Below are 115,343 nucleotides of genomic sequence, written 5' to 3'. Positions count from 1 at the left end.
CGCGCAGGCGATCTCGTGCTCCGTCAGCGTGCCTGCGACGAACGGCTGCCAGGCGTCGGTGAGGTCGTCCGCACGGGTGAGCGTTGCGCGGAACAGCACCGCGTCGCCCTGGTAGACCGCCGGCCGGTGCCTGCGGGCCAGATCGCGGTGGCCGACGAACGCCTGGCCGAGTGCCGAGATCGTCTGCCGGTCGAGGCCGGCCAACGGGCCGTCGCCGGTGCTCGCCAGGCGGACGAAGTCCTGGAGGTCCAGTGACGTTCCGTCGGGCACAACCTCCGGGTGGCCGAGGGAGGCCAGGAGTTCGTTGAGAACAGCAGCCTCACTGAGCTCCTGTTCGGCGTCCACCTCGGTGGGGTCGTTGTCCAGCAGCGCCAGCAGTGCCACCTGCTCGCCCTCGTTCTGCAAGTGGACCGCCATGGCATGGGCGATGACCGCACCGAAGGACCAGCCGAGCAGCTGATAGGGACCCGTGGGCTGGACCGAGCGGATCTGCTCGACGTAGTCCGCAGCCATCTCCTCGACGCTCTGCGGCAGTTCGCCAGGGTTGCGGACGGCATGCGCCTGCAAGGCATACACCGGTTGGTCCTGGTCGAGCCGGCTCAACAGGGCCGAGTACGTCCAGCCGATGCCGGCACCCGGGTGGACGCAGAACAGAGGCGTCCGACTGGAGCCGGCCCGCAGTGGAAGCAGCACAGCGAGCGAGTCGTGGTCGTTGTCCGACCCGAGGCGCCGTGCGAGGCCGGCCACCGTCGGTGCGTTGAAGAGATCCTGGATACCGAGCCGTAGCCCCTTCGACCTGGCTTTTGCGATGAGACGGGCTGCCAGTAGTGAGTGGCCGCCGAGGTCGAAGAAGTTGTCGTCGGTGTTGATGTGGGTGAGGTTGAGGGTTTGGGTGAAGAGGTGGCTGAGGGTCTGTTCGGTGGGGGTGCGGGGGGCGTGGTGGGGCGTGCCGGTGGTGGTGGGTGCGGGGTGGGGGAGTGCTCGGCGGTCGAGTTTCCCGTTCTTCGTCAGGGGGAGCCGGTCGAGGGTGACGAAGGTGGTGGGGAGCATGTACTCGGGCAGTGTGCGGGCGAGTTGGGTGCGTAGGGCGTGGGTGTCGAGGGGTTGGCCGGTGGCGGGGACGGCGTAGCCGACGAGGGTGTTGTCGATGACGGTGGCGGCGGCTGCGGTGATGCCGGGTTGTGCGGCGATGACGGCTTCGACCTCGCCGAGTTCGATGCGGAAGCCGCGGACCTTGACCTGGTCGTCGGCTCGTCCGATGAAGTCGACCTGGCCGTCCGGGCGCCAGCTGACCAGGTCTCCGGTGCGGTACATGCGTGCGCCGGGCTCGTCGGTGAAGGGGTCGGGGAGGAACCGTTCCGCGGTGAGGTCGGGTTGGTTGAGGTAGCCGCGGGCGAGGAGGCCGCCGCTGATGAAGAGTTCGCCGGTGACGCCTGGTGGTACGGGGTTGAGGCTGGTGTCGAGGATGTACCAGCGGGTGTTCCAGATCGGCCGGCCGATGGTGATGGCGCCGGTGGGGACGGGGTCGCCGGGCGCGATGCGGAACTCGGCGCAGCCGACGGTCGTCTCGGTGGGGCCGTACTCGTTTATCACGGTGACGTGGGGGTGGCGGGTGCGCCATTCGTCGAGTGCGGCACCGAGCAGGGGCTCACCGCCGAGGACGAGTTGCTGGGTGGGGGCGTACTCGTCGGGGAGGAGGTCGAAGAGTGCGAGGTGTGAGGGGGTGGCTTTGACGAAGGTGGGCTGGTGGGGGGTGGGTCCTTGGTCGTCGAGGGTGACGAGGTGGACCTGGCCGCCGCTGGTGAGGGGGCCCCAGATGCCGGTGACGGTGAGGTCGAAGGCGATGGGGGAGTGGACGAGTGCCTGTCCGTGCATGGCGGGGTAGGCGTGGCGGGCCCAGGCGAGGTAGAGGCTGAGGGAGCGGTGTTCGATCACCACGCCCTTGGGTTCGCCGGTGGAGCCGGAGGTGTAGATGACGTAGGCGGGGTTGGCGGGTGCGGGCCGGTGTCGGAGGTTGGTGTCGGGTTGGTTCTCGATGGTGGCGGTGTGGTGGGGGTCGTCGAGGAGGAGGGTGTTGGGTCCGGGGACTTGGTGGGCGAGGTTGGTGCTGGTGAGGGTGAGTGTGGGGGTGGCGGCGCGGAGTACTGCGGCGAGGCGGTCGGCGGGTTGGGTGGGGTTGAGGGGGAGGTAGCCGGCGCCGGTTTTGAGGATGGCGAGGAGTGCGATGAGGAGGTCGGTGGTCTGGGGGAGGGCGACGGCGATGAGGTGTTCGGGTGCGGCGCCGAGTTCGGTGAGTCGGTGGGCGAGTTGGTTGGCGCGGGAGTTGAGTTCGCGGTAGGTGAGGGTGTCGTGGGCGGTGACGACGGCGGGGTTGTCGGGTGTGTGGGCGGCGTGGGTTTCGAAGAGTTGGGGGACGGTCTGTTCGGTGAGTTGGGGGACGGTGTGTTCGGTTGTCGGGGTGTCGGTGTTGTTCCAGTCGACGAGGATCTGGTGGCGTTCCTGGGGTGAGAGGAGGTCTGGTTCGCTGATGCGTCGCTGGGGGTGGGTGGCGAGTTGGGGGAGGAGGAGGTGGAGGCGGGTGGCGAGTGTTTCGACGGTGGTGTGGTCGAAGAGGTCGGTGGCGTATTCGAGGGTGCCGGTGATGCCGGTGGGGGTGCCGGTGGTGTCGCGTTGGTCCACCAGGTCCAGGCGCAGGTCGAATTTGGACACCGCGAAACGGACCGGTTCCTGGGTGGTGCACAGACCGGGAAGCTCCAGACCACTGGTCCCGACTTCATCGAGTTGCAGCATGACTTGGAAGAGCGGGTGGCGGGCGAGGGAGCGGTCGGGGTTGAGTGCTTCGACGACGCGCTCGAAGGGGGTGTCCTGGTGCTCGTAGGCGGCGAGGTCCGAGTCCTTGACCCGGTCGAGGAGTTCGGTGAAGGTCGGGTCGTCGGAGAGGTCGGTGCGCAGTACCAGTGTGTTGATGAAGAACCCGATCAGGTCGTCGAGTGCTTCGTCGCTGCGGCCGGCGACGGGTGCGCCGATCGGGATGTCCTGCCCGGCGCCCAGGCGTGAGAGGAGCACGGCGAGTGCGGCGTGCAGCACCATGAACAGGGTGCAGTCGTGTTCCCTGGCGAGTTCGACGAGTCGGGTGTGGAGTTTCTCGTCGATGGTGACGGGGACGAAGCCGCCTTCGTTGCTGGCGACCGGGGGCCGGGGCCGGTCGTAGGGGAGTTCCAGTTCCGGGGGCAGGTCGGCGAGTTGCTCGTGCCAGAAGGCGAGCTGGCGTGAGATGAGGCTGTCGGGGTCCTGGTCGTCGCCGAGCAGGTGGTGCTGCCAGAGGGTGAAGTCGGCGTACTGCACGGCGGGCGGGGCGAGTTGGGGGTCCTGGCCGTTGCTCCGGGCGGTGTAGGCGGTGGCGAGGTCGGACCGGAGTACGTCGGTGGACCAGCCGTCGGTGGCGATGTGGTGGACCACCACGGCCAGGACCTGTTCGTTCTCGGCCAGTTGGTAGAGGGCGGCGCGGAGAGGGAGTTCGGTGGCGAGGTCGAACTCGCGGACGGCGAGTTCGGCCAGGTTGTCGGCCAGGTCCTCGGGGTTGCAGGGGAGGACGTCGAGGGTGACGGTGGCGGACTCGGGGGGCAGGACGTGCTGGCAGGGCTCGCCGTCGGTCTCGGGGAAGACGGTCCGCAGGGCTTCGTGCCGGGTGACCACGTCGGTGAGCGCGGCGCGCAGCGCGTCCAGGTCCAGTGCTCCGCGCAGGCGGACGGCCAGCGGCACGTTGTAGTCGGCTCCCTGTCCGATCCGGTTGAGGAACCAGACGCGGCGTTGCGCTGCCGACAGGGGGAGTACCGCGGGGCGTTCGGTGGTGCGGACGAGTGCGGGGCGGGACTCGCCGGCGAGGTTCACCCGGGTGGCCAGGCCGGCCACCGTGGGGTGCTCGAACAGATCGCGGATCCCCAGCTCGACACCGAGAGCCGACCTGACCCGCGAGATCAGCTTGGCTGCCAGTAGTGAGTGGCCGCCGAGGTCGAAGAAGTTGTCGTCGGTGTTGATGTGGGTGAGGTTGAGGGTTTGGGTGAAGAGGTGGCTGAGGGTCTGTTCGGTGGGGGTGCGGGGGGCGTGGTGGGGCGTGCCGGTGGTGGTGGGTGCGGGGTGGGGGAGTGCTCGGCGGTCGAGTTTCCCGTTCTTCGTCAGGGGGAGCCGGTCGAGGGTGACGAAGGTGGTGGGGAGCATGTACTCGGGCAGTGTGCGGGCGAGTTGGGTGCGCAGGGCGTGGGTGTCGAGGGGCTGGCCGGTGGCGGGGACGGCGTAGCCGACGAGGGTGTTGTCGATGACGGTGGCGGCGGCTGCGGTGATGCCGGGTTGTGCGGCGATGACGGCTTCGACCTCGCCGAGTTCGATGCGGAAGCCGCGGACCTTGACCTGGTCGTCGGCTCGTCCGATGAAGTCGACCTGGCCGTCCGGGCGCCAGCTGACCAGGTCTCCGGTGCGGTACATGCGTGCGCCGGGCTCGTCGGTGAAGGGGTCGGGGAGGAACCGTTCCGCGGTGAGGTCGGGTTGGTTGAGGTAGCCGCGGGCGAGGAGGCCGCCGCTGATGAAGAGTTCGCCGGTGACGCCTGGTGGTACGGGGTTGAGGCTGGTGTCGAGGATGTACCAGCGGGTGTTCCAGATCGGCCGGCCGATGGTGATGGCGCCGGTGGGGACGGGGTCGCCGGGCGCGATGCGGAACTCGGCGCAGCCGACGGTCGTCTCGGTGGGGCCGTACTCGTTCATCACGGTGACGTGGGGGTGGCGGGTGCGCCATTCGTCGAGTGCGGCACCGAGCAGGAGCTCACCGCCGAGGACGAGTTGCTGGGTGGGGGCGTACTCGTCGGGGAGGAGGTCGAAGAGTGCGAGGTGTGAGGGGGTGGCTTTGACGAAGGTGGGCTGGTGGGGGGTGGGTCCTTGGTCGTCGAGGGTGACGAGGTGGACCTGGCCGCCGCTGGTGAGGGGGCCCCAGATGCCGGTGACGGTGAGGTCGAAGGCGATGGGGGAGTGGACGAGTGCCTGTCCGTGCATGGCGGGGTAGGCGTGGCGGGCCCAGGCGAGGTAGAGGCTGAGGGAGCGGTGTTCGATCACCACGCCCTTGGGTTCGCCGGTGGAGCCGGAGGTGTAGATGACGTAGGCGGGGTTGGCGGGTGCGGGCCGGTGTCGGAGGTTGGTGTCGGGTTGGTTCTCGATGGTGGCGGTGTGGTGGGGGTCGTCGAGGAGGAGGGTGTTGGGTCCGGGGACTTGGTGGGCGAGGTTGGTGCTGGTGAGGGTGAGTGTGGGGGTGGCGGCGCGGAGTACTGCGGCGAGGCGGTCGGCGGGTTGGGTGGGGTTGAGGGGGAGGTAGCCGGCGCCGGTTTTGAGGATGGCGAGGAGTGCGATGAGGAGGTCGGTGGTCTGGGGGAGGGCGACGGCGATGAGGTGTTCGGGTGCGGCGCCGAGTTCGGTGAGTCGGTGGGCGAGTTGGTTGGCGCGGGAGTTGAGTTCGCGGTAGGTGAGGGTGTCGTGGGCGGTGACGACGGCGGGGTTGTCGGGTGTGTGGGCGGCGTGGGTTTCGAAGAGTTGGGGGACGGTCTGTTCGCTTGTCGGGGTGTCGGTGTTGTTCCAGTCGACGAGGATCTGGTGGCGTTCCTGGGGTGAGAGGAGGTCTGGTTCGCTGATGCGTCGGTGGGGGTGGGTGGCGAGTTGGGGGAGGAGGAGGTGGAGGCGGGTGGCGAGCGTTTCGACGGTGGTGTGGTCGAAGAGGTCGGTGGCGTATTCGAGGGTGCCGGTGATGCCGGTGGGGGTGCCGGTGGTGTCGCGTTGGTCCACCAGGCCCAGGCGCAGGTCGAATTTGGACACCGCGAAACGGACCGGCTCGTCATCGTCGGTCAGGTTCGCCAACGTCGGGCGGCTCGGCGGAGTCTCGTCGAGTTGCAGCAGTACTTGGAAGAGCGGGTGGCGGGCGAGGGAGCGGTCGGGGTTGAGTGCTTCGACGACGCGCTCGAAGGGGGTGTCCTGGTGCTCGTAGGCGGCGAGGTCCGAGTTCTTGACCCGGTCGAGGAGTTCGGTGAAGGTCGGGTCGCCGGAGAGGTCGGTGCGCAGTACCACTGCGTTGATGAAGAACCCGATCAGGTCGTCGAGTGCTTCGTCGCTGCGGCCGGCGACGGGTGCGCCGATCGGGATGTCCTGGCCGGCGCCCAGGCGTGAGAGGAGCACGGCGAGTGCGGCGTGCAGCACCATGAACAGGGTGCAGTCGTGTTCCCTGGCGAGTTCGACGAGTCGGGTGTGGAGTTTCTCGTCGATGGTGACGGGGACGAAGCCGCCTTCGTTGCTGGCGACCGGGGGCCGGGGCCGGTCGTAGGGGAGTTCCAGTTCCGCGGGCAGGTCGGCGAGTTGCTCGTGCCAGAAGGCGAGCTGGCGTGAGATGAGGCTGTCGGGGTCCTGGTCGTCGCCGAGCAGGTGGTGCTGCCAGAGGGTGAAGTCGGCGTACTGCACGGCGGGCGGGGCGAGTTGGGGGTCCTGGCCGTTGCTCCGGGCGGTGTAGGCGGTGGCGAGGTCGGACCGGAGTACGTCGGTGGACCAGCCGTCGGTGGCGATGTGGTGGACCACCACGGCCAGGACCTGTTCGTTCTCGGCCAGTTGGTAGAGGGCGGCGCGGAGAGGGAGTTCGGTGGCGAGGTCGAACTCGCGGACGGCGAGTTCGGCCAGGTTGTCGGCCAGGTCCTCGGGGTTGCAGGGGAGGACGTCGAGGGTGACGGTGGCGGACTCGGGGGGCAGGACGTGCTGGCAGGGCTCGCCGTCGGTCTCGGGGAAGACGGTCCGCAGGGCTTCGTGCCGGGTGACCACGTCGGTGAGCGCGGCGCGCAGCGCGTCCAGGTCCAGTGCTCCGCGCAGGCGGACGGCCAGCGGCACGTTGTAGTCGGCCTGCTGACTGATCCGGTTGAGGAACCAGACGCGGCGTTGCGCTGCCGACAGGGGGAGTACCGCGGGGCGTTCGGTGGTGCGGACGAGTGCGGGGCGGGACTCGCCGGCGAGGTTCACCCGGGTGGCCAGGCCGGCCACCGTGGGGTGCTCGAACAGATCGCGGATCCCCAGCTCGACACCGAGAGCCGACCTGACCCGCGAGATCAGCTTGGCTGCCAGTAGTGAGTGGCCGCCGAGGTCGAAGAAGCCGGTGTCGACACCGACGTGCTGCAGGCCGAGGAGGTCTGCGAACAGCCCGGCGAGGAGCTCCTCCTGCGGGTTGCGCGGGGCCCGGGAGTCAGGCTCCAGCTTGTGCTCGGGGAGCGCCGTGCGCTGCAGGGCGGACCGGTCGAGTTTGCCGGTGGTGGTGAGCGGGAGCTTCGCCAACTGGACGTAGTGGGCCGGCACCATGTAGTCCGGCAGCGACTCGGTCAGCAGCGCGCGCAGCTCGGCCGCCGCTCGGGGAGTCCCGTCGGTCGTGGTGAAGTAGGCGACGAGCCGCCGGTCGCCGGGAACCACCTCGACCGGCAGGACGGCCGCCTCCGAGATCCTGGGCAGTTCCCTGAGACGGGCCTCCGTCTCGGCCGGCTCCACACGGTAGCCGCGGATCTTCACCTGGTCGTCCGTCCGACCGAGGAACTCCAGTGTCCCGTCCGTCCGCCAACGTGCCAGATCGCCGGTGCGGTACATGCGCCCGCCGGGCTCGTCGGTGAACGGATCGGGGAGGAACCGCTCCGCGGTGAGGTCGGGACGGCCCACGTAGCCCCAGGCCAGCCGCCCGCTCGCGTACAGCTCGCCGGGCACCCCGACCGGGACGAGCCCCAGCTGCTCGTCGAGCAGATGGACACGGGCGGGGAGGATCGGCCTGCCGATCGGCGGCCGGGTGGGCCACTGCGTCGGTGCTCCGGCCATCAGATGGGCCGTCAACGCGTGCGTCTCCGTCGGTCCGCACTGGTTCTCCAGCACGACGCCCGGCAGTTGGGAGAGAAACGCCCGGACCTCCGTGCTCAGGGAGAGCCGCTCGCCTGCGGTGATGATCTCTCGGAGGGACGGCGGCACCGCCCCCTCGGCGGCCGCCTGGGTGGCGAGTTGTTCCAGGACCATGGGAGGACAGAACAGCCGCTCGACGCCGTTCTCGCGAATGACCGCCAGGACCCGGGCGGGATCGCGCCGGTCCTGCTCGCTGATCAGGACCAGGGAGCCGCCGCTCAACAGGGTGGTGAACAGCTCCTGGAAGGCCGCGTCGAAGTTGAGGCTGGCGAACTGGAGGGTGGGCCCGGTGACGGTGGTGCGGTCGATCTGCCACTCGATCAGCTGGGCCAGCGGGAGGTGGGCCATGGCGACGCCCTTGGGGCGCCCGGTCGAGCCGGAGGTGTAGATGACGTAGCAGAGGTGTTCGGGCCCGACCGCCGTGACGGGATCGGCCGAGGTGACCGGATCGGCCGGCTCGGGGTCGGCCTGGTCCGGTACCACCGTGCGCAGCCCCGCCGGCACGAGGTGGTCGCGCAGGCCGTCGGTGACCAGGAAGCGGGCACGCGCGTCCCCGAGCATGTAGGCGATGCGGTCCGCAGGGTGTTCGGGGTCGAGCGGAAGGTAGCCGGCGCCGGCCTTGAGGACTGCGATGAGCGCGATGACGAAGTCGGCGCCGCGCGGAAGGAGGAGGCCGACGGCCTGGTCGGGGCGGACTCCTCGAGTCAGGAGCCGGCGGGCGAGCCGGTTGGCGTGGGAGTTGAGCTCGGCGTAACTGACCGACCGGTGACCATCGATCAGGGCCGTGGCGTCGGGGGTCCGTTGCACCTGCTCCTCGAACCCGGCCACCACGGTGGTGTGGCGGGGTGGCTGTCCGTTGCCGGTGTCCACCTGGAGGAGCCGGCGGGTCTCCACCGGGTCGGTGATGTCGAGCGCCGCGACCGGTTGGTCGGGGTCGTCGGCGACGGCGGCGAGCAGGCGAGTGTAGTGCTCGGCGAAACGGGTCACCGTGGGTTCGTCGAAAAGATCGGTGGCGTACAGGAGTTCACCGGTCAGACCCGCGTCACCACGGTCCATCAGGTGCAGTACCAGGTCGAAGTTGGTCGGCAGCTCTCGGAGGCGGATCCGTTCGGCCGTGGCCACGCCGAGGGTGAAGCGGTCGGTCGGCACCGAGAGATCGAACCACGCCTGTACCAGCGGGTTGTGGCTGAGGTCGCGGGTGGGTGCGAGCTCCTCCACGAGGTGCTGGAACGGGAGGTCCTGGTTGGCGAAGGCGTCCAGGGTGGCCGTGCGGGTACGCCGGAGCAGTGTGCTGAAGCCGGGGTTGTCACCGAGGTCGGCCCGGACGGGGAGGGTGTTGACGAAGAAGCCCACGAGGTCTTCGACCTCGGTCCGGCCGCGGCCCGCCGACGGGCAGCCGGTGATCACATCGGTGGTGTGGGCGTAGCGCGAGAGCAGGACCTGGTAGGCGGCCAGGGTGGTCGTGAACAGGGTGGTGCGGTGCGCGCGGGAGAGAGCGCGCAGACGGGTGGCCGTGGCCTCGGGGACGGTGAACCGGACCACGGCACCGCGGTGGCTGGGCCTCGCGGGGCGGGGCTTGTCGGTCGGCAGCTGCAGCAGGGCCGGTGCGTCACCGAGCGCGGCTCGCCAGTGGTCGAGCTGCTTGGCGAGGCGCTCGGGGGTGAGGTGTTGCCGCTGCCACCTGGCGAAGTCGGTGTAGTCGACAGGGAGCGCTCGCCAGCTGGCGGGCTGCCCCGTGGTCGCGGCGTGGTAGGCGGCGGAGAGGTCCCGTTCGAGGATGCCGGTCGACCAGCCGTCAAAGACGATGTGATGGATCGTCATGACGAGGATGTGGTCGTCGGCCGCCAGACGCAGCAGGGTGGCGCGCATCAGCGGGCCGGTGGCGAGGTCGAAGGGCGTCTGCGTCTGCGCGGTGACGTGCTCCCGTGCTGCGGCGAGCGGGTCGTCGTGCCCGCTGACGTCGACGGTGTGCAGCGCGATGGCGTCCGGTTCGTCGACGACGACATAGGGCTGGCCGTCAAGGGCGGCGAAGCGGGAGCGCAGTGGAGGATGACGCTCGACGACGGCACGGATCGCCTCGCGGAGAGCGGGGACGTCCAACGCGCCACGCACCCGGTACACGGTCTCCGCGGTCGTGTAGGCCACGGAGTCGTGGTGCAGCTGTCCGAGGAACCAGAGCCGCTGCTGTGCGAACGACAGCGGAGGGAACGTGCCTCGGGGCTCCCTGACCAGGGCAGCCTCCACGCTGCGGCGTGCGGACGGTTCGCCGCGCAGCCTGCGTGCGAGCAACTCCGCCTGGGCGGCGGCGAGCTGGGACGAATTGTCGAGCGACATGGACCCCTCCGATGGTGTGACCGGTGCCCGCTTCCTCAGAGCGGGTCCTGCTGGCCGGAGCTGGTGCGGCTACGCCTCGGCGCGTTCGAGCGAGGCCTGGCGCACACTGAGCGGCGTGATGTCGGGCCAGACCTCGCGGATGTGGCTGAGGCAGACCTCCCGGCTGCCGGTGACGCCGACCTCCGACCACCCCACCGGGGTCTGCCGGTCCGCCGGCCAGATGGAGTGCTGCTCCTCGTGGTTGACGACCACCTTGTACAAGAGGTCACTCTCGGACATGACGCATCCTCATCTCGTGCGGGATTCCTGCGGGTGGCGGACGGCTGCCGTCGATGCGAGGAGCGACTTGTCGGCCGGGACCGCATCGGTACCCGGCCGGTCGCTCTGCCGGAGGCCGCGAGCACGGACCGGTTTCGGTGCCGTCGCAGCTCAGAGGCCTCAGTAGATTTCGCGGTCCCGCTGCCAGGCAAGGGAAGTCGGGCAAATCTCGATGGACTTCGTGCAGTGGGGGGGACGGACAGCCGTCGTACGGACTCGTGCAGGCAGAGGTGACGAGTTGTCGGCCTTACTTCGTTCAGTTGGTGTTGTTGTTGCTGACGGCGATCACTGATGCTCAGGGCGACTGATCGAGCGCTGATCGTTCGTGGCTCGAGCGCAACACCCAGAAGGAGCCGTAGTGGACATCATCGAGCGTTTCGAGGATTGCGCCTCGGCCAACTCCGAGAGCACCGCACTCGTCAGCGGATCGGAGCGCGTGACGTACGGTGACCTCGATACGCGGTCGAACCGGCTCGCGCACCTCTTACAGGACCGCGGAGTCGGCCCCGAGAGCGTCGTCGGGATCTGTCTGGACCGTCGGCCGGACGCGTTCGTGAGCATGCTGGGAGTCCTGAAGGCCGGCGGTGCCTTCCTGCCGATGGATCCCGCTCACCCGGCCGCCCGACGCGCCGCCATGCTGGAACAGGCAGGGGCGCAGCTCCTGTTGAGCGAGAGCGCGCTGGAAGGAGCACTCCCGGACTGCGACGTCCCGGTGCTGCTGATGGAGGACCTGGCGGACGAGTTGGGCTCTTTCCCCACCTCCCGTCCGCAGCGCCACCTCCCCCCGGGCGGACTGCGGTGCGTGATCTTCACCTCGGGTTCCACCGGGCGGCCCAAAGGTATCGGGATGCACTCGGCCAGCATCGCCAACGTCGCCGACTGGGCGGTGAACCGCCTCCCGGGGCCCCAGGTCTTCCTGCAGTTCACCTCGCTCGGCTTCGACGTCTCCCTCCAGGAGATCTTCGGTGCCCTGCTCAGCGGTGGCTCCCTGGTACTGGTGGAGGAGGAGCACCGGCAGGACCCGACGGCTCTGCTCGACCTGGTGGCCGAGGAGGGGGTGGAGAGGATGTACCTCTCTCCTTCCTTCCTGCGCCAGTTCGCCCGGGCGGCGATACGGGATCCTCGGTCCGTCGCGTCACTTCGGCTGCGGGAGATCGTGGCCGCGGGAGAACCGCTGCGACTGACCCCGGAGATCAGGAAGTTCTTCGCCCTGCTCGACGGTACGGTGCTGGAGAACCAGTACGGGCCGTCCGAGACGCACCAGGCCACCGCCTGTACCTTGACCGGAGAGCTCGGGGCCTGGCCGGACAGCCCGCCGCTCGGCAGGCCCATCCCGGGGGTGCGCGGGCACGTGCTGGACGGGCATCTCGATCCGGTGCCGGACGGTGAGCCTGGCGAGTTCTACATCGCGGGCCTCGGGGTCAACCGGGGATACCTCGGGCGCGCCGACCTGACGGCCGAGCGGTTCCTGCCGGATCCGTACGGTCCGCCGGGCAGCCGGATGTACCGCACCGGTGACCTGGTCCGGCGCGCCGTCACCGGTGAGCTGGAGTTCGTCGGGCGGGTCGACGGACAGGTGAAGATCCGTGGTCACCGTGTCGAGCCGGCCGAGGTGGACAACGCTCTCCTCGGCCACCCCGATGTGCAGGAGGCCGTAACGGTCGCCCGGGAGTCCGGGGAGGGCACCTGGCAGCTGACGTCGTACCTGGTCCCGGTACCCGGCAGCACCCCGCCCGACCGGGCGGCGCTGCGTGAGTTCATCGGGCAACGGCTCCCCGCGTACATGGTGCCCGGTGCGATCGTCCCTATTCCCGCTCTCCCGCTCAACCGGAACGGCAAGGTGGACCGCGCCGCTCTGCCGCAGCCGGGCGATCTGCTCGATCTGGACGCCGACCGGGTGCCTCCGCAGAACCCCCAGCAGCAGATCATCCACGACATCTGGGCGGAGGCCCTGGAGCGGGACCGGATCGGGATCGACGACTTGTTCTTCGATCTCGGCGGCGACTCCCTGCGGGCCATGCAGATCGTCTCCCGCCTCCGGCAGGTGTTCGACCTGGACCTGGAGTTCCGCACGCTGTTCGACGAGCCCACCGTCCGGGGGCTCGCGCAGGCGGTGGAGCGGGCCATCATCGCCGAGATCGCCGCGACACCGGCCGCCGATCTCTGATTCCGGGCCGCGACCCGGCCCGTCAAGCAACACCGGTACCCAACATCATCCCCAGAAGGAGTGATTCGTCATGTCCGAAACAGGCCAGCCGGCCGTCAACGGCCAGGTCGTGCACAACGCGCTCGACAGGTACTTCGAGGAGATCCGGACCGCGGCTCGGAAGGTCGGCGCCGAGCGGGCCGCCGCTCCGGAGATCCCGCTGGAACTCACCGAGCGGCCGGCCTCCTTCGCGGCGTTCACCAGTGTCACCGACATCGGGCTGACCCAGGTGGACCCGCGGACCCACATCCTCGACCTGATGCGCAACCCGGGTGCCAGGACGACCAAGACGATGGCCTCCCTGCTCATGATCGCGCGCGCGGCGGCGCACATCCGCCGCACCGGCGAGCGAGTGCTGCTCTTCACCCCGACGTCCGGCAACAAGGGGACGGCCCTGCGCGATGCGGTGGCCCGGGCCTACGCGACCGGGCTGGCCACCCCCGATGAGCTGCGCATCGTCATGCTCGCTCCCGATGCCTCGCGCAGCAAGCTGCGTGACTGCGCGCTCACCGGAGACCAGGTCCTCCGCACGGCCAACCCCGTGGTGCTGGCCCGGGTCGGCCGACCAGCCGACGTCAAGCTGCTCAGCAGCGAGGTCGTGGAGCGCCACGCCGCCGAGATCCTGGACACCACCGGCTTCCGCATCTGGTACACGCTCGACCTCGACAACTACCGGATCGCCGACGCGGCGCGCGCCTTCGCCGAGGCGGAGCTGATGCCCATCACCGCCGACTCCGCGCCGCGCCTGCACGTGCACTCCGTCTCCAGCGCCTTCGGGCTCCTCGGCTACCACCTCGGACACCAACTGCTCACCGAGGGCCTGCCCGGTCGTGCCGCGCCGGCCCGGCACCCCGGGTTCTATCTGGTCCAGCAGCTCGCCACGGCCGACATGGTCACCAGCCTGCTCGGCACGAAGGTCCCGGACTACACGTACGACGAGGCGGCCGGTGTGTGGCGGCAGGACGCGGCCCTGGAGTTCCCGGCCGTCACCGACGATCCCGAGGAGGTGATCGACTCGACCTTCTACACCAAGGAGCCGCCCACCCGCGCACAGATCAACGGGATCGTCGCCCACCACGGGGGCGGCGGGATCGTGGTCTCGCGGCGGGAGTGCCTGGAGCGGTTCGAGCAGGTGCGGGCCCTGGCCGCGAACGCCGGTATCGCGATCGCCGCGGACCCGGCCCTGATCCGCGAGTGGTCGCTGGTCAAGGCGCTCACCGGGGTGCTCGTGTCCCGGGAACGCGGCCTGATCGGTTCGGACACCGATGTCGTGGTGCACGGCTCGGGCTACTACAGCGATGAGCTCCTCCCGGCGCTGCGCGAGGAGCACATCACCCGGGCCGACACCGTCGACGACCTGGCGCGGGCCGTGCTCGCGGCCGCGCATGCGTAGCGGCGGGGTGAGCCACAGGTGATCCCCCCGAACTGGCGGTACGCCTGGAACAACAGCGCCGACCCGCTCGTCGTGCGCGCACACGGCCTGGCCGACGCGGTGACCCGTCCCTCGGTCACCGTGTCCCGGCCGGCGGGCCGGGGCCCGGTGCTGGCCTACGGCGGCCTGCCCCACGGGCTGACGCACGTACTGCCCTTCCTCGAGCAGCGCCGCGGCGCCGGGGCGGACCGGAGCCGTCACCGCACCACCTGGGCGGAGCTGGCCGACGGCCGTGCGGCCCGGGACGCGGACCTGCTCGCCGTCGGCGTGCCGAGCCGGGCCAGGCCGCTCCGGCCGCCGCGTCACTGCCTGCTGCTGCCCTTCCGGATCAACCTCTCGGTACCGGTGGGCGGCGATCCGGCTGCGGTGCTCCAACGGCTCTCACGCAAGGCCCGGCAGCAGCACGTGCGGGAGCTCCGCTCCCGCTCCCGCACCCTGCAAGTGGCCACTAGTGAGGCGGACTTCGACTCCTTCTACGACGGCATGCACCTACCGACCATGCAGAACCGGCACCGCGACGATGCCCGTTCGGAGGAGCGGGAGAGCGCCCGTATCTGCCTGTTCCGGCGCGGCGTGCTCTTCTACCTCTGCGAGTCGGACCGGCGTGTGGCGGGGATGCTGTGCCGGCTGGAAGGACGCACCCTGGTCGTCCGGTTGGCCGGCGTCGAGGCCGGCGGCGAGGAGCCCTACCGCTCGGGCACCTACATGGCGATGTACGTGCTGATCCTCCAGTGGGCCGCCGAACGCGGCCTGACCCGGGTCGACCTCTCCGGCTGCGAGCCGTTCCTGAGCAAGGGCATCTTCCAGTTCAAGCGCAAGATGCACCCGGTGGTCGCCCTGCCGGACAACCACTTCCGGGAGAAGAACCTGGTGTTGAGAGTCCTGCGCGACACCGAGGAGGTCCGGGACCTCCTCACGGCCAACCCCGTGCTGACGACGGGGACCGGCCAGGGACTCGAAGCCGTCTACTTCCACGACCAGGACCGGCCGGCCCGGCTGGACCTGCGCTGGGAGTGCCCCGGCGTCAGCAGCCACCGGACTGTCGACCTCGACGAGTTCCTCGTCGGCCTGCCCCGCTCCCCCCACGGGAACCTCACCGGACACCCCGTCCTCCCCTGACCCGCCAACAAGGAGACCACGATGTGCGGCATCGCCGGCTGGATCGACTTCACCCGGGACCTCACCACCGAACTCCCGACCGTGGAGGCCATGACCGGAACCCTGTACCGGCGCGGACCTGACGCCGACGGGCTGTGGCTCGCCACGCACGCGGCACTCGGCCACCGCCGTCTTGCCATTGTCGATCTCGACGGCGGCAAGCAGCCCATGACAGCGCACCGGCGCGGCAGCGAGGCCCCGGTGGTGATGACGTACAGCGGCGAGCTGTACAACTACCGCGAGCTGCGGGACCAACTCCTCGCCCGGGGCCACCGCTTCGCCACGGCCTCCGACACGGAGGTCGTCCTCAACGCCTACCTGGAGTGGGGGACAGGCTTCGTCGACCACCTCACGGGCATGTTCGCCTTCGCGATCTGGGACGCCGCGCGGGAGGAACTGCTCCTGGTCCGTGACCGGTTGGGCGTCAAGCCGCTCTACTACCACGCCTACCGCGGGGGAGTGCTGTTCGCCTCCGAGCCGAAGGCGATCCTCGCGAACCCGCTCTTCGTCGCACGTACGAGCGAGGACAAACTCCCGATCCTGTTCAACCCCAGGCTCGCCATGCCCTGGGAGACGCCCTACACCGACCTGCGCCAGGTGCAGCCAGGACACCTGGTCCGGGTGGACCGCTCCGGCGCGCACGAGGCGCCCTACTGGCGACTGGTCAGTCGGGAGCATCTCGACGACGAGGCCACCACGGTGCGCCGGGTGCGGGAGATCCTGGAGGACACCGTCGCCCACCAGCTGGTGGCGGACGTACCGTTGTGCACCCTGCTGTCCGGCGGCCTGGACTCCTCGGCCGTGACGGCCCTGGCGGCCAGGCACCACGCGCCGGGGCTGCGCTCCTTCTCGGTCGACTTCCAGGGCGCCGACGACGACTTCCGTGCCACGGCGCTGCGTCCGGAACGGGACACTCCCTTCGCCCTGGCCGCCGCCGCACACATCGGTGTCGATCACACGTCGATCACGCTGGACCCGGGGGCGCTGACGGGGGTGGTCCCCGCCGCGCTGGCTGCCCGCGATCTGCCCAGCCTCGGTCAGTTCGATGCCTCCATGTACCTGCTGTTCCAGGCGATCCGGGAGCAGTCGACGGTGGCGCTCTCCGGGGAGGCCGCCGACGAGGTCTTCGGCGGTTACCCATGGTTCTTCGACCAGGCCACGGTGTGGGGCGACACCTTCCCCTGGCTCGGCAACGCGCCCCGGCTGACCGACTGCCTCGCGCCCGACGTCCGGGCCCGGATCCGCCCCGAGGACGACGAGCGCGACCGCTACGCCACCCTACGGGCACGGGTGCCCCGGCTCACCGGTGAGTCCGGTCTGCAGGCCCGGATGCGCGAGGTCCTCTACCTGAGCCTGCAAGGCCCGCTGCTGTACCTGCTGGACCGCAAGGACCGCATGAGCATGGCGCTGGGCCTGGAGGTACGGGTGCCCTTCTGCGACCACACGCTGCTGGAGTACGTGTGGAACGTACCGTGGAAGATGAAGGTCGCCGACGGGCGGGAGAAGAGCCTGCTGCGAGCCGCCGTCGCTGACCTGCTTCCGCAGGAGGTGCTGCAGCGCCGCAAGAGCGCGTTCCCCGCCACCTTCTCGCCCGCTCACGCCAAGGAGGTGCGCGGCGCGCTCGACGGTGTCCTCGACAGCGGCGCCTCGCCGCTGGCTGACCTGCTCGACATCCCCAAGGTGCGTGAACTCGCCTCGTCCCGAACGCAGATGATGACGATGGCGGACAACCTGCACCTGCTGCTCCCGCTGGTCGAGGTGGACCGCTGGATGCGTACCTACAACGTCTCGCTGACGTCCTGAGCGGCAGCCGAGGAGAGCGACGATGAGCACAGCAGTAGCCGAACTCCGGAAACTGGCAGGGGAGTTCTGGACCTGGCGAGAGGTCACCCAGCCCGACTGCTACGACGATCTCAACCGGGTCGAGCGCCCGGACGACTGGCTGCCGGACTGGTCGCCGGAGGCGGTTGCCGGGCGGATCCGGGCGCTCGCCGGCTTCGCCCGTCGCCACCGTGCCCTCGACCTGTCGGCCGAGCCCGTGCCGGTGCGGGTGGACGCCGAGCTGGTGGGCTCGGCGATCGCCCGTGTGCATTGGGAGCTGCACCTCCTGCGGGACTGGCAGCGCAACCCCGGCTTCTACCTCGACCAGGCCCTGCTGCCGGTCTATCACCACCTGCTGCGCCCCAGCGCGACCGACGAGTCCCGGTCGCGGACTGTCGCGGCCCGGCTGGCCCGGGTGCCGGAGGTCCTGGCCCAGGGCAAGCACAACCTCGCCGGGCACGCTGCCGCGCCGCTCGCCGAGTATGCCCTCCGGCTGCTCGACACCGCCGAGGAGGCGTTGGGGACGGCGATGGCCGCGCTCGCCCGCCCACTGCCGCTGCGGCCGGCAGCGGAGCTGGACGCCGCCACGGCTGCCGCGCGGCAGGGCCTGGCCGACTACCGCCAGTGGCTGAGGGCGCGCCTGCCGACCTTCACCGAAGCGTTCGCTCCGGGCCGTGAGGCGTTCGGCTACTTCCTGCACCGGGTCGCCCTGCTGCCCTACTCGGTGGATCAGCTGCGCGACCTGGGCCGCCGGGAGTACGCCCGTGCGGCGGCGGCCGAACTCGTCCTGGGCAGGCACGGGGAAGCTCCTTCTCCGCCGCTGCTCGCCGGCACCGCGGCGCAGATCAGCCGACAGCGGGCGGACGAGCAGGACGTCCGGGCGTTCCTTCGGAAGGAGGGCGTCATCGGCTTGCCCGATGACCTCCGCCACTACCGCAACGCCCCGCTGCCGGACTACCTGGAACCGCTGACCTGGCTGGGCGTCCAGCACCACACCGCTTCTGCGGACGGGTGGCGCGAGGACGCGCTGCGTTACATCCCGGAACCGCGGCCGGACCTGCCGTACTTCCAGCTGGCCGAGGCCCGCGATCCGCGCGTGGGCATCGTCCACGAGGGGGTCCACGCCTGGCAGCTCGCCCTGTCCGGACGGCATGAGAACCAGCTCCGACGCCACTACTACGACTCGGCCGCGAACGAGGGCGTCGCCTTCCACATGGAGGAGCTCACGCTGACAGCCGGCCTGTTCGACGGTGCGCCTGCCAGTCAGCGGTTCATCGTCAACGCCATGAGGCTGCGCGCGCTGCGGGTGGAGATCGATCTGGGCCTCGCCCTGGGGGAGCTGACGCTGGACGAGGCGGCCGGCCGGTTGGCGGACTTGGTCCCGATGGACCACCGGACGGCGTGGGAGGAGACCGCCTTCTACGCCAGTCGGCCCGGCCTGGGCCTGGGCTACCTGGCGGGAAAGGCCCAGGTGCTCGACCTGCTGACGGCGAGTGCCCAGCGGGAGGGGGCCGCCTTCAGTCTTTCCGCCTTCCACGACCGGCTCTGGCGGGAGGGAAATGTGCCGCTGGCCCTCCAGCGCTGGGAGGTCCTCGGCACCCGCGACCACCTGGACGAGGCCCGAAGGCTCGGCGGGTGACCGACACGTGACTAGCTCCAAGGAGATGCACATGCCAAGCGAGAAACTCGGGGCAGAGCACCCGACCAGTTCAGAGTCAGCCGTGTTCGAGGCCCTCACCGCGAACGGCTTCGGTCCGTTCTTCGGGACTCCGTGCGGGGTCCTGGCGCCACTGCTTTCCCTGTTGGAGACAGGCGGCGACTACCACGTCGTGGCACGCGAGGACAATGCCGTCGGCGTCGCCGCCGGGGCGAGCCTGGCGGGGGCCGCTCCGGTGGTGCTGATGCAGAACTCCGGCTTCGGGCAGTCGGTCAACGCGCTCGCCTCGCTGGTCGTGCCGTACCGGATCCCCATGCTGCTGGTGGTCAGCATGCGCGGCACACCCCCGGATGCCACCACCGAGAACCTCGCGATGGGTCGGCTCACCGAGCCCGTCCTGGAGGGCCTCGGTATCGGCTACGAGTACCTGACCGGGGAGGGTGCGGCTCGGCAGGTGGAACTGGCCTGCACCGTGGTGAAGGAGAAGCGTCTGCCCTTCGCATTCCTCGTCCGGCCCGACGAGTTCGCCTGGAAGGTATAGCACCATGACCATGACCAAGACAGCGGCCGTGGCGGTCGCGCTCGCCGTGGCTCCGGACCTGCCGACGGTGTTCACCACCGGGTTCATCTCGCGTATCGGCGCTGCCACCGAGCGGCGGAACCACTTCTACATGACCGGATCGATGGGGCTGGCCCTGTCGCTCGGTACCGGCGTCGCCTTGTCGTCCGGTCGAACCACCCTGGTGGTGGACGGGGACGGCAGCCTGCTGATGAACCCGGTCGGGCTGATCATGGCCGGCGCGGCACCGGACCTGCCACTGATCCAGCTGGTCCTGGACGACGGGGTCTACGACTCGACCGGCGGCCAGTGCTCTCCCGGCCGGCAGGTGGACCTGCCCGGCTGGGCGCGCGCGTGCGGATTCTCCCACGTCCACACCGTGGATACCGAGACCGGACTCAAGCGAGCGCTCCGGCTCGAACTGGAGCAGCCGGGCGCCCCCGTGTTCGTCCACTGCCTGGTGACGCCGGACACCGCGCCGCCGCCCCCGCGGGTCACTGATCATCTTGAGGGGATCACCGCCCGGTTCTCGGAATTCCTCCAGCCACAGGTCTGACCAGCTCCACCACAGGGTGGGTCCACCTGGCCTGCGACGGGAAGGGCCGCCCGCTCGGTTTCGCCCTGAGCGGCGGCAACGTGAACGACTGCAGTCGCCTCGAAGCCGTCCTGGCCGCCATCCGTGTCCCGTGGGTCGGGTCGGGCCGTCCGTGGACCCAGCCCGACCACGTGATCGCTGACCAGGGGTACAACTCTTGCAAGATCCGCGCGTACCTGCGGGGCGCGGTATCGCGCACACGATTCCCGAGCGCGTCGACCAGGCTCTCGGCCGTCTCAACGGGGGCTCAACCGGCGGCTGGCCGCCCGGCTTCGACCGGCAGGTTCACCGGCTTCGCAACGTGGTCGAGCGATGCTTCAACCGGCTGAAACAGTGGCGGGGCCTGGTCACCCGATCCGACAAGACCGGGGAGTCCTACCAGGCTGCCGTCTTGGGGCGGCAGTCGCGCAGGATCTTCCAGGCCTTCATCCGGGCGAAGACGTGCTCGACGCGGGCGCGGACCTGTTTTCGAGCCGCCGCAGTGTCAGGTTCGTGCGCCAGTATGCTGCGACCAGCAGGACCCAGTCTTCCAAGGGCAGGCTCCATGGCTGGCCTGGCCGTACGGTGTCGGGGCCTTCGCGGCGCAGCGCGGTCATCAGCTTGCGGAAGTCGTGCGGGCGCGGTCGGGTACGGCGGGAGGTGCCGGTGGGGGTGCGGGCGGTCGGGCGTGGGGGCTCCGGCGGTGGGGATGTCACTGGGGGGCCGTACCGTCCGCGGCATGGGAATCGTGATGTTCGTCGACGAGACGACGGCGGGTCACCGGAGCGACGGGTGGGGTCTGGAGGTCGCGGAGGAGCGGCTCACCGTGGGTGAGCTGATCCGGCGCAGGGTCTTCCAGGAGGTCGCGGAGCACAACGCGCGGACGCCGGAGGTGTTCCGGGGGCTGGTGCGGCCACAGGGCGCGGAGCGGGTGCTGAACGGGTACGCGTTGCGCACCCGTACAACGCCAACGCTCTGCGCGGGCTGACGTGGGTGCTCGGGATGCTGCCCGCCCATCCGGACACCGTGCGGGCGCTCGGGGCGCTGGTGGAGAGTTCGCTCCGGAAGGCCTCCGGGATCGGCCCGCGCAATCCGAAGGCCGCCAACGCCGCGGTGGGCGCGCTCACCCGGCTCGACGGGGAGCCGGTTCTCGCCGAACTCGCCCGGCTGGCCAGGCGGGTGACGTACAAGCCCGTGCTCAGGCTGATCGAGTCGGTGCTGGAGCACCGGGCCGAGACGCTCGGCCTCTCCCGTGAGGAGATGGAGGAACTCGCCGTCCCCGCTTACGGGTTGACCGAGGTGGGGCGCATGGAGCGGAAACTCGGCGACGTCACGGCGGTGGTGGAGGTCCGGGGCGTCAAGACCGTTCTGATCTGGAGTAGTTCGGCGGGCAAGGTCGTGAAGAGCGTTCCGGTCGCCGTCAGGCGCGGTCACGCCGAGGAGCTCAAGGAGTTGAAGGCGGCGGTCAAGGACGTCGACAAGATGCTCTCCGCGCAGAGCGAGCGCCTGGACCGGCAGTTCCTCGCCGGCCGCGTCTGGCCGTATGTCGGGTGGCGCGAGCGGTTCCTCGACCACCCGCTGGTGGGGACGCTGGCGCGACGGCTGCTGTGGACAGTGGACGGGACGGCCGTCGGGTTCGCCGACGGCGAGCTGCGCACGCTCTCCGACGACCCGGTACGGGATGGCGGCGAGGTCCGGCTCTGGCACCCGGTGGGGTGCGGGCCTGCCGAGGTCGTGGCCTGGCGCGACTGGCTGGAGCGGCACGCGATCATCCAGCCGTTCAAGCAGGCGCACCGCGAGGTGTACCTGCTGACCGACGCCGAGCGGGCGACGGGCACGTACTCCACCCGGTTCGCCGGGCACGTCCTGCGCCAGCACCAGTTCCACTCCCTGGCGGCCGGCAGGGGTTGGCGCAACAGACTGCGGTTGATGGTCGACGACTCGGCCCCGCCGGCCACCCGGGAGCTGCCGCGGTGGGGGCTGCGCGCCGAGTACTGGATCCACGGGGAGGCCCACGCCTTCGGTGCCGACACCACCGACTCCGGCAGCTTCCTGCGGCTGAGTACCGACCAGGTTCGCTTCTACCCGATCGACGCCCCGCAGAACTGGGCGGCCTGCTTCGGTGGCGACTACCGGATGGGGCCGTCCGGCCGGGCGGCGAGGGTGAAGCCCCTGCCGATCGCCGACATTCCACCGCTCGTCCTGTCCGAAGTCCTGCGCGACATCGACCTGTTCGTGGGCGTGGCCAGTGTCGGCAACGACCCGACCTGGCAGGACGGTGGGCCCGAGGGCCGCTACCGCGAGTACTGGGCCTCGTACGGTTTCGGCGAGCTGAGCCAGAGCGCCGAGACCCGCCGGATGCTGCTGGAGCGGCTGGTGCCCCGGCTGGCGATCGCCGACCGCTGCACCGTCGAGGGCCGCTTCCTCCACGTGACGGGCTCGCGCCGCACGTACAAGATCCACCTTGGCTCGGGGAACATCCTGATGACGCCGAACGACCAGTACCTGTGCATCGTTCCCAAGGCCGACCCGGCCGCGCCGCAGGCCGGTTATCTGCCCTTCGAGGGTGACCGCATGACGGCGGTGATTCTCAGCAAGGCCGTGCTGCTGGCGGACGACGCGAGCATCACGGACCCGGCGATCCTGAGCCAGCTGTAGGGGCCCCTGGAGCCGGCCCGCAGCGGGTGGCGAACGGGAGGGGGCGGTCCGCTCGGCGAGGACGGGCCGCCCTTGGCGGGATCATGACGACAGGTCACGTTACTTCGAGGTAATTTTCATCGCTGTCGTTCGGGTGAACGCCCCCGGCCCCGCATACAAGGACTCGCACGTGCTCTCTCGCCAGCCCCGCCGTTCCGGCCGCCGTCCGTCCGGCTCCGCGCCGGCCCTCGCCGCCGCCATCGGTGCGCTGCCCGTCACCCCCGCGTTCGCCGACCCGGCGCCCGCCCGCTCCGCCCCGCGCTGTCCGGCCCCACCCTGTCCGGCTCAGCCGAGCCGGGCCGCGATCAGCCGTGCGCACTCCACGGACTCGGTGCGGGCCGTGTCCACCTCCAGGTCGTAACGCACGCCCTGGTGGACGGCCTCAGCCTGGGCCTCGGCCATCCCCGGGGTCCGGTCGCCCCGGGCGACCTCGCGCCAAGCCGCGACCTCCGCCTCGCACCGCACGCCGACCCACAGCACCCCGATCCCCTCCAGGGCCCGCTGCCACCGCTGCTGGGAGTCCGGCCCGCCGAGGAAGACCTCGTCCATGATCACCCGCGCCCCGGCCCTGGCCATCGCCGAGATCCCCGCCATCCAGGCGTCCTCCAGCTCCCGGAAGTCGTCCCCCACCGACACCGAGCCGTCCGCGCCGATGTCGATCCCGCCCTCCGTGGCCAGGACGGACGGTGGCATGCCCTGGATCAGCGTGTCGACCCCGAAAGTCAGCCACGGATCCGGCAGGACGGCCTGGAGGCAGCGGGCCAGGCCGGACTTCCCCGAGCTGGAGCCGCCGTTGAGAACGATTACTTGAGTGGACATCGTGCCACCCTAGAACGGCACGGCGGCGGGTCAAACCGTTTTTCGGACCAACCGACGCGCCACGCCCGACGCGCCGGACGAACCGGGGTGCCTGGAGCCCGACCGGAACCGCTCCCGTCGCCGCCGGCTCCCCCACCTCACGGCCGGCGCCCCGGTAGAGGAACGATGAACATCTCCCTGATGAACTCCCCTGTCACGCCGAAGATGTGAGGCGGTACCGGCCCCGGGACCGGAGGCCGGTCACTCGCTCCCGACAGCGCGGCAGCGCCCGTTCACCTGGCCGCCCACTTGATCGCATAGTGATAACGGGTCTGGTCCGAAGCGCGGGGCCGAGGCCCCTCGATCCCGCGCGACAGCCGAACGGAAAGACCCGGGCTCCTCGGGCGCTACCGCGACGTGTTCCTCTTCAGCGGCGGGACGGGTCAGCCCGCCGGCCCCGCCCGTTCTGAAGCCGCTCGGCGAACTCCCGCGCGGCGGCCAGGTCCCGGGCGTCCGGCCGCCCCTTGTTGGTGCCGCCGACGAGCCTGAGCGGCATCCAGGTGTCGAACGCCCGGCACGAGAAGCTCCCCTCCACCTCGAAGCCCTTGGCTGCCAGACGCCGGACCAGGGGGCGGGTGAACGGCACCGGCGCCACCTGCGGGAACCCGCTGGTGGCGAACACGAAGGCCCGGCCCCGCCCGCCGGGAAGTGCTGCGACGAAGCCGGTCAGGCGGGGGTGGAGCCTGCCGTAGAAGACTCCCGAGCCGAATCCCACGAGGTCGGCGCCGGCGAGCTCCGCCGGATCGGCCTGCTCGGGGGAGACGACCTTCGCGCCCAGGACCCGGGCCATGGTGTCGGCGACACGACGGGTGTTGCCGTGCGACACGGAGGTGCACACGATGACGGTCTTCATCCTCACGATCCCTTCTCGCGGTTCCGCAGTGGGGACCGGGTGGCCGCGCCCGATGTGATATCCCCCGGCCCGAGGCTACGTTGACGATCCGACCGCCGTCGCGCAGCAGCGGCAGGCCTCGCTGGATCGCGAAGAGCGGGGCGCGCACGTTGATCGCCATCACCCGGTCGAACTCCTCCTCGGTGATCCGTCGAACGCTTCAGGTTCAAGCAGTGATTCGGCCTCGCCACCCGTTACGACAAGACCGCGACCACCTATCGAGCAGCTCTCCACCTCGCCGGCATCCACATCTGGGCCGCTCGGTGATCCACGGGAAGCGGCCTAAGGCGGGGGTGGCTGGGTGTTCTCCTGCGGGCCGGTACGCAGGTCGGTGAGCGCCTGGATGGCCCGGTCGACTTCGGCGGCAATAGCCTGACGAAAGGCCAACTCGGCTCCGGCTCGGTCCCCGGCGGCCCGGCGAATCTGCCTCAGGGTGAGGAGGCCTTCGGTGTGGCCCTTGGCGACCAGGGCGCGGAGCAGCAGTTCGGCGTTCCCGTACGGGAGTGGAGATGCCGCGGCACGAGGTGGCGATGACGAATCCGGTGGCGCGGTGGGGACGGCTGGAGACTGGTCATCAGGACCTTCGCGAAGGCAGGCGATCGTACTCGTCTGTGGTAACACGAGGCTGACCTTCGATCAACTCACTGTCAGGGCGGATCCGCCGGTGGATCCGGTGGATCCGCAGGCGCGGATCGCCTTCAAGCCAGAGGATGCCCGGTCGGCGCCTCGGACGCGAGCGTGCCGTCCAGGCGGATGCCGCGCATCGAGGCCCACATCACCAGGGCGCTGCCGCAGACCACGCCGCAGTCGGCGAGGTTGAAGACCGGCCAGTGCGGGAGTTGGATCCAGTCCACGACGCCTCCCTGCCACGGGGAGGGGTCCCGGAACAGCCGGTCGGCGAGATTTCCGGCTGCCCCGGCGATGACCAGCCCGAAGGGGACCGCCCAGACGGGGGTGCGGATCCGGGGCGACACCACCAGCATGAGGATGATGACCATCATCTTCACCGTGGTGAAGAACCATGTCTCCCCCTCGCCGATGGAGAACGCTCCACCCGAATTGAGGACCAGCGTGAACTTCAGAAGCCCACCGAGGGTCTCTGTCGGATCGGTCCCCGAGAAGTGCGTCAGCGCTATCTGTTTGGTGAGGAAATCCGACGCCAGCAGCGTGAGCGCCACGGCTGTCATGGTTCCCAGTCGTCGAGGCCTGTCGGCGGGCGAGGAATCTCCCCGCGCAACCACCGGGCGCATAAGCCAGTCATGGCCGCATTCTAGGTGCCGGCGGCTTGCCTACGAGTGGGCCGAGAGGCGACCGGGCGGCCGTGTGCGGCGGTGGTGTTCAGAGCTGTGCGGTGATCGTCACCAGCAGGACGGCCAGGCCGACGGCGAGCCAAGCGATGTAGTCGCCCAGGAGGCCGGAGTGCAGGCGGCGCAGTGGCAGGACGACGGCTCGGTGGAGGCCGCCGGTGCCACGCCGGGGGTCCCGGCGGACGGCAGTGGCGGCGAAGGCGGCGGCCAGCAGGGCGGAGAGCAGGCCGAGCCCGATCCCGGAGGCCGTCCACCAGGCTTCGGGAGCCGGGGGCGTGGAAGAGACGGGCTGTTCCAGGGCGTCGGCGAGGTACGCGGCGCGGTCGGTGAAGGCGGCGGCGCCCGCGGCGAGGGCCCGGCCGACACCGGGCAGCACGCCGACGGCCAGACAGGCGGCCAGCAGCAGCCCGGGGGCGAGGAGCATCGGCAGTGGCAGCCGTCGGCCCGGCTCGCGGATCTCGGTCTCCTCGCCCTCGCCGGTGGTCGCGGCCACCTCCGGATGCTCCTTCGGCGGCGCGCCGAGCCCGCCGAAGACCCGCAGGCCGGCCCGTAGCACCGCACCGCCCGTCAGTGCCGACACCAGCACGAACACCGCTGGCAGCCAGCCAAGTTGACGGCCCGGCGCCTCCTCGGCGACGGCCTTGCCGAGTCCGGTGCCGAACGGTGGGAGCCCGGCCAGGGCCAGCGCGCCGAGCACGAACAGCCCTCCGGTGGCGCGCAGTTCACGGGCCCGGCCGTGCAGTCCGTGCTCGTCGACCGAGCCGTAGCGGTCGAGCAGGACGCCGGTGAGGCCGAACAGCGCGGCCTTGGCGCCCGCGTGGCCGGTCACGTACACGGCGGTGCCGGCCAGTCCGGCCGGGGTGAGCAGGGCGGCGCCGATCAGGAACAGCCCGATGTGGGCGACCGTGGAGAACGCCAGCATCCGCTTCAGGTGCCGCTGTTGCCAGCACATCACGGCGCCGACCAGCGCGGTCAGCACCCCGGCGGCCAGCAGGGTGCCCCGGACGGCGGTGTCCGGCAGGCCGCCCGGGCCCGCGAAGACCACCCGGTGGATCCGGGCCACGCCGTACACCCCGAGCTCGACCATCACCCCGGACAGCAGCATGCAGACAGGGCTCGGGGCGACGGCGTGGGCGTCCGGCAGCCAGAAGTGGAACGGCGCGGCGGCGGCCTTGACCAGCGGGCCGGCCAGGACCAGGACGAAGGCGAGGACCAGCAGGGCGTCCGGACCGCGCCCGGGAGTGGCGAACCGGTCGAGCTCGGCGCCGATCTGGGCGAGGCCGAGTTCGCCGGTGCGGGCGTAGAGCAGACCGATGCCCAGCAGCGAGAGGTAGGCGGCGGCCGAGTTGACGAGGCCGAAGGCCATCGCGCCGTGCAGCGGGCGCGGGTCCTCGATCCGGTAGCCGGTCAGCGCGTAGGCGACGGCGCCCATCAGTTCGAAGAAGACGAAGGCGTCGAAGAGGTCGCCGGTGAGCGCGAAGCCGCACATCCCGGCCTCGAAGAGCAGCAGCAGCGCGGGGAACAGTCCGCCGCGTTCGCCGGACGGTTCGTCGAAGTACCGCCAGGAGTAGCAGAGCGCGGCGAGGACCAGGACGGCCGCGAGCAGTGCGAGGCCGCTGCCGAGACGGTCGGCGACCAGCACGATGCCCACGCTGCGCCCGCCGCGCGGGGTCCAGCCGCCCAGCCAGGAGACCGCCCGGCCGTCCGGGCTGGTCCGGGCCCACAGCAGGGCGAGGCAGCCGACCTCGGTGGCGGCCAGGGCCGTGGCGAGTGCGTCGAGGCAGAGGCGGGGCAGCCATCGGCCGGCGACGGTGGTGACGGCCGCGCCCAGCAGCGGGATGGCGACGGCCAGCGGCAGTAGGTCGGAGGTGGGGAGCACCGGACGTCAGCCCCGCAGCCCGGTCAGGTCTTCCGGGTCCACCGTGCCGTGGCGCTTGCGCAGTTGGATCACCAGGGAGAGGAGCAGCGCGGTGACGGTGGCGCCGACCACGATGTCGGTGAGCGTCAGCGCCTGGACCACCGGGTCCACCACCGGGGCGTCGGTCGGCAGGTCGGAGAAGACGGGTGCGGTGGCGCCGCGGCGGTACCCGACCGCGAGCAGCAGCACGTACGTCGAGGACTGGGCGACGGCCAGGCAGCCGACCGCCTGTACCAGGTTGCGGCTGGTCACCAGGCCGTAGAGCCCGGCGAGCAGGATCCAGCCGGCCACCAGGTAGGGGAACAGGGTCACGCCCCCTCCCCTCGGGGGACGACCTCGACGGCCTGGTCCAGGAAGTGGGCGAGCAGCACCACGATGCCGGAGGCGACCTCCACCCCGACGGCGGCGTTGACCACGGCCACCAGCCCGCTGGAGGAGAGCTGGTTGAACGTGCCGAGCGGCAGGGTGTTGGCGAGGTAGCCGGCGCCCTCGGCGAGGCCGATCAGGCCGAGGGCGGCGAAGGCGCCGGCGGCCAGCGCGTCGGCGACGTCCAGTACGGCGAGCGGGCGGATCCGTTCGAGCACCCGGTAGTCGGCGGCGGCGTACGCCAGGTGCAGCGCGGTGGCCAGCGCCACGCCGCCCTGGAAGCCGCCGCCCGGGCTGAGCGCGCCGTGGGCGACGAGGTAGCCGCCGGTCAGGACGGCGATCGGCAGCAGGGCGGCGCCGAACAGCCGGGTGGTGGGCAGGACGGGCTCGGCGGCGGCGCGGCGCTTGCGCTCGTCCCGGGCCAGTCGCAGCAGGATGCCCGCGCCGAGCACCGAGCCGAACAGGATGGACTCCTCGCCGAGGGTGTCGAAGGCCCGCTGGTCGAAGTTGACGGAGGAGACGATGTTGGCCGTCCGCCGCTCCAGCCCGGCCGCCACCGCCCGCTCGCCGTACGGGTGGTGGGCACCGCCGAAGCCGGGCAGCTCGCCGGCGGCGACGATCAGCGCGGCGGCCAGCACGCAGGCCGCGAACAGGAAGAGCCCGAGCCGGGTGGTCCGGCTCACTCGGGTTGGTCCGGACGTTCGTCGGTGTGCTCCTCGCGGCGCACCCGGCGGACGGTCAGCAGGATCAGCAGGGGGGTGATCGCGCTGCCCACGCCGAGCTGGGAGAGCGCGACGTCGGGTGCCTGGAGGACGGTGAAGAGCAGTGCCAGGCTCAGCCCGAGCAGGGCGAGGACGGCGGCCTGCCGGACGGGATCGCGGGTGAGCGCGGCCGTGGTGGCGGTGACGGCGGTGAGCAGCAGGGCGATCACGATCAGGGTGTCGGTCATCGGTGGGTCTCCGAGTGGCGGGTGGCCCGGGCGACGGCCATCGTGGTGACGGTGCCGCCCGCCGTCACCAGCAGGCCGATCACCAGCAGCTTGACCGCCGCCCGGCCCGGTCCGGTGTCCACGGCGAGGGCGAGCGCGATCAGCGGGGCGCCGAGCACGGCGGCGGGGGAGAGGGCGTGCAGGCGCAGGTACCGGCCGGGGAGCGCGACGAGCGCGACGGCGGAGAGCAGCAGTGCGGCGGTGCCCGCCCAGAGCAGCACCAGCGCCACGGCATGGCGGACCATCAGCGCTCCTGCCCGGCGAGGAAGTGGGTGAACACCAGGGCCCCTGCGGGCGAGAGCACGGCCAGGTCGAGCGCCAGGTCGGTGTAGGAGGGGCGGCCGAAGCCCTGGGCGAGCAGCAGCAGGACGACGGAGGTCCCCACGGCGGCCAGGTTCAATCCGGCCAGGCGCCGGTGCGGCGTGCCGGACAGTCCGAGCAGCAGGCAGGGGGCGATCCCGCCGACGGCCAGGACGGCCGCCGCCAGCAGCCAGGCGTTCACTCGGGTGCCTCCGTCAACGCTCGCTCCAGGGAGGAGAGTTCACGGCCGAGCGCGTGGACCAGCAGGGTCTGGCCGTCGACCTCCACGACGTAGGCGCCGGGGGTCGAGGACAGCAGTGCGGCCGCCCAGGCGGGGCCGGTGCCGGGCGCGAGCCGTACGGCGCGGAAGGCGGGGCGGCGGTGGCTCGGGGAGACCACGGCGAGCGCCAGCCGGGCGGTGTCGGCCGGTAGCGTCCGGGGGAACGCCCGGAGTGCCGCCGTAAGGCGGGCCGCGCCGCCCGGAGCGGCCCCGGAGGCGCGCCGGACGGTCACCGCGCCGAGTGCCCCGAGAACGGCGATGCCGCCGCCCACGGCCACTTCGAGTGGCGTCACCGAGCTGATGAACACGACGTTCAGCAGAAGCAACACCCCCCACCAGATCAGGAGTTCAGCCGCCGTCCGCACCTCGTCACCCCCGTCCCGTCGGAACCGCGCCGCTGCTGCGGCGGGCGGCCCCCAGGTGTACCGTCCGGGCGGTGGCGGCGTCCCGCGCGCAACGCCGTCGCTCGCGGGATCGGCGTGGCGGACCACCCGTTCGCCCGAGCGCGGGGGCGGAACCTCTGATGATCGCAACGGCGCCGTGACGACGCCGCTGCCCCGCACCGGACCGGTGCGGGGCAGGCGTCGTGCCGTCAGTGCTTCCCGGCGTCCTTGACCTTCTCGGCGGCCTGCTTCAGATCGCTCTTGACCTGCTTGCCGCGGCCCTCGGCCTCCAGTCCGCGGTCGCCCGACGCCCGTCCGGCGGCCTCCTTGACCTTGCCCTGGGCCTTCTCCGCCGCGTTGCGCAGCTTGTTCTCGGTGCCCATCGCCTGACTCCTCTCGATGGTGGGACGGCTTCCGTCCCGTGCCGCGTCTGCCCGGGACGGGCCGTTCCACACCGGATCGACGCGGTCGGAGGGGATTCGGGCATCGGGGGCACCGCCGCCGGGCGAGCGAACCCGCCTGCGGCGCCGAGCAGTGCCGCACGGCCGACGGCGAGCAGGCCGTGGTGCTGGGAGGCCCACAACTGGGTGCTGCGCTCGCGGGCCTCGTCGTCGAAGCGGCCGTGCGCGCCGTGGTCGCGCGAAGTGTCCGAGGGCGTCCAGAAGTTGGCGAGCTCGCCGGCCTGCCCCGGGCCTTCCTCCTGCTGGACGCAGCCGGTCGCCTCCGGTGGCGAAGGCGCCGACGCAGGCCCGGCCGATCCCGGCGGTCACGCCGGTGATGACGACGGTGCGGGGCTTCGAGCGGGTGCGGATTCTCATGGCGGGCGTCCGGCCGGGCCGTCCCCGCCGAAACCCGACGGGTGGGAGCCTTGGCCGGGGGCGTCCTCCGGCGCTCCGGTGCACGCACCGTCGTGCCGCCGCCGCCACCGGTGGCGTAGCGGGATCAGCATCCAGCAGGACACGAACCAGAGCATGACCGCCCCGGTGATCCAGCCGGAGATCGCCGATCCGATCGCCGTGCGCAGCAGGAGCAGCAGGGCGGAGCCGATGGTCAGCGCGAGCAGCAGCAGGCCGATGGTCACCAGTCTGGCCGCCGCGTCGACGAGTTGGGGCTTCAGCCGGTGGCCGGCGAAGATCCGGTGGTAGGCCACCGGGGCGGCCAGCGAGCCGGTCGCCAGTGCCCCGAGGACGACCGTGACCACGTACAGTCCCCGGTCGAAGCCGCCGAGTTGGGCGAAGCGCGGCATGAAGACGACGCTCAGCAGGAACCCGAAGAGCACCTGGGAGCCGGTCTGGGCGACCCGCACCTCCTGGAGCAGGTCCGTCCAGCGCCGGTCGGCCCGTTCGTCGGGCGACTCCCGGCGTCCGGTCCGGCCATGGTCGCTGTCGGTGCCCGGTTCCGCCATGGTGTCTTCGCCGGGCCGGTTCAGTGGCCGAGCGCGTCGGCCAGCTGGCGCTTGTTCATCTTCGACCGGCCCTTGATGTTGCGGTGCTTGGCCTCGTTGTACAGCTGGTCGTAGGTCGGGCCCTGGGACCCCTGGTGCGAGCGTTGCCCGCCGCGCCGTCCCGAGGACATGTCGTGGATCGAGGTGCGGCTGGCCGTCCTCGACTCGCCGTGCCGGGCCCTCTCCTTGTTGACCGTCCGGGCGGCGATCTCCTTGGCTCGCTTCTCGCTCTCGCCCCGGTCGAGCGCGCTCTCCTTGATGTGCTCGTACTGGCGCTCCCGCTTGGGGCTGGATCCTCGCGGCATGGCCATTCCTCTCATCGGTGCTGGTCGCGGAAGCGGTTACCCGGACGAATCGCAGAAAAACGGATGAAACACGAATTTTGTGTCGTGTGTCGGGTAGAAGACCCCATGCAGCGGCTGTCGAGTGATCCGGCTGCTGTGGCACCCGCCGGGTGCCACCGGGACCGCGCTTGAAGAAGCCGGGCACAGGTCCTGGGAAGCAGCCCCCTGGCGTGCGAGCGCCGGCTCGCCCGGATTCAGGGCGTTCACCCCGATACCCAGGAGAAGTCCCGTGGCCGTCCACCTGGAAACAGCCCGTAGTGAACTGGAAACAGCCCGTAGTGACACCGTCGAGACGGCTCCGGACCCGCCGTCCGACCTGCCGCCCGATCTTCCGCCGAGGCCGACGGCGGCCGAGTTGCGGGTGATGGGGAAGTTCGAGGCCCGGGAGCTGAGCGACGCGTTGTTCGAGCGGTTGGCCGGGTTGGCCCGGGAGAGCCGTGCGTACAGCTACGTCCGGGGCACGATCATCGAGTTGAACATGCCGTTGGTACGTTTCATCGCGGGGCGATTCCGTCATCGCGCGGAGGACATGGAGGACATCCTCCAGGTCGGCACGGTCGGTCTGATCAAGGCCGTGGACGGCTATGACCCGGGGCGTGGCGTGGAGTTCGTCACGTACGCGATTCCGACGATCACCGGGGAGATCAAGCGGTTCTTCCGTGACACGTCGTGGCCGGTGCGGGTTCCGCGCAGCATGCAGGAGCTGTACCTGAGTGTGGCCCGTGGTTCGGACCGTCTGGAGCAGGAGCTCGGCCGTCTTCCGCAGCCGGAGGAGATCGCCGAGGACCTGCACCTGAGCGTGGAGCAGGCCACTGAGGGGCTGATGGCGGGCCGGGTCTACCGGCCCAACTCGTTGGACGCGCTGCGCGAGCAGGACACCGACGAGAGCGGCAGTGCCCTGCTGGACCGCCTGGGCGGCTGCGATCCGGGCATCGAGCTGGCCGACTTCCGTACCGCGGTGCGCCCGCTGCTGGCCCAGCTGCCCGAACGCGAGCAGACCGTCCTCAAGCTGCGGTTCTGGGACGGCTGCACCCAGTCCCGGATCGCCGAGCGCATCGGTGTCTCCCAGATGCACGTCTCCCGGCTGCTCAGCGCCACCCTCGCCTGGCTGCGCGAACGCCTGGAGGACCGCAACGCCCCCGGCTGGGGCTACGAGCCGGAGGAGCCCGGCTGACTTTCCCCGGTGACGTGTTTCCGGCCCCCCGAAGCGGTCAGCCGCGCTGCGGGGGGCCGCCGCCGTGAAGGACGTGAAGGAGGAGCGCCGTGTCCCCGAAGGTTTCCGACCAGATCCTTGAACGACTGCGCGACTGGGACGTCGAGTACGTCTTCGGCTATCCCGGCGACGGCATCAAGGGGCTGCTCGCGGCCTGGGGCCGGGCCGACAACCACCCGGTCTTCGTCCAGGCCCGGCACGAGGAGATGGCCGGCCCATCACCTGGGCCGAACACGTCGTCGCCCAGGGCCACTGGGGAGCCGACCTGCGCCGCTACCTCTCCGACCACGTCCACGGGGCCACCCTCGGCGCGATGGCCGAACTGCTGCCCCAGCCGGACAACCGGGTCACCCTGGCTGCGCCTGGCGGCCGCCAGGGCCGCCGCGTACCGGGTCGGCTGAACGGAAGGAGGAAGCCGTGACCACGACCCCGGCAGCACTCTTCGACGTCGACGGCACCCTGCTCGACACCGTCTACTTCCACGCCCTCGCCTGGTGGGAGGCCCTCCGCCAGTACGACCGCACGATCCCCACCGCCCGGGCGCACCGGGCCGTCGGCATGGGCGCCGACCAGCTCCTCGACCACTTGCTCGGCACCGACCGCGACCACGGCGACGACGAGGCGATCACCGCCGCCCACGCCGCCCTGTACGCCCGCCACTGGCCACTGATCCAGCCGCTGCCGCACGCCGCCGACCTGCTGCGGGCCTGCGTCGGCCGGGGCTGGCAGGTGGTCCTCGCCAGCTCCGCCTCCGAGCGGGAGCTCACGGTGCTGCGCCGCGCCCTCGCCGCGGACGACGCGATCGCCGCGGCGACCTCCGCCGAGGACGTGTCCGCGACCAAACCGGCGCCCGACCTGGTCCGGGCAGCCCTGGAACGCGCGGGCACCGGCGCCGAACACGCGGTGTTCGTCGGCGACACCGTCTGGGACGTCATCGCGGCGAACCGGGCGGGGGTGGCGTGCATCGCGGTGGAGAGCGGCGGATTCGCCGCCCAGGAACTCCTCGGGGCGGGCGCCGCCGAGGTCCACCGTGACACCGGTGAGTTGCTGGCCGACCTCGATCGCAGCCTGCTGGCGCGGCCGCCGGGCTGAGCCGCGCCAAAGTTGTCACCCGGCGGACGGCCCTACCAGCGCGCCGCGTTCGCCGTCGGCGAGGAGGGCGTACTCGCGCAGGTTCCAGGGCGGGAAGGGGCTCACGGCGCGGCACCCGGCGCTCAAGCCACCTGCGGCAGGATCTGCTCGCGGTAGAAGTCGAAGAACCCCTCCTGCTCCTGGCCGATCTGGCCGACATACACCTCGTCGAACCCGGCGCCGACATAGGCGCGCAGCCGGTCGGCGTGCTGCCGCGGATCGTCGCCGCAGACGACCGAGCGGGCCACCATCTCCTCGGTCACCAGCTCGGTGGCCTGCTCGAAGTGGCGGGGGGTGGGCAGCACCTGGGCGAGCTCGCCGGGCAGCAGCTCCGTCGGCCAGAGCCGGTGGACGGTCTTGACCGCCCGCTCACGCTCCTGCGACCAGCACACCTTCACCCCGCCGAGCACCGGCCCGGGGCCGCCGGCCGTCCGGTAGCGGCCGACCAGCTCGGTGTCCGGGCTCATGGTCACCAGGCCGTCCGCGAACCCGGCCGCCCGTTCGGCCGCCTTCGGGCCGAACGCCGAGACGTACACCGGCAGCCGCTGCGCCTTCGGGGGCGTGTAGAGCCGGGCGTTCTCCACCGTGTAGTGGGTGCCGCGGTGGGACACCGTGTCGCCGGTGAACAGCTCCCTCATCACCTCGACGGCCTCCTCCAGCATCTCGGCCCGCACCGCGAACGGCGGCCACCGGTCGCCCAGGACGTGCTCGTTGAGCGCCTCGCCGGTGCCGACCCCGAGCCGTAGCCCGCCCGCCAGCTGGACGTCCGCGGTGGCCGCCGCCTGCGCCGTCACGGCGGGGTGCAGTCGTACGGTCGGACAGGTGACCAGGGTGGTCACCGGCAGCCGGACGGCCTGCGACAGCGCGCCGATCACGCCCCAGACGAACGGGGCGTTGCCCTGGGCGTCGTTCCACGGGTGGTAGTGGTCGGAGATCGCCAGCCGGGTGAAACCGGCCCGCTCCGCCAGCCGCGCCTGCTCGACCAGCTGGGCCGGGGTGAACTCCTCGCAGGACAGGAAGTAGCCGAACGCGGTCATGGCAGCCTCGGTTCGTCGCAGGGTCTTCGCCGGAGCGGCTTTCCGGGGCGGCCGTCGTGAAACCTCCGTGGCCCTCGTCGGCGGCCGCCGACGGAAGCGGGGCGGAATCGGAGGGCGGGAGGACGCGGGACTGCTCGGGATCGAGCGGGAACCGCGGCGCGACCACGCGCCCGCCGCCGCCCCTCTCCGTCGTGTCGAACTCGTCGAACCCCCACGAGATGTGACGGCCAGTCAGCTGGATGCGGGGAGCCGGACCTCCAGGTGTCCGGAGAGCACCCGGGTCTCCAGCACCGGCTGCGGCGCCGTGGCCGGACCGTGCACCACCTCGCCGTCCCGGAGCCGGAACGTGCTGCCGTGCCACGGGCAGCGCAGGCAGCCCTCGGTCAGGTAGCCCTCGGAGAGCGGCCCGGACAGGTGGGCGCAGCGCTCGGCCAGCACGTGGCAGCGCTCGCCTTCGCGGACGACCACCAGGGCGAGCTCGCCGGCCATCGCGCGGACGGGCCTGCCGGGTGGGAAGTCCTCCACCGCGCCGAGGCCGACCCAATCGTCCGGCGCCAGCCGGGGCACGGCGGCTGCCCGGTCCGGGCCGGCGGCCTGCCGGTAGGCGAGGTGGCCGCCGAGTGCGGCCCCGGCCGAGACCGTGGTCAGCCCGGCCAGGCCGAGCAGCCGGCCGCGGGCCCGGTGCCCCCGGCAGCGGGCCACGAGCGAGCCGGCGTACAGCAGCACCCCGGAGGTGTTGCAGAGGGCGTGGACCAGGCCGGTGCGGCGTCGCGGCGGGTCGAGGCGGGCCCAGTCCACCCAGCCGGTGAGGGCGGTGGGCCCGGCGGTCAGCAGCCCGGCCGCCACCAGGGCGTCGGCGGACCGGTGCCCGCCGGGGAGATAGTCCAGCAGGGCGGCGGAGGTCCAGAAGCCGATCGGCAGCTGGACCATCGCCGGGTGGAGCGGGTGGCCGAGCCAGACGCCGTGCAGCGCGTCGCGGTACGGGCCGAGCGGGAGGGCCTCGACCGCGTCGGCGAGCGGCCGGGCCGGGGCGTCGAGGACGTCCCAGTGCTCCGGTGCGTCCAACGCCCGGCGCAGTCGGCGGGACCACCGGTGGGTGTGCAGGGGTGTGGTGTCCATACCGGGCGGCTAGCCGGGCACCGGCGCGCCAAACCCGGTGGCCGCGGTGATTCGGACGGACGGGACGTGTGCCGGCGGGCACCGGACGGGCACCGGGACGCGTCCCCGGCGGCCGAGAGGGGCCGGAGAGCCGGTCAGCCGCCGGCCCGTCCGGTCCAGGCGAGGAGTCGTTCGCGGGGCCAGGTGGTGATCAGCCGCTCGGGTCCCAGACCGAGGCGGGCCGCGCGGGCGTACCCGGAGCCGAACCAGTGCAGCTGGTCGGGTGCGTGGGCGTCGGTGTCGACCGCGAACAGGCAGCCCGCCCGCGCGGCCAGGCGCAGCAGGTCGTCGGGCGGGTCGCGGCGCTCGGGGCGGCAGTTGATCTCCACCGCCGTACCGCTCGCCGCGCAGGCCGCGAAGACCGCGCCGGCGTCGAACCGGGACGGGGGCCGGCCCCGGCCGGTGACGATCCGGCCGGTGCAGTGCCCGAGGACGTTCGTCCGGTGGGCGCGGACGGCTTCCAGCATCCGGTCCGTCATCGGCTCCGGGTCGGAGCGCAGCTTGGAATGCACCGAGGCCACCACGAGGTCGAGCCGGTCCAGCAGCCCCGGCTCCTGGTCCAGCGAGCCGTCCTCCAGGATGTCGCACTCGATCCCGGTCAGCAGCCGGAACGAGCCGTTGCGGGCGTTCCAGGCCGCCACCTCGTCGAGCTGGCGCCGCAGGCGTTCGGGGCTGAGGCCGTGCGCGATGGTGAGCCTGGGCGAGTGGTCGGTGAGCACCGCCCAGTCGTGCCCGAGCTCGCGGGCGGCGCCGGCCATCTCCTCGAACGGGTGGCCGCCGTCGGACCAGTCGGAGTGCAGGTGGCAGTCGCCCCGGGCGGCGGCCAGCAGCTCCCAGCCGGCCTGGGCCGCGGGCCCGGCCTCGGCCTCCAGCCGGGCCAGGTACGGCGGTGTCGCACCGGTCGACGCCTGGGCGATCACCTCGGAGGTCACCGGCCCGACACCCCGCAGCCGCCGGACGCGGGCGGCGTCCACCAGGCCGGGCGGCAGGCCGCGGACGGCCTCGGCCGCCGTGTGGAACGCCCGCACCCGGTACGGCGAGGCGCCCTGCCACTCCAGGAGGAAGGCGATCCGCCGCAGTGCCTGTTCCGGGTCCACGGCCGCACCCGCTTCAGACCGCCGCCACGGTCCGGGAATGTCGTCCGATGCCCACCGCCGCCTCCTCAGGGTTTCGGGGCGGGTGCCATCGGTCCGCCCGCCCGGCGACTACCCGGATCGGGGCCGGCGAACCCGGCATGCCGGCAGGCCCGGTGGGTACCCGCCGAGCCCGGGGCGCGCGGGCGCACCCCGGTGAACCGGTACGGACCAGGAGGAGACATGAACGCGCACGGCAAGGTCCTGGCGATCGTCACGAACTACGGCGTCGAACAGGACGAACTGCTCGTCCCCGTACGGCACCTGCGCGACAACGGCGCCCAGGTCGACATCGCCGCCCCCGACCGGGGCGACATCCGCACCCTGGTGGGGGACAAGGAGCCCGGCGAGACGGTGCGCCCGACCCTCACGCTCGACGAGGTCGACGCCACCGGCTACGACCTGCTGCTCGTTCCCGGCGGGACCGTCAACGCGGACACCCTCCGGCTCCGGCAGTCGGCCGTCGACACGGTGCTCGCCTTCACCACCTCCGGACGGCCCGTCGCCGCCATCTGCCACGGGCCGTGGCTGCTGGCAGAGGCCGGCGTCGCGTACGGCAAGCGGCTCACCTCCTACCCGTCCCTGCGGACCGACCTCGCCAACGCGGGTGCCACCTGGGCGGACGAGCCGCTGGTCACGGACGACGCCCATGGCTGGCGCCTGGTGACCTCGCGCAACCCCGGCGACCTCGAACACTTCCTGCGGGGCATCGACGCCGCGCTGCGCGCCCGGGCCGAGGCGGTCAGCCCGAGCTGACCGGCCGACGCGGCGTCAGCCGGTCGCCCGGGAGCGGCGTTGCCGTTCCTCGCCGCCGGTCCGGAGTTTGGCGCCGGGGCCGGGGGGCACGCCCGGTGCGGCGGGAAGTCCCGCCCACGAGGAGGCGCGGCTCTTCCCCGCCGTACGGTCGGTGGCCACCGAGGCCGAGCTGCACGCCCTGGCCGTCCGGGCCCGCGAGACCAAGGAGGCCTCGACCGGCCGACCCCGTCACCGGCCGCCGACGGAACGGCCCCCCGACCGGCTTCCGCCGCCCGAGCGCTCGGCCGTCGAGCGGATGCGGGACTTCCTGATCCCCGGTGCGCCGCCACGCGGCTCCGCCGCGCGACACGTTGGGGCGCCGCGTTTCACGACGGCGGACCCGGGCAGCCGCGCGTTGTCCGCCGGCATCCGGTCGGCGTGCGAACCCCCTTGATGAATGGAAGGCGTGAGGACCATGGGACACGGTGGAAACGTGATCGCGGAGTTGACGGCCGATCATCGCGAGGTGGAGGAACTGTTCGACAAGGTCGAGGCGATCCCTCCGGGCGACCCACGGCGCCGGAAGGTCGTGGACGAGTTCACGATCGAGCTGGTGCGGCACTCGGTGGCCGAGGAGGAGTACCTCTACCCGGCGGTGCGCGAGTACGTCCCCGGGGGCGGGGCGCTGGCGGACAAGGAACTCGCCGACCACGCCGCGGTCGAACGGCTGCTGAAGGAACTGGAGGGGATGGAGGCCACCGACGTCCGGTTCGACGGGCTGGTCGGCCGGGTGGTGTCCGAGGTCAAGCAGCACGTGGCCGACGAGGAGCGGAACCTCTTCCCCGCACTGGGTGGCGCCTGCTCCGCGGAGGAACTGGACTCCCTCGGCGACAAGGTGCGCACGGCGAAGAAGCTGGCGCCGACCCGGCCGCACCCCTCGGCCCCGGACACCCCGCCGGCGAACAAGCTGCTCGCGCCGGGAGCCGGGCTGGTCGACCGGGCCCGCGACCTCGTCTCGGGGCGCGGCAGGTCCTGAACCACGAGGCAGGTCCTGAACCACGAGGCGGCCGGCCAGGGGGCCGGCCGCCCCGCCCGTGCCGCAGGTGCGGGCGCGGGAAGAGTGGACCGGAGGACCGCTCGTCTGATGCGCCGGGCGCCTCGGGCGTCCCGTCGGGGAACTTCGGGGCAGTGCTCATCCCACCTACTCCGTCCTGGAGTTGTCGGCAGATCGTGGGGAGCGGCGGGGGTCGCCGTTGCAGGAGACGACCTGGAGCGGCGTTCCGTCGCGGCCGAACAGCACCGCGCCCGCGCGGGGTTGGGCGGCAAGGGCACCGTCGTGGGTGAACAGCCAGGGGGCGGCCGGATCCGGGTGCTCGCCGCAGGGGCTGGGCTGCGGAACGGTCGGTACGGGTTCGCCGAGGTACGCCATGGTCGTGCGGGTTGCCGTCGGGCCGAAGGCCGAACGGCCGATCGGCGGGCGGTCGGCATCGATGCGCGATCCACCCCGGTGACGTGGAGTTCCGGGGACACCCGAACTCCCATTCGCGTATCCGCGAGGGTGAAAACGGCGTCGTATGCTGAGGTCATGGACGACCGGTCGGCGGGCTCGGGGTGGACCTTCCTCACGAACCACGCTCGCGTACTGGTGCAGATCGCCCGGGATCCGGGCATCAGGGTGCGCGACATCGCCGTACGGTGTCTGCTCACCGAACGCGCGGTCCAGCGGATCATCGTCGACCTGGAGCAGGCCGGCTACCTCAGCCACGAGCGGCGGGGGCGCACCAACCACTACCACGTGGTCGCCGGCAAGCAGCTGCGCCACCCGGCGGACGCGGGCCCGACCCTTGCCGAGCTGCTCGCGGTGCTGCTGCGCTGACGACGGGGAAGATCACCACTGGTTCAACCGGGTGCGGGCGGGCATACGCGCTGTCGGGACGAGCGGGTCGTCGGCCCTCGGGACCCCCGCACGTCCGGAAGCGCCGATCGGAAACCACCATGGGGCTCGTGTCACCCCGGACTCGCCGCATCGCCGCCGACACGGGCGCCGGGCCGCTCGGTGTGCTGGGAGCGGTCGGCCGGTGGCGGCCATCGGCGCGGCAGCCGTGTGGCCGACCCAGCCGCGGCCCCCACGCCCCGTGACGATGTCCTCCTCCGGCCCGGCCCGATCGACCGGCACGACGCCGGGCGAGCCGGCGCGGTAGCGGCGCGCCGGAAGGTCGCGGGCGTCGAATGCCTCCCGGCCGAGCCCGAGCGGGACGACACCGGGCAAGCCCCGCGAGACCCGGCCCAGCTCGCCCAGACCCTCACCGGACGACAGCACAGCCCCCTGGTCCTCGTGACCGTCCTGGGCTCCGCCGCCGTTCTGGCGGCCGTCATCCAGACACCCGGGGTGAGCCGGTTCTTCGGGTGCACCCCGCTCGGGCCGGTGGCCTGGGCGGGCGTCGCGGCGTCGATCGCCGTCGCCGTGGCGGCCCCGCCACTGATCCCGCAGGTCGAGCGGGTGCTGCTGCTGGCCCTCGCCCGGGCGGTGACGGGTGCCCGGACGGCCCGCCGCCGGCGAGCTCCGGTCCACCCCTGAGGGCGGCTGCCGCCAGGCCTTCCTCCCGGGGCGCCGCAGACCCCATGACGTCAGGACATGACGCCTCCGGGAAAAGTCGTCAGGTGTAAAGCCTTCCCCAACTCCGGCCAAATCTGGCATGTTTCATTCAATTTCCCGTGCGATCCCCCTCGCGCACGGGTCGAATCGGAGGAAACGTGTCACCCCTCATACCCCGGCGGCTCGGCCGCCCGGCCGCAGCCCTCGCCGTGCTCTCGGCCATGGCACTCGCCACCTCCACCGCGTTCGCGACCGCCGCCACCGTGACCACCACCCCCACCGTCCCCGGCGCGGTCTGGGCGCCCGCAGCCGAGGCCCCCGCGGCCCAAGTCCCCGTCGCCCAAGCGCCCGCCGTCGCGGGCAGCGCGGCCGGCTGGGCCGCCGGCACCCGCGCCTACCTGGTGATCAGCGCCCCCGCCGACATCGCCGCCGCCAAGGCCGCCGTCGCCGCCAAGGGCGGTACGGTCTTCGCGAGTTACGACCAGATCGGCGTCATCGTCGCCCACTCCACCAGCGCCGGATTCGCCGCCGCGCTGCGGACCGTCACCGGCATCCAGCAGGTCGGCGCGACCCGCACCTCCGACGTGCCGGCCGACGCCTACAGCCCGGCTCTGCCCGCGAACCCCGCCCAGGCGGCCACCACGCTCACCGAGTCCAACCGCTGGGACATGACCCAGATCAAGGCCGACCAGGCCTGGAACGTCACCACCGGCTCGCCGTCCGTCAAGGTCGGCGTGCTCGACACCGGCGTGGACGACCAGCACCAGGACCTGGCGCCGAACTTCGACGCCGCCGACTCGGTCTCCTGCGCCTACGGCAAGCCCGACACCCGCACCGGCGCCTGGCGGGACGTGGACACCCACGGCACCCACGTCGCCGGCACCATCGCGGCCGCGAAGAACGGCAAGGGCGTCATCGGCGTCGCACCGGGCGTGAAGATCGCCTCGGTCCGGATCGCCGAGCCGACCAGCACCCTGTTCTACCCCGAGAACACCGTCTGCGGCTTCGTCTGGGCCGGCGATCACGGCTTCAAGGTCACCAACAACAGCTACTACACCGACCCGTGGCAGTTCAACTGCCCCAACGACCTCGACCAGGCGGCCGTCATCGAAGGCGTCAAGCGCGCCCAGGAGTACGCCGAGGGCAAGGGCTCACTCCAGGTCGCGGCGGCCGGCAACGCCAACTACGACCTGGCCAACAAGACCACCGACACCGAGAGCCCCAACGACTCCACCCCGACCACCCGGACCATCAGCAACGCCTGCCTCGACATCCCCACCGAACTCCCCGGTGTGGTGACCGTCGCTGCCACGGGCAGCGGCAGCGGCAAGGCCTCCTACTCCAACTTCGGCCGGGGCGTCATCGACGTCGCGGCGCCCGGAGGCGACGGCAGCACCGGCGTCTACTCGACCCTGCCGGGCGGCAAGTACGGCACCAAGAGCGGCACCTCGATGGCCTCCCCGCACGTCACCGGCGTCGCCGCGCTGATCGCGAGCGCCGACCCGACGCTCACCCCGGCCGACATCCGGGCCCGCCTCGCGAGCCAGGCCAACGACCTGGCCTGCCCCGCCTCCGACAGCCGCTGCACCGGCACCACCGCCAACAACTCCTTCTTCGGCGAGGGCCAGGTCGACGCGCTGAAGGCCGTCGGCAGCGCCACCCCGCCCGTCGGCAGGTACTTCGAGAACACCGCCGACGTGGCGATCCCCGACTACACCATGGTGGAGAGCCCGATCACCGTCACCGGCATCACCGGCAACGCGCCCGCGACGCTCAAGGTCGGTGTGGACATCAAGCACACCTACCGCGGCGACCTGGTCCTCTCCCTCGTCGCCCCGAACGGCACGGTCTACCTCCTGGAGGGCTTCCCGATCGGCGACAGCGCCGCCAACGTCGCCAAGACCTACACCGTCAACGCCGCCGCGAGTACGGCCAACGGCACCTGGAAGCTGCGGGTGAAGGACGGCGGCGCCGGCGACACCGGCACGATCGACGCCTGGAACCTCACCTTCTGACCTCGCGGTCCCCACCCGGCCGCCCGACGCCCGGCCGCGTCGGGCGGCCGGGATCGCGTGATCCGGCCCACTCGCGCCTCCTCCACCATCGCGCACACCCGGCGGGGCCGTACGGCGCCGAGGGCACTGCGCCGGCCGACTACTGCTTGTCGCAGGTCAGGTCGGCCTCCGGCAGTCGCCCGCCGGCCAGGTAGGCGTTGACCGCGCCGTCCACGCACGCGTTGCCGTACATCCCGTACAGCCCGTGCTGGTCGGCGCCCCGCAGGGTCACCAGCCGCGAGGAGGGAAGCAGCCCGTGCAACGCGACGCTGTCCCGGTAGGTGGTGCGCGGGTCCCCGGTGGCGGCGAGGATCAGCGCCGGGGCGTCGTGGCGCACCTCGATGGGCGCCTCGCGAGGGCCGTCCAGGAAGGCGCACGGGGAGATGTTGTCGAGCAGCGGGCCGGACAGCGGGTACCGGGCGCGGTCGCGCTCGATCCGGCGCCAGTAGTCCTCCGGATCGCGCGGCGCCGGACCGTCCGCGCACACGATGGCCTGCATGACGCTGCCCGCCGACGAGTTCTGCGGGCTGAACAGGAACCGCAGCAGGGCGGTGGCCTGCGCCGACGGGGTGACCGGTCGGCCCGCCGCGGCCTCGGCGAGCAGCGCCATCAGCTCGGCCAGCCCCGCCCGCCCCTCGTCCTGGTCGCCCGCGAGGTTCATGAACACCAGCACCGGCACCCGGGTGTCGTCGAGTTCGAAGGCGTCCGTGCCGCTACCGACGACGAGCGGGCGCGCCGCCGCTGCCTCGATCGTCCGCAGCACCCCGGCGACCACCTCCTCGCGGGTACGGCCCAACCCGTACGTGCCGTTCCGCCGCGCCGCCCAGTCCGCCCAGTCGGCGAACGCCTGTTCGTTCTCCGGCACCATGTTGGGCAGCAGCGCCGGCCCTGCGTGGGCCGGGGCCAGCGCGCTGTCCAGGACCACCCTGTCGGTGCGGCCGGGGAACATCTGGGTGTACACCGTGCCGAGGTAGGTGCCGTACGAGAGGCCGAGGTAGGAGATCCGCCGCTCGCCGAGCGCGCCCCGCACCACGTCCATGTCCCGGGCCGCGTCGCGGGTGCCCGCGTACGGCAGCAAGTCCCCGACCGCCGAACGGCACCGGGCCGCAAGGTCCCGCTGGGTGACGACCTGGCGCTCGAAGGAGGCCCGGCTCGTCCCGGAGGAGAAGATGCCGTAGCCGACCGGCCAGCCGCAGTCGATGGGGTTGCTGCGCCCGACGAAACGCTGGTCCAGCCCGACGATGTCGAAGCGGGCGGCGGTGTCCTTCAGAGCGGCCTGCACCCGCGGCGGCGCGCCGAGTGTCGGACTGCCGGGGCCGCCGTCGTTCAGCAGCAGCGTGCCGATCCGGTGGCGGGTGTCGGTGGCCTTGATCCTGGAGAGCGCCAGCGTGAGGGTGCGCCCGCCGGGATCGCCGTAGTCGAGCGGCACGGTGACCTCCGCGCAACGGGCACCGGCCTGTTCGAGCGCGGCACCGTCCTGGTCGTCCGGGCCCTGGACGCAGCTGTGCCAGTCGGGGCGCTGCTGGTAATAGCGGTCGAGGCCCCGGGCGGAGGCCTGTGCTTGTGCCGGCGTGGTGGCGGCGGCCGCGGTCAGGCCGGCCGTGAGGGCGAGGGCGGCCGCGACGGCGCGGCGGCGGAGAGCGGTCATGACGTCTCCTCTGCGGTGTGGGGGCCCCGGTACGGGCCCTGGAGAAGGCAGGGTCGTGACGGCGGAACGGGACGGCGGCGGCCGGCCCGCCCGGCAAGCCCGCGCGCCAGGTGATGTGGCGACGCATCAGAAGAATGCCCGCCCCGCCCCGTCCTCTGCGAGACGGAACGGGCCGACGGGGCCATGGGTTCCCGCGGCGGTCGAGACGCTCGGCGAGGATGCGCCGGCCGATGCCGTGATGTTCCCCGATGCGGTGAAGGCCCGACATCGCTGTGCACGCGCGTGTCGAACACACCTTCGCCCGTGTGAGGTCCTGCAAGATTCTTCGCGACTGCCGGAAGAAAGGCGACGGCCTGCACCACGCCGTGCGGGCCGTCACCTACATTCGCACCCTCATTCGAATTGCATGATTCGCCGGGTGGCACCGTCTCCGCTGCTGCTGCCGATGAGTAAGAACGTGTCTCGCTTGGGGATGGCTCGTCCATTGGCCTATCGGGATGGTTGAGCGGCTTGGTGGCCTGGCGGCGAGCCGCTCGATCCAAACGCACTACGCGGTGCGTCATTCGGCCGGGGGGCTTCTTGGGCGATCCGATAATCCCAGGTCAAGGGGGCTTTGCCTATTGATTCCATGATCCGGGTGGCATTGCTGAAGCGCCGAGTCTAGACACTATGTACCGGCCGGATTACAGTCGGTCCAGATCCTGTGGCAGCAGGAAGGCAAGAGGGGCGGAAAAGATGAGCGGCGGCTGCGAGGCCGCCTTGCCCTGCCATTCGGCGGGATTTCTCATTCACGGAAAGCGGCTCGTGGAACCGGCGGGACCATGCGGTTCGACGCAAAAGGCTCCTGTCGGCTGACGCCGCAAGTACTGACCTTGATGCCCCTCTTCAGCCTCGCATTCAGCGCCGCAAGCCTGCCGGCAGCGGCGCTCGTTCGACTCGTCCTCGATCCACCCAGGCCGAAGGAGAGAAGCCGTCATGTCGCTGTCAGCAGCCGACCTCGCCAAGCTCGGAGACACGCCGATCACGATCCAGTCGACGCACTACCCGAACGTGTACCTGCGCATGGACGGGACCGGAGTGACCGCATTCGCCGGCGGCGGAGCGGGGAAGGTCAACTGTCAGTACGGCACCGGCCTCTGGACGTCGTTCAGGGCCCGGTCGCAGAGCGACGGTACGTTCGCCTTCGAGTCGGTGGCCTTCCCGAACGTGTTCCTGCGCATGGAGGGCTCCGGAGTCCCCACCACCATGGCGGGCGGAGGAACGGTCAACTGCCAGTTCGGCGCCTACTCGTACGAGATGTACAAGCTCCTCTCGCAGCCCGACGGCTCGTTCTCCTTCGGGTCGGCGACGGCCTTCCCGAACATCTACCTGCGCCTGGTGACCGGCAGCGGCGTGACCGCCGCCACCGGTCCCGGGGGCACGGTGAACTGCCAGATCAACGCCAATGGCGGCGCAGACGAGAAGTTCATTCTCGCCCTGGCCTAAAGGTCAGGCCGTCCGGGAGAATCCCGCCCCACGGTTTCTCGCGATACCGGGCGCGACGGTAGACCACCGGCGAGGCGCCCGCGGCTCGGCTCATATCGCCGAGTCAGCCAGGGCGCTTCGCCTGTGGCGGTTTCCACATCGCGGCCGGAATCGCGAAAGCGCCTTCCATAAAGCGGGCAGGGGGCCTTTCGAAACCTCCTGTCAGCCCGGCCGGAAGGCGCTTTTCGGGTCGCTCGGCGTGTCGGAGTCGAGGCGCAATCCCGGCAGCGTCGTGGCGAGTACCTGCGGACAGAAAGAGTCCGCGGACTCCGGGATTCGGTACGGCCGGGACGACGAGGTAGGAGTCCCGGAACTGGCGCGGTTGTTCAGGGGGCTACGGGACGCATCATCGGCTCGCATTGCCACCGTTCGGCGGTGACGCCCCGACCGGTGGCCGCCGAGGCGATGGCGGCCACCGAGTCCGCCGCCTTCGCCGGGCGCCCGTGCGCCGCGCTGTCCGGCGGCGAGCGGGCCCGGGTGGCGTTGGCCCGGGTGCTGGCCCAGCGCGCCCCGCTGCTGCTGGACGAGCCGACCGCAGGCCATCGCGACGAGGCCGAAGCGCCGCCACACGTCCGCCCACAGCAGCTGCGTACTCCACGCACTCGTGCAAGTCGTAGGCGAGGCCAAGTGCCGGCAGGGGCGACACCACCACTGCGGCAACGAGCCCGGACGCGGGCCGCACGCGGCCGCGTCCCGTGGAGCCGACGGGCTCCGGCTTCAGCAAAGCCTGAACCCGCTGGGGAACCGGTCCCGTGCTCACGGACAGGAACCGGCTGCCGCGCTCACCCGCCCCGGCCAGTGCGGCACGGGCGATGGCCGTCGCGGCGGACGAAATGGAAGACGACACAGGGGTTGACTCTGCGCCAGGTGTCCGGCGCGACCTGTTCGCAGCCTTCGCCGCCGACCGTGCTCCCGAGGTCCGACGCACCGCAGGCGGGTGGCTCGAAGGCGGCCGTCAGGGGCTCCACGGTGACCCGGACGGCCCAGCGGTTCGGGTCGTCGGCGTCGGTGCCCGGCCGATCGGGCACCAGGAGGAAGCCGAACCACCGGCCGGGCTTGCCGGCCGGAGGACGCGGCAGGCGGTAGCCGGCGACATCGGGTGTGTACAACGGGGCGCCCACGTCCGCGAGTTCGAGACCGCACGCGATGCACCGAGGACCCTGGCCCGCGGCATGGGAAGCCTCCGCGACACCGGCGCCTCGTCGGGTACTCCGTAGCCGGGAAGCGTACGACCGGGGTCTCCGCCAGGCTCGTCGGGGTGGTCGCGGGGCAGTTCCCGGGCAGCCTTCGGCGGACGGGTACGGGTGGACCGGGCTTTCAGGGCCGGGATTCGCGGGGTAGTGATCCCTGGCAACACGGGCCGAACCCAAGGAGGACTCGCATGTTCACCACCCGCCCGACTTTGCAGGGCACCTTCGGTATGGCGGCCTCGTCCCACTGGCTGGCCACCGCGGCGGCGGTGGCGGTGCTGGAGGACGGCGGGAACGCCTTCGACGCCGCCGTGGCCGCGGGATTCACGCTCCAGGTGGTCGAGCCGCACATGAACGGGCCGGCCGGCGAGGTACCGATCATCCTCGCCCCGGCGGGGGGACGCCCGCAGGTGCTCTGCGGCCAGGGCGGAGCACCCGCCGGGGCCACGATCGCGCACTTCGCCTCGCTCGGCCTGGACGAGGTGCCCGGGACCGGGCCGTTGGCCGCCGCCGTCCCCGGCGCGTTCGACGCCTGGCTCCTGCTGCTCCGCGACCACGGCACCAAACGCCTGTCCGAGGTGCTTCGGTACGCCATCGGCTATGCGGCGCACGGGTATCCGGCGCTGCCGGCCATCGGGGCGGCGGTCACGGCGGTGCGCGAGCAGTTCGAGCGGCACTGGCCGAGCTCGGCGGCGCTCTACCTGCCGGACGGCCGCCCGCCCGCCGCGGGTGCGCTGCTGCGCAACCCTCGCCTCGCCGACACCTGGAGGCGGTTGCTGGCGGAGTCGGAGGCCGCCGGAGCGGGGCGTGAACAGCAGATCGAGGCGGCCCGGCGGGTCTGGCGACAGGGATTCGTCGCGGCCGCGCTGGCCGAGTTCGCCGCGCGGCCGGCGATGGACACTTCGGGAGTGCCGCACGCCGGGGTGCTCACGGGCGGCGATCTCGCGGCCTTCGAGGCGACGTACGAGGAGCCGGTCGGCTACGAGTGGGGCGGTTGGACGCTGTGCAAGCCGGGGCTGTGGAGTCAGGGGCCGGTCTTCCTCCAGCAACTCGCGCTGCTTCCCGATGAGTTCGGACGATCCGGCCCGGGGTGCGGCAGCCCGGAGTACCTGCACGCGCTGATCGAGGGCGGCAAGCTGGCGATGGCGGACCGGGAGGCCTGGTACGGGGACAACACCGAACACGCCGACGTCACGGTGGCCGACCTGCTCGATCCCGCCTACAGCGCCGAACGCCGCACGCTGATCGGCGAGTTCGCCTCAGCCGAGCTGCGTCCCGGCCGGCCCGGCGGCCGGCCGCCACGGCTCGGCCGACGTGCGGTTGCCGCCCCGGGGGCCGGTGACTGGGGGATGACGCTCGGCGCGGGCGAGCCGACCGTCACCGATCCGAGCACCTCCGGCGGCCCGGGTTGCCCCACCGTCGCCGCCGACGGGGCCACCAACGGCGACACCTGCCACGTCGACGTGGTCGACCGCTGGGGCAACATGGTCTCCGCCACGCCCAGCGGAGGCTGGCTGCAGTCCAGCCCCGTCGTCCCGGAGCTGGGCTTCCCGCTCGGGACGCGCCTCCAGATGGCCCGGCTCGAACCGGGACTGCCCAACTCCCTGACCCCCGGCCGCCGTCCGCGTACGACCCTGTCCCCCTCGCTGGCGCTGCGGGACGGCGAGCCGGTGCTGGCGTTCGGCACTCCGGGCGGGGACGCCCAGGACCAGTGGGGCCTGCACTTCTTCCTGGCCGTCGCCCTGCGCCCGTCGGTGCGTGGCGGCCTCGACCTCCAGGGCGCCATCGACGCTCCGAACTGGCATCAGGAGGGCTTCCCGTCCTCGTTCCACCCGCATGCCATGGACCCGGCCCGGGTCGTCGTCGAGGAGCGGGTCGGCGCCGCCGTCATCGCCGAACTGCGTCGGCGTCGGCACCGGGTGCGGGTCGCCGGGCCGTGGAGCGAGGGCCGCGTCTGCGCGGTGGCCCGTGATCCGCGCACCGGGCTCCTGTCGGCTGCCGCGGACCCGCGTGGCATGCAGGGCTACGCGGCCGGACGGTGACCCGGCGGCTGCGCTGCGGCTGCGGCGGGCCGAGGCGGGCTTCGTCAAGGAGCTGCGGCGTCGGCTGCGCCTGGAACACGGCGTTCCGCGTGAGCGGCTGTCCCTCTCCGGCTACTGGCGGTTCGGCCAGGACGACGATGCCTGGCGGGCGGTCAAGCGTGAGTGGAACGCCCAGGCGGAAGCCGAACAGGAGCGGGTCGACTGACCCCGGATCCGGCACACGGGCTGTCGACTCCGTCAGGTCGCCGGTGACCCGGGCGGCGGCGCGGGTCTGACCCGCCGCCCCCGCCATGAGGGCTCCACCGGGCCCGCGATCAGCCCTTGACCGCGCCGGCGATGAGGCCGGAGGCGATCCCGCGCTGGACGATGAGGAAGGAGAAGAGCCTCGGCGCCGACGGCGAGATTCCCTGGTCGCGACGGTCAGCGGCAGGCCGACGGCCACCAGGGCCGTGCCCGGCGCGGCCGGGCGCTGGAACCTGTCGTCCACCGGTGGGGTCGGTTGGCCTGGCCGGCGCTGCCGATGGGGCCGATCTTGACGGGGGAGCCGGGGGCGCTGGAGACGCCCAAGGTGGCGGCGCCGGGCCGGGGGGGGGTGACCGTCGTGTTGTCGTCCGGCGGGGTCACGCGGAGGTTGGTGACGCGGACGTCGGAGCCGCCGGAGGTGTTGGCCGGGTAGGTGATGCCGAAGAAGGTGGACTTGCCGTTCTTGAGGACGCCCGAGACGACGACCGGCTCCTTGGTGCGGGCCGCGGAGAGCGGGCCGGCGGCGGTGTCCGGGTCGACGCCCGCGAAGCCGGAGATCGAGCAGTTGTGGCCGCTGCGGTTCTTCGGCTCGACCACGACGGTGCGCTCGGTGTCGCCGTCGATGGTGCGGTCCGCGGCCGTGATCGTCGCCAGGTGTACGACCCGCCTCGGCGTGGGTAGTTGACGGAGGGCGAACAGCTCTCCGTGCACGAGTCACCCCGGAACCGGGGCGTCGCGTGCCTCCTCGTCGCAAGGAGACCAGCAGCGATGAACACGTCCGAGGCGCGCCCGACCGACCCCACCGGCGACGGTGACCCCGAGTTCCGCAACTACGTGGAGATCGTCCTCGACGGACTGGCGGACGAACCGGGGCAGGCAGTCCTGGTCAGCGGCGAACGACGGCTCGGCGCCGCGGAGTTCCGCTCCCTCGTCTACCGGCTCGCCCGTGCACTGCGCGAGCGGGGCGTGGAACGCGGCCGCACCGTGACCCTGCTGTGCGGCAACATCCCGGAGACCGTCGCGGTCCGCTACGCCGTCAACCTGCTGGGCGCGCACTTCAACCACCTGTACATCCGGCTGGGCGCCGACGTCCAGGCCCGAATCATGGCCGACGTCGAGACCTACGCCTTCATCGTCGACCCCCGCCTCGCCGAGCGCGCTGCGGTCCTCGCGGCTGCGGTGCCGGTCAAAAACGTCCTGCTCCTCGGCGAAACCGGCGGCGGGGAGGCGGAGTTGGGCGACGACCTGCTCGCCCTGGCCGCGCCCCAGTCGGACGAGCCACTGGCCAGTGCCGCCCGGCCGGGCGACCTGTGCTTCATCCGCCACTCCGGCGGCACCACCGGCCACCCCAAGGGCATCCGCAGCTCCTTCGCCCGGATGCAGGGGAACTGGCTCAAGGCCGTGATCACCGGTGAGCAGCGGCGGGACCTGGTGTGCACGCCGCTGTCGCACGCGGCCGGATTCGTCGCTGACGGCACCCTCGCCAACCGCGGCACGGTCGTGCTCCACTACGGCTTCGACCCCGGCGAGATCCTGGCCACCGTCGCCCGCGAGCGCATCACCGACATCTTCCTGCTGCCCCCGCTGCTCTACCAGGTGCTGGACCACCCCGACGCCGGATCCACCGACCTCTCCAGCCTCCGGCAGATCACGTACGGGGGCACGCCCTCCTCACCGGTGCGCATCGCCGAGGCGGTCCGCCGCTTCGGCCGGGTGTTCCAGCAGGCCTACGGCCAGTTCGAGGCCGGCATCGTCAGCGTGCTGTCCGCGGCCGAGCACGACCCCGACCGCCTCGACCTGCTGCGCACCGCCGGCCCGCTGGTCGACGGCGTCGAGGTGGAGATCCGCGACGAGGCCGACCGCGCGCTCCCGACCGGGCAGGTCGGCGAGATCTGCGTCCGGTCCGAGTACGCGATGGAGGGCTACTGGAAGAACCCGGAGCTGACCGCCGAGGTCCTGCGAGGCGGCTGGGTGCACACCGGCGACCTCGGCCGGCTCGACGAACACGGCTACCTCTCCGTGGTCGACCGGATCAAGGACATGATCGCCGTTGTCGGTGGTCACGTGTACACCACCGAACTGGAGGACTTCCTCCACACCCACCCCGGGGTACGGCACTGCGCCGTCTACGGGGTGCGCGGCGAGGGCGGCCACGAACGCATCCACGTCACCGTGGTGCCCGCCCCCGGGGCGGACATGACGGCGCAGGAGCTGCGGACCCTGGTCCGCGACGGCCGGGGCGAGATGTACGTGCCCGATGTCATCGACTTCGCCGCCGTACTGCCCCTCACCGACACCGGCAAGCCCGACAAGAAGGAACTCCGCCGCCTAGCCACCCCGGCGGCCTCGTAGGCCCGCCCGGATCACACGGATCACACGGACCACGAGCCCTCCTGGCAACCTCGCGGTTGTTCAGCCGCGAAGGCCCGTACCCCCGGCAGAGGGTCCTGCAACGTCCGCCCCCGTGTCACGGGTGTCTCAGGACCCGCGCGGCAGGGTCCGCGCGAAGATGTCCCATGTGCCGTTGGTGTCACCGGGGAGCGTGCCCCGGCCCCGGCCCCGGCCTTGGTAGCGGTCGCGGGCCTCGCCACCGTCCTGGGCGCGCGGCCGCTCTCGCCCTGGACGCGACACGCCACGCCACGCCACTCGGTGAGTCGGGCGGAGGAGGAGCGATTCACCCGCCGGGGGGAGCCGGTCCCTCCCCGCGGTGGAGGCGGCGACCGGTGGTGGGCTGGGAAGTTGGAGGCAGCCGGGAAACAGCCCGACTCCTTCTCCCCACCGAGGATTGACCATGCGAAAGCTCACCACCGCCCTCGCGCTCACCACCGCGGCCGTGGCCCTCGCGGCTGGGACGGCCGGCACCGCCGTGGCCGCGCCCATGCCGGCCCAGCACCTCACGCTGGACAGCTGGACCCTGCTCAACGAGCACGGCCCGGGCCCCAACCCGGGCGAGCGGCTCACCGCGTGGGTCAGCGCTCGTACGGTCGGCGGCCACGCCGGGGGGCACGCCGTGGTGCAGCACGTGTTCGAGAAGACCGGCACCATCCGGGCCGAGTTCGACGTCGACTGCCTGACCGTCGACGGGACCGGCACGATCACCGTGACCGGGCCCATCGCGCAGATCGTGGTCACCCCGCTCGGGGGCGAGCCGCACCTCTTCGAGGAAGGCCGGCACCCCGAGGCAGGCCTCACCTTCTACCCGGCCGACGAGCAGCACCAGCGTCGGGTCGGCTGGAACCGGACCGACCCCCAGAGGCACTCCGAAGTCGTCAAGTGCGGCGCGGTTCCGGCCGGCTTCTGGGTCATCGACGGCGGGACCTTCCTGCGCCGCTAGGAGCGCGTCTCTGTGACCGGCAACCCGCCTGTGTCTCGTGCCGCGGTGCAGGTCGACGTCTTCCGTGCGCAGGGCTCAGAGTTTGCCGGCGACCCAGCGCAGCTGCTTCGCCCAGGACGTGCCGGTTGGCGGTTCGCGGGCGCGCTCGACGAGGGCGTCCAGCACCTCGACCGAGGGCGCTGCTGTCGTCGGGGCGTCTGCCATGAGGTCACCCTAGTGTCGGGGCGGGGCGGCGGGCTCTTGCCGGTAGAGGGGGCTCGGAACGCCTCGCCGCCCTTCGGTGGCCGGCGAGGGGGCGCGCCAGGGCGTTCGTTGGTTCTCGCGGCGGCACCCGACGATGACTTCCCGGAATCCGGGAGCATCCCGGTCGCTTCTGATAGACTGTCAGCAAAATCGGCATTGGGTCAGCATTGGTCCTGTCAGACGCTGTCGCGGATGGTCGAACCGTGTCATGCGTCGAGTGCGGAAGCGAGTGCCGACAGGGGCGCTTCGAGGTGAGCGCAGGTGCACTTCGGGGCGGGGGTGTGATGTCGGCACCAGCAGCGGCTCGAAGTCCCCGTTGCGGTCTCGTGGCACCGCCACCGTCATCGCGCCCACGTCGGTCAGCACCGGCCGTCTTCGGTGAGGTCCCGTTGCGGCTGTTGTCCGAGCCCCGGCCGGCCACGTCGTGCTTCTCGTAGCCCAGGTGCTCGGTCATCTCCGCCTCCAGGGCACGCTCCAGCACGGCCCTGGTGACCTGGGTCGGCAGCCCGCCCTCGCCCAGCAGGGCAGCCCCGGAGGCATCGGCGCGGTCCATCAGCCGCTCGACGACGTCGTTCACCAACTCGGCCCCGACCGGATCGACGGCCGGGTTCTCGCTGTCAGTAGTCATGTCCGTCCGTTCCGGCCGACCAAGACCCGGGCCCGAGCCTCGGCCAGCCTGTCACGTCACGGACCTACACGATCCTTCGGACACCCCCCGCCGGACTTCTGCGGCACCGCGAGGGCCTCGACCACCTTGGCGTCGTGGCTGCGAAGCGCGGTTATCTGCAGTTGGACGAGCTGCGGTTGTGTTGGATGGGACGCTGTTGCGCTGTCGCTGGTTCAGCGTTCGGTTTCGAGGGCGTCGAGTCCGGGGGCGCCGACTTCGATGAGTTGGTCGATGATGTCGAGGCATCGGGTGCGTTGGTCGTGGGTGCCTTGGCGGTAGAGCCGCAGGACGACGGGGACCATGTGGTAGCCGGCCGCGCCGTGGCGGGTTCGAATGTCGCTCATCGATGTTCCGAGTGTGGCGGTGACTGTTTCGCAGGCGTCGATTGCCTTAGAGGGGAGTGGGCCGGGGTGGTGGTGGAGTCCTGTGAGGAGTTGGCCGTAGTGGTCTGTGAAGGCTGGGCTTGAGGTGAATGCCTGGATCAGGTTGTCGGCCTGGCCCGGCAGGAGGTGGTCGATGTCGCGGAGGGCATGAGATGCCTTTTCGCGTACGGCGCTGTCTGCGTCGTTGAAGAGCACAGGCAGCACCGTGTGGCTGTCTGTAAGGTTGCCCGAGAGTACTTCGGCTGCGCCTTGCCTGGCATGCGGGGAGAGCTCTTGGACGCTGGTGGGAACGTTGCCGAGTTGTGCGCCGCTAAGGGTGGCGACGGCCCATACCCGGCCGGCGCCGGTCGCTGATTCGTCGGTTGCCTGAAGCGCCCGGGCCAACGTCGGGGCGAATCGGGCCGGGTCCTTGTACAGGGCAGCGATCAGCAGGCGCTGCGCCGTGGTGGCGCTGTAGATGGCTTCATTGGCCGCCGCGAAGAGCTGGTCCGCCGCATTCAGGGCCCGAGGTATGTCGCGGGTCATTAGGGCGCGGACCGCGTCTGCTGCACAGCTGCGGACGGCGATGCTGGGGTCGTTGGCCAGTTGCTCTGTGAGGGTAGCCAGCGTTGGCAGGTGGTGGTCGCTGTGGAACAGGAGCGCCGCGACCGCGAGGGCGGTCTGGCCCCGGTTGGAGTTGAGCCCTGCTGTCAGCAGTCGGTCGGGTATGTTCGAGTACGCGTCCGAGTGTGGTGCTGAGAGATGGGCGTCCAGATCGCCCGCGCAGCGTTCTAGAACGCTGACGACCTCCGATCCGCAGAGCTCTGGAGCGGTCTCGACGACGCGGCAGATGGCTCGGGTGACGTCCTCGCCTGCGATGGAGCGAGCGTGGACGCACAGTTGTGTCCACTGCGTGAGGTCCAGGCGAGGGCCCGCGCTCCGGACGATCGCCTCGATGTAGCACGCCGGCAACGAAGCGTCGAGAGTCAGCGCGAGACGTGTGAACCGCTCAGGTTCCTGTTGTGCCTGCTCTGCGAGGACCTGAGCCAGTTCGCTTGCCCCGCCCGTCATCCAACGGCGTTGAGTCTCGGGTGATGAGTGCGTGGCAAGAGCGAACCGCCACTGCTGATCGGTCATGAGCCGAGCGTTGGTTGCAGGGATAGGTGAGCCGATGGATTTTGCTCTCATCTCCTCGGGAGGCTGAGGAGACCACCACGGGAACTTGCGCTGCCATTCAGCGAGCCGACGCGAGACGGCAGAATCCCTTCTCGCCTCGGCCACTGCTGAGAGAAGCTCGTACTGCGCGAGCCCCCATTCTCTTCTTCCTTCGACGCTACGCTCCCAGCTGGAGTAGTAGCCCAGAAGGGTTGAAACCAGGTCTGCGAGTGCTTCAGCGCCGCAGCTGACTGTTGCCGTGGCGATGAGTTCGCGTGATGCCCAGCGCGCAGTGCTCAGGTAACCGAGCCGGAAATTCTTCTCATCGGTCAGCAGCCAGGCGATGGCCTCGTCGCTGTTGCCGAGCGCGGTGTGCAGTCGGCAGGCGAGGAAGCGGAGCTCCAGAGCGGGCGTGTGCAAGGTCGTCAGCTGCTTGAGAAAAGCGCGTGCGCTCGCCGGATCGGAGTCCGCGAGGGATCGCAGGGCTGCGTCCAGGGCCTGGAACAAGGCGGTGTCCACGCTATGGCTGCCGGGGAAGCGGAAGGACCACCGCCCTCCCGATGCGTAGGTCCCGCTTCGTTGGCCGACGCCTGTGGTCGCGACGGCGATGACGAAGTCCAGGACTTGCTCGGCGAAGACCTGGGGAGCCTCGTGTGCGGTGGTGGTAAGGACGAACTCGGCACCCTGCGAGTTGGTGGGTAGGTGTCCAACATCGAATGGGTCGCCAGCGCCATCTGCCTCCGCCAGGTGGAGGTGGCGCTGGAAGTAGGCGCCGATCAATCGTGCGGTGGCTTCAGGGGCGGTGCTGGCCAGGGGGTAGAGAAGGGACCAGAAGTCGCTGTTCACCGCGACGGTTGGCTGGACCTCGTCTAGGAGACCCCGAGCGATGGCCTCTACCGCGAAGTCGGCCAACTCGGGGGTGAGTGACCAGTGGACCAGAGACGCGAGGTACCGGTCCCACTCAGGGGAGACGCCGAGATAGGGGCGCAGCAACTCCACGGCGCGCTGGGGTCGCTGCCGTGCCGCGGCGAGAAGAACCGGTTGGATGAGGCTGCGCCGAGGTTCTGCCCTGAGCCAGCCTTCCCAGCGGCCGTCCTGGTCAGAAGCATCGAACCACTGAGGCGCTGACAAGAACCACCGGACTCTGTTCGCCATGGGTGTTGAGTCCCAGGCGAGCAACTCCAATACTTCCCAGTCTTCTTCCCGGGCGTCCATCTGCTGCAGGACTGTGAGAACGACATCCCGCAGGTGGGAGCGTACGTATTGTGAGGTCAGGAGTTGGACGACCACGCGATGGAAGTGCTGGCGGTCGTCAACGAGCAGGTATTCGAGGAGCTGCCGTGTCTGAGCTCTCCGGAAGAGGTGCTGCCCGGACTCGGCGAGGAAGCCGTGGATGTCGCCGCCGGAGGCCACGAAGGCCCTTGCGAAGAGGAAGTCGAAGTAGGTCTCGTGGAAAAACCCGATCCGGTCAAGTCCTGAACGGACCAGGACGCCGGCCGATTCCAGGGCCCCCACATGAGACTGGGCATAATTCTCCACAGACCCGGTGGGAGCGGTGAGCGTTTCGTTCTGGCTCATCCAGCCCACGAGGGAGCCGGTGATACCTTTCCAAACACCAGGGCCGAGCTGCTCCTCGATCGAAGAACGTTGCTCTTCGGTGTAGCGCACGTACAGCTCCTGCAAGCTGCGATATGGCGCGGTCCTTGCGGCCTGGGACAGCCTGCTGAAGACCGAAAAGTGGAGTGGTGTTCTCAGCAGTTCAAGCGTGACCGTCCCCAACTGCCCTGCGGTGATCCCGGCCATTGCCAGGGTGTCCTGTACTGCTGCCTCACTCAGCTCATGCAGGGGAAAGCGCTCTACTCGTCTCCGTTGAGCGACGAGACCAGACAGCCGGGGGTCCTGGTCGATGTCGATGGTGCGGGCTGCCAGGAGCACCTTCACGTTCGGGGCCGTGGACAGTTCGCTGAGCATCTCGTCGACGGCCTCGTATGCGTCGGGCATGCGGCCGCTGTAGGTACTCACGGCGTCCAACTGGTCCACCACCAGGACGGCCGGCCTGCCATCGGAGACGCTCGTGAGCATCTGGGCGGGGGAGAGCATCGGGCCGACATGCTGTGCGCCCAATGCCGCAGCAGTCTGCGTCTCTGCTCTGACACTGTCCATCGACAGTGCGACAGCGATCCACCCGCGGCTGGTCAGCTCCGAGAGGATGTCTGCGACCACGGCGGACTTGCCCAGGCCCGCTCCGCCCTCACACACCACGACCTGGGGGCTCTCCGGGTCCAAGAGCCGGGCCAGGAGGTTCTCGGTATCAGGTCGTGAAGCCATGCCGAATACAGGCTGTGTGCTCTGGGCTCGCCGGACGAACCGTTCTACCGTCCTCCTTAGCGCATCGAGTGCTCCCGCAGGATCTATGCCTGGAGCCAGAGAGATTGTTGGGGAACCGTCGCCAAGCGAGATGCTCAGGGCACCGCCTACGCCGCTGATCTGGTAGAGGTCCCCGCCTACTGTTGTGTTGCTGACCTGCTGCGATGCCGGTTGAACGGCGGGCTGTCCAGTAAATCTGAGTCGCGCCGCCAACCGGCGGAGCTGTGCGATCACGGCTCCTGCTCGATGTGTACGTCACCGCCGGTGTCCGATACCTGTTCCACATGGCCGCCGACGAAGCTCCCGCCCACAGCCTGCCCGCTTTCTGGAGCTCCTGCTGCCGTCGGCGAGAGGGACGGTGAGGACGGGGCGGAAGGTGCTCCCCGGCGTTGGATGCGCACGCTGCCTTGAGTGCCGGATATCTGTGTGATACCTCCACCCACTGACGCGTTCTGCACTGACTGGCCAGGCGTCGTCTCTCGGGTGTAGCCGAGCCACCCCATGACGAAGCCGGCGATGCTGAGGAGCAACCCGAGCACACTGGCCAGCTTGTCTGCCTTATCCAGGCCGACCGCGGCAAAGTAGCACACCAGGCCTACGGCGATCGCGACCCCGGCGCCGATTCCGATCCACTTCTGAGTACGTCCAGACACTTGGACATCATCTCGCGCTTGGCCCCCGTGATGTGGATCGGGGGTCTGTAAAAAGAACGGCTCTGTCCCGTAATCGATGGTAGCGAAGTGTGACGGCGGTCGTTGGCGTGATGTGCGTGATGTCAACGAGCCTGTGAGTGTGGTGTTTTCGGGGCTGTCTGCCCTCGTCATCGAGGGGGTGACGGACGAGGGAGAGGTCATCCGGGTGTCGGCGCGGACGCGCGACGATCCGGTGCCGTGCCCGGTGTGCGAGCGCCTGGTGGGCCCGGTGCTCGGCTGCCCGCGGCAGACGTTCCGCGAGCAGGTTCCCGGCGTCGTGGAGCGCTATTAGCGCCGCACCCGGCGCCTGGCCGACCAGCTCGGTGCGGTGGTCAAGGAGTTAGCGGGCCGGTCGGGCGCCCGCCTCTCCCACGCGCTGACGTGAGCGATCTCCCGTTCGAGGGCCCTGCGCCTGCTCATACGCCAGGCTCTGCCGCCGCTGCGGGTGCCGCGCGTGGTCGGCATCGACGACTTCGCCCTTAAGCGCCGGAACCGCTGTGCGACCGTGATCATCAACGCCGAGACCGGCGAGCGGATCGATGTCCTTCCCGGCCGCCCCGCCCCGGCCTTGGCGGCGTGGCTGCGAGAGCACCCCGGGATCGAGTACATCTGCCGGGACGGCTCCGGCCCCTACGGCGAGGCCATTCGCGAGGCCCTGCCCGAAGCGGTGCAGGTCAGCGACAGATGGACCTCCGGGCCAACCTGTGCGACCGGGTCCTGGCCGAGGTCCGCTCCCACGCCGCCTGCGGGGCCGTCGCCGTGAACCCTGTCCGGCCCGGGGGCGTGCGAGAGCGGACCACCCGCGAACGCTGGAAGCGAGGGCACGACCTGCTCGACCAGGGCATCGGCCTGCTCGAATGCGCCCGCCGCCTCGACGTCGCGCTGAACACCACCAAGCGGTACTCCCGCATGAAGGAGCCCGCCGGCGATCGCCGCGCTCCACGCTACAAACCCACATTCGTCGACCCCTACCGCGACCACCCGCGCGCCCGCCGGGCGGAGGAACCGGCCGTCCCGGTCCTCCAACTCTTCTGGGAAGTTAAGGAGTTGGGATACGCCGGGAGCCTCAACCTGTTCTACCGCTACATCACCCAGAGCCGCGCGGAGGGCGACAAGCCCGTCACCACTCCGCAACACTTCACCCGTCTCCTGCTCTCCAGCCCCGAGAACCCGCGCGACAAGGACACCGCACTCCTGCAGGAACTCACCCAGACCTGCCCCGAGATGGCCGAACTCGCCAGCCGAGCCAGCTTCCCTCTGCTCCGCCACCGCGTCCTCCTCCAACAATCAGTACACGGCGCTACCACCGATTACGAGAGAGAGCCGTTCATTGGACACACCCTGCGGCTGGGGTCGAAGGCCGGACTGCGTGGCTCGATATCCGGTACCAATCGCTGCACGGCGGTCTGGCCGGGTATGGACATGGGGGCAGGGGAGGAACGCGTTCACCAGATGGTGCCGCCGGCGCCGGTGAGCAGGCAGACGACGATGATCTTCGCGAGGGCGCTGAGGTTGACCATCCGTTCATCGGGCTGCCCTGTCGGGCTGGTCGGAGGGGGACGTCGGAATCACCGAGCCGGTCCACGCGGCATTGACGTTCTCCGGGGTCACGGCCGGACGGCGGGAGGCGACGAAGAAGGCGATCGAGGCCGCCACGAGCACGAGGAAGAGGACCACCACCCCCGCCGCGCCGCCGATACCGTCCGCGATCCAGAACGCCACCGCGCCGAGCAGTGCGGAGGACGGCAGCGTGACGAGCCAGGCGGCCACCATCCGGCGGGCGATCCGCCACCGCACCTCGGCACCGCTTCTCCCGACGCCCGAACCCACGATCGACCCGGTGGCCACGTGCGTGGTGGACAGCGGGTAGCCGAAGTCGGTGGAGCAGAGGATCACGGCGGCCGTGGCGGACTCGCTCGCCATCCCCTGCCTCGGCTCGATCTCGGTCAGCCCCTTGCCCAGCGTCCGGATCACCCGCCAGCCGCCGACGTAGGAGCCCAGGCCGATCGCCAGCGCGCAGGAGACGATCACCCAGTTCGGCGCCTTCGCCCCGGTCGGCAGCGCGCCGTCGGCGATCAGGCCCAGCGTGATGACCCCCATGGTCTTCTGCGCGTCGTTGGTGCCGTGGGCGAGCGACACCATCGAGGCCGAACCGATCTGGCCGAGCCGGAAACCGCGCCCATGCGCGCCCTCAGGCACGCGACGGGTGATCCGGTAGACCAGGACCGTGCCGAGGGCGGCCACGCCGCCGGCGACGAACGGCGACAGTACGGCGGGAACGATCACCTTGGAGACCAGCTCCTGCCACGTGACGACCGAAGGTCCGGCAGCCGCGGTCGTCGCCCCGATCACCCCGCCGACCAGCGCGTGCGACGAACTGGAAGGGATTCCGAGCAACCAGGTGGCCAGATTCCACAGAATGCTGCCGGTCAGACCGGCGCACACCACGGTCAGAGTGACCGCGTGGGCGGCGACCAGGCCACTGGCGATGGTCGCCGCCACGGCGGTCGACAGGAACGCGCCGGCCAGGTTCAGCACCGCCGAGAGGCCGACCGCGACGCGCGGCGGGAGAGCCCCGGTGGCGATCGAGGTCGCCATCGCGTTGCCGGTGTCGTGGAAGCCGTTGGTGAAATCGAAGCCCAGCGCCGTCGTGACCATCAACGCCAGGACCGCGTCGTTGCCGGTCACGGACCAGAACGTAGCCCGCGCACCAGGTGCCCCCGGCACAGCGAGGTCCCGGCGCGCCGCACGCCCGAGAGCCGCCATCCGGTCGGATCAGCGATGGCTCCGCTGTGCCCCTGGGGCCGGGTGCCGGTGCAACCGCCTACTTCAGTACCTTGAGCAGCTCCTGCCCCAGGACGCCGGAGGAGGCCGGGTTCTGCCCGGTGTACAGGTTGCGGTCGACCACCGTGTACGGCTTCCACATCTCGCCGCGCTCGAACCGCACCCCGAGCTCCTTCAGTTCGTCCTCCAGCAGCCAGCGGGCCTTGGAGGCCAGCCCGACGGCGTGCTCCTCGTCGTTGGTGAAGCCGGTGACCCGGTAGCCGGCGAAGGGGGAGACCCCGCGCACCCTGGTGGCCAGCATCGCGGCGGGGGCGTGGCAGACCACCGCCAGCGGCTTGCCGGAGGCGAGGGCCGCGGTCAGCAGCCGGCCGGCGTCGGCGTCGATCCACAGGTCCTCCATCGGGCCGTGTCCGCCGGGGAAGTAGACGGCGTCGTAGTCCTCCATGCGGGCGTCGGACAGTTGGATCGGGTGCCGGAGTTCCTCCGCCGAACGGATGACGGCCTCCAGCCCGAGGGCGTTCTGCGCACCGCCCGCCATCTCGGGACGCAGACTCATCATGTCGACAGTGGGGATCACGCCGCCCGGAGTGGCCACCACGACCCGGTGGCCGGCCTCCGTGAGGGTCTTGTACGGGGCCGCGAACTCCTCGGCCCAGTAGCCGGTGGCGTGCCGGGTGCCGTCCTTGAGGGTCCAGTACGGGGATCCGGTCAGCACAAAGAGCAGTTGCGCCATGGTGATCACTCCAGAGTCCGGGTTCGCGGCCCGCGTCCGAACTGCGGTGCCGCCACTTCCTTGCCACGATCCTGCACCGGAACGTCACTCGCACTCGGCCGGAAGCGGCGAGCCTGCTCCGGCCACGGCGTCCTCCCACGTGACGTCGGCCAGGACGTACCGGGCGGTGCCGCCGGCGGCCTCGACCAGGCGCACGGTCTCCTTCAGGGTCTCCGGGTGCGGCCGGCGACGGTCACGATCGCGCCTTCCGCGGCGAACGCCAGGGCGGCGGCCCTGCCGATCCCGCTGCCCCCGCCCGTGATCAGTACGCTCTTGCCCGCGAGTTGCTGTGTCATGCTCCTGCTTCCCTTCCTTGCGTGCCGGTGAGGTGGTTGGGGGCTCAGCCCTGGAGGGAGGCCGTGGAGCGGACGACGACTTCGTTGACGTCGACGTCGTCGGGTTGGTCGACCGCGTAGCCGATGGCGTCCGCGATGGCCGTGGCGTCGAGCCCGACACCGTCGAGCGCGTCGCGAATGGCGTCCTGGTACCGGTCCGTGCCTCCGGAGTGAGTCAGCTCGGTGCGGGTGAGGCCAGGGCAGACGACGGTGACGGACGACGACGCGGGCCTGAGGGGCACGCGCCCGGATCGCGGCGTACAGCGTGCGCAGACGGCCGGGAGGTTCGGCGCGGGCGGTGTCCTCCGCCGTGGCGGTCGCCGCGAGGCAGGCGCTGTCCGTGCCGAACAGGCACGACAGGGCTCTTCCACGGGTTCTGGGCATGGCTGACCTTGCAGGCATCGATCGGGCGGGAACGTCGGGGCGGCGTGGCTCAGGCGGGCCGTGTCCCGGTGGTACGGGGCTCCAGGTCGCGGGCGCAGCGGAAGCCCGCGTGGCCGCTGGTGCTGTCGGGAGTGTTGGCGGTGCGGGCGGCGACGCGGTAGCGGTTGCAGTAGGACGCGTGGCACATGTGGGAGCCGCCGCGGATGACCTTGGCGGTGCCGCTGTCGGGGCCCTTCGGGTCGGTGAGCCCGGCGCCGGTCGGGTGGTCGGTGGTCCACCAGTCGGCGCACCACTCCCACACGTTGCCGGAGGTGTTGTACAGGCCGTATCCGTTGGGTGCGAAGGCGTTGACGGGCGCGGTGCCGCGGTGGCCGTCGGCGGCCGTGTTCCTCGACGGGAAGGTGCCGCGCCAGATGTTGCACCGGTATTCGCCGTCGGGGTTCAGTTCGTCGCCCCACGGATAGCGCGCCTGTTCCAGGCCGCCGCGAGCCGCGTACTCCCACTCGGCCTCGGTCGGCAGCCGCTTTCCGGCCCAGGAAGCGTAGGCGGCGGCGTCGTTCCAGGACACGTGGACCACCGGGTGGTCGCCCCGGTCGTCGAGGGTGCTGCCGGGGCCTTCGGGGTGGTTCCAGGCGGCTCCGGCGACGCCGCACCACCAGGGCGTGCGTTCCGGACGGCGAGCGCCGCGTCTGAGGGCGGCGGGCAGGAACCCGGCGAACACGTACGACCAGCCGAAGCGTTCGGCGTCCGTAAGGTGTCCGGTGTCGGCGACGAAGGCTGCGAAGGCGTCGTTGGTCACCGCGCACGCGTCGACCAGGAACGGCTTCAGGCGCACCGCCCGCACCGGGCCCTCGCCGTCCGCCGGGAAGCCCTCCGTGTCGCGGGTCCCCATCAGGAACTCCCCGCCGGGCAGCGCTACCATCCCCTCCGTGCCGGCGTCCCGCCGGGGCGGCGGCGTGGAGAGCGACAGCAGCGGACCGCGGGAGACACCGGTTCCCGGCGGCGCGCAGCAGGCGGGGAGCCGGTCGGCCGGCCGAGTCATGACGTCACCCGCTCGCGCTGCCGGTCCAGCTCCCGCCGCATGCGCTCGACGTCCCGCCCATAGGTGCGGTGCAGCAGGGTCAGGAAGGCGCCGTTGACCAGCATGAGGACGACGAGCACCGCGAGGAAGACCGGGCGCAGCCCGATCGAGTCGCCGAGGAAGCCCGCGCCGAGACCGAAGGCGGCCCAGGCCACCGACTCGAAGACGGCCACGTAGAGGGTGAAGGCCGCGGCCCGCAGGCCGGGCGGCACCACGGCCATGACCATGGGCCGGTTGATCCCGGGATTGACGCCCTGCGCGAGGCCCATGAGTCCGAAGAGCAGCGCGTACGGGCCGATGCCGCCGTAGGCGAACTGGGTGCCGAAGTAGGCGAGGACGGCGAAGGCTATCTGGGCGGCCTGGAGTACGGCGGGCAGTCCGTGCGCGGGGCTGCGTCGGTTCGCCCGGTCGCCGACGAAGCCGCCCAGTAGGTTGCCGGCGAAGAAGCCGATGCCGAGGGGCAGCAGCACGATCGAGGCGCTCTGGGTGGTGAAGCCGTACACGTCGACGAGGTAGACCACGCCGAAGGAGAAGACGAGCAGGTGCCCCGACAGCAGCCGGGAGACGAGCAGCACCAGCAGGCTCGGGATCCGGAGCAGGGCCACGATCTGCGGCCAGGCCACCCGGGACGCGCTCTCGCGCGCGGCCGTGGTCAGGTCGGCGAGCTCGGGCTCGGCGGCGCCCCGGCCCGGGTCGCGCAGCCATCGCCACAGCACGAGCCCGTACACGACGCTGAACGCGCCGATCGCCCACAGCCCCCAGCGCCAGCCGTCGTGCACGCCGGCCAGCTGCCCCTTCAGCGCGGCCAGCAGAGAGGCGGCGAGAGCGACCGCTCCGTACAGCAGGCCCACTGCCCGGCCCCGGCTCCGGTCTTCGAAGAAGTCGCCGATGAGCTCGGTGACGACCGGGGCGGCACCGGCGTAGCCCGCGGCCAGGATCGTGGACAGGACCAGGAGCTGGGTGAAGTCCTGCGCGAAGCCCAGGGCCACGCCCCAGACGCCCCACAGGCCGGAGCAGATCACGAGGACGCCCTTGCGGGACCAGCGCTGGGCGGCCCACACCCACAGCGGGGTGGTGACGACGCCGATCAGTTTGCCCGCCGCCGTCAGGATGCCGAGGGCGCCGAGGGAGAGGCCGAGGGCCTGGCGGATGACGGGGAACAGGCCGACGATCAGACCGGCCTCAGTGTTGTCGACGAGCATGGCGCCGCTGAGCAGGTTGAGTTGTCGCCAGCGGCCGGGTGCGGCCGTGGGAGGAGCGGTCTTGCCGGTTCTCGCGGGCTGCTCGATAAGCTCGGGCATGACGCCGCCCTTTCGTCGCGTGGTCTCTTCGCGGGGGCTGTACGGGGGGAGGGGAGGTGGGGCCGGTGACGGGGCGGCCACCCCGGCACCGGCCGTTCAGGGACGTGTCAGAGCGTGGCGAGCTCTTCCGCGACCGCCCGCAGGGCGGCGGCGGGGATCTGCCCGCCACTGATGCCGGCCACGTCGATCAGCGACGTGCCGGCCAGGAACTGCAGGAACTCGGAGTCGAGGAATCCGGGCAGGTGCCGGCGGATCACTTCGACGGCGACCGGGTCCGCGATGAGCGCCTTGACCGGCGTACGCAGGGAGAGCCGTCCCGCCGGGTAGTCCTCGGGGCGCGGCAGCGGCCGGGCGAACTCCTCGGCCCGTTCCCGCTGCGCCCCGACCAGCAGGTGCTTGTCGGTGACCGGTCCGTCCTGGGGCAGCCCGAGGCGTTCGTACTGGCTCGGGGGCGCCTCGTTCGCGCGCAGCTGCTCGACGAGCAGCCTCGCCATACGCAGCTCGACGGCGTCGTCGACGATCGGGGTCAGCTGTTCGGGATCCGTCTCCAGGTCGAACAGGAGGGTGCCCTGGAAGTACGGGTTGATGAAGGTACGGCCGCGGGTGCGCAGGGTGGGCACGCCCTTGGTGAAGCCGAACGGCGCGGCGAGCTCGGCGTCCGCGAGCTCGGCGGGGGTGAACCGGCCGCGCATGTGGGTGGGCATGAGGGTGTGTTCGTACAGTGGCGCGTTGTCCGCGGAGACGGGGGCCCGCATGTATACGTACCGTCCGTCGGTGACGTTGACGTGCCCGCCGTGCGCGCCGAACAGGCCCGCCTCGCGTGCGGGGCTGTCGTCGGCGACGGGCAGCGGTGAGCCCTGCATGTCGGCTGGGCGCTCGACGCCGAACCAGTCGAGCAGGGTCGGGGCGATGTCGATCGTCTGCACCAGGGAGCCGCGCCGTTCGCCGGCGGTGGCGGGATGGCGCGGATCCCAGACGAAGAGCGGCAGGTGGACGAGCTCGTTGAACCAGGGCTGGACAAACTTGGCCCACCAGCCCTTCTCGCCGAGCAGGAAGCCGTGGTCGGTGTTGACGATCAGCAGGGTGTCGTCCCACAAGCCGTGCTCGTCCATGGCGTCGAGGAGCCGGCCGAGGGAGCGGTCGCACATGGACAGCAGTGCGGCGTACTCGAAGCGGGCGTGCGCCACCTGGTCGTCGGACTCGGTCACGCGCTTGTAGTCCGGCCAGTCGAAGTGCGGGCCGTCGTACTCGTGCGGATAGAGGTCCTTGTAGCGCTGGTGGGTGAAGAACGGCTCGTGCGGGTCGAAGGTCTCGATCTGCACGAACCAGCGGTCGGCGTCCTTGTTGGTACGGATGAACTCCAGGCCCGCGTCGAAGGTCAGCGTCTGCGGGTGACGGTCCTCCGTCGCCATGTACTGCCGGTTGACCCAGTCTTGGCGCCACCCCTCGCCGCGCATCCCCTTCGGGGACTCGGGTATGTCGGGGTCGGCGACGTGTCCCTTCCAGGGGTCGCCCTCCTGCCCGCGCGAGAACTCCCAGGTGTTGTAGCGGCCGTGGTAGGTCGAGCCGCCGTCCTCCCAGTAGTGCGGGTGATCGCTGGCGAGATGGGTGTAGATCCCGTTCTGCTTGAGGATTTCGGGGGTGGAGTCGTCGAACGGCTCCAGGGGACCCCAGCTGCGGTGCAGGAAGTTGTACCGGCCGGTGTGCAGTTCCCGGCGGGCCGGCATGCACGGGAGTGATCCGGCGTAGGCGTTGTCGAAGGTGACCGAACGCTCCGCGAGGCGGGCGAAGTTCGGGGCGTGCGTCCAGTCCGCCCCGTACGGCGGCAGCATGTGCCGGTTGAGGCTGTCGAACATGACCATGATGGCCTTCATGCGCGGGAATTCCCTCTCTCGGTACGGCGTGCTTCCAGGCGTGCTTCGAGGCGGCGCAGCATCCGCTCCAGCCAGGCCACCCAGGTGTCGATCGCGGACGCTCCGTACGCGTGGAGCTCGTCGAAGACGTCCTGGGCGAAGGCCCGGTCCAGCTCGGGCACCGGGTCCTCGAAGCGCAGGGTGCGGTCCCGGTCCCGGTTGCGGGCGATGTGCTGCCGTCGGAAATCGAGCTCGGTGCGTACCAGCCGGATCGCGGCCTCCGTGTCCAGTGGCGCCGCGAAGGCGAACCGGGTCAGGAAGTCGGGGTCCTGGAAGCGGCTGGTCGGCTCGTACGGGGACCGCACCCATGCCAGCAGGGCTTCGCGACCGACGGCGGTGAGCCGGTACACCTTCGCGTCCGGCCGGCCTTCGCGCGGATCGACCTCGTACGCCACCCATCCGTCGGCGACCATCCGCCCCAACAGCCGGTAGATCTGGCTGTGATGGGCCCGTGAGCGCAGGAACTGCCCTTCCGTCTCCATCCACTTGCCCAGGTCGAACCCGCTGAGCGGCCGCCCGGCGAGCAGCGCGAGCAGCACGTACTCGAAGCGCTTCACCCCGCCGTCACCTCCTATGTGCACTCACACCTATGTGAGGAATGTTGTTGCGGGTGAGGGGCTCGGTCAACGAATCGGATGGGCGCTTATCAAGGTTGTATGACGGCGTTAACAATGCTTCGTGATGCCTGCCCAGTCAGAGCCCGGGCCCGGCACGGCTTTCGTCCCCCAACGCGCGGACGACCTCGGCGGGGAGTCCGCCGCGGCCCGGTGCCGGCGGCTCGGCCTCCGCGCGTGCGCACCGTACGGCGACTCCGTCCGCCCGGCCCCGGGAAGGTGCTCCGGCCCGGGTTCGACGCCGGTTGCCGGGCGGATCCGTGCGCCGGTGGATCAGGTCCGTTCCGGTCAGTGGCCTCGCCCCACCGGCAGGAGGTAGGCGTCCTGGACAGTACGGTCACCGTCATCGACAAGGGCGCGGTACGCGCCCACAGCTACACGGCCCGGACGACAGCCTGGACGTGCCCCGGACGACAGCCTGGACGTGTCCCGGACGACAGCCTGGACGTCACCACGCAGCGGCGCTGATCCACCACTTCAAGCTGGTGACGGAGGGCTTCCGCGTCCCGGTCGGCCAGGCGTACGCGGCGGTCGAGTCTGCCAGGGGTGAACTGGATGACGGGCCACGGAATCGGCGCTGCACGGCAGCGGGGCGGTGCGTAAGTTTGGCACCGGTCCGGGCGGTGGTCGGTTCGCGTGTGTCGGACACGCACGGGAGACGACGGCAAGGTCTCGCACCTGGTGCAGGCGGAGTCGGGGGCCCGGCACGCCTTGTCGCAGGAATGGGAGATCGTCGGCTCGTTCGAGGACCTGGACGTGTCGGCGCAGGTGGCGCCGTGGAAGCGTCCGGACCTGGGGCCGTGGCTCACCGGCCGGCAGGGCGAGCGGGGCGGCTGGGGTTCGCTGACTTCAGGTCTGTGTGGAGCACTGCCTTGCGGAATTCCGGCAGATATGACCTCGGGTCTGCTGTGTGCTGACGTCCGAATCCTTCCCTGCTGGGCAATGGTGTTGGGCTCCTTGCTCCGAACTCTCTAAGCGCCTCGACGGCAGGTGACGTGCGTCGGGTGGTCGTAGGCTGACTGCTCCGGACGGCTGTGTCGATACAGCTCGGAATTACGCCAATTGGATTGTGTTGGCCTGAATCCCGGTCATTGGAAATCACCCGAACGCCGCCATCTAAATGACAAGCATATGAGGCGGGGGGTTCTAGCATTCGTGCGAACCGTCATCGGTTTTTTCATACAAATCGAGGCGGACTCTTCATCGCGTCGATCGGGGCAGTTCCGGAGGTAGAGACATGGGCAAGGCGGCTGTGGACCGCGGCGGTGGCAAGGCGTCGGGCGGCCGGTTGTGGAAGTGGCGGAGGTGGTGGGACCCCGGCCGCTCGGCCGGGTGCCCGCCGAGACCGCCGACCTGGCTGCACCGCTGGCGGGTCGCCGTGCTGGCCGTGCTGGTGGCGTGCCTTTCCGTACCGGCCGGCGTCGCGCACGCGCAAACGCTGCTCACGATCGCTCTCGCACCGGTGACGACCCCGATCAACTCCGGCGACGTGGTGATCTACACGCTCAACGTGCAGTGCTCCAACCCGACCGGCTGCGGCACGATCACGGCCACGATCCCGGCGCCGGCCGGCTGGACCAGCGCCGCCGGCACGCCCAGCGCGTCGCTGAGCCCCGCCCAGATCGCGGCCGGGATCACGCAGTCGGCCGATGCGGCGGGCACGGTCACATTCACGTGGCCGAACGCGACCGCCGGCAATTCGCAGCAGATCCAGCTCAACTGGCCGACCCTCAACTACCTCACGGCGCCCGGACCGCAGACGGTCACCGCGACCGCCAGCGACACCGCCGGCGACACCGCCGAGCCCTCGACCGCCACCGTCCAACTCGACGCCGTGCCCAACCCGGAGCTCTACAAGAGCGGTCCCAGCATCGCGCCCGCCGGCGGCACGGTCTCCTACCTGATCTTCGCGCGCAACATTCAGACCAACCCGACGACGGCGCAGGGCGGGCTCGCCCTGGAGAACGTGGTCATCACCGATGTGCTGCCACCTGGAGCCACGTTCGTGAGCTGCAGCGACGGCTGCACCTACGACGCCGGCACGCACACCGCGACCTGGCCCGCCATCCCGCAGATGGCCGGCGACCAGGCCGGGCGCACCATCACGTACACGCTCCCGGCCACGGCGCAGCCGGACGAGACCTTCACGGACACGGCGAGGCTGGAGGCCACGCCCTTCGGCTCTACCACGCCGATCCCTCCGCTCACCGCCACGGCGGTCACGACGATCCCCAGCGGTCCGCCGGTGGTCGAGGCGTACACGTACAAGGGCACCGACTACAGCGCGGCGGCCGTCAACGGGCCCGCCAACTGGTATATCAACGTGGGCAATCGCGGCAACGTCGACGCGCAGCTCGTCATGCACGACGACCTGCCGGCCGGGTTCAACACGACATCCATCGCCTCGTTCCAGAACAACAGCACGGGGTCCCCGCCACCCAGCGGCACGACGATCCTGGTGACCTACAGCGACTCGTCGCAGCAGACATTCACCTGGCCCGGCTCGCGGCTCGACATCACCAAGCCCGGTGTGCGGGTCACCAGCATCACCATCACCATCCCGGACGTCTCGCCGTCGACGACCTACGGCATCATCATCAACGGCACGATCGACTCGTCCGTGGCACCCGGGTCGACGATCACGAACTGCCAGAGCACGACCGTCTCGGCGCCTGGCGCGGCCGACAGCACCGCCACGGACTGCGCGTCGCTGAGCATCAAGGCGTACCTCACCAGCGGGTACCTCAGGAAGGACCTGGTCGGCCCCACCCCGGCCGCGCCGGGAGCGACGCAGACCTGGGGCCTGGACATCGGCTGGGACCCGAGCCTGGCCACCACGGACCTCCAGCCCGAGATCATCGATCTGATCCCGCCCCAACTGACCTACGTGCCGGGATCCTTCACCCTCGCCGCCGGCCAGGCTGCCGGGTGCCCGGTCGCATCGGACTTCACCATCACACTGGTACCGAACTACCTCAACGGCCGCACCGCGCTGATCGCGACCACCGGTCCCTCCGGCGCCACCGTTCCGTTGAGTGACAGTTGCAAGTACGGGTTCCAGACGACCGTCAATGCGTACACGCCGGCCGGCACGTACGGAGGTACTGCCGGCGGCGCGGATCCGACGGACCCCACCTACCCCGTCCAGCCGACCTACCAGGGCAACGTCGCGTACCTGTTCGACGCACGCGGCTACATGCTCGCCGGCAGCTTCGGAAAGGTCGCGGACCGCGCCGATGTGAACAAGAACGGTGACACCCAGGAAGGTGTCTCGGCGACCACCGCCGACTTCGCCGTGGCCCGGTCGGCGGCATTGGGCGTCGTCAAGGAGGTGAAGGGCGACCAGGACACCGATTTCCTCGGCTCCGCCGAACAGAACCCCACCCAGGTGGGAACCTCCACCGTGGGCGGCACGGTCACCTACCGCGTGTCCCTCAGCGACGAGGGCAACGAGCCCATGACCAACTTCGTCGCCTACGACCTGCTCCCGTATCCCAACAACACCGGTGTGACGACGCCCCGGTACGCCGACCACAGCGACGTCAACCAATGGGTGCCGACACTGACCGGCCCGATCAACACCGGCTCTGATCCGGTGACTGTCTACTACTCCACCAACCCCGACCCCTGCCGCCCCGAGATGGACTCCACCACCGGCGCGCCGTTCTACTGCGGCGGCAACTTCAACGCCCACTCCGACTGGACCACGGCGGCCGGGGTGACCAACTGGGCGGCGGTGCGGGCGGTCCGCTTCGACTACGGCAGCACGATCGTCGCGCCCGGCACGACCTTCACCTACACGTGGACCATGAACGTCCCCACCACCACTGCCGACGGCACCGCGTTCGTCGGCGGCGAGCGGACCTGGAACAAGATCGCCGCCCAGGCCGCCAGCGACGTCTCGGGCGTGCTGAACCCCCTCCTCCCCACCGAGGCACCGTGGGTCGTCGACCAGGTCATCCCCGGCGCCGCACCGCCCAGTCTCGCCATCACCAAGCAGGCCGACACCCCTGGCCCGTTCCACCTCGGTGACACGGTGAACTACACGTACACCGTCACCAACACCGGCGGAACCCAGATCAACAACCTCACCGTCACGGACGACAAGGTCACCGGCATCACCTGCGCCACCACCACCCTCGCCCCCCACGGCAGCCCCGGAGACAGCACCCAGTGCCACGGCTCGTACGTGATCACGGCCGCTGACGTGACGGCCGGGCATGTGACCAACACCGCGCACGCGGACGGCACCGATCCGGCGGGCAATCCGGTGCAGAGCCCGCCGGCCGACGTGACGGTTCCGGTCATCGGCGTGGCCGCGCTGGCGATCGAGAAGGTCGCCGACAGCGCGGGTCCGTTCCACCTCGGTGACACCGTCCCCTACACCTACACCGTCACCAACACCGGCACCGCCGCCATCAACAACATCACCGTGACCGACGACCACGTCACCTCGGTGACGTGTGGCGCGACCTCTCTGGCTCCGGGCGCGAGCACGCTCTGCCACGGCAGCTACGTCATCACGGCGGCTGACGTTGCGGCTGGTCACGTGACGAACACGGCTCACGCGAACGGCACTGACCCGCAGGGTCAGCCGGTGCAGAGCCCGCCTGCCGACGTCACCGTCCCGGTTGTCGGTGAGGCCATGCTGGCGATCGAGAAGGTCGCCGACAGCGCGGGTCCGTTCCACCTCGGTGACACCGTCGCCTACACCTACACCGTCACCAACACCGGCACCGCCGCCGTCAACAACCTCACCGTGACCGACGACCACGTCACGTCGGTGACCTGCGCTGCCACGTCTCTGGCCCCTGGCGCGAGCACCCTCTGCCACGGTTCCTACGTGGTCACCGCTGCTGACGTTGCGGCTGGTCACGTGACCAACACGGCTCACGCGAACGGCACTGACCCGCAGGGCCAGCCGGTGCAGAGCCCGCCCGCCGACGTCACCGTCCCGGTTGTCGGCGAGGCCATGCTGGCGATCGAGAAGGTCGCCGACAGCGCGGGCCCGTTCCACCTCGGTGACACCGTCGCCTACACCTACACCGTCACCAACACCGGTACCGCCGCCGTCAACAACCTCACCGTGACGGACGACCACGTCACGTCGGTGACCTGCGCTGCCACGTCTCTGGCCCCTGGCGCGAGCACCCTCTGCCACGGTTCCTACGTGGTCACCGCTGCTGACGTTGCGGCTGGTCACGTGACCAACACGGCTCACGCGAACGGCACTGACCCGCAGGGTCAGCCGGTGCAGAGCCCGCCGGCCGAGGTCACCGTGCCGGTCGTGGGCGAGGCCATGCTGGCGATCGAGAAGGTCGCCGACAGCGCGGGCCCGTTCCACCTCGGTGACACGGTCGCCTACACCTACACCGTCACCAACACCGGTACTGCCGCTGTCAACAACCTCACCGTGACCGACGACCACGTCACCTCGGTGACCTGCGGCGCGACCTCGCTCAACCCTGGTGCGAGCACCCTCTGCCACGGCAGCTACGTCATCACGGCGGCTGACGTTGCGGCTGGTCACGTGACCAACACGGCTCACGCGAACGGCACTGACTCGCAGGGTCAGCCGGTGCAGAGCCCGCCGGCCGATGTCACCGTTCCCACCGTGGGCGAGGCCATGCTGTCGATCGAGAAGGTCGCCGACAGCGCGGGTCCGTTCCACCTCGGTGACACGGTCGCCTACACCTACACCGTCACCAACACCGGTACTGCCGCTGTCAACAACATCACCGTGACCGACGACCACGTCACCTCGGTGACGTGTGGCGCGACCTCTCTGGCTCCGGGCGCGAGCACGCTCTGCCACGGCAGCTACGTCATCACGGCGGCTGACGTTGCGGCTGGTCACGTGACGAACACGGCTCACGCGAACGGCACTGACCCGCAGGGTCAGCCGGTGCAGAGCCCGCCTGCCGACGTCACCGTCCCGGTTGTCGGTGAGGCCATGCTGGCGATCGAGAAGGTCGCCGACAGCGCGGGTCCGTTCCACCTCGGTGACACCGTCGCCTACACCTACACCGTCACCAACACCGGCACCGCCGCCGTCAACAACCTCACCGTGACCGACGACCACGTCACCTCGGTGACCTGCGGCGCGACCTCGCTCAACCCTGGTGCGAGCACCCTCTGCCACGGTTCCTACGTGGTCACCGCTGCTGATGTCACGGCCGGGCACGTGACGAACACGGCTCACGCCAACGGCACCGACCCCGAGGGCCGTCCGGTGCAGAGCCCGCCGGACGAGGTCACCGTTCCCACCGTGGGCGAGGCCATGCTGTCGATCGAGAAGGTCGCCGACAGCGCGGGTCCGTTCCACCTCGGTGACACCGTCGCCTACACCTACACCGTCACCAACACCGGTACTGCCGCTGTCAACAACATCACCGTGACCGACAACCGCGTCACCTCGGTGACATGTGCTGCCACGTCTCTGGCCCCCGGCCAGAGCACGACGTGCCACGGCAGCTACGTCATCACCGCGGCTGACGTTGCGGCTGGTCACGTGACCAACACCGCTCACGCCAACGGCACCGACCCCGAGGGCCGTCCGGTCCAGAGCCCGCCGGACGAGGTCACCGTGCCGGTCGTGGGCGAGGCCATGCTGTCGATCGAGAAGGTCGCCGACAGCGCGGGTCCGTTCCACCTCGGTGACACCGTGTCGTACACCTACACGGTCACCAACACGGGCACCGTGGCCATCAACAACCTCACCGTGACCGACAACCGCGTCACCTCGGTGACCTGTGCTGCCACGTCTCTGGCCCCCGGCCAGAGCACGACGTGCCACGGCAGCTACGTCATCACCGCGGCTGACGTCGCAGCCGGGCACGTGACCAACACCGCTCACGCCAACGGCACCGACCCCGAGGGCCGTCCGGTGCAGAGCCCGCCGGACGAGGTCACCGTTCCCACCGTGGGCGAGGCCATGCTGGCGATCGAGAAGGTCGCCGACAGCGCGGGTCCGTTCCACCTCGGTGACACCGTGTCGTACACCTACACGGTCACCAACACGGGCACCGTGGCCATCAACAACCTCACCGTGACCGACAACCGCGTCACCTCGGTGACCTGTGCTGCCACGTCTCTGGCCCCCGGCCAGAGCACGCTCTGCCACGGCAGCTACGTCATCACCGCTGCTGACGTCGCAGCCGGGCACGTGACCAACACCGCTCACGCCAACGGCACCGACCCCGAGGGCCGTCCGGTCCAGAGCCCGCCGGACGAGGTCACCGTTCCGGTGGCCGGTGAAGCGCGGCTGTCGATCGAGAAGCGGGCCGACAGTGCCGGCCCGTTCCACCTCGGTGACACCGTGGCTTACACCTACACCGTCACCAACACCGGTACAGCCGCTGTCAACAACGTGTCGGTGACCGACAACCGCGTCACCTCGGTGACCTGTGCTGCCACGTCTCTGGCCCCCGGCCAGAGCACGACGTGCCACGGCAGCTACGTCATCACCGCGGCTGACGTCACGGCCGGCCACGTGACCAACACCGCTCACGCCAACGGCACCGACCCCGAGGGCCGTCCGGTGCAGAGCCCGCCGGACGAGGTCACCGTTCCGGTGGCCGGTGAAGCGCGGCTGTCGATCGTGAAGCGGGCTGACAGTGCCGGCCCGTTCAACCTGGGTGACACGGTGACGTACACCTACACCGTCACCAACACGGGCACCGTGGCCATCAACAACGTGTCGGTGACGGACGACCACGTCGCTTCGGTGACCTGTGCTGCCACGTCTCTGGCCCCCGGCCAGAGCACGCTCTGCCACGGCAGTTACGTCATCACGGAGGCCGACGTCGCGGCCGGGCACGTGACCAACACGGCTCACGCCAACGGCACCGACCCCGACGGTCGGCCGGTGCACAGCCCGCCGACCTCGGTGACGGTGGAGCTGTGCCCGGGCGAGTCGCCGCTGTCGATCACGAAGCAGGCCGACGTACAGGGCGACGCCCATCCGGGCGACACGGTGACGTACACCTACACGGTGACGAACACCGGGCAGACGGTCCTGACGGATGTGGCTGTCCACGACGACCGGGTGGCGCCGGTGACCTGCGACACCACGACCCTCGAACCCGGTCAGAGCACGACGTGCCACGGCACGTACGTGGTGACGGAGGAGGACGCGAAGGCCGGACACGTGACCAACACCGCGAAGGCGACGGCCCGGGACCCGCAGGGCCAGCTGGTCGTCAGCCCGCCGGTCGACCTGTGCATCACGGTGTCGGAGTGCCCGCCGGAGGAGGGCCACCCCTGGTTCATGTAGCACCACCCGGAGCATCACCGCTCAGTCGGTGAGAACGCGGACCGCCCCCGGGGCCTTCAGGCCTCGGGGGCGATCCGTTCGTTCGGGGGGCTTGGGAACGACCGCAGGCTCGGACCGCCATCGGTCCGAGCCTGCGGTACAGGACTTCGGGCTCAGCCGTCGCCGAGACACCGCTGCGGGGTCCTGCCCGTGACGATCAGGGTTCCGATGTGCCCCTCCGTCGGGGCTTCGAGCACCGTCGCGTCCGCCGACTCGAACCCGCTCTGCCGAAGCAGGCCGGCCCACCTGCGGGGCGTGTAGGAGTAGCGGTAGGTGTAGAGCGCCCTTCCGGCGAAGCCCCCTTTGTACATGCCCTGGGGGCCGTAGGCACCGGGGATGGCGGGGGGTTGCGAGAAGGCCAGGATGCCTCCGGGATTTAGGCGGGAGGCAATGAGGGGGAGCAATTTCAGAGGGTCGGTGAACCAGACCGCTCCGAACACCGAGTAGACCGCGTCCCATGTCTCGTCAGTGCCGCTCAGATAGTCCAGGACTTCGGCACAGTGGACCTGGACGCCCGACGGTCCCCAGCGCTCGGAGACCTTCTCGACCATGACGGGCGAGAGATCCACGCCCGTGACCTTCACGCCCTGCTCGGCCAGCGCCGCCAGCGCGCGGCCGGTGCCGCAGCCGATCTCCAGCGCGCTGGCGGGTGACCCGAGCAGCTCCGGGCCGGGCCCGTGGTCGGCGTACTGGGTCCAGCGGAAGGCGGGCCCGGCGTCGAACACCTCGCCCTTGATGCCGGAAGCGTACGTGTCCCAGAGTTCGCGCTCGGATTCGATGTCGTGCTGTGCAGGCAACGGGCTTCCCTTGAAGAAGAGTTGGCAAGTTGGTGCCCCTGCCCCACGATGCGGGGCAGGGGCACTCTAGCGGCCGATCAGTGACTGTCGGGCACCTTGTCGTCGCACGGGGAGCACTCCGCCCCGTCGATCGCCCACAACTCCTCGTCGGCGTCGAACCCGTTGCCGCGCAGGAACTCGGCGGTGCGGACCACGATGCCGTCGCTACGCCGCTGGATCACTTGGTGTCCGCAGGCGCTTCCAGCGCAACGGTCATGGTCCGCTCCTCTCTTCTCGGTGGCGCACAGCCCTCGCGGTACCCACGCTTGAGGGTGCGTCGCGCCATCGACCTGTCCACCTTCGCCGTGGCGGCGGGGGGATGCGTGATCGACCGTAGCGGGTCGGTTACATCCGGTGCCAGGAGGTTGCGAGAAATTGTGCGCATTCACTCGTCTCAAGTGGGAAGTTGCGCAGCTTTGCGCTTCCCAGATGAGGCTCTTGACGGTGGCCGCTCAGTCCTGAATCGTCGAGCAAATCCGCGCAACCAGCTTGCGAGAGGGGCTTGGCATGGCAGTACGGTTCATCGGGATAGCCCCCAACACCGGGGACGACGAGTGCCCGACCGTCTGGTACGACGACGAAGCTGACGAGATCGTTGTGCAGGGCTGGAAGGCCAACGAGAAGCTGCGCGCCAAGTGCCTGGAGACCGGCAGCATCCCCAACACCGAGGATGCGGTCCGGTTGCCTGCGCGGATAGTGCCGATCTTGAGGAAGGCGTGCGATGTCGCCGAAGGTACCGACGTTCGCTGAGCAACTGGCCGCCGCTCGCTCCACCGCAGTCCACCTGGAGCTGCACGACTGGCTGCCCCGACGGCAGGCGTCGGACATTGCCCTGCCGGGCAACGACTTCTGGCTGTTCGATGACCAGCTGGTGCGGTTCAACCACTTCACCGGCGACGGGGAGTCCGCCGGGCCGTCGTTCAGCGACGACCCGGCGGTGGCCCGGTTGCGCTCCACCGCCTTCGCCTCAGCGTGGGAGCGGGCCGTGCCGCACGAGAAGTACAGCGTCTGAGCCCGCGCACCGGCCCAACAGCATCGATGTCGACCTCCCCGCCCTCCAGTGCACAGGCGGCCCGCAGGGCTCTGGCCGCGCGCCTCGGCGAGCTGATGCGTGACGCCGGCTTGAAGGGCGGGGAGCTGTCCGCCCACTGCGACTGGCACGCGGCCAAGACCTCCCGCATCCTCAACGCCCGCATCGCCCCGTCGGATTCGGATATCCGGACGTGGTGCCAGGCCTGCGGAGCCGGCGACCAAGCCGCCGACCTCATCGCCTCCAACAGGGCGGTGGACTCGCTGTACGTCGAGTGGCGCCGACTCACTCGCTCGGGCCTGCGCCAGGCGCAGGACGCCCGCGTGCCGCTCTACGTCCGCACCCGCCACTTCCGTGCCTACTCCTCCCGGGTGGTCCCCGGCGCGTTGCAGACCAAGGAGTATGCCGGCGCGCTGCTGCGCACGGTGGCCGACGTCCGCCAGACTCCGAACGATGTGGCGGAGGCGGTTGAGGCCCGTCTCGCCCGGTCCAGCGTCGTGTTCGAGGGCGGACGCCGCTTCGTCGCGGTCATCGAGGAGTCAGTGCTGCGGTACCGGATCGACGACAACGAGGTGATGGCCGGCCAACTCGGGCACCTGCTGAGCATCATGTCGATGCCGTCGGTGTCGCTGGGGATCATCCCGTTCACGGCCGCCCGCCACATGTGGCCCACGGAGACCTTCAATCTCTTCGACGACCGACAGGCGGGGGTGGAGCTGTTGTCGGCGCAGGTCACCGTGACCGCGCCGACCGACCTCGCCCTCTACGCCCAGGCGTTCGCCCGCTTCGCCTCGCTCGCCGTTCACGGTGGCGCGGCCCGCGCGTTGATCACCTCCGCGATCAGCGACTTGGGCTGAGGTTCACATATTCTCGCAACGTCATAGCCGACGGCGGGAGGTAGGCCCGGAGTTGAAGGACGGCGGCCTGGGGTTCAGGACTTCGGGCTCAGACGTCGCCGAACTCGCCACCACGGACAGCGGAAACGAACGAACCCCAAGCCTCTGCGGCGAAGATGAGAGCCGGCCCGCTGGGGTCCTTGGAGTCACGGACCCTACCTGGGTGCGCATCATCCACCTCGACGCAGTCGCCCCCGTTGTTGCTGTACATGCTCTTGCGCCACTTGGCACTCATTGAGTCATCCATGGTCCAACTCCTTCCACGCCTTCGGGCTCCTCTACTCACCGGTTCCTTGGCCAAAGCTGCTGGGTCAGAGCACAGATCGCAGGCCCGGACCGCCACCGGTCCGGGCCTGCGGTACAGGACTTCGGGCTCAGACGTCACCGAACTCGCCGCTGCGGACAGCAGCAACGAACGAACTCCAAGCCTCGCCCCGGAAGACCAAGGCCGGGCCCCGGGGGTCCTTCGAGTCCCTGACGGGCATCAGGTCCGGGAAGTCAGAGGCCACCTCGACACAGTTACCGCCTTGCTGGCTGTACGAGGACTTGAGCCACTGGACGCCGGACAGGTCCACTGGGTGGATCATGACGTTCCTCTCAGGCTGGAGCCGATCACACTTCCGCGCATCTCTACCCGCCCATGACTTGGCCAAAGCCCAACGATCGCAGGCCCGGACCGCCATCGGTCCGGGCCTGCGGTTCAGGACTTCGGGCTCAGACGTCGCCGAACTCGCCACCACGGACAGCGGAAACGAACGAACCCCAAGCCTCTGCGGCGAAGATGAGAGCCGGCCCGTCGGGGTCCTTGGAGTCGCGGACCGGCATCACCCTGGTGTAGCCGTCTGCAACTTCAATGCAGCCGCCCTGCCCGTTGCTGTACGTGCTCTTGCGCCACTTGGCAGCCATTGAGTCATCCATGGTCCAACTCCTTCCGCGCTTCCGAGCTTCTCTACCCGCCCATGACCTGGCCAAAGCCCAACGATCGCAGGCCCGGACCGCCATCGGTCCGGGCCTGCGGTTCAGGACTTCGGGCTCAGACGTCGCCGAACTCGCCGCCACGGACAGCAGCGACGAACGAGTCCCAAGCCTCAGCAGCAAAGGTGAGGGCTGGCCCATTGGGGTCTTTGGAGTCACGGACCCTACCCGGGCACGCATCATCTACCTCGATGCAACCACCCCCACCGTTGCTGTACGTGCTCTTGCGCCACTTGGCGCCCGTTGGGTCATGCATGGTCCAGTTCCTTCCGTGCCTCCCGGATCAGGGCCAAACTGTCCGGCTGGCTGAGCGCGTTGACCTGGAGTCGATCGTATCTATCGACCCATCGGGCTACCGTCTCGACGTCTTGTTCCATGTATCCCCGCTGGAGGGTCTCCGTGTACCCGACCAGGGCCCGATTGGGGAGGGTCAAGAGCGTGACGGGGTGGGTCAGGGGTCGATCCTCAGCGAGGCGGTAGGGGGCGACCTGAATGATCACATTCGAGCGGTCACTCAACCTCTCCAGGTGAGCCAGCTGAATGACCATAATCTCCCGACCGCCGATTGGCCGACGCAGGGCTCCCTCGTCCAGAACAGCATGGATCGTCGTGCCCCGGTCGAGCATCTGTTGGCGCTGGGTCAACAAGCCAAGCCTTCTGTCGGCTTGCTCCCGAGTCGCTTCCCCACGTCGGACGATGCCGGCCTCATAGGCCGCGCTGTAGTCCGGGTGCTGAAGTATGCCCGACACCATGTCCGTGTCGAACAGCCGGGCCGTGATCGCTTCGCGCTCCTTGCGAAGGTACTCGGAGAACCCTGGCAACAGGACACCGTTCTTCCAACTCCACCACAGCCCTGTCAGGGCACCACCGGCGTCGAGGGCTGCGTCCACGCGTTCTACGAACTTTAAAGACGGAGCTTGTTTGGCTCGCTCCACGTTCGAAATGTAGACGTTGGTGTACCCGATTCGTTTGCCGAGTTCGATCTGCGTCAGCCCCTTGGCCAGGCGCGCTCTACTGATCTGAACAGCAAGAGCTTCCAGTGGAGATGACGTTGGATCAAGCTTTCGAAGAGCCAAGATCACTCTCTTTAAAATCCGCTGGACTAGAGATTTGAAACTCTTCCGATCCTAGAGGAGGCTGAGCCATCCTGGTAGCCATTCGGTCACTCACCGAATTCATCTACCGGGCGGCGATGACACGCACACCCCGCCGGGGCACCCATGCCCGCAGGCCGGAACCTCAACTGCCGCTTACCGTCCCCCCTCAATCCCCGATGCCTGGAGCAGAGTTGAGCACCAATCCCCCCGCCCGCCACTCCATCCACCAGGCCTTCGCCCTGCGCGAGGACCCCGACCGGCCCGGCGAGCTCTCCGTCCTCCTGATCTCCCCCGCCCACGAGTCCAGCCTCACCCTCCCCGGCGGGCCCGCCGAGCAGCACGAACTCCCCCACCACGCCGCCCGCCGGCACCTCGAATCGAGCACCAGCCTCGTCCTTCCCCTCCGCACCATCCTCTCCATCGACTACACCCCCGAGGCCCTCACCCTCATCTACGCGGGCGGCATGCTCACCCCCCAACAGGCCTCAATCGCCAGCCTCCACCGGCCCGTCCACTGGGTCCCCCGTCACAAGCTCCGCGACGTCACCACCCCCGACCACCACCACCGCATCGAAGACGCCTGGGAACACGGCGACGGCCTCCCCCTCCTCATCCAGGGCACCCCCGTCCCCATCGGCTGAACCACCACCCCAGCGCACTCCCCTGAGGCACACCACCATGCTCAAAACCCACCGCCCCCGCCCCCGCTTGTTCGTCGCGCGCCTCGACCCCCAGCCCGAATCCGCGCCCCTGGCCCGGTACTTGCTCCGGGCCTACCTCTCCGGACTCCCCACCGGCGAGCACTACGCCGACACCGCCGAACTCCTCCTCACCGAACTCTTCGCCAACGCCGTCCAACACTCCGACGCCCCCGACGACCGCCACATCGAAATCCGCTTCTCCTCCCCGACTCCCGCCTGCGCCTCGAAGTCCACGACGCCGGCACCGGACGCCCCTCCTCCACACCCCCGGACTCACCTCCGAGCACGGACGCGGCCTCTACCTCGTCAACGAACTCGCCGAACGCTGGGGCCACTCCCCCGCCCCTGCGGCATCGGCAAGTACATCTGGGCCCTCATCTCCCCGCCCCCATCACTCTCTGAAAGACCGAACCACCATGTGCCAGCCGACCCCTCCCCCACCACCCTCGCCCGCCACACCTCTCCCGCGGCGCCACCCCGGCCGCCACCTACGCCCTCCTCACCCGCCTCGGCCACCAACCCCCGCCGTCGCCCACGCCGTCTGCTCCGCCCTCGACATCCCGCCCACCGACATCACCACCCGCCTCGCCGACTGCCACGACGCCCTCCTCGCCAACCCCAAACCCAACAGCGAAGCCGACACCGGCGAACTCCTCGAAGCCCTCGGGGTCTTCGACGTCCCCAAGAACCTCACCCCCACCGAAATCACCGTCATCAACCTCCCTCACCACCGCCATGAACGCCATCGGCGGCATCCGCCCCGGCCACCAACACGGCCTCCACCGCTGGTTCACCACCGGCAACCTCACCACCGCCTACCTCTCCCTCACCAACACCCCCCCCTCCCCGCACCGGCAACCCCACCCTCTACTGGACCACCCTCACCACCGCCGGCGAACTCCTCACCACCACCCCCAACCCCGACACCCGCATCCGCTACGCCCTCACCCACTGCCGCACCCAAACCACCACCCACACCCCCACCTGAACCGCACAGGAAGTCGACCTCGCCGACTTCTCACGCACCGGGGCCAACAGATCGCAGATCCCGGACACCCTCGCCTCAGGACCCCAACGATCACCGGCAGGCAGTCAACCCCGCCAACTCCACAACCCCGCGCAGGAAGTCGACCCGCCCGACTTCCTACGCGCGAGCACCGAACGACACCGCCCCCACCTGCCGCCCCACCGACTACTCACCCACGGGCCAACACGTGGCGAGCGTCCACAGCACCCCGAGTTTCCCAGCAGCCGCGCACTGGAAGTCGACCCCGCCGACTTCCAGCGCATGCTCGCCGCCGCGCTGGAGGCGGAAGTCAACCACCCCACCCGCCCGGCACCCACGGTGCTGGGTGCACAGGGCCCGGAATGTCACGGACGCCCTGCCGAGGACCGCACCCACGCCGAGAATGGGACGGAAACCGGTTGCCGCGAGCCGCACGCGCTGCTCGAATGGACCGCCGTGGAAACCTACGTGGAAACCCGGCGCATGAGGCTTCGCCGCTTCACCGAGGCGGACGTCGACGACCTGGCCGCCCTGCACGGCCACCCCGACGTCATGCGACGCATCGATGACGGCCGCCCCGTACCCCGGGTCGCCGTCGAGCGGCAGCTTGCGCGCTTCCTGGCCGAGTACGACGGACTCCCCAGCGACCACGGCTGCTTCGTCGCGGCGGAGAAGTCGTCCGGAGCTTTCCTGGGGTGGCTCTCGCTGCGACCTGCGGCGAGTGTCGGTCTGACCGGCGGAACCGAGCTCGGCTACCGCGTGCTGCCGTCCGTCTGGGGCCGGGGGTATGCCACGGAAGGCGCGCGGGCACTGGTCCGTCACGCGTTCGCCGAGCTGGACGTGGAGCGAATCGTGGCCACCACGATGACGGTCAACGCCGCCTCCCGGCGGGTCATGGAGAAGGCCGGCCTGTCCTTGGTCCGCACCTTCTTCGAACAGTGGCCGGAACCCATCGAGGGGGCCGAGCACGGCGACGTGGAGTACGCGATCACCCGCGAGACCTGGACCCGGCAGCACGATCACGAGCAACCGGTCCACAGGGCCTGATCATCACTCCCCCGACAACCTCGCAGGGGGGCCGCACCGCCCACCGCCAGGCTCCGAATCCAACTGCCTCCCGCAAGAAGTCGATCCGGCCGACTTCCTGTGCACCCCCTCGGCGGCGCTGCCACCGGTTCACAGAGCCAGGAACCGCTCCACTTCCTGTTCCAGCAACGGTGGCAGATCGGTCGGCGCCAGTGCCAAGACGATCGCGCGAAGCTCCTGGCCGAGTTCGGGTGATCCGCTCCAGACCTCGGGGCTCCTCGTGAGTACGACGGCGAGCAGATCGCCCTCGTACATGTCGCCCTCCGCCAGGGGGTCGTCCCGGAGTACGGCCAGTGCCGGTGGCAGGAGGTAGGCGAGGCCCGTGTTTTGCCTGATCAGCAGGCGCATGTCCACGACGGTCAGCTCGCCTATCGGCTTGCGTACGAGCTCATTCGCGGTCGCCACAAGCCGGGTGGTGTCGCCCGGCAGCCTCGGCAGCCCCGGCAGCCCCGATCGACCACCACGGCCAAGCAGTTCCTCAAGAGAACGGCCATGGTTCACACGTCGATTCACCGGGAGAAAGCACACCGCACTGGTGCTGTGCGAGGGCGGCCCACACCAGCGGTGGTCCGCACTCTGGCCGTCCCTGCGCCAGCACTGACGGGCCCAACCGCCCTACACCTCCGCCCCGTTCGACAGCACGTGGCTGCCGAACGGGGCGGAGGGGTTGTTGCCGCTACGGGTCAGACGGTGCCGAGGATCTGGCCCCAGTCGAGCCAGCCCGGGGTGGCGAAGTCGTCGCCGCCGTTGGAGAGTCGGGCCGTCGTGCCGCCGTTGGTGACCAGGTAGTCAGGCCGGTTGTCGCCGTTGATGTCGGCGAAGCTCACCTGGTTCTGATTGGTGGTCGTGCCGACGATGATCCTCGGGCGGAGGTACCAGCCGCCGCCGACGTCGCCACCCCGGTTGATGTACGTGGTGACGGCGGCATCGCCGTTGATGATGTTGTAGTCGGCCTTGCCGTCGCCGTCCATGTCCGCGAAGCGGATCCGGCTGCGGTCGCTGTTGACGCCCGACGCCACCTGGCCGATCGGCGTGAACCCGCCGCGGCCGTCGCCGCCCCGGTTGAGGAAGACGGTGACCGCGCCGCTGTCGCTGAGCGTGATGTAGTCGGCCTTGCCGTCACCGTCCCAGTCCGCGAACCGCACGTGGTCGGCGTCACCGGTGCTGCCCTGGGTGACCTGGCCAAGGTTCGTCCAACCGCCGCGGCCGTCACCGCCGTTGTTCTGGAAGACGGTGACCGCGCCACCGGTGAAGTACAGGTAGTCGACCTTGCCGTCACCGTCCCAGTCGGCGAACCGGACCTTCGTCCGGTCGCTGGTCATTCCGGTCGCGACCTGGCCGAGGTCGATCCAACCGCCGTGGCCGTCACCGCCGTTGTTCAGCTTGACGTTGACCGAGCCGTTGTCGTTGATGATGATCGCGTCCGCCCGGCCGTCGCCGTTGAAGTCGCCCCAGCGGACCTTGCCGTCGCCGCCGGACTCGGTGCCGGCCGAGTGGCGGCCGTAGCTGTAGGACCCGGAGGACCAGAGCGAGCTTCCGTCCGACTTGTAGATGACCAGGTTGCCGTCCGGCTGGAAGAACATCACGTCCCCGGGCGCCGGGAAGGTGCCGCTGCCCCAGAGGGCGGTGCCGGCGGTGTGGGCCGCCTGCGGGTAGCTGACCAGGTTGCCGTCGGCCTGGAGGCTGAGGACGGCGTTCGCGTTGCCGCCGTTGCCCAGCGTCCAGGTGCCGTAGCCGGGGTTGGAGATGACGAGCTGACCGCCGTCGAAACGCATCCGGGCGTTGCCCGCGGACCAGGTGGTGCCGCTGGGGTAGTTGGTGTCGTCACTCGGGAACAGCACGTACCCCGGAGTGCCCGACAGCAGCGCTGCCTGACTGGGCGTCAGCGCGGTGCCCGCCCAGGTCTGGACGTTGGAGACGGATCCCTTGTAGAAGAACGTGTGGGTGCCGACGTTGAGGTAGTCGCCGACCCGGAAGCTCTTGTTGCTGTATCCCGAAACCGCCTTGTGGCCGGTCGAGTTGGCCACGATTCCGTTGATGTACAGCGCCATCACGCCGGTGCTGCTGTTGTATGTCGCCGTCAGGTGCGTCCAGGTGCCGGTCTGGATGTAGTTGCCCGCGCCCGGGTGCACGCAGTCGTACCACCAGCCGGAGTCCTGCACCGACATGCAGAACTCCCACTGGTTGAGAGTGCTGTTCGCGTGGAGGATGAAGCCGGCGGTGTTGTTGCCGTCCTGCGAGAGCAGGATGCCGCCCGTGACGTCCGGCTTGGCCCACGCCGAGACGGTGAAGCTGTTCGCCACGTCCACCGCCGGCGCGCTGGTGCTCAGGACACCGCCGGCGGTGCCGTTGAGGTGGACGTCGGGGCTGAACAGGTCCTTGCTGCTCCAGGTCGCACCGGCCTGGCCGGTGAGGGGCAGGCTGCCGGTGCGGTCGGCGGCGGTGGTGACCGCCGCGCCCTCGGTGGCGTTGTCGTTCAGCGCCCAGCTGTGGGTGGCGGTGACCAGGAGCTGGGCGGGCTGGGCGCTGATCGTGGTGCCGTTGAACAGGTTGGCGGAGGCACCGCCGTTGGCGTCCACGGACCAGAGGTCGAGGGTGCCGTTGCGGTCGATGTCCGCGGCCTGGAGCGTGGGCTTGGCGGCCTTGGTCCAGCCCGTGGAGGCGACGAGCTTCGGGGTGGCGCTCTTGCCGAGGGTCAGGTCCAGCAGGTTCGCCGCGCTGTAGTAGTACAGCTGGCCGCCGGCGTCGGACCGGGCGAACATCCCCGGCATGCCGTCGGTGCCGAGCGCGGTGACGATCGTCCAGCCGGCCCAGGTGCCGCTGCCGGTCGGGTTGGTGTCGGAGAGGTCGACCTCGGCGGGGAAGAAGCCGCCGGACTGCGCGGTGGTCGGCTGGAGGTAGAGCGAGCCGTCCAGGATGCTCAGCAGCGACGGGAACGGGTTCGCTTCTCCCTGGGCCGCGGTGGTGTAGAGCTTCCCGGCGTTGGCGATCCAGGTGGCCGTCGCCTTCGTGGTGGGCGAGGTGAAGGCGACCGACGGGACGCCCTTGCCGATCAGCGGCGACAGCGCGGAACCGTCGCCGTTGCCGAAGAGGACGAGGCCGACACCGGTGGCCGGGTTGTACTGGAGGACGTCATTGAAACCGGCGCCGGAACGGAAGTGCCCGACGATCGCCTGCATTCCGTTCCAGTCCGCCGGGGACGGGTTGGTGCCCGCGAGCCCCTGGGAGCCGAGGTTGTCCGCGGCGGTGTTCAACGACTTGCCGGAGGCGCCGCTCGCGAGCCAGAGGCCGCTCGGCAGGCCGGACTTGCCGCCGACCGCCACGAGGTCGGCCCGACCGTTGCCGGTGAGGTCGTTCTCCGCAGCGGTCGCCGGGGGCGCGGCGTTGATCTCGACGACCTCGCTGTCACCGCTGGGGTTGCCACCCGCGGAGAGCGCGGTGACGGTCAGCACGTTGTGCGCCCGGGTCGGCTTCACGGTGACGGTGGCGGCACCGGAGACGGCGGCGACCGTGCTGGGCGCGGCACCGTTCATCTGGTAGACGTAGCTCGCCGGGACGGTCCCCACCGGGTTGGGAGCGATGGTCAGCTGGGTCGGGCTGCCGACCGTGAACGGCCCGGTGCCGACGGTGGCCGTCGGCTTGCCCGGAGTCGACGGGTCGAAGGTGAACCGGCAGGTCGCGCTGGTGCCGCCCCTGCCGATGCCGTCATCGGCGTAGGCGTTCCACCAGAACGCCGTCGGTGCTCCGCCCGACGCGTCCACCAGGGCCTGCCGGCCCACCACGAGCTGGGATGTGGTGCCCGAGTCCGCCTTCAGGTCGGTGGTGGACGAGGCCACCATCGCACCGGTGGACGACTTGAACAGGCGGAAGACGACGCCGAGCTGGCCGCCGTCCCGGTCCGACACGGCCGCACGCAGCACGACGTCACCGTTGCCGACCACGGTCGGGGTGGCCGCGGCGCAGGAGGTCGCCGGCGAGGTGGTCAGCGTGGTGGGCGTGTCCGGCAGGTGGTTGTACTGCGTCGTCATGGTCATCGAGCTCGGCTGGAACTTCTTCCAGCCGTAGCCGTCGGACTCGTTGGTCGCGCGCAGGCCCAGGGTGACGTCGCCCCAGTTGCCGTTGGCCGCGCTCTGCATCACCCCGGTGGTGTCGAAGCCGACCGAGGCGTCGGGGCAGGTGCCGTCGTAACCGTTGGCGACGTTCTTGGTCGCGCTCTTGGTGGTCCAGCCGGGCTGGTTGTTCCACGTGGTCGACGACGAGATGGCGTCGGTCTTCCAGAGCTCGACGTCACGCCCGCTGCACGACGGCGCCCAGGTCTCGGTGGCGTAGAACGTGGAGGAGCTGATCTGCGCGCCGTAGATGCTGCTGGGCACCGACATCCGGACGAAGGCCCGGCCGACGTAGTAGGGCGACTCCCAGTTGTTGTAGCCGACCCGCAGGCCCGCGGTGTCGCTGGTGTTCCAGTAGCTGGTCGTCGGGAAGGCCGAGCTGACGTACGTCCAGCCGAGCCGGCTGCCACCGGCGGCGGAGTAGGTCGGGTCGATGTACAGCGGCCAGACGGTGTTGGCGCCCGAGAGCAGCGCGGAGTCGGGGGTGAGGGTGATGGCTCCGTCCTTGGCCTCCGCCTTCAGCGGCGCGGTGTGCGCGGTGGCGCCGGGGCCGGCGACGCTGGAGCGGGCCGGGCTGCCGCTGCGGGCGTCCAGCACCTTGCCGTCGGTCGGATCGGTGACGGTCGGCACGGAGGTGTCCGCCGCCGAGTCCCAGACGCCGCGGACGGGCGCGGGCGCGGAGAACGCGACCTGGCCGTGCTTGTCCTTGGCGGTGATGTTGCCGCCCGCGTCCGTCTCCAGGTCCACGCCGGTCGTCCGGGTGGTGAAGGCGAGCTTCTTGAGGGCCGGATTGGCGGCCGCGGCCGCGTCCTTGACCACCAGGACCTCGGAGAAGCCGCCCTGCGGGTCGGCGGTGACCTTCAGGTCGACGCCGGGCAGCAGGCCGTAGGTCGCGGTGGGGCCGTCCAGCGCGGGGCTGGGCAGGTTCTTCACCAGCTCGGCCGGGAGCGACAGGGAGAGCGAGCGGTTGCCGTTCTTCATCTCCGCCAGCGGGCCGGAGCCGCCGCCGGAGAGGGTGAGGGCACTGCCGGCCACCTTCGGCGCGATCGAGCCGTCGGCGCGCTTCACCAGGGTGGCGTCCAGCGGCTTCCAGCCGCCGTCCTGGTAGGCGCGAACGGGGGTGACGGACTGCTTCAGGGTGAAGCTGCCGTCCGGATTGGCCGTCAGCTCGTCGGTCGGCGTGGTCGAGGCCTGGACCACGACGGCCTTCCCGGAGGTCCGGGCCTTCGAGGACACCTCCTCGGCCGTCAGCGGACCGGCGGCCTGCGGCGCGGACGGCTGCTGGACGGCGGACGGCTGCGGCGCCGCGGCGTCCGCCTGCGCGGGTATCGCCGCGCTGAGTGTCAGTGCGGTCAGCGTCGCGCCCAGCGCTGCGCTGAGCACGCGTCTTGACGTGGAAGGTGGCATGGATAGCCCCCACTCTTTCGTTCTTCGGTTCGGACCCGTTCTTCGGTTCGGACCGTTCTTCGATTCGACGACGGCGGATCGCCGACGCCGGGCAGGAGAGTCGCACAGCGTGAGCCTTATCTGAATAGCGCCCTGGTGGTCGGCCAGAAAGGATCGGGCGGCTTCTCGACCATTTGCCCACTTATGACAACTGCAACTCGCAGCAAAGAGTTAGCAAAATCAGCTGGTCGATGGGGGGAGGCCAGTGACGAGGGGCAGCAGCTCTTGCCATAGTCATCGCCACTTCCGGCGATGATCATCACGCCGGGTAATCAGTGCTGCCCTCATGCAGCCGACTCGCAGAGGTGTGACCGAGTCCATGCTCCGAAGAGCAAAGCGCCAAGTCGGGATAACCGATTCAGGCCTGATGTTGCGTCAACAGAAATCCTGGCAATGGGTGGGGGGAACTACCGCGGCAGCGATGGCATTTGCGCTCCTCGCCACCCCCGCCCAGGCCGCCGACCAACCCCAGCCGTGGCACCCCGACAAGCTGTCCGCGGGCGCCGTGGCGGGCGTCAAGGACCTCAAGCCGAAGATCGCGCAGCAGGTCGACCAAACCCAGCGCAGCTTCACCCCGCACGCCGCCACGTGGCCCAAGGCAGCCAAGGGCAGTGCCCATCTGGCCGCGTCCTCGGAGAAGTCGGCCGGCGTCAAGCAGAGCGCCGCCGGCACGCCCGTCTGGCTCCAGGCGGTCAAGCCGGGCGGCGGTGGGCCCCAGGGGCCGTCCGACATCGGCGTGACGGTGCTCGACCACAAGAAGTCGGGCGAACTGGGCATATCCGGCGTGGTCTTCACGGTCGACCCGTCCGCCGGCAGCTCCGCCGAGGACAAGGTCCGGGTCGGCGTCGACTACTCGGCCTTCACCGAGGCCTATGGCGGCAACTACGCCTCCCGCCTCCACCTGGTCACCCTCCCGTCCTGTGCGCTGACCACGCCCGAGGTCCCGGACTGCCGCGCGCAGACTCCGCTCCCGACCCAGCGGGACGCCAAGTCGTCCAGCGTCTCGGCGGAGATCGGGCTCGCCAAGCCCGCTGCGGCAGGCCTCCAGGTCCTCGCCGCGACCGACTCCGGCAACCAGGGCGGCGGCCCGGCCGGCAACTACGCGGCCGGTGCGCTCTCCCCGGCCGGATCCTGGACCAGCGGCAGCGCCAGCGGGTCCTTCACCTACGCGTACCCGATCCAGACCCCCGGCTCCACGAGCACACTGGTCCCCGACATCTCGCTGGGCTACGACTCGGCGTCAGTGGACGGCAAGACGGCCTCCACTCAGGCGCAGGCCTCCTGGGTGGGTGACGGCTGGTCGACCCCGGACTCCTTCATCGAGCAGACCTTCACCTCCTGCGCCGACAAGCCCGGGGGCACCGCGTCGCCCTCCGAGACCGGTGACCAGTGCTATGCGGGGCCGGTCCTCACCCTCTCCCTGAACGGCTCGTCCACCGCGCTGGTCTGGGACTCCGGCAAGAACACCTGGAAGCCGCAGAACGACAACGGCGAGGTCATCAGCCACGTCACCGGCTCCAACAACGGCACCGGCACCTACAACACCGACTACTGGACGGTCACCGACCGCTCCGGCACGGTGTACTCCTTCGGCCGCAACCAGCTGCCCGGCTGGAGCTCCGGCAAGCCGGTGACCAACTCGGTCGACTCGGTGCCGGTCTACTCCTCGCATCCCGGTGACCCGTGCTACAACGCCGCCGGTTTCGACTCCTCGGCCTGCACCATGGCCTACAAGTGGCACCTGGACTACGTCAAGGACGTCCGCGGCCAGGCCATGTCCTACTGGTACACCCAGGACACCAACTACTACGGGCAGAACAAGGGCAAGAGCAACACCAAGTACGTCCGCGACTCGTACCTGTCCCGGATCGACTACGGCTTCCTCGACAACGGCGCCTTCGGCACCGTCCCGGACCAGGTGCACCTCCTCACCGGTTCGCGCTGCGTGGCCACCACCTGTGACCCGATCTCGGCCTCGAACGCCGGGACGCAGTACCCGGACGTGCCGTTCGACCTGGTCTGCGACAGCGGCAAGACCTGCGCCACGCAGTCTCCGTCGTTCTTCTCGACCGTCCGGCTGAAGCAGATCGTCACCAAGCAGTACTCGACGGCATCTTCCACGTACGCCCCGGTCGACACCTACGACCTGGCGCAGACCGAGCCGCCGACCGGTGACGGCACCTCGCCGACCCTGTGGCTGGCCTCCGTCACCCGCACCGGCAGCGACACCACGGCCGGCGGGTCGGGCTCCCTTTCGCTGCCGCCCGTGGTCTTCGGCGGCACCACCATGCAGAACCGGGTGGACACCGCCAACTTCCCGGGCATGTACCGCTACCGGCTGACCTCGGTCGTCACCGAGCTGGGCTGCAAGGTCAGCGTCAGCTACGGCCTGCCGAACCCGTGCACCGCCTCGTACGTGGCCTCGGCGAACGCCTCCAGCAACACCAACTCCTGCTACCCGGTGAGCTGGACGCCGAAGTTCTACACCGCTCCGATCACCGACTGGTTCCAGAAGTACGCCGTCACCATGGTCCAGGAGACCGACCAGACCGGCAACGCGCTCGCCAAGACCACCTCCTACGGGTACGGCGGCGGCGCGGCCTGGCACTACGACGACAACGAGATCGTCCAGCCCAAGTACCGCACCTGGGGCCAGTTCCGCGGCTACGCGGATGTGACCACCCGGGTGGGCGACGGCACCAACGACCGTCGGACCATGCAGAAGACCGCCTACTACCGGGGCATGGACGGGGACTGGCTGTCGGCCGGCTCCATCCGCTCCGTCTCCCTGACGGACTCCCAAGGCGGCGCCCACCCCGACAGCGGACCGCTGTCCGGCATGGCGCTGGAGAGCACCACGTACAAGGGCGAGGGCGGCGCGGTCGAGAACCTGGCCATCACCTCGTACTGGGTGTCCCCGGCCACCGCGACCCGCAGCCGCAGCGGCCTGCCCGACCTCACCGCGAAGGCGGTGAAGCCCGCCGAGAGCTACAGCCGCCAGGCCATCACTTCCGTCACGCCCACCGCCTGGCGGGCGAACGAGACGAACAGCAGCTACGTCACGGACCCTGCTGACACCAACTTCGGTCTTTTGACGGCTACTTACTCGCACACCGCGCCGGTGAACGCCGCATACGACCGGTGCACCAGCTACACCTACGCTCCGGCGAACACCGGCCTGAACCTCGTCGGTCTGGTCGCTTCACAGGAGACCGTGTCGGTGGCCTGCGGTGGCTTCACCGAGGGCAGCACCGCCTCGGCGCCGGCCGGCTACAACACCCTCACCGCGCCCGCCACCGTCAACCGGCCGACCCAAGTGCAGTCCGCCACCCGGACGTTCTACGACGACCCACAGTTCGGGACGACCTTCCCGCAGGCGAAGGCACCGACCGTCGGCAACGTCACCATGACGCAGACCGCGCCGACTACACCGGCGGCACCTACACTTGGCAGACCGGCGCGCGCACCACGTACGACACCTATGGACGCCCGCTGGTCGTGAAGGACGCCAACGGCAACGCCACCACGACGGCGTACACCGCCAACACGGTCGGCCTGACCACCGGCAGCACCGTCACCAACGCCAAGAACCAGGCGGCGAAGACGACGCTCGCGCCCGCTCGCGGTCTGACCTTGTCGGCGACCGACGCGAACGGCATCACCGCCACCAGCCAGTCGGACACCCTGGGCCGGCTCACCGCCGTGTGGACGCAGTCCCGTCCGACCTCCGCACCGGCGAACCTGAAGTTCGACTACACCGTGTCCAACACAGGCCTGTCCGGGACAACGACGGCGAAGCTCAACGAGGCTCTGAGCTACGTGACTTCGACGACGGTTTACGATTCCCTCGGTCGGGTCCGCCAGACCCAGTCGCCGACCCCACAGGGCGGGCGCCTGATAACCGAGTCGTACTTCGATTCCCGCGGCCTGGTCGGCAAGACCAACAAGGCCCTCTGGGATCCGGCCAATCCCCCGGCGCTGGCACTCGCCGCAGAGGTCCCGGTCCAACAGGTCCCCAACCGGGAAGTCATCACCTACGACGGCCTGGGCCGTGCCGTGCGGGTGGACTCGCTCAAGAACAACGTGGTCCAGGAGAGCACGACCACCGTCTACGGCGGCGACCGCACCACGGTCGTCCCGCCCACCGGCGGCACCGTGAAGACCACCGTCACCGACCCGCTCGGCCGGACCGTCGAACTCGACGACTACACCGTGCGGCCCACCGTGACGGCGCCCGCCGACACCTTCACCGGCAACTACACAGTGAGCGGTGGCACCAGCCAGGCGATCACCTACGGCTTCGACGGCCACGGCAAGCAGAACACCGTCACCGCCGCCGGCTCCACCTGGACCAGCACGTACAACCTGCTCGGCCAGGTCACCGCCAAGAACGACCCCGACGCCGGGGCCAGCACGATGCAGTACGACGCGGGCGGCAACCTCGCGCAGTCCACGGACTCGCGGGCGAAGACCGTCAGCTACACATACGACAAGCTGAACCGGAAGACGGCGTCCTTCGCCGCGCCGCTGACCTCGCAGTCGGACACCACCCGGCTCGCGTCCTGGGTGTACGACAACGACAACGCCGTGGCCGGGGTGACCAACCCCATCGGCCACGCGACCACGTCGACCTCCTATGCCAATGGCGCCGCCTACACGAAGCAGTCCGCGGGCTTCAACGTCTTCGGCGCGTCCTTCGGCGACACGGTCACGATCCCAGCGGTCGAGGGCGCCGAACTCGGCGGCAAGTCGTACGTGTTCTCACACACGTACCTCACCAATACCGGCCTGCCCTACACGGACACCTACCCCACGGGGAACGGCCTGTCGGCCGAGGCCGTCCAGTACACGTACACGCCCAAGTTCGACCTGCCGTCCGGTCTGGCCGCCGGCAACTACACGTACGCCCAGGAGACGGCGTACGACGCCTGGAGCCGCGTGTCCCAGTCGCAGATCGGCAGCCCCGGCAGCTTCGGCGTCATTCAGAACAGCTACGACATCCACACCGGACGCCTGAGCGACCGGCTCGTCCAGCGTGGCACCACGGGCACCCCGACCGATGTCGACCGCCAGCACTACGACTACGACCCGGCAGGCAACGCCACCCGGCAGGTCTCGACCCGCCTCGGCGCCACCTCCGAGACGCAGTGCTTCACGTACGACCAGCTCGACCGCCTCACCCAGGCGTGGACCGCCACCGACTCCTGTGCGGCCACCCCGACCACGGCGGCCCACTCCCAGGTCGGTGACGCCGTCACCGGCGGCGCCTACTGGACCGACTGGGCCTTCGACGCCCTCGGCAACCGCACCCGCCAGGTGGAGCACTCCACCACCGGTGGCGCGGACACCACCACCACGTACACCTACAACGGGAACGGGAAGAACCAGCCCCACACGCTGACCTCGGCCACCGGTGGCACCAGCCTGGAGTACGACACCGCGGGCAACACCACCAAGCGGGTGACCACCGCCAACGGCACCCAGACCCTGGCGTGGGACGACGCCGGCCGTCTCAGCTCCGTCAAGGGCGGCACGGCGGGCGACACCACCTACGTCTACGACGCCGACGGCAAGGTCCTGCTCCAGAAGGACCCGGGCAGCACGATCCTCTACCTCCCGGGGCAGCAGTTCACACTCACCGGTGCGGGCGCCGTCACCGGCACCCGCTACCTCCCCCTCCCGGGCGGCGGCACCGTCGTCCGCACAGGGTCGTTCGCCAACTACCAGTTCGAGATCGCGGACCCGCACGGCACCGCCGGCCTGGTCCTCGACCAGACCTGCCAGACCCCGACCTGGCGCCAGTTCACCCCCTACGGCGCCCCGCGAGGCACGGCAGCCGCCTGGCCCGACAACCGAGGCTTCCTCAACGCCCCGGCATCCAAGTCCATCGGCCTCAACATCCTGGGAGCCCGCCAGTACGACCCGGCCACCGGCCGCTTCATCAGCCTCGACCCGGTCTTCGAGGCGGCGGATGCCCAGCAGCTCGGCGGCTACAACTACGCGGGCAGCAACCCCATCACCAAGAGCGACCCCACCGGCCTAATGGCATGGGATGCCGAAACCGGTATCTCGGCGGGAACGACGAAGCAGCTCCAGGAAGAAATCGTCCGCGCCTACGACCACGGCTACACTCCCCCGGGGTCGTCGTGCAGCAAGAATCAGTTGGCCGTCAACAGGTGCAAGCCGGGCCAGAAGCCTTCGAGCACCCCCACGCCGGCCGAGCGGTGCCATGCACCGATGACGTGCACTCCAGTGAAGACACCGCACACGAAAAACCCTGACCGCACATATACGCAAGACGGGTTGATCGGATCGTCCAAGGGCATCACGCCGGAGGAGGCGATGAAGAAGTTCCGAGAGAATCCAGGAGCAGTCTTCCCGTTCGAAATCAAGGGGTGTCCGACATTTCAGGATGGAGCCTACTGCGAGCTGCACGCGATGGAACCGTTCGGGGATGGCAACTTCCTCAGCAAGGGATTCAACCGCGCGGCCACCCAGGAGGTCGGAAGGGTCCGCGTAGTATTCGATACGCCGGAGAGCTTCACATTCATCGTCGAGGATGAATTCTACTTCGACGGATACGGATCAACCATCAGATTCTCGCTGAGCACGCGAGCAGGAAACCTCATTCTGACCCAGCACGGAGAAGCCATACGCAACGGCGTCGCGGGCGACGGTGGTGAATTCTTCGGAATCAGAGAGCACACCTGGATTAAAATGGGAATCAACCTTGGCCACCTCCTCGGCGTCAACACCCCCGAGCCCCCTTGGATGAATTCAGACAGTTAGCGAGTCATGGCATTCATGAGCTGAGCGGGAGGGAACTCCCCAGGGGAGTCTCCTTCCGCGGCGGCCACCCTGCCCCCTACCCCAGCGGCATCCACCTCGCCGCTGGGGTAGGGCCGTGTCAGCCGGCCGCGAGGCCGGCGAGCAGGGCGGCGGCCGGCCGCGGGTGGACGAGCCAGCGGAGGTGGCTGCCCTCCAGGGTGTGGACGTCGAAGGGGTTGTCGGGGGTGAGCGCGTCGGCCTCGCGGATCATGCGGTCGGCGGCGGCGGGCGGGATGCTGGTGTCGGCGGCCAGGCGGACGTAGGTCTTCGGGATTCGGCCCCAAGTCGCCGCCTGGGCGCGGTCGTCGGAGGTGCCGACGTCGAGGTTCTCGTCGGGCTGGAAGGTGTTGAGGAAGGTCCGGAACTCGTCATCGGTCAGGTCCGCCGCGAAGGCGGACTTGAACGCGGCGAGCGCCGCCGGCTCGGCGGTGCGGAAGTTGACGCGGAGCAGGCCGAGTTCGGCCGGGTTGCCGACCAGCGAGGACGCGAAGGCGGCCGGGTCGACGTCCGCCATCTCCGGCTGGGCGTAGTAGTCGTTGACGTCCAGGTCGACGGGGCACCAGGCGGAGACGTAGACGATCCGGTCGATCAGCTCGGGCCGGGCGTTGGCGACGGCGGTGATGGTGATGCCGCCCCGGCTGTGGCCGACGAGGATGGTGGGGCCGTTCCGCTTGGCCCGCTCCAGGACCTCGATCACCCGGGCGACGTTGTCGGCGAGCGTGACCCCCTTGATGCCGCCCGGCTCGCCCGCGAGTGCGGCGAGGTCCTGGGGGGCCTGGTACGACTCGGCGAAGGTCGCCTCGAAGCCGTGGCCCGGGAGGTCGACCGCGACCGAGCGGTGGCCGAGGAGGCCGAGTTCGGCCTGGAGCGGCGCGAACGAGAAGGAGTTCGCGAAGGCCCCGTGAACGAGGACGAAGGTAGGCAGGTTTGACATTGCCTCAGTCTCCAGCAGGATGATCTTCGGAACAAGAACAAGATCAAGGTCACGATCATGCCCGCGCCCGGAAGGTGTTCCGGTACGCCTGCGGCGACACCCCGATCGCCGCGTGCAGGTGCTGGCGCAGCGACGCACCCGTCGCGAAGCCGATCTCCGCCGCGATCCGGTCCACCGGCAGGTCACTCGCCTCCAGCAGGTGCCGCGCCCGGTGCACCCGCTGCTGGATCAGCCAGCGGCCCGGGCTGGTGCCCGTCTCCTCCTGGAAGCGGCGGGCGAACGTCCGCGGGCTCATCCGCGCGTGCGCGGCCAACTCCCGTAGGGCGAGCGGGCGGTCGAGGTTCTCCAGGGCCCACACCTGGGTCGCGGCCGTGCCGTTGGAGCCCGCCGCCGGCACCGACTGCTCGATGTACTGGGCCTGCCCGCCCTCCCGCCAGGGCGGCATCACACAGTGCCGGGCGACCCGGTTGGCGGCGGCGCTGCCGTGGTCGGAGCGCACCACGTGCAGGCACACGTCGATGCCCGAGCCGGCGCCCGCCGAGGTCAGGACGTCACCGTCGTCGATGAACAACACATCGGCGTCCAGGGCGACTTGGGGGAACATTCGGCGGAAGACGTCCGCCAGCGCCCAGTGCGTCGTCGCGGACCGCCCGTCCAGCAGGCCGGCCGCGGCCAGGGTGAACGCGCCGGTGCAGATGGAGACGATCCGGGCACCGGGGCGGATGCGGGCGAGCGCCGCGCTCACCGGATCGGGCAGGTCGGCCGTGATGCGGCACGGGTCGTACGGCGGCAGGACGACCGTGTCGGCGCTCTCCAGCGCCTCCGGCCCGTGCGGGACGGTGATGGTGAAGTCGGCGTCGGTCGCGACCGTCCGGTCCTCCGTCGCCGAGCACGTCACCACCTCGTACGCCCCCGGCACCCCGGGGAAGACGGTTGGGGATGCCCAGCTCGAAGGGATAGACGCCGTCGAGGGCGAGGACGACGACTCGGTGGGGCGGCGGCAGCGGACCGGAAGCGCCACGGGATTCCATCGCGGGAGGCATGGCACGATCCTATCGATGTTTGGCAATCTTGCCATTTCCCTGGTCAGGGGCCTGGCCGCAGGCTGGACCCATGACCAGCAACACGATGCGCACCATCACCCAGACCACCCTCGGCGACCCGGAGGTCCTCCACGAGGCCGAGGTCGCACGCCCCGAGCCCGGGCCCGGCCAGATCCTGGTGGCCGTCCACGCCGCCGGGGTCAACCCCACCGACTGGAAGCACCGCCGCCACGGCTACTTCCTCGGACAGCCCCCGTTCACCCTCGGCTGGGACGTCTCCGGCACCGTCGAGGCGGTCGGCCTCGGCGTCTCGCTGTTCGCCCCGGGCGACGAGGTGTTCGGCATGCTCCCCTACCCGTACGGCGCGGGCTCGCACGCCGAGTACGTCACCGGCCCCGCCCGGGCCTTCGTGCCCAAGCCCGCCGTGCTCACTCACACCGAGGCGGGCGCGCTGCCGCTGGTGGCGCTCACCGCCTGGCAGGCCCTCGTGGACAACGCCCGGATCCAGCCCGGGCAGCGCGTTCTGGTGCACGCGGCGGCCGGCGGCGTCGGGCACGTCGCCGTGCAGATCGCCAAGGCGCGCGGCGCGTACGTGATCGGCACGGCCTCCGCCGCCAAGCACGAGTTCGTGCGCAGCCTGGGCGCGGACGAGGTCATCGACTACCGCACCGCGGACTTCGTGAAGGAGGCCCGCGACCTGGACGTGGTGTTCGACACCCTCGGCGGGGACGACCGGCTGCGCTCCCTGGAGACCCTGCGGCCGGGCGGCACGCTGGTGTCGATCCTGCCCCAGGACCTCGAAGAAGTGACCGCACGCGCGGAGGAGTTGGGCGTGACGGTAAGGGCCATGCTCGTCGAGCACGACCAGGCGGGCATGGCGGCCATCGCCGAACTCGCCGCGACCGGGCAACTGCGGGTGAACGTCTCCGGCAGCTACCCGCTCGCCGAGGCGGCGAAGGCCCACGCGGAAGGCGAGACGGGCCGGGTGGCGGGGAAGCTGGTGCTCACCGTCCGCCCGTAGCGGCCTTCAGCGGTGCGGATCCACTCCGGATCCGCACCGCCGGCACCGACTTGGGTGATCCTGCGCGCACTAGGCGATGATGCCTTGGAGGCCACACTTCGCGGGGAACGGCGCCTCCTTCTTATCGACACCGATCACCGCCGCCCCGTTCGTTGTCGTTCCGGCCTTGGCCCCGTCCGCCACCACGGCCAGCAGGGTGATGCACAGACGGTTGCTGTCCTTGTCCCCCGTGTTCAGGCTCACATCCTGGAGGATGAAGGTCATCGACCTGCCACTGATCTTCGGACTGACGCTTGAGATGTCGCCAACGACTTTCTGCGCCTTGTCGTTGTACCAGTAGTAATTGGCCCATTGGACCCAGTCCCAGTTGTCCGGGGCGGTGACCTGGCACTTCACGTCCTGCTTCGCCACCGCGCCCTTCGGGGGGTCCGTCACGACCGCCGAAACAGTGAAGAGATGGAGCCCCGCTTTCTCATTGGCACGCCCGTAAGGAATGCTTTCCTGTGTGACGTTCAGCACTTTCGCCGGCTTCGTGTCGTCGAAGTACTGAATCTCCTTAGGCGTCGCCGTCTCTGTCGTCTGCGTGGGCATCATGGAGATCAACCTGCCCTTCCGAGAGGAATTTCCACAGCCGAGCGGGTGGTAACCCAACGTCGCCACCCGGTTACCGACCCCCTCCATCAGGTTCGCACACATGGGTCGCATACGCACCCCTGAGGGCGCACCCCGTATGCGATCAACCCACCCCCCTCCTACGCTGGTCAATGGAGGACACGAACCAGATGGTCAGCTACCCCTACGCCTTCCACATCGCCCTCGACGGCAACGGCATGAACGGCCTGGAGGGCGCCGCCGGCGTGTGCGTCTTCCGCTACAACCCGGACAGCGGGGAGTACGCCTACCGGATCCAGTACTACGACGGCGTGGCCGGCGGCCATGCCATCAGCATCACCCCCGACCACAGGTTCGGGTTCCTGGGCAACGCCGGGCAGCAACTGCTGTTCTACGACGTCGAGTCCCTGGACGAGAGCGAGCGCGTCTCCGCCCTGCGCTTCGAGCCGCCGGACGCCGCCATCAAGAGCAGCACCCACATGGTGTGGCTGGACGGCACCCACGGCATCACCGCGATCGGCGACGGCCTGTGGCTGATGGACCTGGACCGCCCCACCGAGGCCGAGCGCATCGGCGATCATCAACTCAAGCTCCCGCACGCCATGAAGCGCACCGCCTCCGGCCGGTACATCGTCTACGGCGGCATGGACCACCCGGGCCGGGGCGAGGCCGCCGAGGTGGGCATCTTCGACCTGGAGAAGCGGGTCGCCCGCCGGGTCGCCCTGCCGACGACCTGCTGGCACGTGGCCTGCCACCCGAGCGACGACCGCTTCTACGCGCTGTCCTTCCGTGTTCTCCCCCAGGAGGGCCGGGACTGGCACGAGTGGGCCATGGCCTACTTCAAGGAGTACGTGTACGAGATCGACGCCGGGACCGGGCAGATCCTGCGCCACTGGGCGTGCGGCCAGAACTTCCCCGCGCACATCAACTCGGACGTCTGTGTCTCCGACCGCGAGCTGATCTACTGCAACGGCGGCAGCAACACCATCGTGATGATCGATCTCGCCGACTTCACCTCCTCCCGCTTGATCGACCAACGCCCGGACCTGTCCTGGCAGTTGCGATCCGCCCGGCAGGCGGCGAAGCAGGTCACGGACGCGTTCACCCGGGGCTCACCCGGCCCGAGCAGCAAGCACTTCCTCGGCGCCCTGCGGGTCACCCGCGGCACCCTGGTCGACGGGGTCTACGCCTGTCAGCTCTCCGCCGACCAGAGCCTGTTGTTCACCGCCAACCGGGGGCTCAACACGATCACCGTGTACGACTACCCGGCCAACACCGTACGGCTGCGGGTCGAGATGCCGGAGCTGCGCGCCCACCTACCCGAGCTGCCCGTCTGGACCGATCCCCGCCTGGGGTTCCACCACAGCACGCTGCTGAGCCCGCTGCCGGACCGAACCGGCAGACCGACCTGAGGAGTTGGCCATGCGTCCCAAGACCCCGGAACAGTTGAACGCCGAAATCCACGCGGGCTGGGAGCACATTCGGTCCTCGGCGATCACGGTCGCCGAGCTCCAGGCCGCGATGTGGGGCGACACTGCGGAGCTGATGGCCGGGCTGGCCACCGGCCGGCTCCCCTGGGGGGAGGTCTACAGCGAGTACTGGAAGTTCGTGGCCGACGAGGACCCCAGATTCTTCCTGGAACTGGGCGAACGCGGCACCGACTACGCCCGGGACGTCGCGGAGGTCACCCGGTGGCACGAGCAGCGACTGCGTGACCACTTCCACCGGATCGCGTGGGGAGACCTCCACCACATCGATGAGTCCGACCGCTTCGAGGGCGGTCGGCACATCAGGGAAACCGACCTCTTCGAAGGCGTCCGCCACCTCAGGGAAACCGACTGCTTCGAAGGCGGGCACCACGTCACGGAAACCGACCGTTCCAAAGGCGGGCACCACACGGAGACCCACCGCACCACGGGCCATGACGGCACCTCGCGACCGAACCGCCGGCGCAGACGGCGCCGGCACGGAAGGCGCGGCGGTCACGGCACGCACGGGAAGCACATCGACACACTCCCCTCCAAGGGCCCGACCGACGGCCCGGACACCCCCGTCTTCAGCGACCCCACCGAACCCTGATCACCGGTCCCCGCTCTCCAGTGGCCGAGGCAGCAGCTCCCGCGCCGCCGTCACCTCCGGGTGCGGCCGCAGCCCCGCCCTGATCCGGTCCGGCACGTGCGGGCTGGTCAGCAGCCAGCCGAGCGCCTCCACCAGCGCCTGCCGGGCCGGGCGTGGCCGGTAGCCGAGGGTGGCGGCCTTGTCGTGGCGGTACCAGTAGAAGCGCCCCATCGTCCGGGCCTCGGCCCGGGTGGTCGCCGGGGGCCGGGCGGTCAGCACCGCGCGGATCTCCCCCACCGTCGCCGCCAGGTACGCCCCGGTGTGGCTGGCGGTGGCCCACGGCCCCCGGGTGCCGCACAGCTCGGAGACGGTCTGGTGGATGGTGCGCCATGCCCAGTTCTCGCCGCCGAGCAGGTAGCGCTCCCCCGGCAGGCCGCGTTCGGCGAGCAGCACGTGGCCGGCCGCGACGTCCCGGACGGAGACGATGTTGCAGCCGCCCGGGTAGGTGGTGCGCAGCGAGTCGGCGAGGTAGCGGGTGATCAGCGCGTTGCTGGGTACCAGCCGCCAGTCGGGGCCGCCGACCACGATGGTCGGGCAGGCGGCCACCACCTCCAGGCCGAGTTCGGCGCCGAGGGCGAAGGCCGTCCGTTCCTGCTCCAGCTTGGTGACGAAGTAGTCCGGCAGGTACTCGTCCCCGGGCATCCACCGCTCGTCGCGGGCCACCGGTCCGCCGGAGGAGCCGCAGGTGATGGAGGAGGAGGTGACCACCACCCGCCGCACCCCGGCCTCGGCGGCCGCCCGCAGCACCTCGCGGGTGCCCTCGACGTTGGCGGCGGTCAGTTCCTCGCGGCTGGTGTCCCAGTAGGAGAAGACGGCGGCGCAGTGGAAGACGGTGTCGCAGCCTTCGAAGGCGGGCCGCAGGCTGAGCGGGTCGCGCAGGTCGGCGTGGACCAGCGGCGCGTCGAGGCCGTGCAGGGGGCGCAGGTCGCTGCTGCGGCGCACCAGCGCCCGCGGCTCGTGGCCGGCGGCGCGCAGGGCGCGCACCACCTGGGAGCCGACGAGCCCACTGGCACCGGTCACGCAGGCCCTCACGGGGGCGGCCTCGATCCGCGGTCGCGGGCGGTGGCCTCGCGCAGTCCCGCCCAGAAGCCGGCGACCGCCGGGCGCAGCGCCTCGCGGAACTCCGCCAGCAGCGGGGAGCGGGTCGGGGTGTCGCCGGGGGCGACGTGCCAGAAGCCGTCGGGGCCGAGGCGTCCGGGCGGGGTCGGCAGGGTGAGGGTCTGGCTCAGGGCCTGGGAGGCGGCGGTGCGGATCAGTCGGGCGGCCTCGGTCAGCCGCTGGGTGGGCAGTTCGGCGGCGTCCAGGTCGTCGAACTCCTCCCAGGGGCGGCCGATCCGGTAGGGGCGGCCCTCGTACTGGGCCTCGAAGTTGTCCAGGGTGCGGGTGAAGAAGCGCTGGTAGGAGTCCTGGACGAGCGGGTCGCGGAGCTTGGGCCGGGTGTCGGGGCGGAAGACCTGCCAGGTGAGCGGGAGGGTGAAGCGCTGGCGGACCCGGATGACGATCCGGGTGCGGGCGCCGTCGTCGGCGGGGAGGAAGACCACCGAGCCGTCGTCGTAGGCGGCGGAGCCGTTGGGGCTGCGGACGGTGCGCCAGGAGATCCGCTGCCGCTGGGCGCCGTAGTCGACGGACTCCAGTTTGCACACGTCGATGGGTGGACCGCCGTAGTAGGCGAGGTAGTTGGGCTGCGCCAGGTAGAGGTTGCGTTCGATCTGGCGGGTGGGCCGGCCCTGGTCGTCGCGCGTCACCACGTGGACGCGGCCGCCGAGGTAGTCGGTCATGTAGCTGATGGAGCGGCTGATGTCGACCCGGCGGACGAAGTCGGCGTACGGGGCGTTGATGGTGCGTTCGCAGCCGAACAGGATGGAGTGGCCGACGTGCTGCCAGCGCATCTGCCAGGCGTCCTCGGGCAGGGCGTCGATGACCGTCTCCAGGGGCCGCAGCAGGGCGGTGATCCGGTCGAAGTCCTGGTGGGTGTAGGTGTCCGGGTCGACGGCGAGGGAGACGTCCCGGCGCCGCAGGGCGTCCTTGGCGTTGCCGGTCCTCCAGGCGCGGACGGTGGCGGAGGCGGAGGCCGCGGCGGTGACCATGGCGCACAGGGTGGCGGTGGCGGCGGGGTTGGTGTCGGCGGCGCGGATCAGCGCGGTGAGCAGGCGGGAGAGCCGGGCGAGCGCCGGGTCGGTGACCTCGGCGGCGCCGGGGTCGACCCGCCAGGCGGCGATGCTGAACAGCCGGTGGGCGCGCCCGTCGGGGGCGAGCCGGCGCACCGCCTCGACCAGGGCGCGGGGCGGGTTGCGCCAGCCCGGGTAGGGCGTCAGGTCGCCGTCGACCCGGTAGGCGTCGGGCAGGCCCCGGTCGCTGAGGACGCGGGCGTTGAGCGGTGAGGAGACCGGGTCGACGCCCATCAGCAGCGCGCCGACCAGGTCGGCGAGGACTCCGTCCGGCGCGGCGATCACCGTGTCCGTCCGCAGCGGCCGGCCGACCTGCGATCCGGCGCAGCCGTGGCTGCTGACCACGGCGTCGACGAGGTGGAAGTCGGGCGGGTAGGCGCCGAGCAGGTCGGTGATGACCTCGGCGCCGTCGCGGCGGGCGCGGTAGTGGTGGTGCTTGTCATCCTGCGGGAGCACGCCGAAGAGGTTGGCCAGGCACAGGGCGTAGCCGAACTCGGGGTGGGTGCAGTTCTTGGCGATGTTGATCCGGAAGCCCGCCTCCAGCCAGCCGCGGGCCAGCCCGCTGCCGTGCAGGACGGCGGATTCGGGGAACTCGGCCGGCTGGACGTCCTCGGAGAGGTCCACCAGGCGGTAGGCGTTGCCGTGCGGGGTGCGCTCGCGGTAGCCGAGGCGGCGGCAGGTGTCGAGGAGTCCGGGGCCGGCCAGCCAGGTGTCCGGGCCGCAGCGGGCGGCGCCGACGGTGACGTCGTGGTAGCCCCGGTCGTGCAGCTGGTCGATCAGGTGCTCCACGAGGGCGGCGCTGACGGCCGTCGCCGGATCGCCGTACGCGGAGGCGCCCGGGGTGAGCAGCACGGCGACCGCGCCCGGGTCGCCGTGCGCCCGCTCGGCGAGCCGCTCCCAGAGCCCGGCCCGGGCGACCGCCTCCGCCAGCAGGTCCGCGGCGGAGCGCGGCCGGACCCGGGTGGAGCGGGCCACGGCGGCGACGACGGTCACATCTCCCCCAACGCCGGTGGACGGCCAACGCCGCTGGACGGCCTTCCCGTTGGCGTCCGTCCGGGCCATCGCTGACTTACCGGAAGGTAGCTCGAAAGAGGTTTGAAGCGATGCTACTGGTCGGACGCCGGATGCGAGGGCGGGCGCGCGCTCGTGTCCGGCGTCCGACCGTGCCGGTCAGGGGTGGCGCAGCGCCTCGGTGAGGCGGCGGGCCGCCTCCAGGACGGCCTGGGAGAGGTGGGTGCCCGGGTGGCGGGTGAGCCGTTCGATGGGGCCGGAGACGGAGACGGCGGCGACCACCCGGTTGGACGGTCCGCGCACGGGTGCCGACACGGAGGCGACGCCCGGCTCGCGCTCCCCGATGGACTGGGCCCAGCCCCGGCGCCGTACCCCGCTGAGCGCGGTGGCGGTGAACCGGGCGCCCTGCAGTCCGCGGTGCAGGCGCTCGGGCTCCTCCCAGGCGAGCAGGATCTGCGCGGCGGAGCCGACCTTCATGGGCAGGGTGACGCCCACCGGCACGGTGTCGCGCAGGCCGGTGAGCCGTTCGGCGGCGGCCACGCAGATCCGGACCTCGCCCTGGCGCCGGTAGAGCTGGGCGCTCTCCCCGGTGACGTCGCGCAGGTGGGTGAGGACCGAGCCGGCGGCGGCCAGCAGGCGGTCCTCGCCGGCCGCGGTGGAGAGCTCGGTGAGCCGGGGGCCGAGGGCGAAGCGGCCCTGCATGTCGCGGGTGACCAGCCGGTGGTGTTCGAGGGCGACGGCCAGCCGGTGGGCGGTGGGGCGCGCCATGCCGGTGGCGTTGACGAGTCCGCCCAGGGTGGCCGGGCCTGCCTCCAGGATGCCGAGGATCGTGGTGACCTTGTCGAGCACGCCGACGCCGCTCGTGTTCTCCATGGTGTGGGGTACTCCAGTCTCAGTGCCCGTGAGCGGCGGGTGGTCCTGCTCACGGCGGCTCCCGGCGTGCGGAAGCCGGGGGTGGTCAGCGAGGACGGGCCGGAGGAGTCGGCCGAGTGCCTGCGCCGGGCACGGAAGGGGTACCGAGAGGGGTACGAAGGGTACGCGGAAGGGCCGGGGCGGTCAGCGCCCGGGCGAAGGACAGCACAGAGAGCACCGTGTCTCCTCATCTTTCCCGCGCCACAGTGGCGACAGGCCGGAGTTGGCACTGCCCCCGGACGGCACGGCGCGTACTTCGGACGCCGGGTCGAACGGGGAGTTGCCGGGGCTTCGTAGGGCCGGTCCCTCCACCCCTCTGGATGATTCGCGACGAACGATACATAGCTCCGGGCGGCTCGCCAAAACGGGGGCCGCCGCCGTGCGCGGCGCCGATCAGCGGTGGCGCGGCTCCCTCAGGCCGATGCGCGGGGCCCGGTCGGCGGTGTCCGGGGCGGTGCCGGAAGCGGCGTCCCAGGCGTGCAGGGCGGCGAGGGCGGCGCTGCGTTCGAGCGCCGTCGGGCGGGTGCCGGCGGGGGCGAGCAGGTAGTCGGCGACCGGGGTGAGCAGCAGGGTGGCGGCGCCGGCGGGCAGCAGCAGGGCCTCGTCCCACTGGTACCGGGTGACGGTGCGGCGCAGCAGGGTGCCGTGGCGCGGCGGGGACGCGCCGGCGGGGGTGTGGCGGCGGCGCAGTTCGGGGGCGACCTCGGCCTCCAGGACGGCGCGTACGTCCCGCAGGGCGCCGAGCGGCACGTGCTCGGCGGCGAGGTCGAGGAGGGCGGCGGTCTCCGGGGCGAGCCGGTAGGCGGCGACGACCGCGGCGGTCTCGTCGGGTTCGAAGGGCTGCCCGGCCAGCTGGGCGACGTCGATCACGTCGGTCGCGCGGAAGGCGCGCCCGAGGCCCTCCTCGGCGAGGGCGATCAGGCATTCGACGTGGTCGGCGGCGGCCAGGTAGGGGCGGATCGGGACGGTGGCGTGGTCGCCGGTGAGCGCGGCGGTGGCCAGCCGGACCTGGTACCACGGGTCGAGCAGCGGGTCCTCGGCGGGCCATCGCAGGGTGACGGCGGTGTGCCGGGGGCGGTCGCCGAGCAGGGTGACGTCCACGCTCTCCACCGGGTGGTCGGTGACCAGCCGGTTGACGGCCTGCCAGAGTGCGGCCTCGGTGGGGCTGACCAGGCTGAGTTCGTCCAGCGGCCGGGGCAGCTCGGGCGGGTAGTGGCCGGTCAGTGGGAGGCCGCGGATCGGGCGGACCCCGGTGGCGTCGGTGAGCTCGCGGGCGAGGCGGGTGTAACAGTCGGCCCGGTCGCGGGCGCGCTGGAGCTCGGCCCGGGCGTGCCGGCCCATCCGTACGCCCTCCCGGGCGAGCGCGGCGAGCACCAGGTACGGGAGGTCGCGGTCGGCGCGGGCGCGGTGGAGGAGTTCGACCGGTCCGGCGGCCGGGTCGACGTCGAGCAGCCGGTAGAGCAGGTCGGTGTTCATGGGCTTCGCCTTCGAGGGCCGTGGTGGTCGCCCGGGCGGCGGCAGGGCGACCGGGGTGTGGCGGGCCCGGCGGTTCGTGCCGAGCCGACTCGGGTGCCACGCCTCCGATTGTGCTGACGGCCGATCAACACCGGATCACCGTCGGGTCGACGATCTCTCGACAGCCCGACGGGTGGCGTGGGTTGATAGGGGCTCATCATTTCGGGGGGTGGCGCGTGCGCGGGCGGGGGCGAGCACACGAGGCGGGCAGGTGCAGGAATGGATGATTTCCGGTTCTCGGTGCTGGGACTGATGCGGGCGCAGCGCGGCGGCACCGCGCTGAAGGTCGGCAGTCCCCAGCAGCAGGCGATGCTGGCGGTGCTGCTGCTGCGGCCGGGACACGGCGCGAGCGCCACGGACCTGATCGACGCGCTGTGGGGCGAGGAGCCACCGAGCACCGCGATGACGACGGTGCGCACGTACGCCTGGCGGTGGCGCAAGGTCCTGCACGGCGAGCAGCCGGACGCCCCGGCCGTGCTGACCTCGGCCGGGGACGGTTACCGGCTGGTGCTGCCCAAGCACGCCGTGGACGCGGCGCGGGCGGAGGACTTGGCGGCGCGGGCCGAGCGCACGGCGGCCGCCGGGGAGCCGCAGGAGGCGCGCGACCTGCTGAACCAGGCGCTGGAGCTGTGGCAGGGCGAGCCGCTGACCGGCATCCCGGGCCCGTTCGCCCAGCGCCAGCGCCAGCGGTTGGAGGAGCTTCGGCTGACCTTGCTGGAGGAGCGGATCGCCCTGGACCTCACCCTGGGGCGGTTCTCCCGGTGCATTCCGGAGCTGACCTCACTGACCACCGAACACCCGCTGCACGAACGGGCGTACGGGCTGCTGATGCGGGCGCTGTACCAGGCCGGGCGGCAGGCGGACGCGCTGGCCGTCTTCCGGGGCACGCGCCAGCTGTTCCTGGCCGAGCTGGGGGTGGCGCCCGGGGCGGAGCTGGACCTGCTGCACCAGCGGATCCTGGAGGGCGACCCGTCGCTCGCCGCCCCGGCGCCGGCCGTGTCCGCGGCGCCGCGCTCCGGGCCGGTGGAGCCGGCCGAGCCGCAGCGGGCCGAACAGTCCGAGGCGCCCGTCGCCGCCGTCGCGCCGGAGGTGCCCGTCGGGGCCGCCACCCCGCATCCCAGACCGGCCCAACTTCCGCCCGACGCCGCTGACTTCACCGGCCGTACGGTCCTGGTGGAGCGGCTGGGCCAGGCGCTCGGCAACCCGGGCCGGCAGGCCCTGGTGATCGCGACCGTGGTCGGCATGGGCGGGGTCGGCAAGACCGCGCTCGCCCTGCACGTGGCCCACCGGATCCGCGAGGCCTACCCGGACGGGCAGCTGCACGCCGACCTGCGCGGCGCCGACGTCACCCCGGCCGATCCGGAGGCGGTGCTCAGCGGCTTCCTGGTGGCGCTCGGCGTGCCGGCCGACACGGTGCCGGACGGGCTGGACGCCCGCTCGGCGCTGTTCCGCTCGGTGGTCGACGGCCGGCGGCTGCTGGTGCTGCTCGACAACGTCCACGACACCGCGCAGATCAGGCCCCTGCTGCCGGGCGCGGTCGGCTGCGCCGTGCTCACCACCAGCCGCACCCGGCTGGCCGGCCTGCCCGCCACCGTCCAGGCCGACCTCGGCGTCTTCGAACCCGAGGAGGCGCTCGAACTGCTGGGCCGCACCATCGGCGCCGAGCGGCTGGGCGCCGAGGCGGAGGCCGCCCGGGAGCTGCTGCTGGTCTGCGGCCACCTCCCGCTCGCCGTGAGGATCGTGGCGGCCCGGCTGGCCGCCCGGCCGAGCTGGACGGTGCAGACGCTGGGCCGCCGGCTGGCGGTCGAGCGCCGGCGGCTCGACGAGCTGCGGATCGGCGACCTGGAGGTGGAGGCGGCCTTCGAGCTGAGCTACCGCCAGTTGGCTCCCGCCCAGGCCCGGGCGTTCCGGCTGGCCGCCTCGGTGGACGGCCCCGACCTGGGGCTCCAGGCCGCGGCCGCGCTGCTGGACCTGGACGAGTACGACGCCGAGGACCTGCTGGAGGCCCTGGTGGACGTGGCGATGATGGAGTCCCCGTTCCCCGGCCGCTACCGCTTCCACGACCTGCTGCGCGCCTACGCCCGGCGCCGCCCCGACCACCCGGACACGGCCGTGGCGGCCCGTGACCGGATGCTGGACCACCTGCTGGCCACCGCGTGCTCGGCCTTCCAGCACGCCGTGCCCGGGGATCCGGCGGCCGGCGCGCTGGGGCCGGCCCGCGGCGCGGGGGTGCGCCTGGACGGTCCGGACGGGGCGCGGGCGTGGGCCGAGGCGGAGAGCACCGGGGCGATCGCGCTGGCCGCGCAGGTGGCGGGCTGGACGGTCGCGGAGGACACCGGGCCGGCCGTCGACGAGGCGGCGCCGGAGCCGCTGCGCGCCGCGATCGACCTGCTGATCGCGCTCACCCCGTTCACCCTCGCCCCGCCCAGCCGCCAACTCGCCACCACCGCCGATGCGTTGGCCGCCGCCGCGGCCCATCGCGCCGACCACCGGGCAGCCGGCCGGGCGCACTTCCTGCGCGGCAACGTCGCACTGGCCGCCACCCGGCTGGAGGAGGCCGAGCAGGCCTCCCGGCAGGCGGTGGCCGCCTCCCGCACGGCGGGCGACACGGTGATCCTGCGCCAGGCGCTGAACGACCTCGGCCTGGTCTGCCAGTTCCTCAGCCGCTACGACGAGGCCGTCCGGCACTACGACGAGGCGCTGCTGCTGGCCCGCGAACTCGGCCACCGCTCGGGCGCGTTGGTGACCACGGTGAACGCCGCGCTGGCCCGGGTGCGCAGCGGGCGGGCGGCGGAGGCGGTGCCGATCTGCCACGAGGTGCTGGCCGAACTGCGGACCCGGCACGACGATCCCGGCCGGGCGTACACGCTGTACGTGCTGGGGCTGGCGCTGCACGGGCTGGGGCGGCACGAGGAGGCGGTCACCTGGTTCGGCGAGTGCCTGGCGGTGGCCTCGGCGGCCGGACTGCGGGCCCGGGCCGGGCACGCCCGCTACCGGATGGCGGACAGTCTGCGCTCGCTGGGCCGTACGGAGGAGGCGCTGGAGCACGCCGGACAGGCACTGGCGCTGTGCGAGGAGCTGGGGGCCGAGCGGGACCAGGGCCACGCGCTGGTGGTGCTGGGCCGGACGCTGGCGGACCTCGGGCGGGAGGCCGAGGCGTGCGGGCGGCTGCGGGAGGCGTACCGGATCTTCGTCCGGCTGGGGCTGCCGGAGGCGGCGGAGGTGGCGGGGCTGCTGCCCCGGGGGGAGGCGGCTGTTGCGGCGGTTCCGTCCGTCACTGGCTGCTGAAGAATCGATCCTGCCGCTGATTCCGGGGTTTCGGTGATCTTCGGGGCCTTCGGGGGCTTTCGGGCGGGCTCAGGAGCCGGTGCTGTTCCAGTCGCCGGTGCCACCGGTCGGGGTGGGGGTCGGGGTGGGCGTCGGCGTCGCGTCGCCGCTCACCACCGTCGCCACCCCGGCGTCGGCCGCCTGCGCCCCGGCGACCGTCACGGAGAGGCCGCCGCCCACGACGACGGCCACCCCGAGGCCGACGGTGAAGAGCCGGAGGCGGGTGCGGGTGGTGGTGTTCTGGCGCTGCGTCATCTCTGCTGCTCCTCGGGTCGCTTCCCCGGTGGGAAGGGGTTCCGTCGTGGTGTGCCACCAGTCTGGCCGGGAGCGTTCAACGGCCGATCTACAGCCGAGCACCGGCGATCATCGACGATCACCGGTGCTCGGTCAGGGGGCCCGCTCAGGCCGCCGGGCGGATCTCCAGAGTGCAGCACTTCACGCTGCCGCCGCCCTTGAGCAGCTCGCTGAGGTCCATCCCGATCGGCCGGAAGCCGCGCTCGCGCAGCCGCGCGGCCAGGCCCACCGCCGCCTCCGGCAGCACCACGTGCAGACCGTCGCTGATCGCGTTGAGGCCGAACACGGCCGCGTCGGCGGCATCCACCAGCAGCGCGTCCGGGAACAGCCGGCGCAGCACCGCACGGCTGCCGGCCGAGAAGGCCTCCGGGTGGTACATGATCTCGTCGCCGTCCAGCACCGAGAGCGCGGTGTCCAGGTGGTAGAAGCGCGGGTCGACCAGCTCCAGACCGATGACCGGGCGGCCGAAGAACTCCTGGGCCTCCGCGTGCCCGTCGGCCACGCTGCGAAAGCCCCGCCCGGCCAGCACGTAGCTCGCGGTCGTCAGCAGGTCCCCCTCGCCCTCGTTGACGTGCTCCGGGTCGCGGGTCTCGAAACCCCGGGCGCGGAACCACTCCAGGTAGGCCGGGCCCTCGGCGGCCCGCTCGGCGTTGCGGAAGCGCGCCCCGAGCACCTTGCCGTCCACCACGGTGGCGCCGTTGGCCGCGTAGACCATGTCGGGCAGGCCGGGCAGCGGGTCGATCAGGTCGACCCGGTGGCCGAGCTCGCCGTACAGGGCGTACAGCCGCTCCCACTGGGCGACGGCGAGGTCGGTGTCCACCGGCTTCGCCGGGTCCATCCACGGGTTGATCGCGTAGGTGACGTCGAAGTGGGTCGGACGGCACATCAGGTAGTGGCGCGGGCGGGCGGTGCGGGCCATCGGAAGCTCCAGGGAGGGTCGGGTACGGAAGGGGCGTGTCAGGCGGCGGGGGTGGCCGGCCGGGTCGGGAAGTCGCGCAGGCCGCGCAGCGGGCTGACCAGCAGCACCGCACCGGCCGAGAGCAGCACGCCCGCCATCAGCCAGATGGTGCTGCGGGCGCCGATCGCCTCGCCGAGGTAGCCGCCGAGCAGGGCGCCCACCGGGATCGCGCTGTAGTTGAGGGTCGCGGAGCTGGCCCGGATCCGGCCGATCATCGCGGGCGGGCAGTAGCCCTGGGAGAAGCTGCCGGCGAGGACGTTGCCCGCCACCACCCCGCAGACCGCGACCGCCCAGGCGAGCGCGCTGACCACCAGCGGCAGCCGGTCGCCCGCCAGCGGCAGCAGCAGGATGAAGGGCGCGACCACCAGCTCGCAGACCAGCAGCCCACGCGCGGTGCCCAGCTTGCGGGCGACCCGTCCGGCCAGCATCGCGCCGGCCAGTCCGCCGACGCTCACCAGCGCGAACACCCCGCCCACCGCGCCCGGTTCGAGCCCCACACTGCGCACCAGGAAGACCGTCTGCACCGCCTGGATGCCGTTCAGCCCCAGGTTGCCGACCGCCGCGAAGCAGGCGAACGTGCGCAGGTACGGATCGCGCAGCAGGAACCGGACGCCCTCGCCGATCTCACGCGGGATGCCGCGTCGCTCGGACACCGGCGGGGGGCGCTCCTCCGTCCTGATCCGCCGCAGGAACAGCGCCGACACCAGATAGGTGAGCGAGTCCGCGAACATCCCGCTGGCGGCGCCGAACGCCTGCGAGAGCAGACCGGCCGCGCCCGGGCCGGCGATCTCGGCCGCCGAGGCGCCGGAGCGCAACTTGACGTTGGCCTCCAGCAGGTCGGCCTTGCCGACCAGGGTGGGCAGCACCGCACCGTAGGCGGTGGAGAAGAACACCTTCACCGCCCCGGTCAGCAGGGCCACCACGACCAGGTGGGCGAGCGACAGCACCCCCAGCCAACTGGCCACCGGCACGCTGCCGAAGAGGAGGAGCAGCAGCAGGTCGCAGACCAGCATCACCCGCAGCCGGGGCCAGCGGTCCACCCAGGCGCCGGCCAGCAGGCCGAGGAACAGCCAGGGCAGCCAGGCGGCCGCGTTGATCACGCCCACCGCGAGGGGGCTGGCGCCCAGGGTGACCACGGCCACGAGGGACAGCGCCACGCTCCCGACGGCCGTGCCGAAGTTGCTGGTGGTCTCACCGATCCAGAGCCGGCGGAAGTCCCCGTGGGCCCACAGGCCCCACCTGCTGCGTGGCCGGTCCGGCGGTGCCGGTGACTCGATCGGGACGGTGGTGGTCATCGCGGCTCACGCTCCGGACTTCTCGGTGTTCTGGAACTTCTCGGCGTTGTCGGTGGTGCCGGCGCCCTCGGTGGTGCCGGCGCCCTCGGTGGTGCCGGCGCTCCCGGGCCGCAGCTTGTCGGCGATCACAGCGGCGATCCGGGCGAGCGGCTCCGGCCGGGCCAGGTCGCCGTGGCCGAACGGCAGCCGGTGGCCCTCGATCCGCCCGTCCAGGTGAGGCCGCCAGAGCTCCTCGTACGGCCAGTCGGTCGGCTTGCCGAGGGTGGCGCCGAAGAAGACGGCATCGCCCCGGTAGCGCTGGGGCTGGTGCTCGGCCATCAGTTTGCGGTGCCGGTCGAACACCTCGGGCAGGACGTGCGCGGCCTCGCCGAGCACCGCCGCCAGGTCGGCCTGGCCGCTGCCGTCCGCCGGGTCGTAACCCAGCGAATGCAGCAACTCGTCCACCGTGTCGGCGGGTTCGGACGGCGGGGCGGCATCGGTGCGGACCGCCGGACCGCCGTCCAGCAGGGCCAGCAGCCCGACCGGCGCGCCCTCGGCCTGGAGCCGGACAGCGATCTCCTGGGCGACCACCGCGCCGAAGGACCAGCCCAGCAGGTGGTACGGGCCGGACGGGTGGACGGCGCGGATCTGCCGTACGTAGTCCTCGGCGATCTCGGCGACGCTGGCCGGCGCCCCGCCACGCAGGCCGCGGGCCTGGAGGCCGTACACCGGCTGCCCGGGGTCGAGGTGGCGCAGCAGCCCGGAGTAGACCCAGCTGATGCCGGCCGCCGGGTGGACGCAGAACAGCGGGGGCCGGTCGCCACCGGTGCGCAGGGGTAGCAGCACGTCCAGGGCGTCGGCCGCCGGGCCCTGGTCGAGCCGGCCGTCCAGCCCGACCACGGAGGGCGCCTCGAAAAGCGCCCGCATGCCGAGATCGACACCGAGGGCGGTGCGGATGCGCGAGAGCAGTTTCATGGCGAGCAGGGAGTGCCCGCCCAGATCGAAGAAGTTGTCGTCGATGCCGACGCGCTCCAGGCCGAGGGTCTCGGCGAACAGGATGCAGAGCAGCTGCTCGCGCGGGGTACGGGGCGGGCGGCCGGCCGGGCTCGCGGTGAAGTCCGGTGCGGGCAGAGCACGGCGGTCGATCTTTCCGCTGCCGGTGAGGGGTAGGGCGGGCAGGGCGACGAAGGCGGCGGGCACCATGTGGGCGGGCAGCCGCTCGGCGGCGAAGGCCCGCAGTCCGGCCGGGTCGAGCGGACGGTCGGTGACCAGATAGGCGACCAGCCGGGTGCCGCTGTCGTCCGGGCGGACGACAGCCGTGGCGACCTCGGGGTGGGTGGCCAACACGTGCTCGATTTCGCCGAGTTCGATCCGGAAGCCGCGGATCTTCACCTGGTCGTCGGTGCGGCCGAGGTACTCCAGCTCACCGTCACGGGCACGGCGCACCAGATCACCGGTGCGGTACATCCGCTCGCCGGGGGTGAACGGGCTGGCCACGAAACGCTCCGCCGTGAGGGCCGGACGACCGAGGTAGCCCCGGGCGAGGCCGGCGCCCGCCAGGTACAACTCCCCCGCCACGCCGGGCGGCACCGGGTTCAGGTACTCGTCCAGCACGTACCCGGCCGTCCCGGGGACGGTCCGGCCGAGCACCGGGCGCTCCGACCTGTCCAGCGGCTGTTCCAGGGCGTCCACGGTGGACTCGGTCGGGCCGTACAGGTTGTACGCCCGCAGCCCCTCCGTCTCCCGCAGCCTGGTCCACAGTGCCTGGCCGACGGCCTCGCCGCCCAGCAGGACGACGGCCGGTGCGGGCTCCGCCAGCAGTCCCTCCTCGACCAGCTGGGCCGCGAAGGACGGAGTGGCGTTCACCACGTCGATCGCCGACTCACGCACGTGGCGGACCAGTGCGGCCGCGTCCAGGCGCAGTTCGTCGCCGATCAGGTGCAGTTCATGCCCGGCGACCATCCACAGCAGGCCCTCCCAGGAGGCGTCGAAGCAGAGCGACGCCGTCAACGCGAACCGTCGCCGCTCCTCCCCCGCCATCATGCCCGCCCGGCGGGCGGCCAGCAGGGCGGCGAGACTGCCGTGCGAGACCACCACGCCCTTGGGACGGCCGGTGGAGCCGGACGTGTGGATCACGTACGCCGCGTCGGCCGCCCGCAGCGCGGGCCTTGCGCCATCCGCGGGGCCGGGCGTGTCCGTCACATCGAGCACGGGCAGCTCCGCGAGCAGCTCCGGCAGCGGCCAGCGACCATCAGTGAGCACCAGCGCGGGCACCGCGTCCGCGAGGGTGTAGGCCGTGCGGTCCGCCGGGTACTCGGCGTCCAGCGGCAGGTACACCCCG

General features: G+C 70.9%; 85 protein-coding genes, 11 pseudogenes and 1 riboswitch (1 of these 97 running past the window's edge). Of the genes and pseudogenes, 41 read left to right on the top strand and 55 right to left on the bottom strand.

Annotated elements, in window-relative coordinates; all coding sequences use genetic code 11:
• Both QWJ13_RS33515 and QWJ13_RS33510 read right to left on the bottom strand, forming a co-directional pair.
• A protein-coding gene (locus QWJ13_RS33515; RefSeq protein WP_316529403.1) for a non-ribosomal peptide synthetase crosses the window boundary here: on the bottom strand, positions 1 to 10,281 show its 5' portion. 84 nt of this gene lie to the left of the window's left edge; only the first 10,281 of its 10,365 coding nucleotides appear in the window; it begins with the start codon at positions 10,279 to 10,281; its stop codon lies beyond the left edge, outside the window.
• Between the two features lie 69 nt (positions 10,282 to 10,350).
• Positions 10,351 to 10,560: an MbtH family protein gene (locus tag QWJ13_RS33510; RefSeq protein WP_316529401.1), complete on the bottom strand. Its 210-nt coding sequence runs from the start codon at positions 10,558 to 10,560 to the stop codon at positions 10,351 to 10,353.
• 364 nt (positions 10,561 to 10,924) lie between these two features.
• Between QWJ13_RS33510 and QWJ13_RS33505 the strand changes: the two genes are divergently transcribed.
• From QWJ13_RS33505 to QWJ13_RS33470, 9 genes and pseudogenes are all read left to right on the top strand, one after another.
• Positions 10,925 to 12,766: a non-ribosomal peptide synthetase gene (locus tag QWJ13_RS33505; RefSeq protein WP_316529400.1), complete on the top strand. Its 1,842-nt coding sequence runs from the start codon at positions 10,925 to 10,927 to the stop codon at positions 12,764 to 12,766.
• Between the two features lie 70 nt (positions 12,767 to 12,836).
• Entirely contained in the window at positions 12,837 to 14,198 is a 1,362-nt protein-coding gene (locus tag QWJ13_RS33500) for a DUF6002 family protein (RefSeq protein ID WP_316529399.1), read from the top strand.
• An 18-nt stretch (positions 14,199 to 14,216) separates the two neighbouring features.
• On the top strand, positions 14,217 to 15,356 hold the full coding sequence (locus QWJ13_RS33495) for a GNAT family N-acetyltransferase (RefSeq protein ID WP_316529398.1): 1,140 nt from the start codon (positions 14,217 to 14,219) through the stop codon (positions 15,354 to 15,356).
• Positions 15,357 to 15,377: 21 nt separating this feature from the next.
• The gene (gene asnB, locus QWJ13_RS33490) at positions 15,378 to 17,198 is read left to right on the top strand and encodes an asparagine synthase (glutamine-hydrolyzing) (RefSeq protein WP_316529396.1); all 1,821 of its coding nucleotides are present in this window, start codon (positions 15,378 to 15,380) and stop codon (positions 17,196 to 17,198) included.
• Positions 17,199 to 17,220: 22 nt separating this feature from the next.
• Positions 17,221 to 18,855, top strand: coding sequence for a DUF885 family protein (locus tag QWJ13_RS33485; RefSeq protein ID WP_316529394.1), 1,635 nt, complete (start codon positions 17,221 to 17,223; stop codon positions 18,853 to 18,855).
• Positions 18,856 to 18,886: 31 nt separating this feature from the next.
• The gene (locus QWJ13_RS33480; RefSeq protein ID WP_316529392.1) at positions 18,887 to 19,414 is read left to right on the top strand and encodes a thiamine pyrophosphate-binding protein; all 528 of its coding nucleotides are present in this window, start codon (positions 18,887 to 18,889) and stop codon (positions 19,412 to 19,414) included.
• A 28-nt stretch (positions 19,415 to 19,442) separates the two neighbouring features.
• On the top strand, positions 19,443 to 19,988 hold the full coding sequence (locus QWJ13_RS33475; RefSeq protein WP_316529390.1) for a thiamine pyrophosphate-dependent enzyme: 546 nt from the start codon (positions 19,443 to 19,445) through the stop codon (positions 19,986 to 19,988).
• Entirely contained in the window at positions 19,967 to 20,356 is a 390-nt protein-coding gene (locus tag QWJ13_RS34460) for a transposase (protein ID WP_432277659.1), read from the top strand. Before QWJ13_RS33475 ends, QWJ13_RS34460 begins: the two co-directional genes overlap by 22 nt.
• Positions 20,317 to 20,406 (top strand): annotated as a pseudogene (locus tag QWJ13_RS33470) (IS5/IS1182 family transposase); the annotation flags it as partial. The gene QWJ13_RS34460 and the pseudogene QWJ13_RS33470, both read left to right, overlap by 40 nt.
• A gap of 91 nt (positions 20,407 to 20,497) precedes the next feature.
• On the opposite strand, the pseudogene QWJ13_RS33465 reads toward QWJ13_RS33470, so the two are convergent.
• Positions 20,498 to 20,644 (bottom strand): annotated as a pseudogene (locus tag QWJ13_RS33465) (helix-turn-helix domain-containing protein); the annotation flags it as partial.
• A 101-nt stretch (positions 20,645 to 20,745) separates the two neighbouring features.
• On the opposite strand from QWJ13_RS33465, the gene QWJ13_RS33460 reads away from it, so the two are divergent.
• Together QWJ13_RS33460 and QWJ13_RS33455 are read left to right on the top strand one after the other, a co-directional pair.
• Positions 20,746 to 20,994 carry a hypothetical protein gene (locus QWJ13_RS33460; protein WP_316529487.1) on the top strand — a complete coding sequence of 83 codons (249 nt, stop codon included), beginning with the start codon at positions 20,746 to 20,748 and terminating at the stop codon, positions 20,992 to 20,994.
• 5 nt (positions 20,995 to 20,999) lie between these two features.
• Positions 21,000 to 22,664, top strand: coding sequence for a DUF4132 domain-containing protein (locus QWJ13_RS33455; RefSeq protein ID WP_316529388.1), 1,665 nt, complete (start codon positions 21,000 to 21,002; stop codon positions 22,662 to 22,664).
• A 324-nt stretch (positions 22,665 to 22,988) separates the two neighbouring features.
• Here QWJ13_RS33455 and cpt read toward each other — a convergent pair whose 3' ends face one another.
• The 13 genes from cpt to QWJ13_RS33390 form a co-directional block, all read right to left on the bottom strand.
• Positions 22,989 to 23,522 carry a chloramphenicol phosphotransferase CPT gene (gene cpt / locus QWJ13_RS33450; protein ID WP_316529387.1) on the bottom strand — a complete coding sequence of 178 codons (534 nt, stop codon included), beginning with the start codon at positions 23,520 to 23,522 and terminating at the stop codon, positions 22,989 to 22,991.
• Between the two features lie 406 nt (positions 23,523 to 23,928).
• Positions 23,929 to 24,414: a flavodoxin family protein gene (locus QWJ13_RS33445; protein ID WP_316529386.1), complete on the bottom strand. Its 486-nt coding sequence runs from the start codon at positions 24,412 to 24,414 to the stop codon at positions 23,929 to 23,931.
• A 737-nt stretch (positions 24,415 to 25,151) separates the two neighbouring features.
• Positions 25,152 to 25,631 carry a signal peptidase II gene (gene lspA, locus QWJ13_RS33440; protein ID WP_316529385.1) on the bottom strand — a complete coding sequence of 160 codons (480 nt, stop codon included), beginning with the start codon at positions 25,629 to 25,631 and terminating at the stop codon, positions 25,152 to 25,154.
• Between the two features lie 160 nt (positions 25,632 to 25,791).
• Positions 25,792 to 27,639, bottom strand: a complete 1,848-nt coding sequence (locus QWJ13_RS33435) for a complex I subunit 5 family protein (RefSeq protein WP_316529383.1) — start codon at positions 27,637 to 27,639, stop codon at positions 25,792 to 25,794.
• A 6-nt stretch (positions 27,640 to 27,645) separates the two neighbouring features.
• On the bottom strand, positions 27,646 to 27,990 hold the full coding sequence (locus tag QWJ13_RS33430) for a sodium:proton antiporter (RefSeq protein WP_316529382.1): 345 nt from the start codon (positions 27,988 to 27,990) through the stop codon (positions 27,646 to 27,648).
• Positions 27,987 to 28,727 carry an MnhB domain-containing protein gene (locus QWJ13_RS33425; RefSeq protein ID WP_316529381.1) on the bottom strand — a complete coding sequence of 247 codons (741 nt, stop codon included), beginning with the start codon at positions 28,725 to 28,727 and terminating at the stop codon, positions 27,987 to 27,989. The genes QWJ13_RS33430 and QWJ13_RS33425 overlap by 4 nt, the downstream gene beginning before the upstream one ends.
• Positions 28,724 to 28,993 carry a Na(+)/H(+) antiporter subunit B gene (locus QWJ13_RS33420; protein ID WP_316529379.1) on the bottom strand — a complete coding sequence of 90 codons (270 nt, stop codon included), beginning with the start codon at positions 28,991 to 28,993 and terminating at the stop codon, positions 28,724 to 28,726. The genes QWJ13_RS33425 and QWJ13_RS33420 overlap by 4 nt, the downstream gene beginning before the upstream one ends.
• A complete protein-coding gene (locus QWJ13_RS33415) occupies positions 28,990 to 29,277 on the bottom strand; it encodes a monovalent cation/H(+) antiporter subunit G (RefSeq protein WP_316529377.1) in 288 nt (95 codons plus the stop codon). Before QWJ13_RS33415 ends, QWJ13_RS33420 begins: the two co-directional genes overlap by 4 nt.
• Entirely contained in the window at positions 29,277 to 29,534 is a 258-nt protein-coding gene (locus tag QWJ13_RS33410) for a monovalent cation/H+ antiporter complex subunit F (RefSeq protein WP_316529376.1), read from the bottom strand. Before QWJ13_RS33410 ends, QWJ13_RS33415 begins: the two co-directional genes overlap by 1 nt.
• Positions 29,531 to 29,938 (bottom strand): hypothetical protein, encoded by a 408-nt coding sequence (locus tag QWJ13_RS33405; protein WP_316529374.1) that lies wholly within the window; start codon positions 29,936 to 29,938, stop codon positions 29,531 to 29,533. The genes QWJ13_RS33410 and QWJ13_RS33405 overlap by 4 nt, the downstream gene beginning before the upstream one ends.
• A gap of 266 nt (positions 29,939 to 30,204) precedes the next feature.
• Positions 30,205 to 30,378: a CsbD family protein gene (locus QWJ13_RS33400; RefSeq protein ID WP_316529372.1), complete on the bottom strand. Its 174-nt coding sequence runs from the start codon at positions 30,376 to 30,378 to the stop codon at positions 30,205 to 30,207.
• A gap of 431 nt (positions 30,379 to 30,809) precedes the next feature.
• Complete coding sequence (locus tag QWJ13_RS33395; protein ID WP_316529371.1) at positions 30,810 to 31,400, bottom strand: DUF6328 family protein; 591 nt, start codon at positions 31,398 to 31,400, stop codon at positions 30,810 to 30,812.
• A 20-nt stretch (positions 31,401 to 31,420) separates the two neighbouring features.
• Positions 31,421 to 31,744, bottom strand: coding sequence for a plasmid stabilization protein (locus QWJ13_RS33390; RefSeq protein WP_316529369.1), 324 nt, complete (start codon positions 31,742 to 31,744; stop codon positions 31,421 to 31,423).
• Positions 31,745 to 32,012: 268 nt separating this feature from the next.
• Between QWJ13_RS33390 and QWJ13_RS33385 the strand changes: the two genes are divergently transcribed.
• The 3 genes and pseudogenes from QWJ13_RS33385 to QWJ13_RS33375 all read left to right on the top strand — a co-directional run bounded on the left by QWJ13_RS33385 (position 32,013) and on the right by QWJ13_RS33375 (position 34,088).
• Entirely contained in the window at positions 32,013 to 32,957 is a 945-nt protein-coding gene (locus QWJ13_RS33385) for a SigB/SigF/SigG family RNA polymerase sigma factor (protein WP_316529368.1), read from the top strand.
• A gap of 89 nt (positions 32,958 to 33,046) precedes the next feature.
• Positions 33,047 to 33,277: pseudogene (locus QWJ13_RS33380) on the top strand (thiamine pyrophosphate-binding protein); the annotation flags it as partial.
• 136 nt (positions 33,278 to 33,413) lie between these two features.
• Positions 33,414 to 34,088, top strand: coding sequence for an HAD family hydrolase (locus QWJ13_RS33375; protein WP_316529367.1), 675 nt, complete (start codon positions 33,414 to 33,416; stop codon positions 34,086 to 34,088).
• A 122-nt stretch (positions 34,089 to 34,210) separates the two neighbouring features.
• Here QWJ13_RS33375 and QWJ13_RS33370 read toward each other — a convergent pair whose 3' ends face one another.
• The 3 genes from QWJ13_RS33370 to QWJ13_RS33360 all read right to left on the bottom strand — a co-directional run bounded on the left by QWJ13_RS33370 (position 34,211) and on the right by QWJ13_RS33360 (position 37,419).
• Positions 34,211 to 35,164: a TIGR03557 family F420-dependent LLM class oxidoreductase gene (locus tag QWJ13_RS33370; RefSeq protein ID WP_316529365.1), complete on the bottom strand. Its 954-nt coding sequence runs from the start codon at positions 35,162 to 35,164 to the stop codon at positions 34,211 to 34,213.
• A 231-nt stretch (positions 35,165 to 35,395) separates the two neighbouring features.
• Entirely contained in the window at positions 35,396 to 36,283 is an 888-nt protein-coding gene (locus tag QWJ13_RS33365) for a Rieske (2Fe-2S) protein (RefSeq protein ID WP_316529364.1), read from the bottom strand.
• A gap of 134 nt (positions 36,284 to 36,417) precedes the next feature.
• Positions 36,418 to 37,419, bottom strand: coding sequence for a PHP domain-containing protein (locus QWJ13_RS33360; protein WP_316529362.1), 1,002 nt, complete (start codon positions 37,417 to 37,419; stop codon positions 36,418 to 36,420).
• A 219-nt stretch (positions 37,420 to 37,638) separates the two neighbouring features.
• Between QWJ13_RS33360 and QWJ13_RS33355 the strand changes: the two genes are divergently transcribed.
• Together QWJ13_RS33355 and QWJ13_RS33350 are read left to right on the top strand one after the other, a co-directional pair.
• On the top strand, positions 37,639 to 38,211 hold the full coding sequence (locus QWJ13_RS33355) for a DJ-1/PfpI/YhbO family deglycase/protease (protein WP_316529361.1): 573 nt from the start codon (positions 37,639 to 37,641) through the stop codon (positions 38,209 to 38,211).
• Positions 38,212 to 38,665: 454 nt separating this feature from the next.
• Positions 38,666 to 39,226: a hemerythrin domain-containing protein gene (locus tag QWJ13_RS33350; protein WP_316529359.1), complete on the top strand. Its 561-nt coding sequence runs from the start codon at positions 38,666 to 38,668 to the stop codon at positions 39,224 to 39,226.
• Positions 39,227 to 39,391: 165 nt separating this feature from the next.
• Here the strand turns inward: QWJ13_RS33350 and QWJ13_RS33345 are convergent, their stop codons facing one another.
• A complete protein-coding gene (locus tag QWJ13_RS33345; protein WP_316529357.1) occupies positions 39,392 to 39,619 on the bottom strand; it encodes a hypothetical protein in 228 nt (75 codons plus the stop codon).
• Between the two features lie 156 nt (positions 39,620 to 39,775).
• On the opposite strand from QWJ13_RS33345, the gene QWJ13_RS33340 reads away from it, so the two are divergent.
• From QWJ13_RS33340 to QWJ13_RS33330, 3 genes and pseudogenes are all read left to right on the top strand, one after another.
• On the top strand, positions 39,776 to 40,066 hold the full coding sequence (locus tag QWJ13_RS33340; RefSeq protein ID WP_316529356.1) for a helix-turn-helix transcriptional regulator: 291 nt from the start codon (positions 39,776 to 39,778) through the stop codon (positions 40,064 to 40,066).
• Between the two features lie 408 nt (positions 40,067 to 40,474).
• Positions 40,475 to 40,768: pseudogene (locus QWJ13_RS34455) on the top strand (cation transporting ATPase C-terminal domain-containing protein); the annotation flags it as partial.
• 227 nt (positions 40,769 to 40,995) lie between these two features.
• Entirely contained in the window at positions 40,996 to 42,801 is a 1,806-nt protein-coding gene (locus QWJ13_RS33330) for a S8 family peptidase (protein WP_432277658.1), read from the top strand.
• A 139-nt stretch (positions 42,802 to 42,940) separates the two neighbouring features.
• Here QWJ13_RS33330 and QWJ13_RS33325 read toward each other — a convergent pair whose 3' ends face one another.
• A complete protein-coding gene (locus QWJ13_RS33325) occupies positions 42,941 to 44,488 on the bottom strand; it encodes an alpha/beta fold hydrolase (RefSeq protein WP_316529353.1) in 1,548 nt (515 codons plus the stop codon).
• A 272-nt stretch (positions 44,489 to 44,760) separates the two neighbouring features.
• Here QWJ13_RS33325 and QWJ13_RS33320 point away from each other — a divergent pair.
• The 5 genes and pseudogenes from QWJ13_RS33320 to QWJ13_RS33300 all read left to right on the top strand — a co-directional run.
• A pseudogene (locus QWJ13_RS33320) lies at positions 44,761 to 44,898 on the top strand (IS5/IS1182 family transposase); the annotation flags it as partial.
• Positions 44,899 to 45,463: 565 nt separating this feature from the next.
• Positions 45,464 to 45,973: a fibroblast growth factor gene (locus tag QWJ13_RS33315; protein WP_316529351.1), complete on the top strand. Its 510-nt coding sequence runs from the start codon at positions 45,464 to 45,466 to the stop codon at positions 45,971 to 45,973.
• Between the two features lie 435 nt (positions 45,974 to 46,408).
• Positions 46,409 to 46,549 (top strand): annotated as a pseudogene (locus QWJ13_RS33310) (ATP-binding cassette domain-containing protein); the annotation flags it as partial.
• An 844-nt stretch (positions 46,550 to 47,393) separates the two neighbouring features.
• Positions 47,394 to 49,244, top strand: coding sequence for a gamma-glutamyltransferase family protein (locus QWJ13_RS33305; protein ID WP_316529349.1), 1,851 nt, complete (start codon positions 47,394 to 47,396; stop codon positions 49,242 to 49,244).
• 28 nt (positions 49,245 to 49,272) lie between these two features.
• Positions 49,273 to 49,449: pseudogene (locus QWJ13_RS33300) on the top strand (SIP domain-containing protein); the annotation flags it as partial.
• A 215-nt stretch (positions 49,450 to 49,664) separates the two neighbouring features.
• Here QWJ13_RS33300 and QWJ13_RS33295 read toward each other — a convergent pair.
• Positions 49,665 to 50,198, bottom strand: a complete 534-nt coding sequence (locus tag QWJ13_RS33295; protein ID WP_316529347.1) for a DUF4232 domain-containing protein — start codon at positions 50,196 to 50,198, stop codon at positions 49,665 to 49,667.
• A 57-nt stretch (positions 50,199 to 50,255) separates the two neighbouring features.
• Between QWJ13_RS33295 and QWJ13_RS33290 the strand changes: the two genes are divergently transcribed.
• Both QWJ13_RS33290 and QWJ13_RS33285 read left to right on the top strand, forming a co-directional pair.
• Positions 50,256 to 51,839 (top strand): AMP-binding protein, encoded by a 1,584-nt coding sequence (locus QWJ13_RS33290; protein WP_316529346.1) that lies wholly within the window; start codon positions 50,256 to 50,258, stop codon positions 51,837 to 51,839.
• Between the two features lie 439 nt (positions 51,840 to 52,278).
• Positions 52,279 to 52,821, top strand: coding sequence for a hypothetical protein (locus QWJ13_RS33285; RefSeq protein ID WP_316529344.1), 543 nt, complete (start codon positions 52,279 to 52,281; stop codon positions 52,819 to 52,821).
• Between the two features lie 75 nt (positions 52,822 to 52,896).
• Here QWJ13_RS33285 and QWJ13_RS33280 read toward each other — a convergent pair whose 3' ends face one another.
• The 4 genes and pseudogenes from QWJ13_RS33280 to QWJ13_RS33265 form a co-directional block, all read right to left on the bottom strand.
• A complete protein-coding gene (locus QWJ13_RS33280; protein WP_316529341.1) occupies positions 52,897 to 53,025 on the bottom strand; it encodes a hypothetical protein in 129 nt (42 codons plus the stop codon).
• 327 nt (positions 53,026 to 53,352) lie between these two features.
• A pseudogene (locus QWJ13_RS33275) lies at positions 53,353 to 53,692 on the bottom strand (transposase); the annotation flags it as partial.
• Positions 53,693 to 53,904: 212 nt separating this feature from the next.
• A complete protein-coding gene (locus tag QWJ13_RS33270; protein ID WP_316529339.1) occupies positions 53,905 to 57,849 on the bottom strand; it encodes a hypothetical protein in 3,945 nt (1,314 codons plus the stop codon).
• Positions 57,846 to 58,268 (bottom strand): hypothetical protein, encoded by a 423-nt coding sequence (locus QWJ13_RS33265; RefSeq protein ID WP_316529337.1) that lies wholly within the window; start codon positions 58,266 to 58,268, stop codon positions 57,846 to 57,848. The genes QWJ13_RS33270 and QWJ13_RS33265 overlap by 4 nt, the downstream gene beginning before the upstream one ends.
• Positions 58,269 to 58,380: 112 nt before the next feature.
• Between QWJ13_RS33265 and QWJ13_RS33260 the strand changes: the two are divergent.
• A pseudogene (locus QWJ13_RS33260) lies at positions 58,381 to 59,546 on the top strand (transposase); the annotation flags it as partial.
• Between the two features lie 285 nt (positions 59,547 to 59,831).
• Here QWJ13_RS33260 and QWJ13_RS33255 read toward each other — a convergent pair.
• From QWJ13_RS33255 to QWJ13_RS33220, 8 genes are all read right to left on the bottom strand, one after another.
• Positions 59,832 to 60,995 (bottom strand): inorganic phosphate transporter, encoded by a 1,164-nt coding sequence (locus QWJ13_RS33255; RefSeq protein ID WP_432277654.1) that lies wholly within the window; start codon positions 60,993 to 60,995, stop codon positions 59,832 to 59,834.
• Between the two features lie 136 nt (positions 60,996 to 61,131).
• Positions 61,132 to 61,824 carry a type 1 glutamine amidotransferase domain-containing protein gene (locus QWJ13_RS33250; protein WP_316529335.1) on the bottom strand — a complete coding sequence of 231 codons (693 nt, stop codon included), beginning with the start codon at positions 61,822 to 61,824 and terminating at the stop codon, positions 61,132 to 61,134.
• A 203-nt stretch (positions 61,825 to 62,027) separates the two neighbouring features.
• Positions 62,028 to 62,159, bottom strand: a complete 132-nt coding sequence (locus QWJ13_RS33245) for an SDR family NAD(P)-dependent oxidoreductase (protein ID WP_316529334.1) — start codon at positions 62,157 to 62,159, stop codon at positions 62,028 to 62,030.
• A gap of 44 nt (positions 62,160 to 62,203) precedes the next feature.
• Positions 62,204 to 62,440 carry an SDR family oxidoreductase gene (locus QWJ13_RS33240; protein ID WP_316529333.1) on the bottom strand — a complete coding sequence of 79 codons (237 nt, stop codon included), beginning with the start codon at positions 62,438 to 62,440 and terminating at the stop codon, positions 62,204 to 62,206.
• Between the two features lie 191 nt (positions 62,441 to 62,631).
• On the bottom strand, positions 62,632 to 63,624 hold the full coding sequence (locus QWJ13_RS33235; RefSeq protein ID WP_432277653.1) for a formylglycine-generating enzyme family protein: 993 nt from the start codon (positions 63,622 to 63,624) through the stop codon (positions 62,632 to 62,634).
• The gene (locus tag QWJ13_RS33230; RefSeq protein ID WP_316529332.1) at positions 63,621 to 64,964 is read right to left on the bottom strand and encodes an MFS transporter; all 1,344 of its coding nucleotides are present in this window, start codon (positions 64,962 to 64,964) and stop codon (positions 63,621 to 63,623) included. The genes QWJ13_RS33235 and QWJ13_RS33230 overlap by 4 nt, the downstream gene beginning before the upstream one ends.
• A 107-nt stretch (positions 64,965 to 65,071) precedes the next feature.
• Positions 65,072 to 66,838: a sulfatase gene (locus QWJ13_RS33225; RefSeq protein WP_316529331.1), complete on the bottom strand. Its 1,767-nt coding sequence runs from the start codon at positions 66,836 to 66,838 to the stop codon at positions 65,072 to 65,074.
• Positions 66,835 to 67,434, bottom strand: a complete 600-nt coding sequence (locus tag QWJ13_RS33220; protein ID WP_316529329.1) for a PadR family transcriptional regulator — start codon at positions 67,432 to 67,434, stop codon at positions 66,835 to 66,837. Before QWJ13_RS33220 ends, QWJ13_RS33225 begins: the two co-directional genes overlap by 4 nt.
• Positions 67,435 to 67,782: 348 nt before the next feature.
• On the opposite strand from QWJ13_RS33220, the gene QWJ13_RS33215 reads away from it, so the two are divergent.
• The 3 genes and pseudogenes from QWJ13_RS33215 (at position 67,783) to QWJ13_RS33205 (ending at position 75,766) form a co-directional block, all read left to right on the top strand.
• Positions 67,783 to 67,959, top strand: a complete 177-nt coding sequence (locus QWJ13_RS33215) for a hypothetical protein (RefSeq protein ID WP_316529489.1) — start codon at positions 67,783 to 67,785, stop codon at positions 67,957 to 67,959.
• Positions 67,953 to 68,045, top strand: a pseudogene (locus tag QWJ13_RS33210) (NADH-quinone oxidoreductase subunit D-related protein); the annotation flags it as partial. The gene QWJ13_RS33215 and the pseudogene QWJ13_RS33210, both read left to right, overlap by 7 nt.
• A 683-nt stretch (positions 68,046 to 68,728) precedes the next feature.
• Positions 68,729 to 75,766, top strand: a complete 7,038-nt coding sequence (locus tag QWJ13_RS33205) for a DUF7507 domain-containing protein (protein WP_316529327.1) — start codon at positions 68,729 to 68,731, stop codon at positions 75,764 to 75,766.
• A 152-nt stretch (positions 75,767 to 75,918) separates the two neighbouring features.
• On the opposite strand, the gene QWJ13_RS33200 is transcribed toward QWJ13_RS33205, so the two are convergent.
• Positions 75,919 to 76,602 carry a class I SAM-dependent DNA methyltransferase gene (locus QWJ13_RS33200; RefSeq protein ID WP_316529325.1) on the bottom strand — a complete coding sequence of 228 codons (684 nt, stop codon included), beginning with the start codon at positions 76,600 to 76,602 and terminating at the stop codon, positions 75,919 to 75,921.
• Between the two features lie 77 nt (positions 76,603 to 76,679).
• Complete coding sequence (locus tag QWJ13_RS33195) at positions 76,680 to 76,823, bottom strand: hypothetical protein (protein WP_316529488.1); 144 nt, start codon at positions 76,821 to 76,823, stop codon at positions 76,680 to 76,682.
• Between the two features lie 325 nt (positions 76,824 to 77,148).
• On the opposite strand from QWJ13_RS33195, the gene QWJ13_RS33190 reads away from it, so the two are divergent.
• Genes QWJ13_RS33190 through QWJ13_RS33180 form a run of 3 tightly spaced genes read left to right on the top strand, consistent with a single transcriptional unit; the run spans position 77,149 to position 78,528 of the window.
• Positions 77,149 to 77,391 (top strand): hypothetical protein, encoded by a 243-nt coding sequence (locus QWJ13_RS33190; protein WP_316529323.1) that lies wholly within the window; start codon positions 77,149 to 77,151, stop codon positions 77,389 to 77,391.
• Positions 77,363 to 77,653, top strand: a complete 291-nt coding sequence (locus QWJ13_RS33185; RefSeq protein WP_432277652.1) for a DUF6879 family protein — start codon at positions 77,363 to 77,365, stop codon at positions 77,651 to 77,653. Before QWJ13_RS33190 ends, QWJ13_RS33185 begins: the two co-directional genes overlap by 29 nt.
• Before the next feature lie 26 nt (positions 77,654 to 77,679).
• A complete protein-coding gene (locus QWJ13_RS33180; RefSeq protein ID WP_316529321.1) occupies positions 77,680 to 78,528 on the top strand; it encodes a DUF5753 domain-containing protein in 849 nt (282 codons plus the stop codon).
• Positions 78,529 to 78,616: 88 nt separating this feature from the next.
• Here the strand turns inward: QWJ13_RS33180 and QWJ13_RS33175 are convergent, their stop codons facing one another.
• The 5 genes from QWJ13_RS33175 to QWJ13_RS33155 form a co-directional block, all read right to left on the bottom strand.
• Positions 78,617 to 78,814 carry a DUF397 domain-containing protein gene (locus QWJ13_RS33175; RefSeq protein ID WP_316529320.1) on the bottom strand — a complete coding sequence of 66 codons (198 nt, stop codon included), beginning with the start codon at positions 78,812 to 78,814 and terminating at the stop codon, positions 78,617 to 78,619.
• Between the two features lie 127 nt (positions 78,815 to 78,941).
• The gene (locus tag QWJ13_RS33170; protein WP_316529319.1) at positions 78,942 to 79,154 is read right to left on the bottom strand and encodes a DUF397 domain-containing protein; all 213 of its coding nucleotides are present in this window, start codon (positions 79,152 to 79,154) and stop codon (positions 78,942 to 78,944) included.
• Between the two features lie 127 nt (positions 79,155 to 79,281).
• Positions 79,282 to 79,485 carry a DUF397 domain-containing protein gene (locus QWJ13_RS33165; RefSeq protein WP_316529318.1) on the bottom strand — a complete coding sequence of 68 codons (204 nt, stop codon included), beginning with the start codon at positions 79,483 to 79,485 and terminating at the stop codon, positions 79,282 to 79,284.
• Positions 79,486 to 79,600: 115 nt separating this feature from the next.
• The gene (locus QWJ13_RS33160; RefSeq protein ID WP_316529317.1) at positions 79,601 to 79,798 is read right to left on the bottom strand and encodes a DUF397 domain-containing protein; all 198 of its coding nucleotides are present in this window, start codon (positions 79,796 to 79,798) and stop codon (positions 79,601 to 79,603) included.
• Positions 79,791 to 80,618 carry a helix-turn-helix domain-containing protein gene (locus tag QWJ13_RS33155; RefSeq protein WP_316529316.1) on the bottom strand — a complete coding sequence of 276 codons (828 nt, stop codon included), beginning with the start codon at positions 80,616 to 80,618 and terminating at the stop codon, positions 79,791 to 79,793. Before QWJ13_RS33155 ends, QWJ13_RS33160 begins: the two co-directional genes overlap by 8 nt.
• Positions 80,619 to 80,830: 212 nt before the next feature.
• On the opposite strand from QWJ13_RS33155, the gene QWJ13_RS33150 reads away from it, so the two are divergent.
• Positions 80,831 to 81,280 (top strand): NUDIX hydrolase, encoded by a 450-nt coding sequence (locus QWJ13_RS33150; RefSeq protein ID WP_316529314.1) that lies wholly within the window; start codon positions 80,831 to 80,833, stop codon positions 81,278 to 81,280.
• Positions 81,281 to 81,828: 548 nt separating this feature from the next.
• On the opposite strand, the gene QWJ13_RS33145 is transcribed toward QWJ13_RS33150, so the two are convergent.
• Positions 81,829 to 82,086, bottom strand: coding sequence for a hypothetical protein (locus tag QWJ13_RS33145; protein ID WP_316529312.1), 258 nt, complete (start codon positions 82,084 to 82,086; stop codon positions 81,829 to 81,831).
• Positions 82,087 to 82,628: 542 nt separating this feature from the next.
• Here QWJ13_RS33145 and QWJ13_RS33140 point away from each other — a divergent pair.
• On the top strand, positions 82,629 to 83,393 hold the full coding sequence (locus QWJ13_RS33140; RefSeq protein ID WP_316529310.1) for a GNAT family N-acetyltransferase: 765 nt from the start codon (positions 82,629 to 82,631) through the stop codon (positions 83,391 to 83,393).
• 129 nt (positions 83,394 to 83,522) lie between these two features.
• On the opposite strand, the gene QWJ13_RS33135 is transcribed toward QWJ13_RS33140, so the two are convergent.
• A complete protein-coding gene (locus QWJ13_RS33135) occupies positions 83,523 to 83,933 on the bottom strand; it encodes a contact-dependent growth inhibition system immunity protein (RefSeq protein WP_316529309.1) in 411 nt (136 codons plus the stop codon).
• Positions 83,934 to 84,115: 182 nt separating this feature from the next.
• The gene (locus QWJ13_RS33130) at positions 84,116 to 88,924 is read right to left on the bottom strand and encodes an FG-GAP-like repeat-containing protein (protein ID WP_316529308.1); all 4,809 of its coding nucleotides are present in this window, start codon (positions 88,922 to 88,924) and stop codon (positions 84,116 to 84,118) included.
• A 484-nt stretch (positions 88,925 to 89,408) separates the two neighbouring features.
• Here QWJ13_RS33130 and QWJ13_RS33125 point away from each other — a divergent pair, with 484 nt between their 5' ends.
• Both QWJ13_RS33125 and QWJ13_RS33120 read left to right on the top strand, forming a co-directional pair.
• On the top strand, positions 89,409 to 92,489 hold the full coding sequence (locus QWJ13_RS33125; protein ID WP_316529307.1) for a hypothetical protein: 3,081 nt from the start codon (positions 89,409 to 89,411) through the stop codon (positions 92,487 to 92,489).
• The gene (locus tag QWJ13_RS33120; protein WP_316529305.1) at positions 92,486 to 95,776 is read left to right on the top strand and encodes an RHS repeat domain-containing protein; all 3,291 of its coding nucleotides are present in this window, start codon (positions 92,486 to 92,488) and stop codon (positions 95,774 to 95,776) included. The genes QWJ13_RS33125 and QWJ13_RS33120 overlap by 4 nt, the downstream gene beginning before the upstream one ends.
• A gap of 118 nt (positions 95,777 to 95,894) precedes the next feature.
• On the opposite strand, the gene QWJ13_RS33115 is transcribed toward QWJ13_RS33120, so the two are convergent.
• Positions 95,895 to 96,749 (bottom strand): alpha/beta fold hydrolase, encoded by an 855-nt coding sequence (locus tag QWJ13_RS33115; RefSeq protein WP_316529303.1) that lies wholly within the window; start codon positions 96,747 to 96,749, stop codon positions 95,895 to 95,897.
• A gap of 55 nt (positions 96,750 to 96,804) precedes the next feature.
• A pseudogene (locus tag QWJ13_RS33110) lies at positions 96,805 to 97,780 on the bottom strand (GlxA family transcriptional regulator).
• 82 nt (positions 97,781 to 97,862) lie between these two features.
• On the opposite strand from QWJ13_RS33110, the gene QWJ13_RS33105 reads away from it, so the two are divergent.
• Complete coding sequence (locus tag QWJ13_RS33105) at positions 97,863 to 98,813, top strand: NADP-dependent oxidoreductase (RefSeq protein WP_316529300.1); 951 nt, start codon at positions 97,863 to 97,865, stop codon at positions 98,811 to 98,813.
• Between the two features lie 69 nt (positions 98,814 to 98,882).
• Here the strand turns inward: QWJ13_RS33105 and QWJ13_RS33100 are convergent, their stop codons facing one another.
• Entirely contained in the window at positions 98,883 to 99,407 is a 525-nt protein-coding gene (locus QWJ13_RS33100) for a hypothetical protein (RefSeq protein WP_316529298.1), read from the bottom strand.
• A 170-nt stretch (positions 99,408 to 99,577) separates the two neighbouring features.
• On the opposite strand from QWJ13_RS33100, the gene QWJ13_RS33095 reads away from it, so the two are divergent.
• Both QWJ13_RS33095 and QWJ13_RS33090 read left to right on the top strand, forming a co-directional pair.
• Positions 99,578 to 100,837, top strand: coding sequence for a YncE family protein (locus QWJ13_RS33095; protein WP_316529296.1), 1,260 nt, complete (start codon positions 99,578 to 99,580; stop codon positions 100,835 to 100,837).
• Between the two features lie 10 nt (positions 100,838 to 100,847).
• On the top strand, positions 100,848 to 101,504 hold the full coding sequence (locus tag QWJ13_RS33090) for a hypothetical protein (protein WP_316529294.1): 657 nt from the start codon (positions 100,848 to 100,850) through the stop codon (positions 101,502 to 101,504).
• On the opposite strand, the gene QWJ13_RS33085 is transcribed toward QWJ13_RS33090, so the two are convergent.
• The 4 genes from QWJ13_RS33085 to QWJ13_RS33070 form a co-directional block, all read right to left on the bottom strand.
• Positions 101,505 to 102,563 carry an NAD-dependent epimerase/dehydratase family protein gene (locus QWJ13_RS33085; RefSeq protein WP_316529293.1) on the bottom strand — a complete coding sequence of 353 codons (1,059 nt, stop codon included), beginning with the start codon at positions 102,561 to 102,563 and terminating at the stop codon, positions 101,505 to 101,507.
• Positions 102,564 to 102,571: 8 nt separating this feature from the next.
• Positions 102,572 to 104,704 (bottom strand): DUF362 domain-containing protein, encoded by a 2,133-nt coding sequence (locus QWJ13_RS33080; protein WP_316529291.1) that lies wholly within the window; start codon positions 104,702 to 104,704, stop codon positions 102,572 to 102,574.
• Between the two features lie 177 nt (positions 104,705 to 104,881).
• Positions 104,882 to 105,595, bottom strand: coding sequence for an IclR family transcriptional regulator (locus tag QWJ13_RS33075; RefSeq protein ID WP_316529289.1), 714 nt, complete (start codon positions 105,593 to 105,595; stop codon positions 104,882 to 104,884).
• 223 nt (positions 105,596 to 105,818) lie between these two features.
• A riboswitch (SAM riboswitch) is annotated at positions 105,819 to 105,961 on the bottom strand.
• 66 nt (positions 105,962 to 106,027) lie between these two features.
• Positions 106,028 to 107,110 (bottom strand): hypothetical protein, encoded by a 1,083-nt coding sequence (locus QWJ13_RS33070; RefSeq protein WP_316529288.1) that lies wholly within the window; start codon positions 107,108 to 107,110, stop codon positions 106,028 to 106,030.
• 258 nt (positions 107,111 to 107,368) lie between these two features.
• Here QWJ13_RS33070 and QWJ13_RS33065 point away from each other — a divergent pair, with 258 nt between their 5' ends.
• Entirely contained in the window at positions 107,369 to 110,437 is a 3,069-nt protein-coding gene (locus QWJ13_RS33065; RefSeq protein WP_316529285.1) for an AfsR/SARP family transcriptional regulator, read from the top strand.
• A 69-nt stretch (positions 110,438 to 110,506) separates the two neighbouring features.
• Here QWJ13_RS33065 and QWJ13_RS33060 read toward each other — a convergent pair whose 3' ends face one another.
• The 4 genes from QWJ13_RS33060 to QWJ13_RS33045 all read right to left on the bottom strand — a co-directional run.
• Positions 110,507 to 110,731, bottom strand: a complete 225-nt coding sequence (locus QWJ13_RS33060; protein ID WP_316529284.1) for a hypothetical protein — start codon at positions 110,729 to 110,731, stop codon at positions 110,507 to 110,509.
• Positions 110,732 to 110,876: 145 nt separating this feature from the next.
• Positions 110,877 to 111,689: a dimethylargininase gene (gene ddaH, locus QWJ13_RS33055; protein WP_316529282.1), complete on the bottom strand. Its 813-nt coding sequence runs from the start codon at positions 111,687 to 111,689 to the stop codon at positions 110,877 to 110,879.
• A 38-nt stretch (positions 111,690 to 111,727) separates the two neighbouring features.
• Positions 111,728 to 113,023, bottom strand: coding sequence for an MFS transporter (locus tag QWJ13_RS33050; RefSeq protein WP_316529280.1), 1,296 nt, complete (start codon positions 113,021 to 113,023; stop codon positions 111,728 to 111,730).
• Positions 113,024 to 113,029: 6 nt separating this feature from the next.
• A partial coding sequence (locus QWJ13_RS33045; protein WP_316529278.1) for an amino acid adenylation domain-containing protein occupies positions 113,030 to 115,343 on the bottom strand: 2,314 nt, incomplete at its 5' end.

It is taken from the genome of Kitasatospora brasiliensis (assembly GCF_032654805.1).
Lineage (GTDB): Bacteria > Actinomycetota > Actinomycetes > Streptomycetales > Streptomycetaceae > Kitasatospora > Kitasatospora brasiliensis.
This window is presented reverse-complemented; position numbering and strand designations above follow the sequence as displayed.

Excerpts from the sequence above, each read along its gene's own strand:
- QWJ13_RS33510 (WP_316529401.1), bottom strand. The coding sequence starts at position 10,560 with ATGTCCGAGAGTGACCTCTTGTACAAGGTGGTCGTCAACCACGAGGAG.
- QWJ13_RS33500 (WP_316529399.1), top strand. The coding sequence starts at position 12,837 with ATGTCCGAAACAGGCCAGCCGGCCGTCAACGGCCAGGTCGTGCACAAC.
- asnB (WP_316529396.1), top strand. The coding sequence starts at position 15,378 with ATGTGCGGCATCGCCGGCTGGATCGACTTCACCCGGGACCTCACCACC.
- QWJ13_RS33485 (WP_316529394.1), top strand. The coding sequence starts at position 17,221 with ATGAGCACAGCAGTAGCCGAACTCCGGAAACTGGCAGGGGAGTTCTGG.
- QWJ13_RS33480 (WP_316529392.1), top strand. The coding sequence starts at position 18,887 with ATGCCAAGCGAGAAACTCGGGGCAGAGCACCCGACCAGTTCAGAGTCA.
- QWJ13_RS33460 (WP_316529487.1), top strand. The coding sequence starts at position 20,746 with ATGGGAATCGTGATGTTCGTCGACGAGACGACGGCGGGTCACCGGAGC.
- cpt (WP_316529387.1), bottom strand. The coding sequence starts at position 23,522 with ATGTCCACTCAAGTAATCGTTCTCAACGGCGGCTCCAGCTCGGGGAAG.
- QWJ13_RS33445 (WP_316529386.1), bottom strand. The coding sequence starts at position 24,414 with ATGAAGACCGTCATCGTGTGCACCTCCGTGTCGCACGGCAACACCCGT.
- QWJ13_RS33420 (WP_316529379.1), bottom strand. The coding sequence starts at position 28,993 with ATGACCGACACCCTGATCGTGATCGCCCTGCTGCTCACCGCCGTCACC.
- QWJ13_RS33415 (WP_316529377.1), bottom strand. The coding sequence starts at position 29,277 with ATGGTCCGCCATGCCGTGGCGCTGGTGCTGCTCTGGGCGGGCACCGCC.
- QWJ13_RS33400 (WP_316529372.1), bottom strand. The coding sequence starts at position 30,378 with ATGGGCACCGAGAACAAGCTGCGCAACGCGGCGGAGAAGGCCCAGGGC.
- QWJ13_RS33395 (WP_316529371.1), bottom strand. The coding sequence starts at position 31,400 with ATGGCGGAACCGGGCACCGACAGCGACCATGGCCGGACCGGACGCCGG.
- QWJ13_RS33390 (WP_316529369.1), bottom strand. The coding sequence starts at position 31,744 with ATGCCGCGAGGATCCAGCCCCAAGCGGGAGCGCCAGTACGAGCACATC.
- QWJ13_RS33370 (WP_316529365.1), bottom strand. The coding sequence starts at position 35,164 with ATGACCGCGTTCGGCTACTTCCTGTCCTGCGAGGAGTTCACCCCGGCC.
- QWJ13_RS33365 (WP_316529364.1), bottom strand. The coding sequence starts at position 36,283 with ATGGACACCACACCCCTGCACACCCACCGGTGGTCCCGCCGACTGCGC.
- QWJ13_RS33355 (WP_316529361.1), top strand. The coding sequence starts at position 37,639 with ATGAACGCGCACGGCAAGGTCCTGGCGATCGTCACGAACTACGGCGTC.
- QWJ13_RS33350 (WP_316529359.1), top strand. The coding sequence starts at position 38,666 with ATGGGACACGGTGGAAACGTGATCGCGGAGTTGACGGCCGATCATCGC.
- QWJ13_RS33345 (WP_316529357.1), bottom strand. The coding sequence starts at position 39,619 with ATGGCGTACCTCGGCGAACCCGTACCGACCGTTCCGCAGCCCAGCCCC.
- QWJ13_RS33340 (WP_316529356.1), top strand. The coding sequence starts at position 39,776 with ATGGACGACCGGTCGGCGGGCTCGGGGTGGACCTTCCTCACGAACCAC.
- QWJ13_RS33325 (WP_316529353.1), bottom strand. The coding sequence starts at position 44,488 with ATGACCGCTCTCCGCCGCCGCGCCGTCGCGGCCGCCCTCGCCCTCACG.
- QWJ13_RS33315 (WP_316529351.1), top strand. The coding sequence starts at position 45,464 with ATGTCGCTGTCAGCAGCCGACCTCGCCAAGCTCGGAGACACGCCGATC.
- QWJ13_RS33305 (WP_316529349.1), top strand. The coding sequence starts at position 47,394 with ATGTTCACCACCCGCCCGACTTTGCAGGGCACCTTCGGTATGGCGGCC.
- QWJ13_RS33290 (WP_316529346.1), top strand. The coding sequence starts at position 50,256 with ATGAACACGTCCGAGGCGCGCCCGACCGACCCCACCGGCGACGGTGAC.
- QWJ13_RS33285 (WP_316529344.1), top strand. The coding sequence starts at position 52,279 with ATGCGAAAGCTCACCACCGCCCTCGCGCTCACCACCGCGGCCGTGGCC.
- QWJ13_RS33280 (WP_316529341.1), bottom strand. The coding sequence starts at position 53,025 with ATGGCAGACGCCCCGACGACAGCAGCGCCCTCGGTCGAGGTGCTGGAC.
- QWJ13_RS33250 (WP_316529335.1), bottom strand. The coding sequence starts at position 61,824 with ATGGCGCAACTGCTCTTTGTGCTGACCGGATCCCCGTACTGGACCCTC.
- QWJ13_RS33245 (WP_316529334.1), bottom strand. The coding sequence starts at position 62,159 with ATGACACAGCAACTCGCGGGCAAGAGCGTACTGATCACGGGCGGGGGC.
- QWJ13_RS33235 (WP_432277653.1), bottom strand. The coding sequence starts at position 63,624 with ATGACTCGGCCGGCCGACCGGCTCCCCGCCTGCTGCGCGCCGCCGGGA.
- QWJ13_RS33230 (WP_316529332.1), bottom strand. The coding sequence starts at position 64,964 with ATGCCCGAGCTTATCGAGCAGCCCGCGAGAACCGGCAAGACCGCTCCT.
- QWJ13_RS33225 (WP_316529331.1), bottom strand. The coding sequence starts at position 66,838 with ATGAAGGCCATCATGGTCATGTTCGACAGCCTCAACCGGCACATGCTG.
- QWJ13_RS33205 (WP_316529327.1), top strand. The coding sequence starts at position 68,729 with ATGGGCAAGGCGGCTGTGGACCGCGGCGGTGGCAAGGCGTCGGGCGGC.
- QWJ13_RS33190 (WP_316529323.1), top strand. The coding sequence starts at position 77,149 with ATGGCAGTACGGTTCATCGGGATAGCCCCCAACACCGGGGACGACGAG.
- QWJ13_RS33185 (WP_432277652.1), top strand. The coding sequence starts at position 77,363 with ATGTCGCCGAAGGTACCGACGTTCGCTGAGCAACTGGCCGCCGCTCGC.
- QWJ13_RS33180 (WP_316529321.1), top strand. The coding sequence starts at position 77,680 with ATGTCGACCTCCCCGCCCTCCAGTGCACAGGCGGCCCGCAGGGCTCTG.
- QWJ13_RS33175 (WP_316529320.1), bottom strand. The coding sequence starts at position 78,814 with ATGGATGACTCAATGAGTGCCAAGTGGCGCAAGAGCATGTACAGCAAC.
- QWJ13_RS33170 (WP_316529319.1), bottom strand. The coding sequence starts at position 79,154 with ATGATCCACCCAGTGGACCTGTCCGGCGTCCAGTGGCTCAAGTCCTCG.
- QWJ13_RS33165 (WP_316529318.1), bottom strand. The coding sequence starts at position 79,485 with ATGGATGACTCAATGGCTGCCAAGTGGCGCAAGAGCACGTACAGCAAC.
- QWJ13_RS33160 (WP_316529317.1), bottom strand. The coding sequence starts at position 79,798 with ATGCATGACCCAACGGGCGCCAAGTGGCGCAAGAGCACGTACAGCAAC.
- QWJ13_RS33145 (WP_316529312.1), bottom strand. The coding sequence starts at position 82,086 with ATGGCGTTCATGGCGGTGGTGAGGGAGGTTGATGACGGTGATTTCGGT.
- QWJ13_RS33140 (WP_316529310.1), top strand. The coding sequence starts at position 82,629 with ATGCTCGCCGCCGCGCTGGAGGCGGAAGTCAACCACCCCACCCGCCCG.
- QWJ13_RS33125 (WP_316529307.1), top strand. The coding sequence starts at position 89,409 with ATGGCATTTGCGCTCCTCGCCACCCCCGCCCAGGCCGCCGACCAACCC.
- QWJ13_RS33115 (WP_316529303.1), bottom strand. The coding sequence starts at position 96,749 with ATGTCAAACCTGCCTACCTTCGTCCTCGTTCACGGGGCCTTCGCGAAC.
- QWJ13_RS33105 (WP_316529300.1), top strand. The coding sequence starts at position 97,863 with ATGACCAGCAACACGATGCGCACCATCACCCAGACCACCCTCGGCGAC.
- QWJ13_RS33100 (WP_316529298.1), bottom strand. The coding sequence starts at position 99,407 with ATGATGCCCACGCAGACGACAGAGACGGCGACGCCTAAGGAGATTCAG.
- QWJ13_RS33095 (WP_316529296.1), top strand. The coding sequence starts at position 99,578 with ATGGAGGACACGAACCAGATGGTCAGCTACCCCTACGCCTTCCACATC.
- QWJ13_RS33090 (WP_316529294.1), top strand. The coding sequence starts at position 100,848 with ATGCGTCCCAAGACCCCGGAACAGTTGAACGCCGAAATCCACGCGGGC.
- QWJ13_RS33075 (WP_316529289.1), bottom strand. The coding sequence starts at position 105,595 with ATGGAGAACACGAGCGGCGTCGGCGTGCTCGACAAGGTCACCACGATC.
- QWJ13_RS33070 (WP_316529288.1), bottom strand. The coding sequence starts at position 107,110 with ATGAACACCGACCTGCTCTACCGGCTGCTCGACGTCGACCCGGCCGCC.
- QWJ13_RS33065 (WP_316529285.1), top strand. The coding sequence starts at position 107,369 with ATGGATGATTTCCGGTTCTCGGTGCTGGGACTGATGCGGGCGCAGCGC.
- QWJ13_RS33060 (WP_316529284.1), bottom strand. The coding sequence starts at position 110,731 with ATGACGCAGCGCCAGAACACCACCACCCGCACCCGCCTCCGGCTCTTC.
- ddaH (WP_316529282.1), bottom strand. The coding sequence starts at position 111,689 with ATGGCCCGCACCGCCCGCCCGCGCCACTACCTGATGTGCCGTCCGACC.
- QWJ13_RS33050 (WP_316529280.1), bottom strand. The coding sequence starts at position 113,023 with ATGACCACCACCGTCCCGATCGAGTCACCGGCACCGCCGGACCGGCCA.